Consider the following 115343-nt stretch of genomic DNA (forward strand, 5'->3'; position numbering starts at 1 on the left):
AGGGCAGCTACACCGATCTCAACGGCAACGCGGGCACCGGCGGCAGCGACACAGCCGGCGCCGATATCAAAGCACCGAGCGTGATCGTCAACATCGTTGACGACAAGCTGACCGTGGGTGAGACCAGTCCGGTGACCTTCACCTTCAGCGAGAAGGTGACCGGGTTCGAGCTGGGCGACCTGACCGTGGTGGGCGGCACTGTGACCGACCTCAAGACCACTGACGGCGGCAAGACCTGGACCGGCACCTTCACGCCGACCCCGGGCTTCGAAGGCACTGCCAGCGTCACCGTGAACGAGGGCAGCTACACCGACCTGGCGGGCAACGCGGGCACCGGCGGCAGCGACAGCGCCGACACCGACACTCAGTCACCCAATGCCCCGACCGTGGTTATCGTGGATGATGCCAACAACGACCAGATGCTGACCAAGGCCGAGATTGGCAATGATCAGATCCAGGTACGCGCGGGGATCAATCACGCAGACCTGGTTGCGGGTGGCAAGGTGACGCTGACCATCAACAATGGCGGGGTGAACAGCACTGTCCAGTTGACGCTCAAGGCCGATGGCACCCTGCTGGCAAGCAATGGCAAGAGCTACGGCTATCAGAATGGCACCATCAGCTGGACGGAAACGACCCCTGCCAACGGCAAGTCGTTGACGGTGACGGCGACCCAGACCGACAAGGCGGGCAACGTCTCCCTGCCGGGCAGCGACAACGCGCAGATCCTGAATGAAGCGCCGGAGACGGCAAACAAGCAGGCAAACGGTCAGGAAGATGCCGCCAGCATCGCCATTCCGACCCTCAGTGGCAGCGACATCGATGGCAACGTGGTGAGTTTCACCATCAAGAGCCTGCCCGCCAACGGCATACTCTATCTGAACGGGGTGGCTGTGACGGTGGATCAGAGCATTGCGGTGGCGGACGCCGGCAAGCTCACCTTCACTCCGAATGCGAACTGGAACGGCAACACCACCTTCAACTATGCGGCGGTAGACAACGACGGCGCCGTGGATGCGAGTCCCGCAACCGTGACCATCAAGGTGGATGCGGTCAATGATCTGCCGACGCTGACCATCTCCAATGGGGCTGTCGTCTCCGAAGAGGGGCTGGCAAACGGTATTGCCGACACGGTCGGCAACCCGGATACCACCAATGCCATCAAGGCGTTCGGTACCCTCTCGGTGGGCGACATCGACAGCAGCACGCTCAGCATCTCCCTGAACGGACCGGCCGGGCTGACGTCCGGTGGGGCCAAGGTCCAGTGGAGCTGGGATGCGGGCAGCAAGACGCTGGTCGGCTACACGGGGGTGATAGGCGGCGCCGATTACAAGGCAGTGGTTGAGGTCAAGCTGACGGCACCCAATGCCAGCGGCAAGGGAGAGTGGACCTATGACGTGACCCTCAAGGGCCCCCTCGACCACGGGGATACGACCTCGGAAGACAAGTTGTCGTTCCAGCTGGACGTGGAGGTCTCCGATGGCAGCGGCGTCACCAAGGGCAAGCTGGATGTCAGCGTCGAGGACGACTCCCCCATTGCCGGCAGCAGCGATGCCGTTTCCGTGGTGAAGACCGATATTCCGAACGTGCTGACTGGGCTCTTCGACCTGACCAAGTACAGTGGCAACCAGAGCACCCTGAACATGGCGGGCTTTACCATCAGCGCCCTGGGCTTCAAGTCGGCAACCGATTCCTCACTGGTAACGGCGGATGTCAACGGCTCCAGCTCGGGGCTGGGGGTGGCCAGCGGTGCTGCGCCTTACCACAACCTCGCCAACGAGATTGACTTCCGTCACTTTGCTGACGGATCGTCCGCCTCCGAGCAGCTGATCGTCAGGCTGGATGCGGGCAAGGTTGCCTACGGCGCCAACATCAAGTTCAGCAAGATGTTTGGCGGCGAGCTGGAGAGCGGGGTCGTGGAGTTCTATCGCGGTGGTGTGCTGATCAGCACCCTGGTATTCAACTCCAACGCATCGGGTGGGGAGTTCAACCAGAACTTCCAGGTGCAGCAGGGTGGCTTCGATACCATGGTGATCAAGGCGACCAACAACGGCAACACCAATACCTCCGACAACAGCGACTTCACCGTACAGAGCATCGAGTTCCTCGGTGCCAACACGGCGCAGGCCATCGCCTATGGTTCCGGCACCGTGACCCCGCAGTGGGGGGCGGACGGCAAGGGCTCCATCGGGCTGGTGCTGGACCCGGCGACCTTCGAGAATGGTCTGCGGACGGCTTCCGGCTCAGCCATCGCCATCACCGCCAGCGGGGCCAATACCCTGCTCGGGAAGGATGCGGGCGGCAACCTCGTCTTCAAGCTGGAGTTCACGCCAGCCACCGGCAAGTGGGAGTTCTTCCAGTACCAGCGTATGTCCAAACCCCTGGGTGATGGTGACATCGACTTCCAGATCCGGGTGGTAGATGGTGACGGTGACGCCAGTATTGGCTCCTTTGCCACCAAGCCTCTCTTCACGCCGCTGGTTCAGGGTGTCTCCAGCGAGAGCGTGACTGAAGGGGGCAACCTGTTGCACAAGGTCACCTTGTCCGATGCGACCCAGGAAGCGACCGAATACGATTTCGCCATTCGCGGATCGGGCAACAACCCCGCCTCCAACCAGGACTGGGGCAATGCCCAGTTCAGCAACGGCGTGACCTACAACAGCACCACCGGCAAGATCACGGTACCGGCGGGCGTGACAGACTTCACGGTGACCATCCCGACGGTGAACGATCGTCTGGTCGAGACGAACGAGACCCTCTCGGTGACCATCGGTGGTCAGAGCGGGACCGGTACCATAGTGGACAACGATCGGGCGCCGACTGCGGCTGGCGGCCACAGCGCCGGTGCCGAAGATCAGCCCCAGGTCCTGACCTGGGCCCAGTTCGGTGCCAGCGACGATCAGGACGCGACTGATCTCGGGGTGCAGATCAACACCCTGCCGCTGAGCGGTACCCTCGAATACCTCAATGCGGCTGGGCAGTGGGTTGCGGTGCAAACCGGATCCCTCATCTCCTATGCCGAGGTGAACGCAGGCCATCTGCGCTTCGTGCCAGGTCTGAACGAATCGAGCACCCATGCCGCCAACGGCAACGGCGCCGTGGTCGGCAACATGAAGGGCGACTATGCCAGCATCGGCTATCAGATAAGCGACGGTGCCAACCTCAGCAACGGCAGCAAGCTGGTGATCGACGTGGCGGCGGTGGCCGACAAGCCGACCGTCAACCTGAGTCTGGTGGGCAACGGTATTCCCCTTTACAACCTGAGCTTCCCGAGCGCGGGGATCACCACGGGCCAGTTCCAGTCCGGCAACTTCGACAAGGGGGCCCTCGGGATCACCAAGACCCTGACCGATAGCTCTTCTGGGCAGGATCAGGTCAATGGCACCAGCGGCAACGACTACATCGTGAGCCAGAAGGGTGGTGGCGACAGCCTGGTCGGCAACCAGGGGAATGACATTCTGGTGGGCAGCGATGCCATCCAGGGCGATTCCCTCTATGGTGGTGAAGGCAACGACATCCTGGTCTCCGGTCTTGGCAATGACGGCCTCTATGGCGGGACTGGCACGGATATCGCCGTGCTGCCCGGCAATCGTGCCGACTACTCCATCAAGAAGGGCGAGGGATATTCGAACAACGACAAGTGGTTCGACTTCGTCGTGTCCGAGCGAGGCGTCGGGGTGACCAAGGCCCTGCACGACATGGAATATGTCCAGTTCGCAGACGGCATCTACCAGATCAACCAGACCACGGGTGAGCTGACCCTGGTTCCGCCGACCAAGGTGGATTATCCGGTCGAGTTGACGGCCTCCCTCACCGACAGGGATGGCAGCGAGGTGTTTGACAGCCTGGTGCTGAGCGGCATGCCCAAAGGCTCCGAGCTCTACAAGGGCAGCCAGTTGCTGGGTACCGTCGGGGACGATGGCAAGCTGACCTTCACCGCGTCGGACAAGCTGTGGAGCAGCAATGCACTGGATCTGAACCTGAGCGGTCTGACTCTGCGGGTACCGGGTGACAAGGCGGGCCTGGTCAATCTCAAGGTCGATGTCATCGCCAAGGAGGTCGGGACCGATCTGACCAGTACCGCGACCGATGACGACAGCATCCGCCTGAGCTACTTCAACGCCACCGAAGGGGAGCCGGGGGACCAGAACCGGACCTATGGCAGCGAGCACAATATCGTGGTGGGGGATCTGGATGGCAGTGTGATGCTGCCGGGCCAGAACTACAACCTCGCCTTCATGATCGACACCTCGAGCAGTATCGGTTCGTCGGCGATGAAGACCATCCGGGATCAACTGACCCAGGTATTCAAAGAGCTCCAGGCGAGTGCGGGCAAGGAGGCGGCGGGCAAGGTCAACGTCTTCCTGATCGATTTTGATACTCAGGTCAATCGTTCCGTCAGCGTGGATCTCAAAGATCCCAATGCGTTGAAGCTGCTGGGTGATGTACTGACCAGCATGGATGGTACCTCGGGGCTGACCAACTACGAGGATCCGCTCAAGGTCACCTCCAACTGGTTCAACAGCGACCTGGCCAAGAACAACACCAATGCGAAGAATCAGGCCTATTTCATCACCGATGGGGCTCCGAACTCCTACTTCTACAACGAAGAGATCAATCCGGTGGTGAACACCAAGACCCAGGAAGGTCTGGATACCTTTGTCAACGTCAACAACTACGTACCGGGTACGGCTTTCTACGCCAATATCGGGGGCACCCAGCGGGTGATTGTGGATGCCAGTGGCAACGTCAAGCAGTGGTCACAGAACGGAAATGGTAACTGGAACTCCCAGAACATCGGCAAGATCAAGGCGCAAGGGGATGGGACCTTCGAGATCTCAACCAGTTACACCTCGGGGTCGACCAACAGCACGGCACGGGACAACGCATTGAATGTGCTGCCGCTGCTGGAGGCAAACAATGTGGTGCTGGCGGCCATCGGGATCGGCAGCGGGGTATCAAGTGATATTCTCAAGCTGTTTGATAGCGATAAGGTCGTACAGTCCAATGTGTCTGCCTCCGATCTCGCCAATGCCATTCTGGGGACGCCGGTCAGCAACCTGCCCGGCGTTGACAGGCTGGATGGCGGTGCGGGCGACGACATCCTGTTTGGCGACGCGGTACGCTTCACCGGCATCAGCGGGGAAGGGTATGCGGCCATCAAGCAGTATGTGAGCGGCAAGCTGGGGGCAGGGTCGGTGACCGATGCCCAGGTGCACGCCTACATCACGGATCATGCCAGCGAGTTCGATCAGTCGTCGACCAATGACAAGGGTGACACCCTCCTCGGCGGTGATGGCAATGACATCCTGTTCGGTCAGGGGGGAGATGACTTCCTGTATGGCGGTGCCGGCAACGACACCCTGTTCGGTGGTAGCGGCAACGACACCCTCTATGGGGAGAGCGGCAACGATCGCCTCTATGGTGGCAGTGGCAACGACACCCTCTATGGCGGTACCGGCAACGACATATTGAGCGGCGGACTGGGCAACGACATCCTGATCGGGGGGGCCGGCAACGACATCCTCATGGGGGATGCAGGTGCCGATACCTTCACCTGGCTGAAGGGGGATACCGAGGCTGGCAAGGTGGCCAAGGACTACATCGTCGATTTCAGCAAGTCGGAAGGGGACAAGCTGGATCTGAGCGACTTGCTCGACAGCGATGGCAGCAAGAGCGAGAGCTCCCTGAAGAGCCTGCTCTCGGTGTTCCAGGACAGCGAAGGGGTGCATCTGCAAGTCAAGGAGAGCAGTGCCGCGCCGGTGACCCAGGAGATAGTGCTGATGAACCACACCTTCGACACTCTGACGGGCGGTTCAGGGACGACTGCCAACCAGGTGATCGATTTCATGTTGCAAAACAACATGTTGGATATCAACAAGTAACAGCCAAGCGGGCTGGGCAAAAGCGGCAGAGCAATCTGCCGCTTTTTTATGGGGGATTTTCGGGTGGATGGACGCAGACGAGGGGGAGGGCAATGCAAGATGAAGGTGAAAAAAGGGCGCCCTTCAAGAGAAGGGCGCCCGGGGTAGACGGGATGATTGCCAGAGGATCAGGCGTTGACTCCTGCCAGGCGGGAGCTGCGCTGGAAGCAGTTGGCCAGCAGCAGCAAGGTGGTAACACCAACGGTGCCGAGCACCAGCCAGGGCAACCAGGGTTGCCCCTGGGCCATGGCGTAGTCGTGCAGGGCACCGCCCCCCACGTAACCCGTCATGCCCCCGAGCGCCAGCCCCAGTCGGCTGAAGCCCATGTAGCTGCCCCGCGCCCCCGGTTGTGCCAGCTTGGTCATCAGGGTTTCCCGCGCCGGCTCGGCGATGACGATGCCGAGATAGAAGCAGGCGAGCAGCAGGAAGACGGCGGGCAAGGTGGTGGCAAAGGCCACCAGCCCGATCCCCGTGGTCATCAGCAGCACCCCCGCCATCAGGCGGTTCTCCAGCTTGAAGTGGCGCTCGCCGAACCGGGCAAGGGGGTAGAGCAGGGCCAGGGAGATGGCCGTCTCCAGGGTGTACATCCAGCCCACCGCCGTGGTGCTGCCTGCCATCTGCTTGACCAGGATGGGGAAGATCAGCATGACCTGCACCCAGAGCGCGTAGTAGCCGCTCAGGATCAGTACCAGTCGGCAGAAGGCCTTGTCCGCCAGCACCTGGCCGAGGCCGTCCCGGATCGGCGTCGGGCGCACCGAAAGCTTGTAGGGGGGCAGGATCAGCAGGTTGCACAGGGCGGCGCAGACGAAGAGACCGGCACCCAGCAGGCAGACATATTCAAAATCGAAGTTGAGCAGCCAGCTGCCGAGCAGGGCTCCCACCACGGCGCCGGCGCTCTCCAGCATCATCAGCAGGGAGATGTAGCGACCCCGCTCCCGTGGCCGGGTGAACTTGATCACCAGGGCGGCGCGGGGGGGATCGAACAGGCAGCCACCCAGCCCCGAGATGATGCAGGAGAGGATCAGTTCCAATCCGCTCTGGGCATAGGCCAGGCTGGCAAACCCCAGCGCCCGCAGCAGCATGCCGCAGACGATGAGGGGGCGCGCCCCGAACTTGTCGGCGAGGGAGCCGCCAAAGACCCCCAGCCCTTGCTGGGTAAGCTGACGCAGCCCCAGTGCCAGTCCCACCACACCGGCGGCCCAGCCCAGTTGGTCGACGAAGCGCAGGCTGATCATGGGCATCACCACGAAAAAGCCCAGGATCACCAGCAGGGAATCCAATGCCAAGAACCAACGCCCCAACCGCCTCGCCCGATCCACCATGACCCTGATACCTCTGTTTGCTTCGCTGATATTGTTGTCTTTCTTGCCCGAACGGCGCCGTCACCAAACAGAGCCAAGGGGGATGACAACTCCCTGGCTCGGTGGCGTTCAGCCGGTTCATGACGATTGATGCTGCTATTCTGGTGGGGCTCCAGATATAGTGGTAGCCGACAACTGGCTATATTTCATATTGGATTTGGTTATGGCTATGACCCTCGACGATTTGCAACTGCTGCTGGATGTGGCCAACCGTGGCAGCTTCAGCAAGGTGGCCGCCATTCGCGGCTGGTCACAACCCATGGTGAGCCAGCGCATTGCCGTGCTGGAGCAGGAGCTGGGTCAGTCCCTGTTCCGTCGCCATCGTCGGGGGGCCACCCCGACCCCGGCCTGCGAGCAGTTTCTGCCTGCCGCGACCGCGGCTCTGAGCGCACTGGAAGGGGGGCGGCTGGCGATGCAGGGGGCGCCTGCATTGCCGCGGATCCGGCTCTCCTGCCTCCCCTCTCTGACCACGGCTGTGTTCGGCCCCCTGCTGCTGGCCCTGGTGGACGAGACCTTCGAGATCCGCTGCAACACGGATCACTCTGGCATCATCATGCAGGAGTTGCTGACCGGCGAGACCGACGTGGGCTTCATTCTCAAGTGCCCTGCCATCGCGGGCATCCAGCTCGAACTGCTTTACCGTTCCCCGATCATCGCCGTGGCCTGCGCCACCCACCCGCTGGCCGGGCGGCAGGGGCTGACCCTGCAGGACATTGCCAACGAGCGGCTGGCGCCCCAGCAGTGGGGGACGGGCTGCGACGAGCTGATCCTGCAGTTGCGTTTGCTGCGTCAGGTGGCGAGCCCGCTGCACGCCATTCAGCCAGCAAGTGCGGCGCGGGAGCTGGCGCTGGAGCACGGCTTCATCACCCTGATGCCGGCGCTCGCCATCACCCGGGATCTGGAGTTCGGTCGCCTGGTGAAGCTGGACGTGGTGGATCTGCCACCGGATCACTGGGACGTGATGATGGCCTGGCGCAGCGGCAAGCGCCCCAATCCCGCCAAGGAGCGGGTGCTGGAGGCGGCCCGTACCCTGGCCCGGCGCTGGTCGGGCAAGCGGACATAAAAAAGCGCCGGACCAGGCCGGCGCTCTTTGCTTATTCCCCTTGATGCCCGCTCAGACTCAGTAGCTGGCCTTGAGGGTGACGCCGGAGAAGGCGCTGAACCCGCTCAACTGCACGTGCCAGGTCCCCGCCTTGGGGGCGTTCAGGGTACAGGTTTCGGCATTGCCGCTCTTGTAGGGGCGGCAGTCATAGCTGCTGGCGGTCGGCGCGCTGCCGAACTTCACGTAGAGATCCGCATCCCCGCTGCCGCCGCTGCTGGTCACCACCAGCTGGCTTCTGCCGGCGGGCACCTCGACGGTGAAGTTCAGCTTGCCCCCCTTGGCGGCGGTGAGATTGCTCACCGGTACCCCGTTTTGCAGCACGCTGCCCGGTTGGGGCGTGGTGCCGCCGCAGGTGGCATTGACCCCGACGGCGGTGAAGGCGGCTGCCACGTCGCTCACGCTGTAACCGAGATCCGTGGCGGCCCTGGTCACCCCGCACGCCCCCTGATCGAAGGTGGTGTTGGGGCCCCAGTAGAGGCGGTTGGCCAGCACGAACACCTCGAACGCCTTGCGGGTTTGCCAGCCGCTGGTGTTGGCCAGCAGGTAGAAGGCGCGGTTGTAGACCCCGGAGCTGTGGTGCACGTCGATGCCGTCATAGTAATCGCTGGCATGGCCGATGGACTTGCCGTCCCGGGCCGGGTCCTCGAAGTAGCGCAAGGAGCCGTTGCCCTTGAAGATCTGGGCCCCCACCAGCCAGTCGTTGCTGCCCTTCATGTAGTATTCGGCCGCTTCCCCCGCCATGTCGGAGAAGGCCTCGTTGATGCCGCCGGACTGACCGGAGTAGACCAGTCCTGAGTTCTGCTCGGTGAAGCCATGGCTCACCTCGTGGGCCGCCACATCCAGGCTCACCAGCGGATAGAAGGTGGTGGCCCCGTCGCCGAAGGTCATCTGGCTGCCGTCCCAGAAGGCGTTCTCGTAGTTGCGGCTGTAGTGCACCCGCATCTTGAGCTTGAAGCTCAGCGGCGCCGTGTTGTACCAGTTGCGGTACATGTCGAACACCACGTTGCCGAAGTAGTGGGCATCGTTGAGAGGGGAATAGGCACCGTTGATCTCCTTGACCGTGTTCTCCGGGCAGGTGAACTGGTGGATGGTGCCCCCCGTGGTGCCGTGATTCATGTTGAGGGTGTCCACGTTGGTCCCCGTCATGCGGCAGTTGTCATCTACCTGCAGGGGGCCAAAGTCGGCGCCGTAGAAATACTTGCCGGTCTTGACGTTGCCCCCCGGGCCGGTGGCGTCCTTGTGGTTGATCCCCTCCCAGCGTTTGAGCTCGCTGCCGGTCTGGGCGTCGATCATCACGAAGGGGCGGCTCGGTTCCTTGTTGGCGGCGAGCCAGGAGACCAGATAGACCAGTCTGGCCTGGCCGGTCTCATCCTGCATCACGAACAGCTTGACCTGTTCGTTGCTCCCCTTGGCACCGCTGCGAGCCTGGCGTGCGGCGTCGCTGGCGGAGAGGGCAACGGCAGGGCCCGTCAGGTCGGCATCGATCTTGCGCAGCATGGTGCCGGACACCTGATTGACCTGGCCCCCCAGCGCCTGATCGGCCACCAGAACCTGGCCCCACACCGGAATCCCCTGCCAGGTCTGCTCATAGCGTATCCGCTGCTGGCCATTGGGCAGCGTCACCGCCCGCACCTTGCGAAACTCGCCATCCCCGGCGCCAAGGGCGCCAATCTTGGCGGCGCCACTCACCGCACCGGCCAGGTCGGAGACCTGGTTCACTTCCACTTGTTCTGCCGCCATGGCGGCGCTTCCCCAGCAGGCCAGCATGACGGCCAAATAGACTTTGTTCATCTCGTCTTTCCTTAGTCGATGAAGATTACACGCCGGGTCCGTTGCCCGGCGCTCTTACACTAGTGGGAAGGGGGAAAATAACGGCCTGTCATTTGTCACAGGGCAGCGAAAACAGGTAGCACGATTCACTTTTACAGCGCCAATCATCCACAAATACTGGTAATGGCAGCATGTTGAACCGCTGTGAGGGGTGATTGATGACCTTGGGATCAAGGTGCCCGCATGGGGATCGCCATATGGGGGTTGCCAGCGGGGAAGCCGGTTGAAAAGTCCTTGGCAAACAAGGGATTGATTGACTACATTGGCTCCCATGACGGCAGATGGCCGGAGCGGAACCGGGGAGGAGTGGCGATGTTTTCATGGCAACTGGATGACGAGCTGGCGCTCCTGTTCCTGCAACCCGACATGGCCAGCGAGCTGTTTCGCCTCTGCCAGCGCAACCGCGATTACCTCTCCCAGTGGCTGCCCTGGGTGCCCCACATCCAGCAGCCCGCCGACAGCGCCACCTTCATTCGCCACTCCATCGAGAAGTTTGCCCGGGGGGAGGGGCTGACCACGGCCATCGAGTATCAGGGGGAGGTGGTCGGCGTCATCGGTTACAACCAGATCGATCACGAGCTCGGCAAGGTGACCATCGGCTACTGGCTGGCGGAGCGCTGGCAGGGGCACGGCATCATCACCCGGGCCTGCCAGGCCCTGATCCATCACGCCTTCGAGGAGATGGGGATGGAGAAGGTGGAGATCAGCGCCGCCCTCGAGAACGAGGCGAGCCGGGCCGTGTGCGAGCGGCTGGGAATGACCCAGGAGGGGATCACCCGGCGGGCGGAGCGGCTGGCGGACAGGGTGGTGGATCATGTGCACTACGGCCTGCTGCGGGACGAGTGGCTGAGGCTGAGGGATCTCTGATGACCCTTTTGTCTGCTTCCAACCTCCGGAGTGTGAGATGACGACGTTGCCCCACATTGCCACCCCTCGCACCCGGCTGACCGTGCTGACCCCGGAGCGGGCCTGCCTGATGGTGGATTTCTATCTGCGCAATCGCGCCCACCTGGCCCCCTGGGAGCCCAGGCGGGAGGAGAGCTTCTACACCCTCGCCCACTGGCAGACCCGCTTGCGCGACGGTTACGGCCACTATTTCGAGGGCAGTGCCGTGCAACTGGTGGCGCTCGATCCCAGGGGGGAGCGGGTGCTCGCCACCTGCAATTTCACGAACATTGTGATGGGCATGTTCAAGGCGTGCCACCTGGGCTATGCCATCGACAAGGAGCATGAGGGGCAGGGCCTGATGCAGGAGGTGGTGGCCGCCGGCATCGATCACCTGTTCCGGGAGCGGGGCCTGCATCGCATCATGGCCAGCTACATGCCCGCGAACCTGCGAAGCGGCGCGCTCCTCGAACGGCTGGGGTTCGAGCAGGAGGGGTACGCTCGGGACTATCTGATGATCAACGGCCGCTGGGAGGACCACGTCCTCACCGCGCTCATCAACCCCGCTGGCTAGCGCAGCCGTTGTCGAAAGGGGGGCTGGCGGGTGACCGCCATCGCTTTTTCACTGCAAGATCGCACTATCTGTACGCCTCTCATACCCCTGGGGATAAAAGCGTGTAAAATTGCGCCCTGAATTTTCCCGGCCAGCAGACGCAGGCCGCGACTCCATACATGCAAGGCAGACATTGTGACAGAAGTAGATAGATTCGCGGACATTCGCCCCTATCGCGATGAAGAAGTACCGGCTGCCATCGAGCGGCTGATCCAGGATGACGAGTTTATCGGCGCCATCGCCAAATACCGCTTCGGTTCCCTGATGAGCTGGCTGGGTTGGGCCATTCGCCCGCTGATCCGCCAGTTCCTGCGCCACAAGTGGGCCAAGGTCAGCACCATACATCAGGTACAGATGGGGGTGACCCGCTACATGACCCGGATGATCGCCACCTCCACCCAGGGAGTGAGCTTCTCCGGACTCGAACACCTCAAGAAGGAGCAGGGCTACCTGTTCGTCTCCAACCACAGGGACATCGCCATGGATCCGGCGTTCGTCAACTGGGGGCTGCACACCCACGGGTTCGATACCGTGCGCATCGCCATCGGCGACAACCTGCTGCGCAAGCCCTGCGCCACCGAGCTGATGAAGCTCAACAAGAGCTTCATCGTCAAGCGCTCTGCCAAGGGACCGCGGGAGATGATGAAGGCCCTCGGCGAGCTGTCGGCCTACATCGGCCAGTCGGTGCACGAGGGGCACTCCATCTGGATCGCCCAGAAGGAGGGGCGCGCCAAGGACGGGGATGACAAGACGGATCCGGCCATCCTCAAGATGTTCTACGTGGACGGCAAGAAGCAGAAGATCGACTTCGTCGACTACATGCGCAGCCTCAACATCGTGCCGGTGAGCATCAGCTACGAGCTGGATCCTACCGACAAGGCCAAGGCGCGCGAGCTCTACGAGAAGTCGGTCAACGGCAGCTACGAGAAGGGCGAGTTCGAGGACATCGAGAGTATCGTCGCGGGCATCGTCGGCCAGAAGGGGCGGGTACATGTCTCCTTCGGTGCTCCCATCACCGAGGGCTTCAGCGATCCGGACGAGCTGGCGGCGCTCATCGACAAGGCGATCTGGAGCAGCTATCGCCTCTTCCCGGGCAACTACCTCGCGGCGGATGTGCCCGGCAAGGCCAGCACCATAGAGCAGAGTGCCTTCCTGACTCGCCAGTCCGAGGTGCCGGAAGAGCACAAAGCCATCTGGCGCGCCATGTACGCCAAGCCGGTGGAAAACGCCGGCAAGGTTTGAATGGCACCGCTTTGAGCGGGTGATGGAAAAAAAACGGGAGCAGATGCTCCCGTTTTTGCGTCTGGTCAAAGTCGGGGGAGATTGGGTAGTGAATAATATTGTTTCAACTGGTACGATCATCGGGTTAATGGGCGAGTATCTCTTGGCAGGGGCGGACGAGTATGCAACAGTGACTCGGCGCCATCGGCTAGGAAGCGACAGCGCCCCCGTCTGCACGGATGGCAGACGAGACGATAAAAGGACCTTCAATGGTCCTTTTTCATTGGTGCACAAAGATAGACCACAGATATATCTAAGGATGCGAACCTCATGATCACCGGCAGTCTGGATACCTTGCAACGCACCCCCTTGCCTGCACCCCTGAACCGTATCGTGGCCGAGGTGGTGCAAAGCGTCGAACGCTGGCTGCACGCCCCCCTCGGCAAGCAGGAGGTCGACGGCCTCATGCTGTTCTGCCTGGTGAGCGAGGATCTGACAGAGTCGGTGGCGGATCGCCGGGGCGAGTTTCATGAGCAGTATCTGGACATCCAGCTGCTGCTGCGCGGCGAGGAGTGGATCGGCGTGGGCCCTCACGCCTACAGCCGGGACGGTGCCGACCATCCTCACTCCGATCTCTGGTTCGTCGATGACGAGCAGACCAGTTATCTGGCGTTGCAGCCCGGCGACTTCGCCATCTTCTGGCCGGGAGAACTGCATCGCCCCCTCTGTACCCTGACGACCCCAGGTCCGGTCAAGAAGCTGGTCGTCAAGGTTCACCAGTCGCTGCTGACCGGCGCCTGAGTGGCAACCGGGGCCTGGAGTCCCGAGTGATTGGGCCAACAGAGGCCCGTTGCGAATCGCTGATTCGACGCGCGCGCCAGACGAACGGTCTGCGCCCAACGATTTGAAAAATTGGACGCACCCTCCTGCGACCATAAGCCCCCGGCAGGGGAATCCCATCCATCGCTGGATGACACGACACTGTCGGCGTAAAGCCGAAGCACAGGAAGATGTAGAACATGAGCAAGTTGGTATTGATCCTTAACTGCGGTAGCTCTTCCCTGAAATTTGCCGTAATGGACGCTGAAACGGGCGAGGACATGCTGTCCGGCCTGGCCGAATGCTTCAATCTGGATGACGCACGTATCAAATGGAAACTCCACGGGGTCAAGGGCGACGCCATGCTGGGCGCCGGTGCCGCGCACCAGGAAGCCCTCGACCACATCGTGGGCCACATCCTGCCCCAGGATCCCGCCCTGGCCGATCAGCTGGTCGCCATCGGCCATCGCATCGTGCACGGCGGCGAGCAGTTCTCCCGTTCCGTTCGCATCGATGACGGCGTGATCGCCGGCATCGAGGCCGCCATTCCGTTTGCCCCCCTGCACAACCCGGCGCACCTCATCGGCATCCGTGCCGCCCTCAAGGTGTTCCCGGCCCTGGCCGACAAGAACGTGGCCGTGTTTGACACCGCCTTCCACCAGACCCTGCCAGAGGAAGCCTACCTCTACGCGCTGCCCTACAAACTCTATCGCGAGAACGGCATCCGTCGTTACGGCGCCCACGGCACCTCCCACCGCTTCATCGCCGAAGAGACCGCCAAGGCGCTGGGCAAACCGCTCCATGAGCTCAACATCATCAACTGCCACCTGGGCAACGGTGCCTCCGTCTGCGCCATCAAGAACGGCGAGTCCGTCGACACCTCCATGGGGCTGACCCCGCTGGAAGGGCTGGCGATGGGCACCCGCTCCGGTGACATCGACCCTGCCATCGTCTTCTTCATGCACGATAACCTGGGTTACAGCGTGGACAAGATCAACCAGGTGCTGACCCGCGAATCCGGCCTGCTGGGCATGACCGAGGAGAGCAGCGACTGCCGCTACGTCACCGGCAACTACGCCACTGACGCCGGTGCCAAGCGTGCGCTGGATGTCTTCACCTATCGCGTTGCCAAGTACGTCGGTGCCTATGCTGCCGCCATGGATGGTCGCCTTGACGCCCTGGTGTTCACCGGCGGCATCGGCGAGAACGCCGCCATGGTGCGCGAGATGGTGCTAGCCCGACTGGCCCTGCTCGGCTTCAAGATCGACAAGGAGGCCAACAACGCAGCCGTGCTGGGCGGTGAAGGCCCCATCACCGTCGAAGGCAGCCGTCTGGCCCTGGTGATGCCCACCAACGAAGAGCTGGTGATCGCCCGTGATGCCCTGAGCCTGGTCGGCTAAGGCACCCTCTGGTGATGACAACGCCCGGCCCCTGCCGGGCGTTGTCGTTTCGGCAATAGTGATCGGCCTGTCATTTGACATGGGGGACCAGATGCGTACCCTGACCGCTGTGTGATATTGCGGAGGTAACGATGAAAGAGATGTTTTTCAACTGGTTGTCAGGTCTGGGGGTCGATGTGACCCCCATGATGGCCCTGGTGATCGCCCTGGGGTTCATCGTGCTGACCGCCATGGTGCTGCACCTGGTGCTGCACCGCATCCTGCTGGTGCGCCTGGTGGGGCTGCTTGGCAAGACCAAGCAGATGTGGCTGCCGCCCCAGTTGCAGCAACACCTCTTCTACCGGCTCGCCTTCGTGTTCCAGGGCGCCGTGCTGCTCGGTCAGGCGGAGATCTGGCTGCCCAAAGCGTCCGAGAGCCTGGCGCTTATCGAGTTGCTGGCCCAGCTCTGGATCCTGCTGTTCCTGCTGCTGGCCCTGTTCGCCCTGCTCGACTGCCTGCTCTCCCTGAGCCGCCATACCCGGCTTGGGCGGGATCTGCCCCTGCGCGGCATCTTCCAGGGGGTGAAACTGGTGGCCAGCATCCTGGTGGGCATCCTGATGATCGCCCTGCTGCTCGGCAAGTCGCCCCTCTTCCTGTTCAGCGGCCTGGGGGCCATGACCGCGGTCCTGATGCTGGTGTTCAAGGACCCCATCCTCGGCCTGGTGGCGGGTATCCAGCTCTCCGCCAACCGCATGCTGAGCGTCGGTGACTGGCTGCAGATGGACAAGTACGGGGCGGACGGCGAGGTGACCGACATCGGCCTCACCACGGTCAAGGTGTCGAACTGGGACAAGACCATCACCACCATCCCCACCTATGCCCTCATCTCCGACTCCTTCAAGAACTGGCAGGGGATGACCGAATCCGGCGGGCGCCGCATCAAGCGCAGCGTCAACATCGACATGACCAGCGTGCGCTTCCTCACCTCGCAGGAGCAGTTGCAGCTCAAGCAGGCCAGGTTGCTGGCGCCCTACCTCAGCCGCAAGGAGCAGGAGCTCAGCAGCTACAACCAGCAGCTCAGCGATGCCATCAGCTGCCCCATCAATGGTCGCCACCTCACCAACCTCGGCACCCTGCGCGCCTATCTGGATGCCTACCTGCGGGCTCATGCGGGTATTCGCAAGGACATGACCCTGATGGTGCGCCAGTTGGCACCGACCACGGACGGCCTGCCGCTGGAAATCTACTGCTTCACGGCGACCACCGCCTGGGCCGAGTATGAAGGGATACAGGCTGATATTTTCGACCACATATTTGCGATAATTGAGCAATTCCATCTGCGTTTGCATCAGTCGCCAACCGGTTATGACATGCACAGTTGGAAAAACGGCTGATCCCGCTTATGACAAGGTGCCGCGGCGCAGCGCGGCACCGTATTTAATCACCGACCCGTCAGCACGTGGCGGTTGAAATTTGCATGGCAGAGGAGAAAAATGGCGGCCTTCTCTTCGCCCCGGGCGCGCCCGTCGCCTCCGCGCTGGCCAGAGTGCTGAACCACCCCCTTTATCACAGGAAAGTTATGAAGCTCCTCCACAACACGGCGGCCGCACTGTGCTGCTCCCTGATCCTGGCCGCCATGCCCGCCCTCGCCATCGAATATGCCCTGCCCGCAGCCAACAGCCGCCTGGTGGGGGAGAACCTGGACTACGTGGTGTCCCCGGAAGAGGCGGGCCAACCCCTGGAAGCGGCAGCGGCCAGATTCCAGCTCGGCTTGACCAACATGCTGGAAGCCAACCCCAAGGCGGACCCCCTGCTGCTGCAGGCGGGCGAGAAGCTGGTCGTGCCGCATCAGCTGATCCTGCCGGATGCCCCCCGTGAAGGCATCGTGCTGAACGTCGCCGAGATGCGCCTCTACTACTACCCCAAAGGCAAGAAGGTGGTGGAAGTGCTGCCGATTGGCATCGGCCAGCTCGGCACCGACACCCCGGAAGACTGGGTGACCAGCGTGCAGCGCAAGAAGGCGGGCCCGACCTGGACCCCGACCGCGAAGATGCACGCCGAGTACGCCGCCCGTGGCGAGACCCTGCCTGCGGTCTGGCCGGCCGGTCCGGACAACCCCATGGGGCTGTTCGCGCTCTACATCGGCAAGATGTACGCCATCCACGGCACCAACGCCCAGTTCGGCATCGGCCTGCGGGTGAGCCACGGCTGCGTGCGTCTGCGCAACGACGACATCGAGTACCTGTTCAAGCAGGTCCCGGTCGGTACCCGCGTCCAGTTCGTGAACCAGCCCATCAAGGCCTCTGTCGAGCCGGATGGCCGCCGCTACCTGGAAGTGCACCAGCCCCTCTCCCGCAACCAGGAGGAGTTCAACTCCAGCCTGCCGGCCCCGCTGCCCATGTCCACCGCCGTGACCCGCTTCATCGCCCACGCGGACAGCGACTCCCAGCTGGTCAAGCAGGCCCTGGAGCAGCGCAGCGGCATGCCCATCGCCATCAACCGCTGATCCCGCCCGTCGGTATTCCGAGCCCCGGCCACTGTCGGGGCTTTTTTATGGCGCGGGGGAGGGGATCATCAGGGTAAACCCTTGGCAGATCGGGATAAAATCCGGCCTTATTGCAATTGAGTGGTTGCTTGGTTAGGTGTTAAACGTTTTACATGTGTTTTTTATTTGTTAAAAGTGGTTGTGGTCCGGCGATCTGCTGATTACTCTAGGCCGGTTTTTTTAAGGAAGAGTCCGTCGCAAGAACGGGCACAGACGTCACATAACGGAGTTTTGAATGACAGCTAGCACCCCCATGCTCATCACCTTTCTGGTGTACATCCTCGGGATGGTGTTGATCGGCTTTATCGCCTATCGCGCCACCCGTAACTTTGACGACTACATTCTCGGCGGCCGCCGCATGGGGAGCTGGGTGACCGCCCTCTCCGCCGGTGCCTCCGACATGAGTGGCTGGCTCCTGATGGGCCTGCCTGGCGCCGTCTTCATCGGCGGCATCTCCGAGAGCTGGATCGCCATCGGCCTCATCATCGGCGCCTACTTCAACTGGCGCTGGGTGGCCGGTCGGCTGCGGGTTCACACCGAGAAGAACCGCAACGCCCTGACCCTGCCGGACTACTTCACCTACCGCTTCGAAGACAAGAGCCGGGTGCTGCGCATCCTCTCCGCCCTGGTGATCCTGCTGTTCTTCACCATCTACTGCGCCTCCGGCGTGGTGGCCGGTGCCCGCCTGTTCGAGAGCACCTTCGGCATGAGCTATGACACCGCCCTCTGGATCGGTGCCGCGGCCACCATCACCTACACCTTCTTCGGCGGCTTCCTCGCGGTAAGCTGGACCGACACCGTGCAGGCGACCCTGATGATCTTCGCCCTCATCCTGACTCCGGTGTTCGTCATCATCGCCGTGGGCGGCATCGACACCGCCATGGTGCAGGTGGCGGCGCAGAACGCCAGCAACCTCGACATGTTCAAGAACCTGGACTTCATCGCCATCATCTCCCTGATGGCCTGGGGCCTGGGCTACTTCGGTCAGCCCCACATCCTGGCGCGCTTCATGGCGGCGGACTCCCACCACTCCATGGCCAGCGCCCGTCGCATCAGCATGACCTGGATGGTGCTCTGCCTGGGCGGTGCCGTGGCCATCGGTTTCTTCGGCCTGGCCTACTTCTCCACCTTCACCGAGCAGGCGGGTGGCGTGACCGCCAACCCGGAGCGCGTCTTCATCGAGCTCTCCAAGATCCTGTTCAACCCCTGGATTGCCGGCGTGCTGCTCTCCGCCATCCTGGCGGCGGTCATGAGTACCCTCAGTTGCCAGCTGCTGGTCTGCTCCAGCGCCATCACCGAGGATCTCTACAAGCCCTTCCTGCGCAAGAACGCCTCCCAGAAAGAGCTGGTGTGGGTCGGCCGCGCCATGGTGCTGCTGATCGCCCTGGTGGCCATCGCCGTCGCCACCAACCCGGAAAACCGGGTGCTGGGGCTGGTGAGCTACGCCTGGGCCGGTTTCGGTGCCGCCTTCGGCCCCGTGGTGCTGCTCTCCGTGCTCTGGTCCCGCATGACCCGCAACGGCGCCCTGGCTGGCATGCTGGTCGGTGCCCTGACCGTCATCATCTGGAAGCAGTTCGGCTGGCTGGGTCTGTACGAAATCATCCCGGGCTTCCTGTTTGCCACCCTGGCCATCGTGCTGTTCAGCCTGCTGGACAAGGCCCCCTCCAAGGCCATGCAGGATCGCTTCGCAGAAGCCGAGCAGGAGTTCCAGAGCCCCATGGCAGACGCCATCGCGGCAAAATAACCCCCGCCTCGACGACAAAAGCCCCGCAACTGCGGGGCTTTTTTAATGGGCAAAACATGCCCATGGCAGGGATTAGGCGGGGCGCCTGCCCAGCCGCTGCACATCCTGGCGGGCGGCGGCCCCGGCCTGGCTGAGCCAGCGCTGGCGGGCCCCCTCATCCGAGGTGTGGACGGGCCCCAGATGCTGGCGGTGGGTCAGCCGGATACCGCACAGCCCCAGCACCGGCTTGTCCAGGGTGCGCTCCAGGGGGGCTCCCTGCCACCAGCGGTAATACCAGGGGGGGCTGTCCATGGTGAGCAGCAGGCGCGCCGTCTTGCCGGCGAGCAACTGCTCCGGGTACGCCTTCCCCGGCTGGTAGCGAAAGGCGAAACCCGGCAGCAGGGTGCGATCCAGCAGCCCCTTGAGCCGGGCTGGCAGGTGGCCCCACCAGACGGGGGCGACGATCACCAGATGGTGGGCTTGCGTCAGGCTCTGCTGCACCGCCTGCAGATCCGGTTCGAGGGGTTGCACCTCGTCATAGCCATGGTGAAGATCCGGCGCGAAGGCGAGCTCCCCCACGTGATGCAGGGTGACGCGCGCGCCCCCTTGCTCGGCACTGCGGGCATACTCTCGGGCGAGGGCGTGGCAGAGGCTGTCGGGTTTGGGGTTGCCGTTGAGAACAAGCAGGTTGGGGGTCATGGTATGGCTCCTTGAAGTGAGCCCCCATTACACCCCTTGTCCCATGGGACAGAGTCAAGCCACCTTTTGTCCCCGATCCGCGGCGGCGGGATGATCCCGCCCGTCGGGGGATTGCAGCGCCGGGGCGCCATAGCGGCAGGGGTGCTGCGCCAGCAGCGTGGCGCACTGGCTCAAGCCCTGATGCTGGCGTTGCAGCCTGGCGACCTCCGCCTCGATCTGCGCCAGCTTGTCCGCGATAAGCTGCTCCACCTTCTGCCAGGGGAAGTGGTCGAGGCTGGTGACGCCCGCGAGCAGGGGAACCAGCTCCCCGAGCTTGCAGCCAAGCCGCTGGGCCTCGCGAATAAAGCCGACCCACTCCAGATCCTCGGCCCGGTAGACGCGATACTTGCCGCGCCGCCTGGGCTCGGGCAGCAGCCCGAGCTGCTCGTAGAGACGGATTGCCTTTGGGGTGGTGCCCGCCAGCCGGGCAAATTCGCCGATATACATGGTGCTGCTCGCAAAGGTTGTTCGAGTAGGGGCTCACTATAGGTCAGTGGCTGGCGGGAGAGAATCCCCATGGGGGAGGGGCGCGCTGTTGGCGCAGTGCGGGAGGATAGGGGTATGGTTCTGTGACGGCATCGCCGCGTCCCTGGCACGGCGCAGGAGCAGTGTATTGCGCCGACTGCGCTCTGGATATGGCGTTGCCCCATCGAATGGGAGGGCCTTGCGCCCGTCCGGCCGAGGCGGGAAATGGCCGCGCTGACCCCTGATGGGGCCATAACGGGCGTAAATGGACTGGTGATCGTCACTATATGAAAATGTTTGGTCATTATCGGAAAACCCATAAATCCAGCTTATTGTGGCCCCTGCGAACCAGACATGGCCGCAAGGTGGCCGATATGGGCTCCCCAAGGGGATTTCTTGATCCTTGCTTATACGGTGGTGGTTATTTATGATTGCTTGAATACGCTTCGCTATTCGAACATTAGGCTAGTTTTTGTGCGCTTTATTTTTCATTTCTGACAATTTATCAAACATAGTGATGATAGGGGTAAAATAATTAGGTAAGTTGTTTTTTATTTTTTCTGCCTCTGAGACTCTTTCATTTATAAATGTTCTTTCATCATTTTTTATTATGTCATAAATTTTAATGATACAGTCTTTGCTTAGATCTAAACCAACAATGTTAAGTGATTCCCCAATTATCGGCATGTTTTTTATGGGGGTTATTAGGTCGTGACTTGGCATTCTATTCCATGCTTCAGAAACAAAAATTATTCTATGAATGTTGAATTGAGGTATTAACTCTGCCACTTGTCGCCAAAATATTATTTTGTCTGCTTGATCATTGAATTTTGTTGACAAAGTATGAATCAAATTGAAATCATCATCATAAAAGAAAATTACAGTTATATGGTAGCCGCTATTATTAAATAACGATTTTGCTAACTCACCGTGAAAATCTACAAGATTTTTTAAAGAGTTTGGTTTTTCAGTGCCTCTAAATATGTTTATGAAATCTTCAGGTGGTTTTATCTCGTGATTTATATTTAAAGTTGATATTTTTATTGAAGATAAATGCAAGTCAGATAATTTTACGTAGTTAGTCTTAACCGTATTGATTCGTGAGGAGGTAAATTGAGATGGGGAGGGAATGCTATCATCAAAGTTACTATTTAAGTGTTGGGATAAACTAACGCAACAAGTATGTATCTTGCCATAGATATAAATTACTGCGTTAAGAAGTTCCCATTCAGGAAGTTCACTTGTAACCCAGCGACGCTCAATTTTTATCGAAGCTGAATCTATAAATCCTGTAGGAAGTTTTTTTTGTGCAAGACGTATTAATTTCTTAACATTATAATTTATTAGTTCATTTCTACCGCACTCTAAATGAATGTCATGTTTTTCATCATATACAAAAAATAAGGTGGTAGTTAATTTGCTATATAATTCCAAATCACCTTCTTTTTCAATCTTGTTTCTTGAGTTTTTGGCCCAATGCATAAGATCATCATTTTTCCATGTTTTAATTACTGCATCGTCGTACCAATTAGTGAAGTTTGGAATATCATTTTTGTTTTTTTGTATAATAAATGTGATGGTTCTAGCCGTTTGTAAGAACTGGTTCAAATTCATTCTAAACAACTCTGGTTCGAAATATGTCTTCTCACAGCTTACAAGGATATGAGATAAGTCTTTTAATCTTCGTTCCCATGCTTTCATTAAAATATGCTCTCAAAACAGTTGTTAATAGTGACTGGAAAGACGATTTTAATAAACTGATTATCACTCTTTCCTTATGACTCGGTACTGATTTTATTACCCTTGCAGAATATTTGATTAAGAGCATCATGTTACCAATTTGACGCTGTGCCTCTCCGTGCTGACATTAATTCCTTTCTTGGCTTTACCTTTATCACTGTAAAAATACAGCAATAAGAAAATTAGGGCATCACTATGTTGAGCAAGGAGTAGTTACCTTGCTGTGCCAAAGTGATGTTCGCATCACTGGCGCTCCACCTTATTTCTAAAAGCGAATTTCCACCGATTCTGCACTGCGCTTTGCCTCGCCGTGATAGACCGCTTCGATGTTATTGCCGTCCGGATCGAGGACAAAGGCGGCGTAATAGCCGGGGTGATAGACCCGCTCGCCGGGGGCGCCGTTATCCTGGCCGCCATGGGCCAGCGCTGCCTGATAGAAGCGATCGACTGTGGCGCGGTCCTGCGCCTGGAAGGCGAGGTGATGGCGACCGGTCAGTGCGCCGAGCGCTGCCGGGCTGTCGATGGATGTGACAAACAGCTCGTCAGCCCAGAAGTAACCCTCACCCGCGCCGCCGATTGGCACATCGAGGGTGGCCAGTATGGCCCTGTAAAAGCGCTCGCTGTCGGTCAGGTCTTTCACCACCAGTTGGAGATGGTCGATCAGCCGACCCCGATGCAGTGTGTGCGTTTCCATACATTCACTCCACTCGACATGGTTGAATCAGTCATTTACCTCTTGCCGGTTGTGCCCTTTGGCGACGCTACCGCCCTGAATGTCAGCTTCCAGCTTGCTGCGATTGACCAAAAGGGCGTGGTTGGCATGGCTCATGGGAGACTCCGACGAGGCGTGTGTTGCCAATTGGCTATATTAACGGCCCGCGAGCGAAGGGAAAGGAGGAAATGGCGAATTGCCGGGCAAGATCAACAAATGGAGGCCAGCCCGAAAGCCTGGCGTCCGGGCTGGATTGGCGAGAGGGGGCTGGGGATAGGTAAAAGGGGGCGAGCGGCCACCAACTGGTGACCCACTTGCTGCCTGTACGGGAGTGGTTGCCCGGCCTCTGGCCGGGCGGAGGATCAGTTGCCCGGGATCTCGCTGCAGTTGAGGGTGGGCTGACCGTAGCGCTCCAGCATGGCGTCGCTCCCCTTGGTCCAGAGGGTGAGATTTTGCCCCTCGTACCGGGCGCCGCTGGCGCTGGGGGTCTCATAGGCGAGCACCTGCTGCTGGTTGTTACCCTCGCTCAGGTTGATCATGGCGGCGGGCCGCTTGGCCTCGTTGTAGAAGTAGGTGGAGAGGGTGAGGCTCTTGCCGCACTGGTAATCAATCGGCGTCGGCACCCTCAGTTGGCCGCCTTTTATCTGCAACTCGGTGATCCGCAACTGGTAGCTCTCTTCCACGCACTGGCGCAGGTCGCCCGCCTTCCAGCAGTCGTTGCGCCCCTTGATCCAGCCGCGCTGGATGGCGCGCTCGCTCTTCTGCTGCTCGGGGGAGAACCCGGCAATCGCCTTGGGATAGAGGGCTGACAGCTCGTTATCCAGCGCAGCCAGTCCGGCATCCTTGCAGATGAGGGTTTCGGCGGCGCCTTTCGCCTTGGCGCACTCGAAGGACGGGGTGGCCGCCGTGGCCAGCAGAGGGGAAAACAGCAGGGTTCCAAGCAAGATCTTGTTCATCGACAGGGCTCCAACAGGGGGCATGATGCCCCGTGATCAGAGCACACTTTACACCCGAAGTAGGCAGGAGCACCCCGTGTTTTTGGGTGCCGGGCGGCCCTGCATGGCAATCAGACGCCGGCCAGCGCGAAGGTCTGGCGGCTGCGCCACAGCCGCTCGTGGAAGAAGAAGACGACGGTGTTGATGGCAGGTTCGATCAGTGCCATCACGCCGCCGGTGAGCAGCTCGCCACTCAGCAGGTAGGCGACACCGAAGGCCACCGAGAAGTGGACCAGGGCGAAGCTGCTGGTCTTGGCCTGCAGGCTGTGATCGGGCTTGAGCTTGTGCCAGCCAAGGTCGTGGAAGTAGAAGGCGACCGTGTTCACGGCGGGCTCGATGAGGGCGATCAGGCTGGCGGTGAGCAGTTCGCCGGTCAGCAGGTAAGCCACGGTGAAGGCGACACAAAAGTGCAGGATGGCGAAGCTGATGGTCTTTTTCATGGTGGTGTCTCCTCTGGCGATGAAGGCAGTATCACCCAGAATCCCATTAAATGAAAACCATTCTCATCTATCGGCGAAATAGAAAATGCCTATCGACCGGTGGAGGCCCCACCAGATTGGGAGTTGCCCGGGACCGCAACGGCGCTAGAGTGTGCCTTTTCCATGAAAAAGGAGCTTTCATGACCATTAACTCCAACCTGTTTGTTCTCTTCATGCTGCTGCTGATGATCGTCGTCGGCGTGGTGGCATGGCGACTGGCCCGGCGCAAGAGCCGCCACCCGGGGCTCGTCACCTTCCTGTGCGTGCTGCTCTGCCTGGTGCCGCCCTTTGCCCTGCTGGCGCTGCTCATTCTGGCGCTCTGGCGGGACATGCCCGCAGGCGCCGATGCCAGGCAAGCCTAGTCTCTCCCGCTACTGCCGCAGTTATAGAAAAGCCCCTTGCGGGGCTTTTTTACTTGGAATGTCCCGCGCAGCAGGTGGCTGGTTGGAAGGGGCAAGATCGGGTGATGGCCCTACCTGCCGAGGCCAGCGATCCGAGCATGGGCTTCGCGCATTCCCTGCTCCGCCCCGTGGGGGCGCAGATCCATCCCCTCTGCGTAGACGAAGTCCACCGGGATACCCATCAGGCCGAGCACGGACTTGAGGTACGGGGTGACCGCATCTGTCGTCTGTCCCTGATGCACGCCGCCGCGGCTGCTGAACACCAGGGCGTTGACCCCCTCCACCAGCCCCATGGGGTAGGTGTCGGTGTAACGGAAAGTCACCCCGGCCCGTGCCACCAGATCGAACCAGTTCTTGAGGGGGGTCGGCACGTTGAGGTTGTACATGGGGGCGCCGATCAGCAGCAGGTCGGCGGCCTTGAGTTCGGCAATCAGCCGATCCGACAGCGCCACCGCCTGCCGGATGGCCTCATTGGCCGGTTCAGCCCCGCGCAGGGCGTGAAACAACGGGCTGTCGAGGACGGGCAAGTCGAGGGCGGTCAGGTCGCGCACCACCACCTGGTCCTGATGGCCCTGCTCCCGGCGTGTTTGCAGGAAGCGCTCCATCAACTGGTTGGTGCGGGATGCGGGGCCGTTGAGGCTGGATTGCAGCAGCAGGATCTGGCTCATGAGGGGAACTCCATCTGAAACGTGTGAAGAATGAAGGGAGCTTACCAGTCATTTTTTTCCGCAGTGCTGATAGTATTTCGCCATATTGGTTCCAAAAGGTATGCAATAGATGGCAAACACGCTCAACGGCATCGATCTCTTCGCCACCGTGGTGGAGGCGGGCAGCTTCGCCCAGGCGGCGGAGCGGCTTCACCTCACCCGCTCGGCGGTGGGCAAGGGGGTGGCGCGGCTGGAGCTGCGTCTCGGCGTGCAACTGTTTCATCGCACTACCCGCAGCCAGAGCCTGACCGAGGAGGGGGCGCTCTTCTATCGCCACTGCCTGCGGGCGCTGGAGGAGGTGCGTCTTGGGGAAACGGCGCTGGCCAGCAACAAGCTCACCCTCAACGGCAGATTGAAGGTCTCCATGCCGGTGCTGTTCGGCCAGCAGTGCGTGGCCCCCATTTTGCTGGCGCTGGCGAAGGCGCATCCCGGGCTGGCCCTGGAGCTGTCGTTCAGCGACCGCAAGGTGGATCTGGTGGAGGAGGGGATGGATCTGGTGATCCGCAACGCAGAGCCGCCGGACAGCCTGGATCTGGCGGCGCGCAGGCTCGGGGAGCACGGCATGACGCTCTGCGCCTCGCCCGCCTATCTGGCCGAGCGAGGGGAACCTGTGACCCTGGCCGAGTTACCGGAGCACGAGTGCATCGCCTATCTGCGCCAGGGGCGGGTGCTGTCGTGGTGGTGGCAGGAGGCCGAGACATGGCGCGAGGTCCAGCCCAGAGGGCGGTTGCAGATGGACGATCTCAACGCCATCACCCAGGCGGCCATCGCGGGCTTTGGTCTCGCCTGGCTGCCGACCTGGCTGGTGCGGTCCCACCTCGAGCGGGGCGAGCTGCGCGAGCTGCTGGCCCGGTTGCCGGGTCGGCGCTATCCCATCAATGCCCTCTGGCCCCACAGCCCGCACTTGCCGCTCAAGACCAGAATGGCCATCGACTGGTTGGCGAGCCGCCTGCCCGAGCAGCTGGCCAGCGTGAACGTGCCGGGTAATGAGCCCCAATGAAAAAGGGCCTGCTGTGACAGGCCCTTTTTCATTTTCTGTGGTTCCGAGGATCAGGCCTCGGCCTTGCTCAGCCACTCCACCCTGTACTGGGCGCCGGCGCCTTGCGCCAGCTTGGCGCACAAGGGTTTCAAGAAGGCCTCGATCTGCTCGTCCAGCATCCAGGGGGGGCTGACGATGAGCATGCCGGAGCCGTTCATGCCCCAATCGGCAGTTTGGCCGGCCACTTCCAGCTCCGCTACCAGGACGTTGCCGAAGTTCTCGCGCTTGATCGCTTTGAGCATGTCGCGGGACTTGTCCGCCTCTTGCCCGAGGATGGGATACCAGAGGGCGTAGATGCCGGTGGCCCAGCGCTTTTGCGCTTTTTTAAGGGTATCGACCACGGCGAAGTAATCTTCCTTGAGCTCATAAGGCGGGTCGATGAGCACCAGGCCGCGGCGCGGGGTGGGGGGCAGCAGGGCGACCAGCCCTTCGAAGCCGTCGCGATGGTGGACGGCGACGCGGGGGTCGTACCCCATGTTGGCGCGAAGATCCTCCACCTCGTTGTTGTGCAGCTCCATCAGCGCAAGCTTGTCCTGATCGCGGATGAGGCGGCGTGACAGCTCCGGCGAGCCGGGGTAGTAGTGCAGTTGACCATCGCTGTTCATCTCCTCGATGACACCCAGATAGGGGGCCATGGCAGACCACTGGGCCCGCTCATCCCACAGGCGTTTGATCCCGTCGGCGTATTCCGCTTTCTTCTGGGACCAGTCGCCGCGCAGGTCGTAGAGACCGCCACCGGCATGGGTGTCCAGCACGATGAAGGGTTTCTCCTTCTTCTTGAGGGACTCGATGATCAGGGCCTGGACGGCGTGTTTGAGCACGTCGGCGTGGTTGCCGGCGTGAAAGGCGTGGCGGTAGCTCAGCATATGAGATCTCTGAGGGGGCCCTGCTGGGCACCCAGTAACGATAGATAGTGAAACAGGTTGCGGCTGTCGCCGCGAAACAGGGCGAGGGTGCGCAGGGTCTGCAGCAAAACCCCCTGTTGCAGCCGCTCCAGCTCCAGTTCGTGGGCCAGCATGGTCTGGTACTCCTCGGCCCCCACCCGTGACTTGGCCTGCTGGCGCAGGGTGCGCCAGGGGAGCAGCACCGCCTCGGTCTGTACCAGGGCCGGTTGCAAGTCCGTGAGGTCGACCGGGATCCGGAGCAGGTCGAGGTGGTACAGCAGGAGCGCCAGGTTGACGTTGCCCCCCATGCTTTGCACGTGGAGCCAGTCCTGGCTGCGCTGGCCATAGGCGCCTGTGCTCCATGTCCAGAACTCGGAAGGGGTGGGCAGGGCGTCGGGGCTGACCCGCTCGCTGGCCATCAAGGCTTCATCACGCAAAGAAGGCCTGCTCCATGGTTTCCAGCTCCTCGGAGAGGCTCATCCACTCCAGCTCGACGTGCTCCAGCTCTTCCTTGAGGGGGCCCTGGGACTTGAGCAGCTCGGAGAGCTTGCCCTTGGCACTCTCTTCATAGATGGCGGGATCGGCCAGCTGCTCTTCCACCGCGGCCAGCTTGGCCTGCAGCTTCTCCATGCTGGCCTCGAGCTTCTCCAGCTTCTGGCGCAGCGGCCGGGTTGCTTGCCGGAACTGGGCCTCAAGGCGCTTCTGATCCTTGCGCGCCACCGCCGAGTTGGCGGAGACGGTGCCATCTGCCGGCTTGGCATTGGCCTCTTTCTCCTGCTCGCCGAGCCACTTGTGGTAGTCGTCGAGATCCCCGTCGAAGGGCTCGACCCGGCCGCCGTGGACCAGATAGAAGTCATCCGTGGTGGTGCGCAGCAGGTGACGGTCGTGAGAGACCACCACCATGGCCCCCTCGAACCCTTGCAGGGCCATGGTCAGGGCGTGGCGCATCTCCAGATCCAGGTGGTTGGTCGGTTCATCCAGCAGCAGCAGGTTGGGCTTTTGCCAGGTGATGAGGGCCAGCACCAGCCGCGCTTTCTCACCGCCGGAGAAGGGGGCTACCTTGTCGAGTACCTTGTCGCCGTGAAAACCGAAGCTGCCGAGGTAGTTGCGAAGCTCCTGCTCGGTCTTGTCCGGGGCCAGGCGCACCAGGTGATCGAGGGGGCTGTCATCGAGGCGCAGGGTCTCGAGTTGATGCTGGGCGAAGTAGCCGATACTCACCCCGGCGCTCACCTCCAGCTTGCCGGAGAGGGGCGGGTTGGAGCCCGACAGCATCTTGATGAAGGTGGACTTGCCCGCGCCGTTGCGACCGAGCAGGCCGATGCGCGACCCCGGCACCAGGTTGAGCTTGATCTTCTCCAGGATCACCTTGTCGCCGTAACCGGCGCTGAGGTTCTCCATGGCGATGAGCGGGGTCGGCAGAGCGGAGGGCTCGCGAAACTCGAAGCTGAACTCGGAGTCGGCGTGAGCGGGCAGGATCTTCTCCATCCGCTCCATGGCCTTCAAGCGGCTCTGGGCCTGACGGGCCTTGGAGGCCTTGTAGCGGAAGCGGTCCACATAGGATTGCATGTGGGCCATCTCCCGCTGCTGCTTCTCGTACATGGACTGCTGCTGGGCCAGGTGCTCGGCCCGTTGCAGTTCGAAGTCGGAGTAGCCGCCGCTGTATTCGTTGAGCTTGCCGTTCTCGATATGAATGATGCGATTCACCACGGAATCGAGGAAGTCGCGGTCGTGAGAAATGAGCACCAGCGTGCCCTGATAGCCCTTGAGCCACTTCTCCAGCCAGATGACGGCGTCCAGATCCAGGTGGTTGGTCGGTTCATCCAGCAGCAGCAGATCGGAGCGGCAGAGCAGCGCCTGGGCCAGGTTCAGGCGCATGCGCCAGCCACCGGAGAAGCTTCTGACCGGCGAGTCGAGCTGATCGCCGCCAAAACCCAGACCGTGCAGCAGCTCGGCGGCGCGGGCGCGAATGCTGTAGGCACCTATGGTATCGAGCTTGCCGTGCAGCTCGGCCACCAGCAGACCGTTGTCATCCGCCTCGGCCCGGGCGAGCTCGCCCTCCAGGGCGCGGAACTCCTTGTCGCCGTCGATCACGTACTCCAGGGCGGAGCAGTCCAGCGCCGGGGTCTCCTGGGCCACGCCGGCAATCTGCCAGCCGGCGGGCAGGCTGAAGCTGCCGTTGTCGATGGCCAGCTCGCCCCGCACCAGCGCAAAGAAGGTGGACTTGCCACAGCCGTTCTTGCCCACCAGGCCCACCTTGTGGCCGGGGTGTATGGTGGCGGACGCGTTGTCCAGCAGCGTGCGGCCGCCGCGGATCAGTTCGATTTGACTGGCAACTATCATGGATGGGTCTGCTTGGCTCGATTGAAGGAGAGAAACTGGCGCGGATCTTACGTGAAATGACACAAATTTGCACTTGAGGGCGGGGGGGGTGGCTGCCGCCGGAAAAACGTGTCATAACAGAGACATCTGGGGGGCAGGAGGCTGACCATGTTGATTAAAGAGATCATGACGACCCGGGTCGCGACCGTTTCCATGGATGACAGGCTGAGCGTCATCAAGGAGATCTTCGAGCAGGCCCATTTCCGCCACCTCCTGGTGGTGGAAGAGGAGGAGTTGGTGGGGGTCATCTCGGACCGGGATCTGCTGCGTGCCATCAGCCCCTATCTGGACACGGATGCCGAGATGAACCGGGACACCGAGACCCTCAACCGGCGCGCCCACCAGATCATGAGCCGTGAACCCATCACCGTCTCCCCCGAACGCTCCCTGAAAGAGGCCGCCGGCCTCATGCTGGAGCACCAGATCTCCTGTCTGCCTGTGCTGGAAAACGGCGCCCTGGTGGGCATAGTGAGCTGGAAGGACCTGCTGAGAGTCATGCGCGGCTGGCAGCCGGTCTGACGAGGCGGGGAATATAAGCGGGGAGTCCGTGTCGCCCGGCAGGGCTCCCAGCTTCTCGCTTTTCTGAAAGATTAAACTGCATTCATCAAATTTTTCAGATCGCTTGTGTTGCAAAAATGATTTTAATGGTCATAAATTCTGCCGCTGTCATTTCATGTGACACTATATGTCGCGGCGTTAGCTCGAATTGATGCTTTTATAATTAATCGTTCGCCGCTTCAGTTCCCATCAAGGTTTCCGGATCTACCTTAGGCCATCGGCACATCAACCGATCATCACGACCGAACTCTGGTCTGACAGAGAGTGCTTACACCTGAGGAAAGAACAATGAAAAAGACAGCATTGACGATGGCCATCTCCAGCCTGCTGCTGGCCGGTGGTGCACAGGCCGCCAACGTTTACGATCAGAATGGTACCAAACTGGACATCGGCGGCCGCGTCAACGGCATGTACTACGGCACCGATGACAATGCCACCGAAGGCGATGCCAGCTACCTGCGTCTGCACATCGCAGGTGAAACCAAGGTTGACGAGGATCTGACCGCGTTCGGCTTCGCCGAGTACAACCTGCCGGTCTCCGGTTCTGACAACGACGAGCTGCGTTACGCCTATGCGGGCATCAAGCACGATCGCTTCGGTGCCTTCAGCTACGGCCGCCAGGACGGTCTGTTTACCAAGGCGGTGAACAACTACACCGACGTGCTGCCGGAGTGGGGTGGTGATGGTCTGGGCAAGGACACCGAGGTGTTCGGCACCGGTCGTACCAACGGCCTGGCCCAGTACATGTACAACTGGCAGGGGCTGACCCTGGGTGCCCAGTTCACCGGCAACAACGACCCGCAGAACGCGAGCCGCAGCGAGCGCGTCGGCCCGAACAGCACCTGGAGCCCGAAAGGTTCTTCCGAGGGTTATGCCCTCTCTGCCAACTATGACTTCAACATGGGCCTGAGCCTGGGTGCCGCCTACAACCAGGCTGGCAAGACCGACGAACAGGCCGAGAACGTGAGCTTCGGCGGCGACAACGACGCCAAGCTGTTCGGGGTGGGCGCCAAGTATGCCGTCGGCAACCTCTACATGGCCGCCACCTACTCCCACGGTGAAGATCACCTCTTCGTGGACACCGGCTCCATGCGCGGTTACGCCGAGAAGATGGATGGCTACGAAGCGGTCGTGCAGTACAACATCACGCCGAAGTTCAAGCCCTCCCTGGCCTACCTGCGTACCGACGTGAAGGACAGCGCTCACGGCATCGATGACACCGCGACCGAATATGTCTCCGTGGGTGCCTGGTACAACTTCACCGACAACTTCAATGCCTACGTGGACTACAAGATCAACCTGCTGGACGAAGTAGGTTCCACCGGCAAGAACAGCCTGAACAAGTCCACCGACGACATCGTCGCCGTGGCCCTGCAGTACAACTTCTAAGTCGTCCCGGACGCACTGCACATCCCAGGACCGGCCCATGTGGCCGGTCTTTTTGTTGCTGGCTGACCGCGCTGGATGACAAGAGCGGCACGCCGGGGTTCAGCAATGGCCCCGTGTGGTCGATACCCTTGTTGTCGGGGCCGGTGCGTGGCTGTGCTTGCCATGAGGCAGTGATGGGGCGATGATCACGCCCCGTGGTCAAGATCCTATCTTTCCTCGACGCTTTTCATTATTTCTATATAGGCTTGCGTTGTCCCGACAGGGAAAGCGGGGCTGGTTGGCATGTCGCAGCTCCGGTGCGGGGCAATTTCGGGAAATGGACGTAAGGGCGTTATATGGCGAGCATATTGGATTCAGTGGATCAACGTACCCAGCTTGTAGGGGAGAATCGCCTGGAACTGCTGATGTTCCGTTTGGGTGCCCAGCAACTGTTTGCGATCAACGTCTTCAAGGTGCGGGAAGTGGTCAAGCTGCCCCATCTGAACAAGATGCCGGGGTCCCACCACAACATCAGCGGCGTCGCCAACATTCGCGGCGTCTCCATCCCCGTCATCAACCTGCGCGGTGCCATCGGGATGCGTCCCATGGCCATCGATCAGGAGTCCAACCTCATCATCACCGAGTACAACCGCACCATTCAGGGGTTCCTGGTGGGGCAGGTGGCCCACATCGTCAACATGACCTGGAAGGACATACTGCCGCCGCCCCGTTCGGCGGGTCGTGCCAACTACCTCACCGCCATCACCCGCATCCCGGAAGGGGGTGTCGACCAGATCGTCGAGATCATCGACGTGGAGAAGGTGCTGGCGGAGATCATCACCTATGACGTGCGCATCTCGTCCGAGGTGCTGGACGAGGAGATCCTGCCCCAGATGCAGGGACGCCGGGTGCTCATCGTCGATGACTCCAGCACGGCCCGCAACCAGGTGCGCGAGACCCTCGCCCAGCTCGGGCTCGAGGTCATCGAGTGTCAGGACGGCTTGCAGGCCCTCAAGCTGCTCAAGGGGTGGTGCGATGCGGGCAAGAAGGTGACCGACGAGATCATGCTGATGATCACGGATGCCGAGATGCCGGAGATGGATGGTTATCGCCTGACTCACGAGGTGCGCAGCGATCCGCGCATGTCCGATCTCTTCATCACCCTCAATACTTCCCTGAGCGGCAACTTCAACGAGGCCATGGTCAAGAAGGTGGGGTGTGATCGCTTCATCTCCAAATTCCAGCCCGACTTGCTGGTGGACGTGGCCCAGCAGCGGATGCGGCAGATCCTGGGCCGTTGAACCCGGCACGCCGAACGATGAAAAAGCCCCCGCCATGCGGGGGCTTTTTGCTGGGCAAGGGGAAGGGCCATGGGCCCGGCCACCGGGCTATTGTGTCAGCAGAGGCTCGACAAAGCGGGCGACCTTGTCGCGGATCCGGGGCTGGGCGGCGGCCGTCGGGTGCAGTCCATCGTTCATCATGAGTTCAGGGCGCAGCACAATATCATCCAGAAAGAAGGGCATCAGCGGCAGGTCGTTGGCCTTCGCAAGATCCGGGAAGATCTGCTCGAACTGTTGCAGATAGCGCGCCCCATAGTTGCGGGGCAGCAGGATCTGGGTCAGCACCGTCTTCGCCTGGTGCGCCCGGGTGAGCTCGATCATCTTGGTCAGGTTGGCCCGGGTGATGGCGGGAGCAAAGCCCCGCAGCCCGTCGTTGGCGCCGAGTTCGATCAACACCCAGTCCGGTTTGTGGGTTTCGAGCAGAGCGGGCAGGCGGGCCAGGCCGCCCTGGGTCGTTTCACCGCTGATGCTGGCATTGATGAGGGTGTGTTCTCCCCCCTGCTGCTGCCACTTTTCATTGAGCAGGGCAGGCCAGCTCTGTTCGGCCTGCATCTGGTAGCCGGCACTCAGGCTGTCGCCCAGTACCAGCAGGGTCTGGGCCTGGACGGACGCTGCCCAGCAGCACAGGCAACTCACGGCAAACAAGAGACGCATCATGCAGTCAACTCCCACGTTCTATTGTCATTACAGGTTCAGGCAAACAGGATACCCAAGATGAGTTCAACGCCCATTATCGCCGTCAGGGGGCTCGGTAAAACCGTTCGCCTCGGTCAGGAAAGCCTCACCATCCTTGAAGGGATCGATCTGCAAGTCAATACTGGCGAGACGCTGGCGCTGGTCGGTGCGTCCGGTTCCGGCAAGTCCACCCTGCTCGGTTTGCTGGCCGGTCTCGATCTGCCGAGCAGCGGCGAAATAGAGATCCTCGGCCACTCCCTCACCCGGCTGGACGAGGAGGGACGCGCCAGGCTACGGGCCGAGCAGGTGGGGTTCGTGTTCCAGTCGTTCCTGCTGCTGCCCACCCTGAGCGCCCTGGAAAACGTCATGTTGCCGGCCGAGCTGCGGGGGGAGACCGACAGCGAGCCCCGTGCCCGGGAGCTGCTGGCCCAGGTCGGTCTGGGAGAGCGGTTGCACCACCTGCCGCCGCGCCTCTCTGGCGGCGAGCAGCAGCGGGTCGCCATTGCCCGTGCCTTCATGACCCGCCCCAGCCTGCTGCTGGCGGACGAGCCTACCGGCAACCTCGACAGCAAGACAGGGGAGACGGTGATCGAACTGCTGTTTCGTCTCAACCGCGAGCACAACACCACCCTGGTGGTGGTGACTCATGACCATGAACTGGCCCAGCGCTGCCAGCGGCAGCTGGTGATGTCAGCCGGGCGGCTGGAGGCACAGGCTGTCATGGCGGCCAGGGTGGGAGAGCTGTCATGAGTCATTGGAGACAGAGCTGCACCAGGGGATCGCTGGCAGCAGCATGGACGGTGAGGGAGGCGTCATGAGTCAGTGGCGACTGGGATTGAAGCTGCTGCGCCGGGAAGGGTTCAGCGGGGAGCTGCGCTGGTTTGTGCTGGCGCTGGCGCTGAGCGTCGCCTGCGTGCTCAGCGTGGCTCTGGTGGCGGATCGGCTGGATGCGGGGCTCAAGGCCTCCGGGCGGGATTTCATCGGAGGGGACAGGGTGCTGCGCTCCGCGACGCCGGCACCGGCAGAGTGGCTGGCGCAGGCGCATCAGGAGGGGCTGGCCGTGCAGACCACGGTCAGCTTCAACAGCATGCTGTTTCACGGCGATACCCTGCAACTGGCCTCCATCCGCGCCGTGCCCGGGGATTTTCCCTTCTACGGCAAGCTGGAGCTCACTCCCCAGCGCGCCCCGGCGCCCGGCGAGATCTGGCTCTCCGCCAGGGTGATGCAGCTGCTCGGCGCCAAGGTGGGGGAGGTACTCGAGGTCGGCAACACCCGGCTGACGGTGGCAGGGGAGCTGGGCCAGGAGCCGGATCAGGGGTTCAGCCCCTTCCAGATGGCACCAAGGGCCTTGATCCACAGCGCCGATATCGAGGCGACCGGGGCCCTGCTGCCGGGCAGTCGCCAGCAGTGGCGCTATCTCGTCAAGGGGCCCCGTGACGCCATCGCCCGCTATGAGGCCTGGCTCAACCCCAGGCTGAGCGCCGGGCAAAAGCTCGTCAAACCCGACGATCAGGGTACCCAGGTGGGGAAATCCCTGGGCAATGCCGAGCGCTTCTTCCGTCTGGCATCCCTTGCCGGCGTGCTGCTCGGCGCCCTGGCCATGGGGATAGCGGTGCGCCATTTCGCCGAGCGCCAGACCAACATGGTGGCCCTGCTCAAGACCCTGGGGGCCTCGCGGCGCACCCTGTGGCAACTGATGGGCACCCTGCTGTTCTCCCTGACCCTGGTGGGGGCCCTGATGGGGCTGGTGGCGGGCAGCGCCATGCAGTGGCTGACCCTGAACCTGCTGGGGGATCTGCTGCCTGCGGATCTGCCGCCCCCCTCCTGGCGACCCTTCGCCCTGGGCCTCGCGGTCGCCTTCTTCATCACCCTGATGCTGGCGTTCGTCCCCTTCCTGAGGCTGCTCAAGGTACCGCCGCTGCGGGTGCTGCGCCGGGAGCTGGAGGCGGGGATCCCTCCCTGGCTGACGGTGCCCGTGGGGCTCATCGGGCTGTTTGCCCTGGTGTGGGGCTTTACCGCCGACATCAGGCTGGCCTGCGGGCTCATCGGCGGCATGGGGGTGTTGATGGCGCTGCTGGCCCTGCTCGCCTCCGTGCTGCTGCGCCTTGGTAGTCGGCTCAAGGGGCCCCATGCCCTGCGCCTGGCCATCAATCACCTCTCCCGGGAGCGGGGTAGTGGTCTGTTCCAGCTGGCGGGCTTCGCCCTGGCCCTGATGCTGTTCGGGCTGCTGTGGGCGGCGCGGGTCGATCTGCTGGAGGATTTTTCCACCCGGTTGCCTGCCGACGCCCCGAACCGCTTCCTGGTCAATGTGGCGGACAGCGAGCGGGAAGGGATCCTGGCCGATCTGCACCAGGCCGGGGCCATCACCTCGGACTTCTACCCCATGGTGCGCGGGCGCCTGACCCGTATCGCTGGTGAGGCGGTGGGGGAGGATGCGGCGCGGGAGGGGGTGGACAGAGAGCTCAACTTCACCACCACATCGGCCCTGCCCGCCGACAACAAGGTCACGGCCGGTCAATGGCTGGCCGGCAAGGGGGAGGTCTCTGTCGACGAGGCACTGGCGGGACGGCTCGGCATCGCGCTCGGAGACGTGCTCGGCTTCACCATAGAGGGGCGGGCGTTCGAGGCCAGGGTGACCAGCCTGAGGTCCATCAAGTGGGACAACATGAGGCCGAACTTCTACATGATCTTCTCGCCGGACGTGCTGGCACCCTTCTCCCAGACCTGGCTCGGCAGCTATCGTCTGCCGCCTGAGGGGCGAGGGGCAGAGGTGGAACTCATCCGCCGCCACCCCACGGTGAGCCTCATCGATGTGGAGGATCTGATAGGCCGCCTCACTCTGGTCTCCGATCAGGTGAGCCGCGCCCTGGGGCTGATGCTCGGGCTGGTGACGGTGGCTGCCCTGCTGGTGCTGCTGACCCAGACCCAGGCCGGCATGGCCCATCGGCGCCGGGAGCTGCTGCTGATGCGCACCTTGGGGGCGGGGAGCGCCCTGCTCGAGAAGATGCTGCGCTGGGAGCTGGTGGCGAGCGGTGCCCTGGCAGGGCTCTGCGCTGCCATGGTGGTGGAGCTCTGCTCCTTCGGTCTGCAGTGGTGGTGGGAGGGGGCGCAGTGGCAGTTCCACTGGGCCATCTGGGCTGCACTCCCCCTGCTTGGGGCCGTGCTGGTGACCTTGGCCGGACAGGGCATGCGCCGCCAACTGCTGGCGGGTACCCTGAGCGACCGGCTCAGGGGACTGGGGCAGGGGCTGCTCTGATGGCTCGACACATCCCGACCTCGGTCGGGATGTGTCATTGGGTCAACGGGGTGAGTGCAGCAGATTGTCCAGAGCGCCGGGCAGAGCCGGGAAGCTGAAGTGAAAACCGGCCTGCTGCAAGCGGGCGGGCAGCACGTGCTGTCCGGTGAGCAGCAGATCCGCCGCCTCTCCCATCAGGAGTCGCAGGAGGGGGGCCGGTACGAAGAAGAGGTGCGGGCGATGGAGCGTGGCGGCCAGGGTCTCGCTGAACCGGCGATTGCTGACCGGTTGCGGGGCCGTGCCGTTGAAGATGCCGTCACACTCGCCGTGCTCGATGAGAAACAGCATGGCCCGCACCAGATCCTGCACGTGGATCCAGCTCATCATCTGGGTGCCGCTGCTCATGGGGCCGCCGAGGCCGAGGCGGTAAGGGGGCAGCATCCTGGGCAAGGCGCCCCCCTCCATGCCGAGTACCAGGCCGATGCGCAGGATGCAGACCCGGGTCTGGGCCGAGCGGGCCTGCTGGGCAAGCTGCTCCCACTGCTGACAGAGACGGTGGGTGAATTCGTCGTGAGGGTTCTGGCATGTTTCATCCAGAGGGGCGTCATCCTGGCGGCCATACCAGCCGATGGCGGAGGCATTGAGCAGCAATGTGGGGGGCGTGCTGGAGAGTTTGACGAGATCCACCAGCTGTTCGGTCAGCAGCCAGCGGCTGTTGCAGAGCAACTGCTTGCGGGACTCGCTCCAGCGTCCGGCGGAGATGGGTTCGCCGGCCAGGTTGATGACGATGTCCACGTCATTGAGGTGATCCAGCCTGTCCAGGCTATCCAGCAGGGTGACATCGTGGCCGAGCAGCTCGTAGGCCCGGCTGCCCTGACGGGTCAGCACGACTACTTCGTGCGCCACCTTGAGGTGTGCCACCAGACGGCGGCCGATAAACCCCGTGCCCCCCGTGATCAGTATCTTCATGTCCTGCCTCCCTGACGCTCTAGGGTCTACTCTAGAGCCTGGGTGCCCGATGGACAAGCTCCTGTTTTTATGAGCATTATGATTTTTGTCTCCCAAGACGCCGCCCCCTTTGTCCAGGGGGTTGCCGGGCTTTGCGATCACGGGGTGCGCCGTGGCGCGGCGGCATCAGGGGCTCATTCCGGCTTGCCAAACGGGCGTCAGCGGGTAAACTCGAGCGCTTTTTCGCCATGTTCATGAGGGCGGTTATGCCATTTCGACGTTTGAAGGTGCGTCAATTCTATGTCCGGCTGCTCTGTGCCTTGCTGGCCGGTCTGTTGCCCATGCTCCTTGGGCTCGTCATCGTCATCTGGCAGACCGCCACCGGCGTGAAACAGGATGCGGTGGCGCGCCTGGAACATGCCAGGGTCATGTTCGACCGCACTCTGGACAATGCCCAGTTGGCGGCGTCGGCCCTCACCGGCAGCCTGGGCAGGCCCTGTCTCGCGGTGGTGCAGGGGCTCAGGGATCAGGTGGCCACGGTGCCGGATGTGCGCAGCGTCAACCTGGCCAGGGGGGATCGGATCTACTGCTCTTCTCTCTATGGCCCGGTCGATGGCGGCATCAAACTGGATGACTATGTCGGGGGCAGGCTCGACCTGATGAAGGGCAACCCGGTCACCCCGAATCGCCCCCTCATCGCCTACCGGGAAGAGGTGGGCGAGTTCAGCGTGCTGGTGGGGGTCGACGGCTACTACCTGCTCAACATCCTGGACATGCTGAGCCGCAACTCCCCACTGGGGCTGGTGGTCGGCAACGAGATGCTGCTGCGAAACAGCGAACTCACCGACAAGCTGATCCCCAAGGATCGCAATGGCTATCTAGAACAGGTCTCGACCAGGTACCCGTTCAAGGTAGTGACCACGGTGTCGGTGGATGAGTACCGTGCCCACATCTGGGACTACTCCAAGGTGGGCGTCATTATTTATCCTCTGCTGAGCCTGCTGCTCGGGGTGGCGGTCTTCTGGCTGATGGGCCGTTCGACCTCGCCGGCCCAGGAGCTGAAACGGGCACTCTCCCAGCAGGAGTTCATCCCCTATCTGCAACCCGTGGTGAACGGGGAGGACGGCCAATGGAGCGGTTGCGAGGTGCTGATGCGCTGGCAACACCCCCGTCAGGGGATGATCTCGCCGGATCGCTTCATTCCTCTGGCAGAGGACAGTGGCCTCATCGTGCCCATGACCCGGCTGTTGATGGCGCAGGTGCGCGAACAGTTTGCGGGCAAGGCGCACCATCTGCCGCGAGGGTTCCACTTCGGCTTCAACATCAGCGCCAGCCACTGCAAGGATCTGAGCCTGGTGGAGGATTGCCGGGATTTCATCAACGCCTTCAAGGGAAATCCCATCAAGCTGGTGCTGGAGCTGACCGAGCGCGAGCTCATCGTGGCGGACGAGACGACGGACCGGCTCTTTGCCGAGCTGCATGCCCTCGGGGTCTTCATCGCCATCGACGATTTCGGCACCGGCCACTCCAGCCTGACCTACCTGCAGACCTTCCAGGTCGACTTCCTCAAGATCGATCAGAGCTTCGTCGGCATGATTGGGTCGGACGCGCTCTCCAGCCACATCGTGGAGAACGTCATCGACCTGGCGACCCGGCTCGGTCTGCAACTGGTGGCGGAAGGGGTGGAGAATCAGGTGCAGGCCGACTATCTGAAGGCCCGCGAGGTGACCTTCCTGCAGGGCTACCTGTTTGGCAGGCCCATGCCCATGAAGGAGTTTGTCAGCCAGCTGGCAGGGCAGGGGCGCTGAGGGGAAAGCGCGAGGCAAAAAAAACCAGCGACCGGGTCGCTGGTTTTTTTATGGCCGGATGGCTCAGAGCATGCGTGCCAGGGCGCGGCACAGACGCTGAACACCCTCTTCCGTGGTCGCCTCATCCACACAGGAGAAGCTCAGGCGCAGGGTGTTCTGGATCTCGGGGCGCACATAGAAGGGGGCGCCGGGCACGAAGGCCACCTTCTCCTTGATGGCCTCGTCGAACAGGGCCATGGCACTGACGCTGGGCGGCAGGGTCAGCCAGAGGAACATGCCCCCTTCGGGACGGGTGTAGCTGACGCCGGGCGGACAGTGGCGGGCGAGGGCGGCTTCCATGGCGGCACGCTGGCGACCATAGACCTCCTTGATCTTCTCCAGGTGAGCGTCGAGGGAGTTGTCGGTCAGGAAGCGGTGCAGCACCTGCTGGCTGAAGGCGTTGCTGTGCAGGTCGGTGGCCTGCTTGGCGATGGTGACCTTCTTGCGCAGCCAGTCCGGCACCACCATCCAGCCCAGGCGGAAGGCGGGCACCACCGTCTTGGAGAAGGACCCGAGCAGCACGGTGTTGTGGGGGGCCAGCTTGGCGATGGGAGGGAGGTGTTCTCCCTCGAAGCGCAGCTCGCCATAGGGGTCGTCTTCCACCATCAGCAGATCGTGGCGCACCAGGCGCTCCGCCAGGGCTTCCCGGTTGGCGCGGCTGTAGGATACACCGCTCGGGTTCTGGAAGTTGGGCACGCCGTAGAGCAGCCTGGCGCTGGAGCCCTGCTCCAGCAGCGCATCCAGCGCGGCCAGATCCAGCCCCTCTTCCGCCAGGGTGATGGGCTTGAAATTCGGTTGATAGACGGAGAACGCCTGGATGGCGCCAAGGTAGCCCGGCTCTTCGATGATGAGATCCTGCCCCTCGTTCACCAGCACCTTGCCCAGCAGATCCAGCGCCTGCTGGGAGCCGCTGGTGATGAGGATGTTGTCAGGATTGACGGCCATGCCGTGGCGGCTCAGGTAGCGGTCGGCGATGAACTGGCGCAGCGGGGCAAAGCCCTCGGTGGTGGCGTATTGCAGCGCGGCGGCTCCCTGCTCGCGCAGCACGTCCTGGCACGCTTGCTCGATGGCCTTGACCGGGAACAGATGGGGGTTGGGCAGGCCGCCGGCGAAGGAGATGATCTCCGGATTGGCGGCAACTTTGAGGATTTCGCGGATAAAGGAAGGCTCGACCTTCTCGAAGCGCTGGGCAAAAAACGGCTGCATAGGGTTCTCTCTGACTAGGTGGCGGTCGCTCCATTCAACCGCCAGGTTATCCGTTTGTATCAGATTTCAGAAATGAGGCAATGGCTGTCACAAAAATCCATAAAAAAGGGCAGGTTTGGCACCTGCCCGAATTTTATCGTCCCGACCCCGGTCAGGGGCGCAAAAACCCCTGTCAGGGGGGCATCGGGCGGGATGGGGGTCAGAGCCCCGGCGCCTTGAGGAAGCGGATCATCAGGTCGGTATTGGCCCCGAGCTGCTGCTCGATCCGGCCCGGGAAGAGCTCGGCCATCTTGTCGAGGCGATCATGCTCCGTGTGCCAGATCTTGCCCCACTGAGTCTCGCTGTCCCGGTCGCAGGCGCTCTTGGTGGCGTCGTCGTAGCAGTCCCACAGCGCCGGATTGGTGCTCTGGGAGTAGCCGTCATAGCCATCTTCCCCGTTGATGGTGAAGTTGGTGGCCTCCACGTAGGCGATGGGCACCCCCAGGCAGGCAAAGGGGGCATGATCGGACCAGCTGCCGGTCTCCCCTTCCGGGTAGCCGCTGTAGCTGGGGTGGATGGCGAACGGGGTGGCGGTCTGCTGGGAGATGGCCAGCAGGCGATCGCGCACCTTGGGATCGAAGCTGTAGCGGCTCGGGTCGGCGCAGTTGTACTCGGCCACGTCGGAGTGGGCCGAGTGGACATAGACGATGTCACCCCCGGCGATGGTGTCGTAGTTCACCATGGCCAGCAGCTTGGCGACGGCATCGGTGTCGAGACTGGCGGCATAGGCTTTGGAGCCGTTGAGGCCGTTTTCCTCGGCGCCGAAGAAGGCGAAGCGCACCGTGTAGGGCAGGGTCTCTCCCTTGAGTGCCTCGGCAACCGCCAGCAGGGCGGCGACGCCGGCCCCGTTGTCGGTGGCGCCTTCGGATCCTTTCTTCTCGCCGGTGCTGTCATAGTGGGCACCGATGAGGATCACCCTGTCGCTCTGACCCTTGAGCTCGGCGACGATGTTCTGGGAGGTTCGGTCTGTGCCGCCCCGGGTGTAGGTGAATGGCTGGTTCTGCACCTCGTAACCCCAGCCGGCCAGATGATCCTGGATCCAGGCGGCGGCGCGGGTTTCGGCCTCGGTGCCCGTGGGACGAGCGCCTATCCCTTCTGCGCCAGAGCTCAGTTGCACCAGAAATTCATGGGCCTGAGCGGCGGGGGCAGGGGGTTGGGAGTCGTTGTCAGAGGGGTTGCAACCGGCCAGCAGGGCAGGCAGGACAAGGGCCAACAGGGTTTTCTTCATACTGCAATCCTTTGTTGTATATGGTTTTATTTTTCCGCGTCAGGATGAACCCGACGTCCGGCAGATTCTGTGAAGGGGGTGGCATTTGTCAACCTTGCCGGTGGAAGTGGGCAGTCCCGGGGGATTTGTTGTGGGAAACACTTGCGCCTTGTGCCTATCTTGGGATAATTCGCTCCCCTGTTTTTGCGAACTGATGCAATAACGAGCGATCCATTTATGTCGGCTCTGTTCCAGAGCGATGCAATAACGAGCAATTTACTATGTCTGTGACCCAAGATGTGTTTAACGAAGACGGCAAGTTCATGCGCAAGATCCGCAGCTTCGTCCGTCGCGAAGGCCGCCTGACCAAAGGGCAGGAGAAGGCCCTGGAAGAGCTCTGGCCGGTCATGGGCATCGATTTCGCACCAGAGCCGCTCGACATGGTGGCCCTGTTTGGCCGCGAGGCACCCGTGGTGCTGGAGATCGGGTTCGGCATGGGCGCCTCCCTGGTGGAGATGGCCAAGAACGCCCCCGAGAAGAACTTCATCGGCATCGAGGTGCACTCTCCGGGTGTGGGCGCCTGCCTTGGCACCGCCCAGGAGGCGGGCGTCACCAACCTGCGCGTCATCTGCCACGATGCGGTGGAAGTGCTGGAGCACATGATCCCGAACGGTTCTCTCTCCTGCCTGCAGCTCTTCTTCCCGGACCCCTGGCACAAGAGCCGCCACCACAAGCGTCGCATCGTGCAGCCTGCCTTTGCCCAGGATATCCGCCAGAAGCTTGCCATCGGTGGCGTCTTCCACATGGCCACCGACTGGGAGAACTACGCCGAGCACATGCTGGAGGTGATGAGCGCCGCCGAGGGGTACGAGAACACCTCCGCCACCGGCAACTGGGTGCCCCGTCCCGACTGGCGCCCCCTGACCAAATTCGAGCAGCGTGGCCATCGTCTGGGCCACGGTGTCTGGGATCTGATTTTCAAACGAGTCAACTGAGTCAACGTATCAACTAAGGAGCTATCATGGCCAACCGTAGCCGCCGTCTGCGCAAGAAACTGCGCGTCGATGAATTCCAGGAAATGGGGTTCGACATCAGTTTCAACTTCCCGGTCGGCACCGCCGAAGAGACCATTGATGCCGTGGTCGATGCGCTGATCGACGAGGTGATTGAGCCTCGCAAGCTGGCCTTCGCCGGCTCGGGTCACCTGGCCTGGGAAGGGATGATCTGCACCCAGCAGCTCGGCAAGTGCACCGACGAAGACCGTTCCGCCGTTCAGACCTGGCTGCAAGGCAAAGGGCTGGAGGCCGTGGTGGTCACCGAGCTGTTCGATCTCTGGTACGGCGAGCCGGCCTGATATCTGACTGCCTCCCGGGCAGATAGAAAATCCCGCCGCCGGCGGGATTTTTGTCGGTGGGCTGGCCCCGCCTCGTTTCACGTCATGGAATAGCCAATGGTGTTGTCATCCGAATTACTGGCCGGCATCCTGGAAGAGGTGCGTCCGCTGCTCGGGCAGGGGAAGGTGGCCGATTACATTCCCGCCCTGGCCCAGGTGCCTGCCGACCGGCTGGGGATCGCGGTCTGTACCGTTGAAGGGGAATTGTTCACCGCAGGTGACGCTTTCGAGCCCTTCTCCATCCAGAGTATCTCCAAGGCCCTGAGCCTCACGCTGGCCTTGACCCTCTATCAGGAGGAGGAGATCTGGGCTCGGGTGGGCAAGGAGCCCTCCGGTCAGCCGTTCAACTCCCTCGTCCAGCTGGAGTTCGAGCAGGGCATTCCCCGCAACCCCTTCATCAACGCCGGTGCCCTGGTGGTGAGCGATCTGCTGGAAACCCGGCTCACCGCTCCTCGCCAACGCACTCTGGAGCTGGTGCGCCGCCTGTGCGGCAACCCGGCCATCATGGCGGATCAGGTGGTGGCGCGCTCCGAGTACCAGCACTCCGCCCGCAATGCCGCCATCGCCTATCTGATGAAGGCCTATGGCAACTTCGAGAACGAGGTGGACAAGGTATTGCAGAGCTACTTCAATGCCTGCGCCATCCGCATGAGCTGCGTCGATCTGGCACGAGCCTTCGTCTATCTGGCCAACCGGGGCGTCCCTCTTGGCGAGAGCACGCCCCTGCTGCCGGCCCGGACCACCAAGCAGGTCAATGCCCTGCTCGCCACCTGCGGCCTCTATGACGAGGCGGGCGACTTCGCCTACCGGGTCGGCATGCCGGGGAAATCCGGGGTGGGGGGCGGCATCATGGCGCTGATCCCGGGAGAGCTTTCCATCTGCGTCTGGTCACCCGAGCTCAACAAGGCGGGCAACTCCCTGGCCGGGACGGCGGCGCTGGAGCTGCTGGCCGAGCGCCTGGGCCGCTCCATTTTTTAACTCTCTTCACTATGCATCGAGACGACATCATGAAACGAATGACTGGACTGTGGCGAAGCTGCCTGACCGCCTTGCTGCTCTGGTGTGCCTGGCCCGTGCTGGCCGCCGAGCTGCCCCCGCTCTCCCTGGCGGATGCCAAGGGGAAGGAGGCGGTGATCCTGGATACCCGCCCGAGCTATTTCTACCAGGGCTGGCCCATGGACGGGGAGAAGCAGGGGGGCCATGTGGCCGGTGCCGAGCTGCTCTCCGCAGAGTGGAAATACAGTGACGAGGAGTGGCCTGTGGCGCTTGCGAGCAAGGGGCTGAAGGCCGACAAACCCGTCGCCCTCTATGGCACCCCTCGCGAGGTGGCCGAGGTGGCCCGTCTGCTGCGCCAGCAGGGCATCAAGCAGCTGTTCGAGCTGCAGGAATGGAAAGAGGCGCCCCGGGAGCATCTGGCACGCTGGCAGCAGCTGGTCCATCCGCTCTGGCTGGCAGACTTGCAGGCAGGCAAGCCGGTCATCGCCGCCCCCAAGGGGGAGTGGAAGGTGTTCGAGGTGGACTGGGGATCCCCCAAGGCCTATCTGCTGAGCCACATTCCGGGAGCCGGCTACATCGACACCAACCGGCTGGAAGGGGAGCCGCTGTGGAACAAGGTCTCTGACGAGGCGCTCAAGGCGCTGCTGCTGGAGAACGGCATCCGTCATGACACCACCGTCATCCTCTATGGCCGCAACACCATGGCGGCGGCCCGTGCGGCCCATCTGATGATGTATGCGGGGGTCGAGGATGTGCGGCTGCTGGACGGCGGGCTGGAGGCCTGGTTCGTGCAGCATCTGCGCACCGAGACCGGTCTGGCCAATACCTTCAAACCGGCCAGGGAGTTTGGCGTGGCCATCCCCGCCCGTCCCGAGTTCTACACCACCCTTGACCAGGCCAAGGCCCTGCTCAAGCAACCGGACGGCGCTCTGGTCAGCGTGCGCACCTGGGACGAGTTCGTGGGCAATACCTCGGGCTACAGCTACATCAAGCCCAAGGGGGACATTCCCGGGGCCAGATGGGGTCATGGCGGGGTGGATGCCAACAGCATGAGCGACTTCCACAACCCGGACGGCACCATGAAGCCCGCCCGCGAGATCCTCGCCATGTGGGATGAGTGGAATATCGAGCCGACCCAGCAGGCCGCCTTCTACTGCGGGACCGGCTGGCGCGCCTCCGAGGCGTTCTTCTACGCCTGGCTGATGGACTGGAAGCGGATCAGCGTCTACGACGGCGGCTGGTACGAGTGGAGCATGGATCCGGCCAACCCCACCGTCACCGGCGAGCGCAAGCCGGGCAACTGAGACGGCAATGCCGAGCAGCGGAAATAAAAAAGCACCTTCATGGAAGGTGCTTTTTTTGTCTGCAAGGCATGGTGAACCGGGATCAGAAGGAGGCCACGCTGGTCTGGTCGTAGAGGCCGTACTTCCTCGACAGCATCTGGCCGCCGTCCCGGGTCAGGGGAACCCAGCTGATGTTGGCGCTGTCGATGGTGGACTTGAACATCATCAGGTCGAACGGGATGGTGATGTAGAGGCCCTTGGTGAAGCTCCCTTCGCCGTACTCTTCTGCCGACACATTGGTGAAGGTGGCAAAGAAACCGGCGCTGATCCCCGAATCAAAGGTCTTGGCGAAGTTGAACGTGGCGCCATAGTCCCCCGCGAGGTAGCGACCTACCGAGATCTGGGCGGTCACCTTGTCCAGAAACGCCGGTTGCCAGTAGGTGGTGACATGGCCGGTGGCGATCTGGTAATCGGCGAGCTGGAGGGTGTTCTCCCAGTCCCGCTGCCTGACCAGGTTGAGATCGGCGCCGATGGCCCAGTTGCGGTTGAAGGGGCGATACAGGGCCTCCCCGCCGACACCGGCATACATCATCTCCAGATAACCGCCATAGGCCTGGCCGTACCAGCCATCGGCAAACTTGTCCATGTGGGTGAGCTGCAGGTTGTTGAGCAGTACATTCGATGACGTCACGTACTCCCGCACCCAGGTACGGACCCGGGGCAGGGCCTCTCCATCGGGCGGCGGCTCGGTGTAATTGAACTTGTCGTAGTTGTTGACGAGGTTGACGAAGACGGTGCTGCTCACCCAGTCGTGCTCGGTCATGTGCCAGTCGGTGTTGGCATTCAACCCGAGCTGGTACATGTAGAAACTCTCGGCTCCCCCGATGGACTGGCTCAGCTTGGGCACTATCTTGAAATCCCATGAGCGGGGTTCGGCTCCATGGCGCAGTGTGCCTTCGACGGGGGCCGGTGGCTGGCGGCTGACCTCGATCTCTTGTGTCTGGCCGAGGGGGAGATCGCTGTTGGCACGACGCACGGAGTCGAGATCGACTCGGCTCTCCTGCAGGGGCATCCCCTGCTTCTGCTCGATGATGCGCAGCTCTTTCACCGTGGAAGGCAGGGCATTGACGGCCAGCAGGGTGGCTCGCTGCTCGCTTTGGGCCTGATCCCTGTATCGGGTCTGCTCTGCCTCCAGCGTCAGGGTCTCCTTATCACTGTAGAGTGAGGTCTGTTGCCAGCCCCCATTGCTGGCCAGCTGGGAAGAGAGCGTCGACCAGTCGACCTGCTCCAGAGAGTCGACCTGGCTGGCCTGATAGGCCGGAAGGGGGGGATCCATGACCTTGGGCAGCGACAGGGAGGGGTCGTTGAAGTTGGTATGCCATGTCAGCCCCCACATCAGGGTATTGCCGCGCTGATAGCTGAGGTGCATGTCGAACACATCGTAAGGTTGGTAGACAATGCCCACATTGATGGGAGTGCTCTGAACGATGGCCCCCGCCGACTCGTGACTATAGTCGTTGCCCTCGTATTCGAGCTTGAGCCTGAGGGGCTGCCAGGGGGTCTGGTACTCTATCCCTCCATAGAGGGCCGCCGGGCCATGGAACAGGCTGCCGAATTCAAACTTGCCGCCGCTGCCCGAGAAGCCGTCATCACGCTGACACCAGCCTTCACGGACTTCACAGAAGGGGTTCTTGATGTTGCCGCTCTGACCCATGTTTCCCCACGCCATTCCCAGGGTGAAATCAAGGTTCTTGTAGCGTTTGCTGGCGACGATGTATTCGCTGTCAAAGAGCCCGGTCCCCATCACATCGCGCAGGCCCACAGAGACCTGTGGGCGCCAGGTGGATTCGGTCCAGAGTCGGGCTTTGACATCCAGCCCCTTGTCCTTGTAGGTCTGGTCGCCACTGAAATTCTCGTCATTGCTGTAGAGCCGGGTGCGAATGTCGGTGTATCTCAGGGTGGCTTCCAGCCAGGAGAATGGCTGCATGGAGATGGACCAGCGCCGGTATTCCTGGTCATCCATGTAGTTGAATGAAAACTCGCCTTCCGGAGCCATGCGTGCCGTCGGCATCTGGAGCAGGCCCACGCCACCAAAATCACTCTGGGTGGGGAGGAGAGGCAAGAAGCTGTCCGTGTTGGCAAACGCGAAGGGGGAGGCAAGCAGCGAGAGAGTGGCGATTCTGGTCAGCATTACTCGGGTATCCGATTAGCAATCATGTCGGCAATACGGAGATTGATGTTCTTGAATTGGGCAGGCAACAGCGCCGGATCGAAACCGGCAAACAGGGTTGCACCCGGCATGGGCTCGATATGGTATTCGTTCCACACCGCGACGGGGGACAACTGGACGCGGCCATCCGGCTGGATGAGATAGACCTCGCCAGGGTTGGCGCCGGGTAGCAGACTGTGGCCCTGCCAATATTCAGCCAGCCCCTTGGCGGGTTCATGGGGCATGGACCTGCGACTGTTGATCAATCCCAGCAGGTAGAGGCTGGATGGCCTGCGAGAGAGATAGAGAGAATAGTCGCCAGACAGACGAGGGTTGTTTGCAGGCTCCACTCTGCTGAGATCCGGATCCAGCTTGATGTCAATCCGGCCGGCCACATCGAGCTGATCCAGCTCGCGCAGCAGTTGCTGGGTGGCCTGAACCAGACCGCCCTGATGCGCTCTCATCCAGAAAACCTGGAGGGCTTTCAGATCGCTGAGCAGCTGTTCTTTGGCTTGCTGTGCAGACTCATCTTGGGCGGGGGAGGAGATGATGGCGGCAGGCCAGTAGACGTCGCCGGGCAAGCCGGGCGCATTCAACAGTTGTTCCAGACGCTGGCTATCGGAGAGGGAAATGGTGGTCTTGCTGGCATGGCCGACCATCACCCGGGTGATGCTGTCGGCATGAAGCCATGGGGCATAGCCAATCAGAAGCGAGAGTATGATTTTTTTCATGGTGCATAGGGCTTGGTGAAGACCATCTCGATGGTGCTGTTGTCAGGGCCGATGTGCTGAATGGTTTTTCTGACCAGGCCCGTCTTTTTGTCCAGCCAGTAATAATTTTGCCACGTCAGGTCATCCTTCCCCGACTGGACCGTCTCTTCGTAGAGGGAGGTCGTCAGCACGGCGCCATTGATATCCAGATTTTCATCAGCCAGCTGTTTGAAGGTGGTGTGGAGGTTTCTTCCGCTGTGGCGAAGTTGCGCCCATTCGGCCAGATAACTGAATTGGGCATCGCCCGGAATGACGGCCTGACTCAAGGGATCAGCCATGGTGGCGGCGAAATAGCGAAGATCATTATCCAGCTTGAGCGTCTTGGTAATTCGACCATGTTCGGTCACTATCAAGCCTCTGTCGCTGCTGACCCAGGAGAGGCGATCTCCGTCGGCAAAGGCAAGCACGAGAAATACAGTGGGTCTGTCGTCAATGGTGAGCAATGCACTGGCATAGGGCAGCTTCTCGATGGCTTCCGGGGTAATGGTTATCTCATTATCCGCAGTGAAGATATATTTGAGCTGTTGATAGCTATCAACGTTGCTGTCTGCACAGCCAAACAACAACATTGATAGCAATAAAAGAATGCGCTTGATTAGCATGAAAGCATCACTGAATAAATAGAGAAATAATAAAGACTGCCCTGAGGCAGTCTTTATTTCATTATATCAACGAGCTGTGCTGGTGACAGTCGAGGAGTTGTCATCGTTGTTGTTGCTGGCAACGGCAACGGCAACACCGATGGCAGCAGCAGCGGCTACGCCAACGGCGATGGCACCAGCGGTGATGCCACCGACAGCAGCACTGCCAGCAGCACCGGCACCAGCAGCGGCGCCACCAGTGCTGGAGCCTGCGCCAGCAGCGGTTTCTTCAGCAGCCATGGTCGGGCTGGACAGGGCCAGCAGTGCAGTCATAATCAAAACACTCTTCTTCATATATTTCCCTTATAAAATCAGAATAGTCGACGATCGTTCTACTCTATTGTGATGGCAAGCCATCGTTTTTGATCAATTTGCGTCCATTATTTTTTATCATGACGGAATGCAAATCGAACCAAAATTATCATTACCCCCAACATGCCGCCCAAGAGGGCACCCAATACGACGATGAGTGCCCGTTTCGGCTTTATTTTCTCTTCGGCGATAACGGCAGGGTCAAGCACTTTAAAGACATATTCCTGATTGACTTCGGCGAGCATCAAGGTTTTGGTCTGCTCTTCTATCAATTGATAAAAGACTTTCTGCATATCGGCAACGGAAGTCTTGGAGAGTTGTTCGGTCAAATAGGCGATATTGCGTTTTGACTCCTCCTGATCCCGCTGTTTCATGGTGCTGTTGAGATCGTCGATCAACCAGTCCACCCACTGTTTTGCCAGTTGCGGGGAGTAGAAGTCGACGCTGACGGTCAGCAGCCCTGTCTTGGGGTCGCTATTGAGATTGACCAGGCTCCTGAACGCCTTGATGAGCTCCCAGTCAGTGGGCTCGGGAGACCTGCCGGGCGGCATCTCGCGGACCCACTGTTGGGCTTGGGTGTCATAGACTTTGGGGTCGATGAGCAGCTCCCCCGTGGTTTTATCCATGCCGGTGGCGGCGATCAGGGGGACGGCCAGTTGATGGCGGCGAATGAACTCCCCGAGAAACAGCCGCGACTTGCCCACCTCGATGGCGATGGAAGCCTTGTCTCCTCCTTTGTTGCCCAGATCGACCCCGGCCAGACTGGCCAGCCCGCCGAAGCGGGAGGCCAGCGCGGAGAGTCCTCCCCCCTGTTGTTCAAGGGAGGGGGTCAGGAGCGCTTCGGCACGATAGATGTTGGGACTCCACAGTGCGAAGGCAACGGCGAGACAGGTCGCGATCAATGTGGTGGCAAGGAGCCACCACTTGCCTTGCCACAGGGCAATAGCCAGCTCTCGCAGGTCGATTTCATCGCTTGCCGGAGCAAGATCCCTCGGCAAGGGAATGACGTTCGCTTTTTGTGCTTCCATGATGATGTGATGAGTCCTATGGAATATGACTGGACGCGTCCAGCGCGTTACTTGATGGCGGACCAGGCGACGCCCAACTGATACATGATCTGGGTCGCCGAAGACATGATGCTCAGGTTGTCCAGATAGTCGGAATCCACCGGCACTATGATGGTGTCCCCCGGCTCCAGGCTCTTGCGTCCGCCAAACCAGCTGTCACTGGGCAGCATCACGCTGCCGTTGGCCTTGATGACATAGACGCGATCGGTATCGGCTTGCTTCTTGGTACCACCGGCCAGGCTGATGTACTCGTTGATGCTGGTCTCCTCTTTGTAGATATGGGAAGAGGGGAACTGCACCATGCCCGCGATGGAGACCACGTTCTGCATGGTCGGGATATAGAGTTTGTCGCCATCCTCAAGCAGGACGTCTGACTGCTTCTCTCCGGCCAGCAGGGCTGGCATGTCGATGGTCATGCGTCCGATGGCCTTGCTGTTTTCCAGCTGGTTGACCACCGACATGGCTTCGGCAGGGGAGCTGCTGTAGTTGGCAATGGTGCTCTGTCTGCGCAAGGTCATGGTCGAGATCTCCTGGCGAAGTTCATCGCGCAGCATCACCAGCCGCTCTTCCTCCTGCTTGCGCAGGGCCTTGCGGGCGAAGATGGCCCCGTTGGGGTTGGCGTAGGTCGTGATGCCACCCACTCGCTCGATCAGATCGTGCAGACTTTCTCCCCGGCGCACGGTGTAAGTGCCCGGGAATTTCACTTCACCGAAGACCTGGACGGTCGCCTCTTCCCGCCATTGGGGATGGGGCAGGACGTTGATGTTGTCCTTGGATTGCAGCAGCGGTGAACCGTAAGGGCTGTTGGCGGTATCCAGCGAGAATCGCTCGTTCTGTACCAGGATGCTGTCGCCCCGCTCATTGACGCGGGAGAGTTCGACCACGTTGGCCTGCTCGTTGAATCCGCCGGCGGCCAGGATGGCATCGGACATGCGGCTGTTGTCGGTCAGCGGGTAGAGGCCCGGGTATTTCACTTCGCCACGCACTTCCATGATCTTCACCGGCTGACCCAGGGTAGACTGTGCCTTCAGGCGCTCGATGACAGGCGCCAGAAGGGCTTGCCGTGAATCGGCGACCACTGCGTCCGTGGCGGTCTTGTCGGACAGGGAGGAGAGCTTGATCTGAGAGTCATTGCTGAGCTCGTCGGTCTTGACATCGGCGCCTGTGGAGACGTCGGTCCGCATCATGGCTGCGTTGTCCAGCTCTCTCGTCTTGGTCTTGAGATCTTTCACTCTTGTCGAGGTTGCGGCGGTCTCTCTGAGCCGGTCAGTGGCATCGTTGCGGAACACCAGTACCTGGTCCCTGGCCTGGAGTACCACGTCGTCTTTGCTGCCCGGCTGTTGCAGCGCCTTGCCCAGGTTGAACTGGATCACGCTGATATTGCGTTGGGAATCCACTTCCCTGACGACCAGGGCATAGCTCAGGTCGGTCGCTGATAGGAGATCCCGCTGAACGCTCTTGAGCAGGTTGCTGATGCGGGTGCCCGGGGTATAGCTGTAGACGCCATCACGTACCACGGCCCCTTTGACGACGATGGCCTGGCTGTACTCGGTGCTGCTCGGTTTGACCGAAATCTTGTCACCGTCCCGGATGCTGAACTGACGATCATGGCCATTGGCCAGCGTCAGGTTGAAGACCTTCAGACCGGTGTCTGTATGACGTTCTACCGAGACTTCCTGCAAGGCGGACGCCTTTACGCCACCGGCCAGGGCGAGCACGTCCGCCAGGGGCGCCGAATTTCTCAATTCGTAGATGGCGGGGCGCTTGACCAGTCCGCTGATGGACACTTCACTGCCTTTGGCCGGGACGAAGACGGTATCCCCCGCCTGCAAGCGAATATCCTGGCTGGTATCCCCCCAGACCAGCATCTTGTACAGATCCACATCGATGACTTTCTGTCCGGCCCGCTTGACCTGGATCTTGCGCAGGGAGCCGACGGTGTCGATGCCGCCAGCCGCCTGCAAGACCTGGGTGACGGTCGCCATGCCGCTGACATTGTAGGCACCGGGGCGATAGGCATCCCCCATCACAAATACCTGCATGGCACGCATGGAACCAAAGCTGATGAAGGAATTGACGCCTATCATCTGCTCCTTGATCCGGGTTTCAAGGTCGCTTCTGAATTGCTGGAAGGTCAGTCCACTGGCAGAGATAGGACCGAGACTGGGGAAGTCGATGAAGCCTTCGCGACCGACGCTCAGGTCATAGACCGCGTTTTCCTTGCCATACAGCTGCACATGGATTTCATCCCCCGGGCCAATGACATAATCATCAGCAACAGGCATGTCGGTCACGGGGGCATCCAGAATGGGTTCACCGGCGAACACATTGTAACCGAATGGTTGAAGCTCCCCTGGCTGGGCTACCCCTGCGATCAACGGGCGCTGGGATACCTGGCTATAGTCGACCTCCCGTGGCGCCGCTACCGGTGTTGACGGGATGACAGGGGTCATGGCGCTGGTATTCTGGAACTGGTCGACAGAAATACCGTATTGCTTGGCCAGAGCCTGTTGCTGATCAGCGGGCAGGCGCTTGAATTGTTCCATCATCTGCGGGCTGATTTGCGGCGCAGCGAATACATTTAAACTAATCGCAGCTAATATCCATGGCGCTGTTATAAATTTCATTTTAGGTAAAGCCTTGCAATGTGTTTGTTCAGATTGCTGAAGATGGTGGGTAATAAATAGGGTGTTTACTCGGTCATCGAGTAAATTAGACTTTCTTTATATATCCGTGAAAAATAACAAGCCCCGTATATTAGAACATGCTTGTGTGACGTTTTTATATGCAAGGTACCCAGGTAATGGAAGGTCCGGGTATGCCCAGCGCTGTCAGCATGAGGAGCAAACCACCCGCAGGGGCAGGGGTGGCATGATTGGAACTTGGGGTCAGTGTGCTGCCCTGTGTACGGCAATCATTGTGCCTTCACTCATTATGCGTGTCACAACGTCCATGCTGGTCAGGGATAAAAAGACATGGCTACCGCATCCGAAGGGCAAATCGGCATGGAATGTGTATTTTTTGTTATTTTTTTCAGGTTGGACGACAGTGTGCGTCGTATCCCGATGGTCAAAGCGTCAAATAGTTGATTGTATTGGCAATGACTATGAGATTTGTTTTCCGCGCGGAAATTTATCAAAAGTGTATTTTTTTGCAACATATATCAGACAATTCCTATGACCAATCTCGGATTATTCCTTTCTTTGAACAGAAGGCACAATAAATGACCGGGTATGTGACTGCGTGTTGATAATTCAGCATGCCGGACGTAATGACTTTGTTTCTGGTATCTGTGTGGGGGTTTTGTATGGATCTTGTCTGGTGGGGTTGACTTTTTGCTCTAATTTTGTGGCTGCTGCAGTCTGAAACCCGCACTGAGCTAGGCTTCAACTATCACCGCCAGGGTGAGCGTGAAGAAGGGGAGAGTGATGAAAGCTGTGATGATGCTGGTTTGTCTGTTGGGATTGGCGGGGTGCAGCTCCCAATACATCATGAGCACCAAGGATGGCAAGATGATTGCCACCGACAGCAAACCCAGGTTGGACGAGACCACAGGCATGTATCGCTATTACGATGAAGAGGGGAGGGAAGTGCATATCAACAAGGACGACATCACCCAGATCATGGAGCGTTGAGGCTCTCCTCAAGCAACAAGGGCTGCCCGGGGGCAGCCCTTGTTATTTTTGGTGCTCATGCCGTCTGGGGCACCTGACGGTTGACCTGGCCGGCAAACAGCTGGTGGAAGCGGGAGTGGGAGTTGGCCAGCAGGCTCACCGGCGACCCCTGCTCCACCACGGTGCCGGCCTCCATCACCACCACCTTGTCCACCGACAAGAGCGGCTCCAGGTGGTGGGCGATCACCAGATAGCTGGCCTCCGGCCGGTAGCGGTAGAGCAGCTCCGCCATCTTGCGCATGCCGCCGTGATCGAGGTCCGAGGTGGCCTCGTCCAGCACGATGAGCGGTCGGCGCGACAGCAGGATGCGGGCGATCACCAGCAACTGGGTCTCGCCGGCGGAGAGTTGCAGCCTGTCGAGATCCTCATCCAGCCGCCCGGCGCAGCGCTCGGCGAGGCCCACCCGGGCCAGCGCCTGCTCAAGCACGGCGTCCTCATGCTCGGCCAGGGGCGTCAGATTGGCCCGCAAGGTGCCAAAGAAGGTGAGCGGGATCTGGGAGACTGTGTCGTAGAGGTCGCGCACCGCCTCCGGTGCAAGTCGTGACAGTGGCTGATTGCCGTAGAAGATCTCTCCCTGAGAGGCGGGATACATGGCCTGCAATACCCCCAGCAGGGAGCTTTTGCCTGCCCCGGTACGCCCGCACACACCCACCTTTTCACCTGGGGCCAGCTCGAAGTTCACCTTGTGCAGTGCCCACTGGCTGGTCTGGGGGTAGCGCAGCCCCAGGTTGTCGAAGCGCACTGCGGGGTGAGGGGTGGCGAGGGCCTCTCCCTCCTGGCGCTCGCTCTCTATTTCGCTGTATTCGCGCACCCGTTCCACCGCGTTCATCACCTGTTCCACTTCGGCAAAGGTGCGGATGAGGGAGTTGAGCATGGCGGAAGCGGTAAAGGCATAGGTGATGGCCACGGCCCCCAGCAGCGGGCTGTTGCCAAAGGCCACCATGAGTGCCACGGCCCCCACCAGGGCGGCGGAGAGCAGGGTCTGGTGCATGCCGAGCCAGCGGTTGATGGAGGTGGTGGTGTACCAGCTGCGCAGGTTGTTGTCATAGTGGTGCAGCACCTGGTCCAGCGCGAAACGCTCGGCCCCGGCCAGGCGCAGGGCGGGGGCGCCGCGGATGGTCTCGCTGATGCTGATGTAGAGCGGGGAGCGCAGCACCGAGGACTGGCGCCGCAGCTTGAGTTGCACCGCCCGGTAGCGGCGCTGCAACACATAGAGCGCCCATCCCACCAGGGGGGCGATGAGCAGCAGCAGGGGAATATTGATGCCGATCACCACCACCTGCAAGGCCACGGACACCAGCATGCCGAACAGTCCCACCAGCATGGAGAGCAGCATCTCCTGCGCCTCCCCCAGATCCCGGTCGAAGCGGTTGAGGATGCGCCCCTGGGGCACCTTGTCGAAGAAGGCCATGGGGGCGCGGCTGATGCGCCCCAGCATGCCGTCAAACAGGGTCCAGGCCAGCTTGAGGCCGAGTTTGTAGTTGATGACCCGCACCGCCATGATGCAGGCGAGGGAGCCCGCCCCCAGCAGCACATAGATGCCGAGCAGGGTCGTGACGTCGCTCACCTCGGCCTTGCCGCCGAGCCAGAGATCCGAGGCGATGCGCAGCCCTTCCTGGCCCAGGGTGAGCAGCAGGACGAGCAGGATGGCACCGGGGGCGGCGAGGCGCTGCCACATGAAGCCAAACAGTCCCCAGTCCACCTTGCCCTCCACCACTTTCTCCTCGCTGAACTGCTCCGCCTCCTGAGGGGGCACCGGCGGGGCGGGCTGGGGATGCTGGACAAGATCCGCCAACTGGTGGGCATCGAGCTCCACCAGGCGCCCCTGCTCGATGCGGATCACCCGATCGCACCTGGCCAGCACATCCGGGTCGTGGCTCACCAGGAGCCTGGTCGGCCCCGGATTGAAGGCGAGCCCCTGCTCCAGTACCTGGGCCGCGACCATGGGGTCGAGCGCAGACAAGGGGTTGTCCAGCAGGAGGATATCGGCCCGGGCGTAGAGGGCGCGAGCCAGGGCGACCCGCTGCTGCTGGCCGCCGGAGAGGCGGGTGCCGAGCTCCCCCACCAGGGTTTGATCCCCGTGGCTGAGCAGCGCGAGATCGGCCGTGAGGGCGCAGGCGCCGAGCACCCAACGATAGCGCTCGGCGTGCCAGGGCTGGCCGAACAGGATGTTGTTGCGGATGGTGTCGTTCATCAGCCAGGGTTTATGGCCCAGATGGGCAACCCGGCCGTGGCGACGGATGCTGCCGGCAAACTCGCTGTCAAAGCCGGCAACCAGATGCAGCAGGCAGCTCTTGCCCGCCCCGGTGGCCCCGGTGATCCCCACGAGCTCCCCCGGTGCGATGGCGAGGTTGGCTCCCTCGAGCACCGGTTTTTGCTGGTGCAGGGCACTGACGCCTTCTAGGTGGAGGGCCCCCGCCGGCAGGGTGGGATCATCGAGTTCCAGGTGCTGCTCCGGGCTGTTCAGGAACTCGCACAGCCGGTTGAAGCCGGTGTTGAAGTTGATCAGGGTGCGGATGAGGTAGGGCAGTCGCATCATGGGAATGCGCAGCACGGTAAACAGGGCGATGGTGGTGAACACCTGGGGCAGGGTGAGGGTGTTGCCCGACGCCAGGTAGGTGGTGAAGGTGGCCAGGGTCACCAGCAGGGGAGTGCTCAGCATCAGCCCTTCGTTGATGGCATCGAGCCTGAGCACCCGGCCCAGCACCCCCAGCTCCTGCTGGCGCTTGGTGTTGGCCGCCCGGGTGAAGAAGGGGCCAAGCCCGTTCTGGCGCACCAGCCGCAGCTTCTTGATGTATTCCGCCAGGATGCCGTTGCGCTCGTCCTGTTGACGCTTGAGCTGCTGCTCCTGCTGGTTCATGCGCCGTACTACCCGGGTGGAAATGAGCAGCAGCAGGGCCAGTACCGCGAAGCCCACCAGACCGGCACTGCCCACCTGCCACACCAGCAGGGCGATGGTGCCGATGAGTTGCAGCGCCATGGTGACCGGCATGGCGGGGTCAGCCAGGATCCAAGTGATGTCCCACACGTCCCGGTTGATGAGGTTCTGAACCCGGCCGCCGGCCCTGTCGTCGAAGCTCTTGCCACCCTGCTTCATCACCTTGGCGAGCAGGGATTCGGCCAGCAGACGGCGGATGGGCACGTGCATCTTGAGGGCCAGTTGCAGGGAGTGCTCCGCCAGCATGCCGGCGGCGAGCACGGAGGCGAACAGGGCCAGGGCCAGCAGCAGCTTGTGGCCGGTGGTGGCATCGGTGCCGAGCTGGGTCATGCTGTGGTTGAGCAGCCAGGGGCTGGTCAGGGTGGCGAGCATGCCGAGCAGTTGCAGCAGGGTGAGCAGGCCAATCCGTCCCTTGTAATGGCGCCAGATAAAGGCGGTCAAGGGCCAGGGGCGCACCGGCTGGCGGGCGGTGAGCGCGAGGAAGGCGTCGGCGCGGCCGTCGCGCCTGTCTTCCGGCAGCAGGGGATAGAGATCGTCGAGACTGACCTGGGGCTGGGTCAGCCCCTTGCGCAGCAGCGGGCCGGTCCAGCGATAGAAGAGGCGACTCAGCCAGCCGGCCGAGATTTCCGGATGATCCAATGGGTGTCCTTGTTGTTTTGTGTTGCTTCCATGGGCGGGGCGGCTCATGGGCCGCCCTCGAACTTGTTGTCTTGCTGCGGGCGTGCGCCCGGCGGGATCAGCGATCCCGGTTCATGCGGATGAGCCGATCCAGGATCCGCTCGCCATCGACCCGCAGGCCGTTGTGTTCGTACTCGTTGGTGATCCAGGCGCGGCTGTTGCCAAGCCCCTTCAGGGTGTCGCGGCTGTAGTCAAACTCCACGTACATGTCCTCGGCATAGACGGCGCAGGCCACCGGCACAGTGTTGCGGGCCAGCTGCGCCGGGTCGTAGAGGGGACCCCAGTCCGCTTTCTGGGCAAGCAGGTGGGCGGCCTCCTTCAGGGGAATGAGCTCGCGGAACTGCTCGAACATCCAGGGGAAGATCATCTCGCCGGTAAAGGCGAAATCTTTGCCGGGCGCCCAGGCCAGGGCAGGGAACTCCCTTCTCACCCGCTCGGCCGCCCAGTTGCTGGCACTCCCTTCGCAATAGATGAGCTCGTGCAGGATGGCGAACACCGGGTTGGTGTTGAACGGCTGCATGGCCTGCATCTGATAGAGGAAGGCGGGGTTGAGGCGTTCGCCGATGAAGGCGTCTTCCAGCAGGTAGTAAAGTGCCTCGAAGGCGCCGCTGGCCCCCAGATCCAGCCCCTGCTGCTGCAACTGCTCCACCGTCAGGCGCTGGCCGTTGGGCAGGCGCACATCGTAGTGGTGCAGGTGGTTGGCCAGCCGGTTGGCCAGGGCCTGGGCATGGGGGAAGCGGGTGAAGAAGGCGCGGTTCTTGTCCGCTACCCGCTGGTAGGTGGCGCGGTAGACCTCATCCGCACTGCGCCCGATGGGTGCCACGCCGCCGGTGAGGTAGACCTCGTGCAGGCTCCTTGGGAACAACGAGAGGTAGGTGAGGCTGCAAAAGCCGCCGAAACTCTGGCCGAGCAGGCTCCAGGGGCGCCCCGGGCTCAGCACCTCGCGAATGCATTCGGCGTCGCGCACTATGCTGTCGGCACGAAAATGGCCGAGGTAGTCCGCCTGCTCACCGGGGGTCATCCCCGCCAGGGCGTCAGCACTGATGGGGGTGGAGTGGCCGGTGCCGCGCTGATCGAGCAGCAGCACCCGAAACTCCTGCAGAGCCCGCTTGATCCAGCCGCCATCGGCGGTCGGGCGAGGAGCGCCAAAGCCCGGGCCCCCCTGCAAATAGAGCAGCCAGGGCAGGTCATCATCCAGCTTGTCCTTGCGGCAGAGGGTGCGGCCAAACAGGGTGAGGGTCGCCTCCTCATCGGGATGCTGGTGGTCGAGGGGCACGGTAAAAAAGTGTGGCTCGCAATGGATGCCATCCAGCACATAGTGCAAGGGGCTGCTCATCTGGGGTCTCCCTGAGGGTAGGAAAATCGTCGGCCTCATCATAGCCCTGGCGCAGGGGCGGGTCACGCCGGTTTTCCAGATTGTTAACAGAGATGGAGCCTGAGGTCGGTGTCGTACAAGGTGTGGTTTCGCCGCGGTTGACGGCGGGCTGCAACTGGACAAAGATGAGCCGCCTGCCGGGATGGGCAGGGATAGGTCAGCACCCCGGGTGCAGGAAACTGGATGGAGTTGGCTCGATGAAGCCGAGATGGATACGTGTTCGCAAGAGACGCACACAGAGGGATCCGGAGGGGGTGCTGCAGGCGGGTTTGCTGGTGTTCAGCGCCACCTGTGGTGCCACTCTGTTGCTGGCGGCCTGCAACGGCGGTTAGCTGAGTGAAACAGACCCGCTTGTCATGAGCGGGTTTTTTCATGCCGGAGCAGAAGGTCGGGACCTGCCTGTAGCCCTTTGCTGACGCGGGTTTGCGGTATGCAGAGCACGGCTGCTATGGTCAATTTACGACCGGATCCACAGAGGGAGGCGATCATGAACAGTCGTGAAAAAGTCCTGGCTCATTTGGCCACAGATCACCGGGTTGCAGGATTGACCGCCGGCGAGGCACTGGCTGGCATGAGCCACTCGATGAGTTCGCTCCTGCTGCAACAGGATCAGCACTTCTTCCGCCGCCATGCGGACGACCCCTGCCACGAAGTCGCCCGGGCCTGCTCGGCCGGACACGTATGGCATGGGGACGAAAACCACTACTAGCCCCGGCATGTGAGTAAATGACAGATGCAAAAAGGCCCGCTCATCTGAGCGGGCCTTTCGAATTTGGCTCCTCCTACTGGACTTGAACCAGTGACATACGGATTAACAGTCCGCCGTTCTACCGACTGAACTAAGGAGGAATAGTTGGTGCCCAGAGACGGAATCGAACCGCCGACACGGGGATTTTCAATCCCCTGCTCTACCGACTGAGCTATCTGGGCAACGGCGCGCATTAAACCCTTTCTGGACTGAGGTGTCAACCACAGGCCGCAGATTGATGTACCGTTCGCTCGATATCCGAGCAATCTTCCCGTGATTGGACCGGTTTCCCCGTTTTAACCATGAAAAGAGGGGCGCCAGCGGGGCAGGGCGGGCCGACGGCCAGCAGAACATCATGAAGGATGGCGGGCTGCCTGACGTGCCGAGGGCTGCCCGTTGGCTGCCCGTTGGCGCCAAGCCGGAAGAGGCGCCAGTTATCTTGGCCCATCGATTGAGCCTGCCGCGCTCTGCGGGTATGCTTTGCCGCACTCATCCCCTGGCCATGGTCCGGGCCGACGCGGCTGGCAGGGGTGACATCCATCCAACACCGCCTGGGGTTTATATGAGTACCAATATGCAAGAGTGGCGCGAAGAGACCGCCGCCATCGTCAACGAGCTGCTGGCCGATGGCAGCAACCCGGATCTGGATTACGAGATTGAGCACCACTTTGCCTGCCAGAAGTTCGATCTGCTGGAGAAGGCGGCGGTCGATCTGTTCAAGGCCGGTTTCGAAGTGACCGACGCCGAGGAGATGGAGCTGGACGACGGCGCCACCATCTTCTGTTTCGACGCCATGGTGGAGTGCAAGCTGGACATCGACACCATCGTCGCCGACATCGAGAAGATGCTGCCCATCCTCGAGAAATACGGGGTGGACTACGACGGCTGGGGCACCTACTTCCAGGAGTAAGTGCACGCTTTGCAAAAACAACAAGGCCACCCTCGGGTGGCCTTGTTGTTGCTGGCTTACTGCTCCGGCAGCTGGTAGCTGCGGGCAAACTCGGCCGGTGGGAGGGGGCGGCTGAACAGATAGCCTTGCAGCCGATCGCAACCGACCTGCACCAGCCAGGCCTGCTGCTCCGGTGTCTCCACCCCTTCGGCGGTGATCTTGATGCCAAGCTCATGGCCCAACCCGATGACGGAACGCACGATGGCGGTGGTGGCCTGGTTGGTGGCCAGCCCCTGGGTGAAGCTTTTGTCGAGCTTGAGGGTCGCCACCTGCAGCCTGGGAAGATAGGCGAGGGAGCAGTAGCCGGTGCCGAAGTCGTCGATGGCGAGCTGGAAGCCCGCCTCGATGAGGCTGGCCAGGTTGCTCTCTATCTCGTCGGCATTCTCCATCAGCACCCCTTCGGTGATCTCCAGCTCCAGTTGCCAGGGGGCGAGCCCGTGGCGCGCGATGCAGTCGAAGATCTGCGGGCAGAGCTCGGGATCGCGGAACTGCAGGGGCGAGAGGTTGATGGAGAGCACCAGATCCGGGGCCGCCACCTGCCAGCGGGCAAGCTGGGCACAGCCGAGCTCCAGCATCAGCTGGCCGAGCTGGCCGATGAGCCCCAGCTCCTCCGCCAGCGGGATGAACTCGTCCGGCGAGATCATGCCGAATTCGGGATGGGGCCAGCGGCAGAGCAGCTCAGCCCCGTGCAGCCGGTTGCTGTGGGTGCAGATGATGGGCTGGTAGACGGCGGTCAGTTCGGCGGACTTGATGGCGAGTGGCAACTGGGCGGCGATGAGCTGGCGGCGTTTGAGCTTGGCATCGAGTGCGGGGTCGAACAGGGTGCAGTGCTGCTGCTGGCGCTTGCCCTGGGCCAGGGCGGCCTCGGCGTGGCTCAGCAGACGCTCGGCATCCTTGGCCTTGCCATGGGCGATGCCGAGGAACACCGGGATCTGGATCCTGTGTTCTTCCACCTGATAGGGCGTCATCAGCTCCTGCTGCAGGTTGCGGCTCCACGCATCCAGAGAGAGGGGGAGCTCGGGCAGCAGCAGGGCGAAGTCATCCGCCGCGACCCGACAGAGCAGGGACTGGGGCGGCGCCAGTCGTTGCAGGCGACGGGCCACCTGGCTCAGCAGGCGGTCGGCGACCCGGATACCGAAGCGATCGTTGATCTCGCGAAAATGTTGCAGATCCACCAGCAGCAGGCTGGCCTTGCGGGCGCCCAGATGACGGCTGGTCTGGAGGAAGTGGGAGAGCTTGAGCAGGCCGGTCAGGCTGTCGTAGTGCTGCTCCTGCTGCAACTGGGCCTGGGTGGTGCGCAGCCCGGTGATGTCGCGGCTCAGGGTGAGGATGCCGAGGGAGTTGCCCTCGTCATCCGGCACCTCGACCCGGGTGACCTCCAGATGGCGGCCTCTGCCCTGGGCATCCACCACGCAATACTCCCCCTGACCCAGGGTTTGTTCGACGGGCAACCGGGGCGGGACGCGCCGACCCAGAGCCTCGCTTGCCACCAGCCCCATGAAGTCGAGAAAGGCCTGGTTGCAGTCGATGAGCACGCCCTGGTGATCCTCGAGACGGATGAGGTCGGGAATGGCATCCAGCAGGCGGCGTTGCAGCAACTGCTGCTGGCGGAAGGTTTGCTCCAGCTCCTTGCGCTGATCGATGGCGCTGACCATGGCAAACAGGGCGATGGGGTCGCCGTGCTCGTCATACAGGGGAACCTTGTTGATCTCCATCCAGCTGGCGCCTTCGCCGCTGTGGCAATGGAGCTGCTGGTGCAGCAGGGGTTTGCCGTCGGCCAGCAGGCGGTCATCTTCCTCCCGGAATACATCCCCCCAGGGCATCTCGGCATCGCTCTTGCCAATGAGTTCGCTCGGGTCTTGCAGGCCGGCTTCCCTGGCGAATGCCTTGTTGGCAAACAGGTACCGTCCGTGCTTGTCCCGGCAGAAGATATTCATGGGTAACTGGTCGATGATCTGCTGCAGCAGCGCCAGGGAGAGCGAAGAAGTCACGAGAGCACTCACGGGGGAGACTTCGAGCAAATCTATGATAACAGGTGGGTTTTGTAAAGCCTGGGTTAAGAGTACGCCATTTGTGCGGATCCCTGCTGACAGCCTGTGTCGCGATCGCCATAATAGCCGCCGGTTGGCCTATGGCCTTATGGATGAGAGAAGCAGCATGAAGAAGATAATGGGGGGCGCCCTGGCCCTGTTGATGGTGGGTTGTGCGAGCGACAACAACGGCGGCGAGCAGTATCGCTATACCCCGCCGGTTGCCAAGGCAACCAACAACACCCAGGAGATGGCGATCCCGGTGGATCTGGTGTGGGCCCGTGCCGAGAAGTGGTTCGGCGATCACGGTCTGAACATCGAGAACAGCCAGCGTGGTGCTGGTCTGATGACCGCCAACGTGGAAAACTCGGCCGATGGTCTGGAGTGGCTGGATTGCGGCACCATGGGGTCCAAGGTGGCGCTGGGCAACCCCAACCTGCAGATCAACCTGATCATCACCCAGAGCGGCAACAACAGCGTCGCCACCGTGAACGTCAAGGGCAATACCCAGCTCTACTTCGTCGAGTCCTCCGGCGAGCGGGTACTGGCTCCCTCCATCACCCCGGTGTGCGTCTCCCGCGGCAGCCTGGAACAGAGCCTGTTCTCCACCCTCGGCAACTGATCCTGCCGGGTATCATGAAAAACCCCGTTGCACGCAACGGGGTTTTTTTATGCCTGCCCTGCACCCATCAGGGCGTGAGGGGAGGGATGACGCCAGAGGATCAGGGGGTCAGATCACCGTGATAGAGCACATGGTCGCCGGATTTGAGCACATAGCCCTTCCAGGGGAAGAGCTGATAGCCGCCGCCCTGCCAGGACCAGTTGCCCTCTTCGCCCTGGCGGATCAGCCGGATCGGCTCGCCCTCTGGCAGGGTCAGCTCGGCCTGACTCTGAACGGCATTGAACAGCACGAAGGCGCTGACGGTCTGACCGGCATCGGTCGGGTTGAGGCGAATGCCCTGCTCGAACAGCCGCACGCACTGGCCTGCCAGCGCCGACCATTGATAACCCGCGCTGCCGATGCAGCCATGTTCGTCGCGATCCGCGCCGACCAGGGGCTCCCTCGGTGTCGTGTTGCAGGCGGCCAGCAGCAGGGTGGCCACCATCAGGGTCAGGGTGCGCATGCTTACTCCTTGGCGTCCCGTTCGATGACGATGTTGGAGAAGCCCAGTTCCTTGAAGTAGTTCTCCCGGTAATCCTTCACGCTCTTCTTGTCGCGGCGGCACACCTGGGCCAACTGCTCTTCCATGGCGTGGAAGCGGGTCAGATCGATCCCCTCGGCGGCGGCAACGGCATCATAGATGCTGTTGAACTTGTCGTTGGCGTAGCCAATCTCCCTGGCCTGTTTCTTGTAGGTGTAGGTAATCTTGAACGCCATGGCGTCACTCCTTCTCTTTGGCCTGCTTGCGCTGGACGTACAGATAGAGGCTTTCGACCTTCTCTCTGGCCCAGGGGGTCTTGCGCAAGAACTTCAGGCTGGACTTGATGCTGGGATTATCGGTGAAGCAGCGGATATTGATCTGCTGCCCCAGCGCTTCCCAGCCGTAGTGCGCGACCAGGGCGGTGACGATGGCTTCCAGGGTCAGCCCGTGCAGCGGGTTGTTCTTCTGGGAAGCGGGTTGATCGCTCATGCTTGCGCCGCCAGGGTGGCAAAGGGCTGACCCATGCGGGTGGTGACCCCGTTGGCCAGGTGCGGCGCGAAACCGGCCAGCATGCCCGGGCCAAACAGGCAGACGACTGTGCTGCCCAGCTTGAACAGGCCCATCTCGGCCCCCTTTTGCAGGGTGATGGCTTCGTCGCCGGTGTAGTCCCAGCGCACCACCTTCTTCTCTTTGGTCGGCGCTATGTTGCCGGCCCAGATGGTTTCGATGCTCGCGACGATAGTGGCACCGACCAGCACCAGGGCCATGGGGCCGTGGGGAGTACGGAAGGTGGCCACCACCCGCTCGTTGCGGGCAAACAGGTTGGGCACGTTCTCGGCCGTGAGGGGGTTGACGGAGAAGAGATCCCCCGGCACGAACACCATGCTCTCCAGCACGCCGTCCAGCGGCATGTGGATGCGGTGGTAATCCTTGGGTGCCAGATAGATGGTAGCGAAGTCGCCATCCTTGAACGGGGCCACCAGATCCTCATAGCCCCCCAGCAGCTCGCGGGCGCTGTAGTCGTGGCCCTTGGCCTGGATGATGCGACCTTGGCTGATGGGCCCGAGCTGGCTGACGGTGCCATCCACCGGCAGGGCCAGGGTCATGGCGTCTTCCACCACGGGGCGGATGCCGGGCTTGAGCTCGCGGGTGAAGAATTCGTTGAAGCTCTTGTAGTGGGCAGGGCTCTCGTGCAGCGCCTCGCTCATGTCGACCTGGTACTGCTTGATAAAGGCCTCGATCACCCTGGTGGTGAGGTTGCCCGCTTCGGCGGCGGCAAGTTTGCCCACCAGGCGGGAGAGGGCGTGTTTGGGCAGGCAGTATTGACCGGCAATTTTCAGGTTGTCAGTGATGCTCATGATCTTCATCTGGGAATGAGTTGAACGGGTCACAGCCGCGCCTGTTGGCGACCGTGGCGGGCTTCCTGCATGGTTTCCAGGATGCGGTGGTAGTTGTGGAAGCGATCGGCGCTGATGGCGCCCGCTTCGACCGCGGCGCGCAGGGCGCAGCCGGGATCATCCTTGTGGGTGCAGTCGCGGAACTTGCAGCCACCCAGGTAGTCGCGAAACTCGACGAAGCACCAGGTGATGCGGTCGGCTTCCAGGTGCCAGAGGGCGAACTCGCGGATCCCGGGGGAGTCGATGAGATCGCCGCCGCTCGGGAAGTGGTAGAGCCGCGCCGTGGTGGTGGTGTGCTGGCCGAGCCCCGAGTTCTCGGAGATCTCGCCGGTGAGCACGTCCAGCCCCGGCATCAGGGCGTTGGTGAGGGACGACTTGCCCACCCCGGACTGGCCCACGAAGATGCTGATCTTGTCGGTGAGCGCCGCCTTGAGGGCGTCGATGCCCTCACCGCTCTCGCAGCTCACCAGCAGCACCTCGTAACCGAGCTTGCGGTAGGTCTCGAGCTGGTGCTCGATACGGGCGCGGGCCGCGTCATCGAGCATGTCGACCTTGTTCAGCACGATGAGGGGCGCTATCTCCACATCTTCTGCCGCCACCAGGTAGCGGTCGACGATGTTGGTGGAGAACTCGGGCATCACCGCCGAGACGATGATGATCTGGTCGATGTTGGCGGCGATGGGTTTGACCCCGTCGTAGAAGTCCGGCCGGGTCAGCACCGAGTGGCGCGGATGCACCGCCTCGATGACGCCGGCAGTCGCGGCATTGAGGCCGGGGCGCCACACCACCTTGTCGCCGCACACCAGGCTGCTGATGCTGCTGCGCCGCAGGTTGCTGCGGTGGATGGCACCATCGCTCGCCTCGACATCCGCGTGCTGGCCGAAACGGCTGATTACCACCCCTTCGATGGCGGGGCCGAACAGGGTGTCATCCACCTCTGTGGTGTGCTCTTTTTGCAGCCGCCGCTCGCGGTTGGCCTGGACGCGCCTTTGTTGACCCAGATTGAGTTTTGCTTTCTTTGCCACGGGGTTTGCCAGTTTATGAACAGATTCAAAGCCAGTATGATACATGCAAATTGGCAAAATTCCGCCATTCCTCCCAATAGAGAGAGCAATCATGACAGTCAGCGCGCAGAACCTGGTATGGATCGACATGGAGATGACGGGTCTGGACCCCGAAGAGAACGTGGTACTGGAGATCGCCACCATCGTCACCGACAAGGACCTGAACGTGCTGGCCGAAGGGCCGGTCATCGCCATCCACCAGAGCGAGGAAGAGCTGGGCAAGATGGATGACTGGAACGTCAACACCCACACCAAGAGCGGGCTGGTGGCCCGGGTCAAGGCGAGTGAATACGACGAGGCCAAGGCCGTTGCCGAGACCCTCGCCTTCATTCGCCAGTGGGTGCCGGAGCGCACCAGCCCCCTGTGCGGCAACAGCATCGGCCAGGATCGCCGCTTCATGGTCAAGCACATGAGCGATCTGGAAGCCTTCTTCCATTACCGCAACGTGGACGTCAGCACCATCAAGGAGCTGGTCCGTCGCTGGCAGCCTGAACTGCTGGATCAGTTCAAGAAGAGCGGCTCCCACCAGGCGCTGGATGACATCCGCGAATCCATCGCCGAACTGCAGTTCTACCGCGCCCACGTCTTCAAAATCTGAGTGGCTGGCAAGGGTTTGCCGTCGTTCGGTTGCTAAAATCAGCAGTTCGGCCAGCTTTTGAGCGAACGGCTGCAACCAGACAAAAAAGCCCTTGCAATTGGAATGTCTGCTCTTATAATTCGGCTCCCGTACAGTAGCGCAAGCAACCAAATGCTGTACGGTCTGTTTTCAGGTTTTGCGGGAATAGCTCAGTTGGTAGAGCACGACCTTGCCAAGGTCGGGGTCGCGAGTTCGAGTCTCGTTTCCCGCTCCAAAATGTTTGCTGATGACGTTCCGATGCGGGAATAGCTCAGTTGGTAGAGCACGACCTTGCCAAGGTCGGGGTCGCGAGTTCGAGTCTCGTTTCCCGCTCCAATCATCAGCACAGCCTCAAGACAATCCATGTTGCGGGAATAGCTCAGTTGGTAGAGCACGACCTTGCCAAGGTCGGGGTCGCGAGTTCGAGTCTCGTTTCCCGCTCCAATATGCAGTGCCGGAGTCACCGCGTTGGTAGAGCATGTTGAGTGCTTGCCAAGGTCGGGGTAGCGAGCGCGATTCTCGTTGCTGGCTCCAAAAATATGTAAGTGATATTCCGATGCGGGAATAGCTCAGTTGGTAGAGCACGACCTTGCCAAGGTCGGGGTCGCGAGTTCGAGTCTCGTTTCCCGCTCCAATCACTTGCAGATGACATTCTGTTGCGGGAATAGCTCAGTTGGTAGAGCACGACCTTGCCAAGGTCGGGGTCGCGAGTTCGAGTCTCGTTTCCCGCTCCAAACAGTGTCCGGTAGATATATGTAAGTGACATTCCGTTGCGGGAATAGCTCAGTTGGTAGAGCACGACCTTGCCAAGGTCGGGGTCGCGAGTTCGAGTCTCGTTTCCCGCTCCAATCACTTGCAGATGACATCCTGTTGCGGGAATAGCTCAGTTGGTAGAGCACGACCTTGCCAAGGTCGGGGTCGCGAGTTCGAGTCTCGTTTCCCGCTCCAATCTCTCTTCGAACCCTTCGAATTCAATCTCTCCCCCAAGTACACGAATCCAGTTTCTCAGTACCATCACTGCCGCGTCCTGTTGGTAGAGCATGATCCGCGCTTGCCAAGGCTGGGGTCGCGAGTTCGAGTCTCGTTTCCCGCTCCAATCTCTCTTCGACGTCCTCATAATCCCTTTGAATTGCCCATCACATCGCGCCGCGATGATTTGTCGTATCCGGCGTTTGCCTGCTTTCTCTCTTCCCCGCACATCCCAAGTCATAAGACCAAGATGTATTGCTTGCTAATAGCCTCCCGGAGATCGGGCACAACCCTTTGCGGTCGGCTAACAGGCTTGGCAGGGCCTGAATGACAGACAGTGGCTCGCTATAAGTTAAAACCGGGGCATTTAACCAAAACTCATAATTTTGATTTATAGCGGCTGGTGGCGGCCATAAGCGGCTTGCAGGTGGGGATGGCAAGCCCGGCAAGAGCTCTGCCGGTCGGGAAGGAAAGATCGCGGGCAAAAAAATAGGAGGGGCGATGGCTCCTCCTACGGGTTCACTGGCGCTGGCTCAGATAACGGTAACGTTCTCGGCCTGAGGGCCTTTTTTGCCCTGGGTCACAGTGAACTGGACTTTTTGACCTTCAGCCAGGGTCTTGAAACCTGCGCTCTGGATGGAGGAGAAGTGAACGAAAACGTCCGGTCCCTGGGATTGCTCGATGAAGCCAAAACCCTTGGTTTCGTTGAACCATTTTACTTGGCCGGTGCGAATGTCAGACATGTGGTAAGTCCTATCTATAACAAAATGAAACTAAGCCTGGTTGGGCAGCATTTGCCTGGAAGTCAGGGGTTGAAGCATGACTGACCACGTCTCTTTGTCCCAGTAGCATGTAGCACAATCCCTGTCTAAAGCCTGACCGATTGTACTGGAGCCCGATCCCTTGTCAATTTGGCACTTTTCATTTTTTGAGCGAGCTAAAAGTATTGTGAAGTCAGCAGCTTGTTTCATGCTTCACATCAAAAAAAACGGGAGGCCATGGCCTCCCGTCTGCATAAGGGGGGGTGGTCGGGCCCCCTTATTCCTTGAGAGCGAACCCTTCCCCCTGGCGGTCGTAGCGGTAGCTGACCTGACCGAGAGAGCGGACCTCGACCCGCTGGATGCGGCGGCTGGTGTCCACCAGGATGAACACCGACTTGCCCGACTGCAGCCGGGTCAGCGGCCTGTCCGGCCCTTCGATGGCGATGAGCCGGCTGAGCTCGGCCCCCGGCAGCTCGAACTTGCGGAAGATGGAGTAGAGGGTTTCACCGGCCTGCACGTCGTGCTGCAACCAGGTGCCATCCACTTTTTCCTCGACGGGCTTGGCGGCCTGGGGCTCACCGGCGTTGCCGACGGTCAGGGCCTGGGCCGGCACGGCCAGGGGGACCGCCAGAGAGCCTGACGGCGCCGTGGTCGGGGCGGCGGGGGCGGGCTCCCAGGCCAGCACCAGCAGCCAGAGCGGGATCAGCACCAGCAACCCTATGGTGTGTTTGCGGGGCAGGGGGCTTACCAGCTTGAACGAGGCCGCCTTCGGCTCCTTGTTGCGCTGACCCAGGCCACTCATGCCCTGGCCGAGACGCTGGCGCAGGGGCAGGGTAGCCGCGTTGATACGTTGGAGCAGGGTTCCTTGTGATTCGTCTTGGCGACGCTGCTGGGCTCGTCTGTTATGGCCACGTGGGCGACGGTCCGGGGTGGGCACGGCATTTACCTCTCACTACATTGCCTGCCATCAGGCAAATATGCCGCCTATGGTAAACGGACTCGCCCCCGAGGGGGAGAGTCCGGAGCATGAAAATTATCAGCTGAGACGAAACTGACCCAACAATTGCTGCAAACGTTCCGCCGCCTGACGCAAGGCCTGACTGGCGGTGGCCGTGCTGGTGGCGTCCCTGGCGATGTCGTTGGCCAGTGCGCTGGTTTTTGACAGATTGCCGGAGACAGTCTCGGAAACCGAGCTCTGCTCCTCGGCGGCGGAGGCGATCTGGTAGGTCATGTCGTTGATGGTGGCGATGGCCTGGAAGATGCTGCCGAGGGCTGCCTCCGCCTGATCCGCTTCCCCCACCGCCTGATGGGTCAGCTGCTGGCTCTGCTGGATGGCGTTGACCGCGTTGGTGGAGCTGTGGCGGATCTTGTCGATCAGCTCCTGGGTATTCTGCACCGCCTGCTGGGTGTTGCCCGCCAGCTTGCGCACCTCGTCGGCCACCACCGCAAAACCGCGCCCCTGCTCGCCGGCCCGGGCCGCCTCGATGGCGGCGTTGAGTGCCAGCAGGTTGGTCTGATCGGCGATCCCCTGGATGACGGTGAGGATGCTGGTGATCTGCTCGCTGTCGTGAGCCAGCCCTTCCACCACCTCGGCGCCCTTGCCCGCCTCGGCAGCCACCTTGTGCATGGAGTGGATCACCCGCTGGAAGCGTACCTTGCCCTCGTCCGCCGCGCTCTGGGCCTGCTTGGCGGAGTCGGCAGTGTTGTTGGCGTGGGTGGCCACCTCCTGGCTGACATAGGACATCTCCTGCACCGCGGTCAGCATCTGCTCCATCTCCGCCTGGTGATGCTGCAGGTTGCTGTCGGTCTGGCCGGCGATGCGATCGGTGTCCCCGGCGTGGCGATGGACCTCGCTCGCGGTCTTCTGCACATCCCCGAGCAGGGCCTGCAGCTTGTCGATGAAGCGGTTGATGCCCCGGGCCAGGGCCCCCAGCTCGTCCCTTGAGCGGCTCTCCAGACGCTTGGTGAGATCCCCGTCTCCGTCGGCGATGTCATCCACCAGGCTGACCATCTGGCGGATGGGGCCCGTGATGCTGCGGGCAATGACCAGCATGGTGCCAAGGGCCAGCGCCAGTACGATGAGGGCACCGATGAGCTGCTGGGTCATGGCGGCGCGGTTCATGTCGGTGAGCTGGCGTGCCAGCTCGTCCGCTCCCGCCAGCACCACCTTGTAGGGCAGGGTGACGATGATGGCCCAGTTTCGGGCCATGCCGGGCACCGCGATGGGCACCGAGATACGGAACGCGTCGGTGAGCTCCTGGCGCTGCACGTCCGGTTTGAGGTACTGCTGCCAGCCGTTGCCGAGCACCTTGTCGGCGCGGCTGCCGAGCAGGCTGGCGTCGCCGCTGGTACCGGTGATGACGCCGGCGGCGCTGACGATCAGGGTTTCCCCCTTGCCGTCATAGATGTTGCTGTTGAGGGACTGGGCCTGGCGGCTGATGGAGTCCACCGCCAGATCCAGCGCGGCTATGCCCTTGAACCGGCCATCCACCAGGATGGGGGTGGTGATGGTGCTCACCAGCACCTGCTGGCCGTTGATGTCCACCTTGAAGGGGTCGATGAGGCAGGGGCGCCCCTCCCGTTTCGGGCAGGCGTAGTAGTCGTTGGCCGGGTTGCCGAACTCGTCCGGATCGCTCTTCTCGATGGAGAGCAGCAGATCGCTGCCGATCTGCTCCTTGTCGCGATAGAAGTAGGGAACGAAGCGCCCCTTGTCGTCACTGCCGAGCGCGCTCTGGCCGGCGAAGCTTTCGTCCTGGCCGTCGAAGCCGTTGGGCTCGAAGCCCGCGAAGGCGCCATAGAGCTGGGGCTCCAAAGCAAGCTGGGCCTTGAGCAGGTCGGTGGCTTGCTGGCGATCCAGCGGCAGCTTGCCCTCCTGCTGGCGGGCGAAGACGCTGGCCATCTGCTGGGTGTAGGAGAGCCCCTTTTGCAGCAGCTGGGTGATGGTGGCGGCCTCGGCGCGGGCGTTGGCGCTCACCTTCTGCCACGCCTCCTGTTGCAGGGCGGCGCGGCTGGAGTCGATGGTGAGCTGCTGGGTCTGCCGGCCTGAATACTGGTTGAGCAGGATCAGGATGACCAGGGCCGTGGTCATGGCGACACCGGCCAGTACCAGGATACGATTCTGGATAGAACGAAACTGCATCGCGCGTTCCTTGTATCGTTGAGGGTTCGTTGACGGGGTGACTGAAGTATCGGCTGTGCGGGAGATCTCTCCAGCGACCTCGCCTAGCTAAGCGGGAAAAAAGGGAAAATTCTGAGACATCACTCTAAAACAGCGGTTTTTGCGGGAATAGACCCTATTTTCCCCTCTGCCTCGCCATGGTTTTCCCATCCGTCATTGTCGGTGCTAAAATGCGACGGTTTTTTTAACGAATTGGCCCAAGGCCCTCTACACAAGGCTTAAAGATGAAAGTCAAAACCCGTTTTGCTCCCAGCCCGACCGGCTTTTTGCATGTCGGCGGTGCCCGTACCGCACTCTATTCCTGGTTGTTTGCAAAGAACCAGGGCGGTGAGTTTGTGCTGCGTATCGAGGATACCGATCTGGAACGTTCCACTCAGGAGGCCATCGACGCCATCATTGAGGGCATGGAATGGCTGGAGCTGAACTGGGATGAGGGCCCCTACTACCAGACCAAGCGCTTCGATCGCTACAACGGCCTCATCGACGAGATGCTGGCCGACGGCCGTGCCTACAAGTGCTACTGCTCCAAAGAGCGTCTGGAAGCGCTGCGTGAAGGCCAGATGGCCAACGGCGAGAAGCCCCGTTATGACGGTAAGTGCCGGGATGGCGCTCACGATCACCCGGCCGATGCGCCCCACGTCATCCGCTTCCGCAACCCGACCGAAGGCTCCGTGGTGTTCGATGACCACGTTCGTGGCCGCATCGAGTTCGCCAACACCGAGCTGGACGATCTCATCATCCGCCGTACCGACGGCGCGCCGACCTACAACTTCTGTGTTGTTGTCGATGACTGGGATATGGAGATCACCCACGTGGTGCGTGGGGAAGACCACATCAACAACACCCCGCGCCAGATCAACATCTACAAGGCGCTGAACGCGCCGGTACCGGAGTTTGCCCACGTCTCCATGATCCTGGGTGACGACGGCGCCAAACTCTCCAAGCGCCACGGTGCCGTCTCCGTGATGCAGTACCGCGACGATGGCTACCTGCCGGAAGCGCTGCTGAACTATCTGGTGCGTCTGGGCTGGTCCCACGGGGATCAGGAGATCTTCACCCTCGACGAGATGATCAAGCTGTTCAGCCTGGATGCCATCTCCAAGTCCGCCTCCGCCTTCAACACCGACAAGCTCTTGTGGCTGAACAACCACTACATGCGCAGCCTGGATCCGGCCTATGTGGCCAAGCACCTGGCCTGGCACATGGAACACCAGCAGATCGACACCAGCAATGGCCCGGCGCTGGCGGATGTGGTCACCCTGCTGGCCGAGCGCTGCAACACCCTGGTCGAGGTGGCTGCCCAGAGCCGCTACCTGTTCGAAGAGTACGAGGCCATCGACGAAGCGGCAGCCAAGAAGCACCTGCGCGGTGTGGCTGCCGAGCCGCTGGCTCTGGCCAAGACCAAGCTGGCGGCCCTGGAGACCTGGACCACCGAGGCGCTGCACGAGCTGATTGAAGCGACCGCCGCCGAGCTGGGTCAGGGCATGGGCAAGGTCGGCATGCCGCTGCGTGTGGCTGTCACCGGTCTGGGCCAGTCTCCTGCCATCGATGCCGTGATGGCGCTGGTGGGCAAGGAGCGGGTCCTCGCCCGCATCGACCGCGCCCTGGCGTATATCGAAGCGCGCATGGCCGCCGAGTAAGCTTGCCGTCGCACATTGCCGTCACCGGTCTGGGGTAATCTCTCCCCCGCCATCGACGCCGTGATGGCGCTGGTGGGCAAGGAGCGGGTCCTCGCTCGTATCGACCGCGCTTTGGCGTATATCGAAGCGCGCATGGCCGCTGAATAAACATCGGCCATGGCATGAAAAGGGCCCCCTGACGGGGGCCCTTCGTATTTTGGCCTCAAGCGGATTTGCGACGTAAAACAGCGACATAGCGACGAGGTTGGCGGTAAAAACAGCTAACTGCCTGAATTTTGACTAAACGCTCCAGCGGGCGAGAATTTTGGGTTGACAGCAAAGCGGGTGATGCCTATCATGCGCCTCCGTTGCCAGAGATAACTTTGGTAGCGCCGAGGTGAGTTGGGGTTATAGCTCAGCTGGGAGAGCGCTTGCATGGCATGCAAGAGGTCCGCGGTTCGATCCCGCGTAGCTCCACCAAATTCTCCTCGAGCAATCTGGAATCCAAGGGGTTATAGCTCAGCTGGGAGAGCGCTTGCATGGCATGCAAGAGGTCCGCGGTTCGATCCCGCGTAGCTCCACCAGGTTCCCGATTGACATGAAGTACCCAGGGCAGTGCGGTGTGTATCACCCAGGCCGACCTTTGTGGGGTTATAGCTCAGCTGGGAGAGCGCTTGCATGGCATGCAAGAGGTCCGCGGTTCGATCCCGCGTAGCTCCACCATTATTGAGGATGAATGGCCGCCAGAACCATTCGTTCAGTACCGAATTTGGGGTTATAGCTCAGCTGGGAGAGCGCTTGCATGGCATGCAAGAGGTCCGCGGTTCGATCCCGCGTAGCTCCACCAAATTCAGAGTGATTCAGTGTCACTCACACACATCGGGGTTATAGCTCAGCTGGGAGAGCGCTTGCATGGCATGCAAGAGGTCCGCGGTTCGATCCCGCGTAGCTCCACCATATTTCGCAAGAAAGCACCAAGGCCACCGCATCGCGGTGGCCTTTTTGTTTGCCTGTCATTTGGATTTCCCATGATCCCGCCCTTTGCATTTGTCTGGCAAATGGCGTTTCACCCTGTCCGCGAGGGCATCAGCGGCCCTGGCCGCCGCTGACGGGGGTGAGGGTGGGGATTGGCGCCGATGCCGCCATGGCCATGGCGCGGGCTGCACGACGCCATCCTCTGCCGCGTGGCGGTTGGCTCGTTCGGCAGCCTGCGATGGCGCTTCACCCTGTCCGCGAGGGCATCAGCGGCCCTGGCAGCCGCTGACGGGGGTGAGGGTGGGGATTGGCGCCGATGCCGCCATGGCCACGGTGCGGGCTGCGCGATGCCATCCTCTGCCGCGTGGCGGTTGGCTCGTTCGGCAGCCTGCGGGATACGCTATCCGGCCCCTGGTGTCAGCACCGGGTTTCCCCATCGACAGGGTGCCAGCCCCCCGGGAAAGGGGCGGGTGGGGCAACAGGGCATTTATTAATCCCATGATGTGGCCCTTTGCATTTGTTTTTCAAATGGCCATGGCACAAAAAAAGCCCGCGATCATCGCGGGCTTTGCACCTGGCATCGAAGATGCCGCGTCTTAGCGACGACGCCGCCAGGCGAGCGGCAACAGGGCCAGCAGCAGGGCGCCCATGGCGCCGCCACCCCCCTTGCTCGCTTCCTTGAGCTTGAGGTCGACGATGACGGGGTCGTGGTCCGAGGCGCTGAAGGGGTTGTCCGACTTGATGAGATCGCCGGTGTAGGCGCTGCCATATTCGAACAGGTTGCTCTCGAAGGAGTTGATGTGCCAGTCGGCCACCGCCACCACCTTGTCAGCCAGCGCCGGGTTGGCGAGGGCGTAGTCCAGGGTGCCGAGCTCGGCCTCGTAGCTGTAGGAGATGGCCTTCTCCTGGTTGAACTTGACGTTCAGATCCACCAAGCCGTAACCCTTGGCCACCGTCTGGCCCATCTGTTCATAGGGCTTGTCGCCGATGTAGGTGTGGGAGGCGGAGCGGATCTGGCGCTCCCCCGCGATCGGCACATAGTCGGTCAGCACCCGGATGGGATCCTCCTTGGCGTAGGAGTTGAAGTCCCCCACCAGCAGCACCTGGCCCGGCATCTTGCTCACCGCCTCCCCCAGCACCTTGGCCGCGCTCACCCGAAACTCGGTGCACTTGCCCTGCAGATCCGCAGGCTCCGTCTTGCCATCCCCGTTTTCATAGCAGCCCGACCCCTTGGACTTGAGGTGGTTAACCACCAGGGTCAGGGGGGCGTCGCTGCCCGCCACGGTGAAGCGCTGGACCAGGGAGTCCCGCTGACCGGCGCTCTTGGTGACGCCGCCCGTGGTGTAGCGCTGCTGGGGCAGGGGGATGACGTCGGCATCCCCGCTCGGGGTGAGCAGGGCGGGGCGGTAGATCATGGCCACCATGATGGCGTCGCCGCCAAAGAAGCGATCCTCCGTGAGCAGGGCCTTGGGCAGGGTGACGAAGGCGTAGTGCTTGCTCGCCTCCTTCTGCCTGGCGTTGAGGCTCTCCACCAGATCGTGGAGGGCGGCGTGCTCGTCAAAGCCGTTGTTCTCCATCTCCATCAGGCCGAGCAGGTCGGCGTCCATCTCGGTGATGGCGTTGACGATCTTGGCGCGCTGCAACTGGAACTCCTCCAGGCTCTTGGCGCCGCGGTTGCAGCCCTTGGCGCTGTCCGCATCCGCCTGATCCGCGCAGAGCACGTTGAGGGCGCCCCCCACGCTGGAGTGGCTGGTGAAGTAGTTGAGCACGTTGAAGCTACCGATGCGAAGGTCAGTGCCATCCAGGCGGGCCGGGGCGCTCTGGCGGTCGTTGTCGCCGGTGCGCAGCAGATCCCCCGCGGTGATGGTCTGATCCCGGGGCACGATCAGGCGGTACTCGTTGTAGCTGTAGCCGACCATGGCCTCCAGATTGATCGGGGCATCGCCGATGCGCAGGTAACCCTGCTCCGGCTCCCAGGCGGGCAGCCAGGGGAGCTTGCCGTCCCCCGCCTTGAAGTCCGACTCGAGGAAGACGCGGTTGCTGGCGTTGGCCTCGGCCAGCGCCACGGCCTCGGGGCTGCTCGCCACATGGAGCTGGGTCGGCTTCATCAGCGGGGCGCCGTGAGCGAGCACCAGGTTGTTGCGCCGGGCGGCATAGTCGTAGCTGAAGTTGCGGCTGATCTTGAGGGCGCTGTCGGCGTCAAGGCGAACTCGCATCCCTTCGTGACGCTCCAGGGCTCGGGCCAGGGTTTCCCCCTCCAGTACCCGCAGCGCCGTGGCGGCCGGGGCGTCGCCCTGGGCCAGGGTTGTCAGGCGCGGCGTGCTGCCGTCAAACAGGGGCTTGAGCTGGGTGTGGCCGTAATACTCCTCGACCTTGGCCTCCAGACAGACCAGGGCGCCCGGCTGGATGTCCGGGTACTTGCTGGCGAAGTTCTTGTCGTTGAGGTAGACGAAAATGCCGTCCGACGTCTCGGGGTTGCCGTCCCCCTGCACATCCAGCAGGTAGAAGCCCTTGTTGAGGCTTTCCCCCAGACCCGAGACTACCGCCTTGACCGAGACGCTCTGGGCGCTTTCGAACTGATCGTCCGGGACGAGGGGGCTCTTGTCGCCACTGCCCTGGATGGCGGGGATGGGGGTGAGGGCACTGTCGGCCGGGCAACTGAAGCCGGCGGCGTAGAGAGACGGGGACGCGAGCGCGAGCCCCACGGCCAGCGACAGCAGGGTAGGTGTTCCTTTCATGGGTATTCCTTTTTTTATTTTTGCCAGTGTTTCCATAGCCTTGGCATCGTGGCCAAGGGCGCGCATTGTCACATTTCTGGCAGCTCTGACCAGTGAACCAATGCACATTATGAGGAGACAAAGGAGCCCATCTGCCATTTTTTGACGTGGCTAACAGTTTGATATTGATGATCTATTTGTCATCAGGTGGGAGCGAAAAGTGTGAGGCGGCCAGCATTCACATATTTTCCTTCGAGAATAAAGATTGAGCAGTGGTCACTTGCTTCCTATACTCGAGCCGTTCCTCACGGAACCCAGGCAAAGGGCAAACCGGCAGTGATGCCGGGACGCAAAGCCTCCGATCTGTCCCATCCGGGCCAGACAGCGGGGTTACCCAGGGTGACTTGAGGGTTTGTGGCCCGTCCATGGCCTGTTGTCGCTCCCTTGTTCCCTGTTGCGATTGCGCTTTTCCCGGTATTGAAGCCAAGACAAAACAAGGAAGATAACAATATGCAACAGATCTTGAGGCCCAGCAGGCTTGCCATGCTGGTCGCCCTTGCGGCCGTCCCTGCCTGGGCGCAGGCCGCTTACCCCGCCTATCAGGCCGGCACAGCCTACAAGGCTGGCGACATCGTCAGCAACGCAGGCGCCCTCTATGAATGCAAGGAATTCCCTTACTCCGGCTGGTGCGGCGCGTCCCCCTATCACTACGCCCCCGGGGTGGGGGTGGTCTGGGCCGATGCCTGGAAGCTGTATGGTGGCGAGGTGCCGCCGCCGGCCCTGGTCGTCGCCATCGGCTCCCCCGCCGTAGGTGCCAGCGTCAGCGAGGGGGCCAGTGTGACCCTGGCGGTGACGCTGAGCGGCCCGGTCACGGCGCTCGCCCGGGTGGAATACCTCATCGACGGCGTTCTGGTCGCCACCGCCACGGCTTCTCCCTGGAGTGCGAGCTGGTCTGCCGCCGGTGCGGGCAATCACGCCCTCAAGGCCCGGGCGCTGGATAAAGACGGCAAGGTGCTGAGCGAGGCGGATTCGAGCTTCAAGGTCGCCGCCGTGGTGGCGCCAGAGGCGCCCAGGGTGAGCATCGCAAGCCCCGCCGCCGGTGCCAGGGTGACCCTGGGCCGCGCCCTCACCGTGAGCGGCAATGTCACCGACGCCAATGACGACGTCGCCAAGGTCGAGCTCTTCGTGAATGGCCAGAAGGTGGGCGAGGACACCAGCGCCCCCTGGCAGCTGAGCTGGACGCCCCAGAACAAGGGGCTGACCGGCCTCAAGCTGGTGGCGACCGACAAGAGCAACCTCTCTGGCGAGTCGGCCCAGGTGGACGTGCAGGTGGAAGAGGCGGCGCTGCCCCCTACCGGCGGCAACCTCTCCTGCGACGTGCGCCAGATCTACCGCGCCGACGGCAGCGAGTGCATGGGGGATGACCACGGCCGCCGCGTCATCGGGTATTTCACCTCCTGGCGCACCGGCAAGAACGGCCTGCCCGCCTATCTGGTGAGCGATATTCCCTGGGACAAGATCACCCACATCAACTACGCCTTCGCGGCGGTGGACGAGCAGAGTCACACCATCAAGGTGGATGACGCCGCTACCAAGCTGACCTGGAACGGGGTGCCGGGCGCCGAGATGGATCCGGAGTTCGCCTATCAGGGTCACTTCAACCTGCTGTCGAAGTACAAGAAGCAGTACCCGGACGTGAAGACCCTCATCTCCGTCGGGGGCTGGGCCGATACCCGCGGCTTCTACGCCGCCACCACCAAGGGCGACTGCTCGGTCAACACCGCCGGCATCAACGCCTTTGCCGACTCGGCCGTGGGCTTCATCCGCCAGTACGGCTTCGATGGGGTGGATATCGACTACGAGTACCCCACCTCCATGAAGGATGCGGGCAACCCCAACGACTTCCCGCTCTCCAACCAGTGTCGCAGCAAGCTCTTTGCGAACTATGAAGTGCTGATGAAGACCCTGCGCAACAAGCTCGACAGCGCCGGCACCGAGGACGGTCGCAAGTACATGCTGACCATCGCCTCGCCGGCCTCGGCCTACCTGCTGCGCGGCATGGAAAACTTCCAGGTCACCCAGTACCTCGACTACGTCAACCTGATGACCTATGACTTCCACGGTGCCTGGAACCACTTCGTCGGTCACAACGCCGCCCTGTTCGACAACAAGGCGGATCCCGAGTTGTCCCAGTGGGGTGTCTACACCCAGGCCCAGTTTGGCGGCATCGGCTATCTCAACTCCGCCTGGGCGGCCCACTACTTCCGTGGTGCCCTGGCGGCGGGCAAGATCAACATAGGGGTGCCCTATTACACCCGTGGCTGGCAGGGGGTCACCGGTGGCACCCACGGTCTGGGTGGCAAGGCGGCGCTGCCGAGCCAGAGCGATTGCCAGCCGGGCACCGGTGGCAGCACCATTCCGTGCGGCAACGGGGCGGTGGGCATCGACAACATCTGGCATGACCTTGACAAGAACGGCAAGGAGATTGGCGGTGGCGCCGTGCCCATGTGGCATGCCAAGAACCTGGAGCATGCGGCCAGCCTCGGCATCACCACCCTGCCGAGTTACGGCCAGGCCTGGGGTCTGGATCCCAACAACCCGGCCCACGTGATGCAAGGCCAGTATGTGCGTTACTACGACGACAAGGCCCATGCGCCCTGGCTCTGGAACGAGCAGAAGAAGGTGTTCCTCTCCACCGAAGATGAAGAGTCCATGGGTCACAAGCTCGACTACATCGTCAAGCGGGGCCTGGGGGGTGTCATGTTCTGGGAGATGGCGGGGGACTATGACTTCGACGCCGCGAAGAACGAGTACGTGATGGGCAGCACCCTCACCAGCCTCGCCTACGAGAAGTTCAGCAAGGCCGACAAGGCGGCCCTGAAGCAGAACGATCTGCCGGCTCCGGCCGCCCAGCTCGACATCGGCGTGAGCCTCTCCGGCTTCAAGGAAGGGGACTCCAACTACCCGATCAACCCGACCCTCAAGCTCACCAACAAATCGACCCAGACCATTCCGGGCGGCACCCGCATCGAGTTCCTGGTCCCCACCTCCACCTCAGACACCATCACCGACCAGAGCGGCATGGGACTGAAAGTGGTGGAGAGTGGTGGCAACCAGAACTCGGACGGCATCGCCAATGAGAAGGACTTCCACAAGGTGGCTCTGACGCTGCCGGCCTGGAAAGCCTGGACGCCGGGCACCGACGTGGAAGTGGCCATGACCTACTACCTGCCGGCCGCCGGCGTGCCGAGCGGCATGCGCCTGATTGCCGGCAGCCAGACCATAGGCCTGAAGTCCGACTTCCCGGCCCTGGCCGAGGCGGTGCTGGGCAGCAGTGGCGGTGGTGACGGCGGCAGCGGTGGCACCACCTGTGCCAGCCAGAACGTCAACCCGGCGGACTACAATGCCTATCCGACCTGGCCGCGGGGGGATCACGCCAATGGCACCGACCGCATGACCAACGGCAAGGCGGTGTGGCAGGCCAACTGGTGGACCAGCAGCGAGCCCAAGACGGGCGATGGCAGCTGGAAACTGATATGCAGCTACTGAGTTGTCCAGGCTGCTATACCAGCAGCGAACTCAGAGTGGGCGACGGCAGCTGGAAGCTGGTGTGCAGCTACTGATGACCGTTTGAGCGGCAGGCCGGCACTTTGCATGGCCTGTTCTCTCGCAAGGCAATGACCCAATCCGGAGCCCAGGCTCCGGATTTTTTTGTGCCTTGTATCAGGAGAAGGAGGGGAAAATGGCAGGGGCGGTGCCATAAAAAAGACCGCTCCGAAGAGCGGCCAATTGCCACCAAGGCAATCTGCGGGGTGACCCCCTTGTCGATGTGTCGCGGCCCGGATGCCGAGTCGGGGAGATCCCCGCCCCGCCAGCCGGGCCGCGCAGCTTTATTGGGTGACGGCGCCGCCCTGCTGCTCTTTCAAGAAGCTGATCCAGGGGGAAGCGCGACCACTGACGTTGCCGTTCTGGGCAGCCTGAGTGAAGGCGGAGAGCGCCTCCTTGGGCTTTTGCTGCTCAAAATAGGCGACCCCGGTCAGGAACTTCAGATCCGCCCGCTGCTCGCCGCTGGCGTTGGCGGCAGGCTTGGCGGCGAAGGCCACCAGATCCTGGTAGCGCTTGCTCTGGATCATCATGCGCGCCATCTTGAGCTGCAGCTCGGCATTGGGGGCCAGCTTGTAGGACTTGGCCAGGGTGTCGATGGCCGGGTCCAGCTCCTTGGCCTGATGCCAGTAGTTGGCCAGCGTCTTGTAGTTGGCCGCGGTGCTCTCGATCTGCCCCTCCTTCATGGCCTTCTCCATCACGCGGGCGGCGCGGTGGGGAATGCCGGCGAAGGCGAGGTAGTTGGCGAGCCGCTGCAACTCGTTGGCTTCGGTCAGCATGCCGAGGTTGTAGGCCCCTTCCAGTGCCGCCAGGGCCTTGGCATCGTTGCCCGCCTGCATGTGCATGGCCGAGAGCTGGGTCCAGTACTTCTTCTTCTCCGGGTAGCGGTCCACCAGGGCGGTCAGCACCTCGGTGGCCGGCTTGTACTGTTTCAGCTCGTAGTGGGCCGCCATCTTCAGCAGGTACCAGGACTCCGGCGCCTTGCCCGCGGAGAGCTTGATCGCGTTGTCCACTGCCGGAATGGCTTCCCGGTACTGCTTGAGCTGCACATGGGCGTTGGCCAGGGTGATGTAGGCGTGCGGGGTCGGCTTCTCGTCCTTGCCGAGGTTTGCGAACCACTCCTTCATGGTGTTGATGGAACCCTTGAAGTTCCCCTCCGCCATGTAGAGCTGGGCCAGGTTGTAGCGCACCTGCTGGGCCACCGGGGGCGGCAGTCCGCCGGTGGCGATGGCGTCGGCGAAGTACTTGGTCGCCTGACCGTACTTCTCCTGCTGCGCCGCCACGAAGCCCAGGGTCTGCAGAATGACCCCCTTGTCGTAGACCCGCTCGCCGGCGCCGGACAGCGCCTCCTGCAGCTTGGCATTGGCCTCGCCGTATTTCTTCTCGGTGATCAACGCCTGGGCCTTGTTGACCGCGCGGTAGGCGCGGTCAGACAGGGCGGGTTGTTCGGCGGCCCAGGTGGCGGTGCTGAGCAGCACCGCCATGGCCACCGGGGCGAGGATCAGGGTATGTAACTTTTTCATCGCCACCCTCCTTAGTTGGTCGCAAACTCGATCTCTTGCTGCATGCGACTGGCCTGCGGCTTGCCGTCCACCATGGCCGGCTTGAAGGTCCACTTGGCAATGGTCTGGCGTGCCGCCTTGCCGAGGTCATAGCTGCGGGGCTCTTCCTTGACGATGCGGATGTTGCTGACGGTACCGCGCTCGGTGACGGTGAACTCCACCAGTACCTTACCGGACGCGAGACCGGCCAGGGCCGCCTTGCGGGGCATCATGGGCTCGAAGGTCGCCATCGGGATGGCGCCGTTGTTGCCACCCATGCCGCCACCACCGCCACCGGTGCTGTAGGCACCGAGGGCGTTGCCGCCACCGATGTTGACCGGGATGTCGAGTTTGGGCATATCCATGGGGGAGCTCTCCATCTGCGGCCTGTCCGTGCTCGCCACCTCCATCTCGGGCGGGGGCGGCGGGCGGTTCGGGGGCGGCGGCTTGGGCAGCTCGCGTTGTTTCTCTTGCAGGGTCTCCTGAGGCTTGAGGCGGATGAAGTCGGTCATGGTGACGTCCTCCCGCTCCGTCAGCTCCCGGTGATCCGGCGTGATGAGCTTGTTCATTCCCAGAAACAGGAAGAACACCACCACGCAGGAGACCGCCAACGATATCAGGTATCTCATAGGGCTCGCTCCGGCATCAGCTGCTCTTGCTCGCCGCGATGGAGATGTTCTGGACACCGGCCATGCGGATCTGGTCCATGACCTGCACCACCAGCCCGGAACGGGACTCGGTATCGGCCTGAATCACCACGGCGCTCTCCGGGTTCTCCGCCCGCAGCCGCTCGATGTTGGCGCGCACGGCACCCACTTCGACGACCCGTTTGTCGACCCAGACCTGACCGTTCTCGCGGACCGCGACCATGATGTTCCCCTTCTTCACCGTCTCGGCCGTGCTGGCGCTCGGGCGGTTGATCTCCACGCCGGACTCCTTGACGAACGAGGTGGTGACGATGAAGAAGATCAGCATGATGAACACGATGTCCAGCATGGGGGTCAAATCGATGGCCGCCTCGTCAGCACCGCTGTCGCTGTGACGTTTTCTCATGGCAAAAAACTCCTTGCTTGTTCTGTGCCCCGGCGGGCATGGCCCGGCCGGGGATGTGCATCCTGCATCAGCCGTGTTTCAGGTTGTCTTCCAGCTTCTGCACCGCCAACTTGGCCTTGTGATCGAGCTGGTTGACAAAAAACAGGCCTGAAAGGGCGGCAATCATGCCCGCCATGGTCGGTACCGTCGCCTTGGAGATCCCCGAGGCCATCGCCCTGGGGGAGCCTGTGCCGGTAATGGCCAGAGTGTCGAACACCTGCACCATGCCCACCACGGTCCCGAGCAGCCCCATCAGCGGGCAGAGGGCGATCAGCACCTTGATGACCGGCATCCCCTTGTCCACCGCCATGGCAACCCGGGAGACCAGCTCGCGGCGGATCTGCCTGGCGGACCAGGAGAGGTGATCGGTGCGGGCCAGCCAGGCCGCCTTGGTCTGCTTCACCTGCTGGGGATAGACCGCCATGAAGTAGAACCAGCGCTCCAGCAGCAGGGCCCACATCATCAGGGTCAGGAAGAACAGGGCGACCAGCACGTCGCCCCCCAATCCCAGAAACCGGCGGACCGACTCGACTTCTTCAATCAACCAGAACCACATGGGTGACTCCTTAGGCTGCGGCTTTGGCGGCGTGCAGACGTTCCTGATAACGGGCAACGAAACCGGCGCTCTGCTCTTCCAGTACCTGGATCAGACGGCGGCTCTGGGTCTGGACGATGGTGTAGAGGAACAGCATGGGCACGGCCACGACCAGACCCTGCATGGTGGTCACCAGGGCCTCGGAGATACCGCCAGCCATCAGCTTGGGATCGCCGGTACCGAACAGGGTGATGGCCTGGAAGGTGGCAATCATCCCGACCACGGTACCCAGCAGGCCCAGCAGCGGGGCGACGGAGGCGATCAGCTTGATGAGGCTGATGCCCTTCTCCAGCTTGGGCACGTTGCGCAGGATGATCTCGTCGAGCTTGGATTCCAGATCCTCGATGTTGTCACCCCGGTGATCCTGGTAGGCTCCCAGCATCTCGCCGATGGGGTTGCCCTTGATGATCTGCTCGGATTTCAGCTGCTTGCGCATGGCACCGCCGATGAGGGAGAGACGGGCGCCGCAGAACAGGGCCAGCAGGGTACCGATGACACCCAGCGCCAGGATCACGTAGCCCACGGAGCCACCCTGATCGATGCGCTCCTTGAGGGTCGGCGACTGCACCAGCAGGGAGAGGATCACGCCGCGGGACGGGTCGATGAAGATGGGTTCGACGCTGCCGCCACCCTGTTCAAACTTGGCGACTGGTTCCAGCACCGCGTTCTCGGGCTGGCGGGAGAGTTGCTCGAACTTGCCGGTCTCCGGCACGAAGGTGAGGTACTTGCCTTCGGAGACGGTGTTGAACTCGCCGATCTGGGTCACGGTCTTCTGGGCCTGGTTGCCCTCGCCGTAGACCACGGTGGCCGGGATCTGGCTTACCTTGCCACCGTCGACCATGCGGCTGAGGGTGGTGGTCCAGAAGGCGGTCAGGTCATCGCTGGAGGGCAGCTCCTTGCTCTCGGCCAGGCGAGTCAACAGGGCAGTCTGCTCGGGATGTTCGACCCGGCGGGCGGAGGCATTGAAGATCCCCTTGAATTCACCGGCGAACTGGCGCAGCACGCCAAACATCTCGCCCATGTTGCCGGAGCGCTGGCGCAGGGTTTCGGTCAGCTCGGTGAGCTGCTTGTCGTTGGCATCGAAGGTGGATTTGAGCTTTTCGCCCCTGGCGACTTCGGCGGCGAGATCCGCCTTGGCCTTGGCGAGCAGGGCCCCTTGTTCGTTCTTGTCAGCCAGGAAGCGGGCTTCCCGCTCCTTGTTGAGCTGGGATTCGCTGGTGCTGGCGGCCTTGACCTGATTGAGCAGGGCGTTGAGATCCACCGGCTTCTCGGCGGCGGTCACCGGCAGGGTGACCAGGGTAGCGCCCGCGATCAGCGAGGCGATGGCAAGTTTGATTCCTTTCATGATGCTTTCTCCGCAGTTTGAACCGGCAGCTTGATGAGGGCGGGGGGCGCCTGCTTCTTCGCGATGCGAAGGCCTTGTTCAACCGCACTGCGATACTCCTGGGGCAGTACTTCCCACTGGCGGGTCTTCTTGTTCCACATGCCGGTCTCGTTGCCATCCGGGGACTGGTAGAGCAGGGCGATGCGGCCGACGCGCAGGAACTCGTAGGTCTTCTCGTCCCCATCCTTGTCCAGGCTCGCCTTGTAGGCTTCGATGGTGCGGCTGAAGCCCTCCTCGATCTGGTAGGCCTCGAGGATCTTGCGGTACTTCTCGGAGATGGTGACGTCGGCCCGGTTCATGAGATCGGTCAGGGCCGCCACGCGGTCCTCACGCTCCACCTTCTGGAACGGCAGGTCCAGGGAGACGAACTGCTCGAGGGAGTCGATCATCTTGAGCATCAAGGGCACCACTTCGGTGCTGGTCTGGTCGATCTGGGCGATCTGCTTTTGCATGGAGGCGAGTTCGGCGCTCTGGGAGTCGACCATCTTGCCCACTTGCTCGTTGTAGGCGCGCAGGCTGTCTACCTGGCGCAGGGCGGCCTTGTACTGGGCCAGGGCAGACTCGGCAGACTCGGCGTAGCTGTCGATCTTCTGCTGGGAAACTTTGGATGCATTGTCGGTGGCGGCTTGAGCGTCCACGGCCTGGCTGGCAGAGGCGGCACTCAGATTGAAGCTGGTCAGCAAGGCAGCCGAAATCAGGCTGCCGAGGAGCGCTTTCTTCATTGTAATTGTCCTTGTTTTCATAGGATTACCCTATCTCCGTAACTTCCTTGGGACCTTGGGCAAAGCCGGCCCGAACGGGCCGGCTTGTGGTTTGCTGGTGGATTAGAACTTCTGGCTGTAGTCGAGGTAGTAGATGCGACCGTCGATGCTGTAGAGCTCGTCGTCATAGGTGAAGCCATCGCTCTCGAGGGACGGGCCCACGTTGAACATGTTCTTCACGCCGACCTGGATCTTGCCGTTCCAGGGCGCTTCCACGCCGACGTTCAGGTTCCAGGTGGTCTGGGACGCGATGTGGCCCACTTCCTCACCGGTATCGGCGATGTAGTCCTGGCTCTGGGAGTCGATGTAGTTGGCACTCAGGTAGGTATCCATGTTCCACCATTGGGGAACGTTGACACCCACACCGGAGCTGAAGCGCATCTGGGGCAGACCGTTCTGGCCGATCTTGTCGATGACGGGACCACCGGCGTACAGACCTTCCTTGTATTTCAGGATGTAGGTACCGCCCAGGTCATAACGCACGGTGGCGTAGTTCAGGTCGTAGGTGTAATCCACTTTCAGGTCGAGGCCGGAGGTCTCGAGGGTCCCCAGGTTGACCATGGGCGCGATGGCGTTGCTGATCTTGCCCTGGCTGTTGCGGGTGATGCTGCTGGAGCTGCCGCTGTTCAGTTCGTCATAGATGAGAGACTGCAGGGAGTTCAGCTGGATCACGTCCTCGATCTTGATGGTGTAGTAGTCCAGGGAGAGGTTCAGGTCATCCACCGGGCTGTAGGCCACCCCGAAGTTCCAGGTGTCCGCGGTCTCTTCCTTCAGATCCTCGTTGGAGGTACGGGTGGTGTCGTACTGGCGGTTCGGGCAGTCAGCCGCGGAGATGCCGTTGGCCTCGCAGTAGACGTAATCCTTCGCCCAGTCGGCAGAGAAGGAGTCAGCCGAGTAGAGATCGCTCAGGCTGGGGGCGCGGAACGAACGGGACCAGGAGGTGCGCAGCATCAGGTTGTCCAGCGGCTGGTAACGCAGGCTCGCCTTGGGGGAGAAGGCGCTGCCGAAGTCGCTGTACTTGTCGAAGCGACCGGCCACGTTCAGCTCGATCTGCTCGGTGATGGGCACCAGGGACTCGATGTAGGCGGCAGTCACGTCACGCACGCCACCGGAGGAGTTGCCGGAGGAGCCGATGATGTTGCCGGCTTCGGACTGGGCGTCGTACTTGTCGGCATAGACCCAGTCGTTGTACTCGGCACCGGCGTACCAGCTGACCGGACCGGCCGGCAGTTCACCCATGTCCCACTGGACACCGGCGTACCACTGGTAGAAGTCCATGGTGGAGCGGCGGCTGGTGTCGGCGGCCATGGAGGCCGTGGTGGAGGCGTCGAACTCGCCACCGACGAACTTGCCGTCTGCGACCGCCTGCTGGGCGGCGGACTTCAGCACGTAACCGGTGCCGTTCTCCTTGTTGTCGGTCTTGGAGTACATGTAGCCGGCGTTCCACTGCATGTCGCCGACGCTTTCGGTGGCGATGGTGCCTTCGAAGCCGAGGTTCATGCTGCCGGTGGTGTCGGTGACATAGTTGTCACGGGGACCGACGTTGCTGAAGCGGTAGTAGGCGTAGGCAGCCTCACCCAGACCCTGGGTGGCGGCGGCATCCAGGCCGTTGTCGACGAAGAACTGGGCATTCTTCGGGTTGGCCGGGTCAATGGTGAAGGCACCGGCGGCCGGGGCGAAGCGGCCGAAACTCTCGACTCGGGAGCCGATGATCTGCGGCACGAAGTCCACGTTGTCGTTGATGTGGTAGCGACCGTTCACGTACAGGGTGTCACGGCTGCGGGAGGCCGTGGTGGCCGCGACCTGGCCGTAGTTGAAGTTACAGCCGCCCTCGAACCCGACGAAGGGCTCCTTGCATGAGCCGTCGGCATTGGTGGCGCCGGCCAGGGGGCCGTATTTCCAGATGGGGTCGCCGTTGGCGTCAAGACCCGTGATCCCTTCCACGTTGCGGCCGTAGGGGCTCGGGGAGTCGTTGCCCTGTTTGGAGAGATAGTCACGATCCCGGGCGTAGATGACGTCCTTCTTGTCGTGCTCGTAGACCGCCATCAGGGAGCCCTTCTCACCGGCCACCCCTGCCACGATGGAGCCGCTCTTCTCGTCGCCGCCCTCTTCGCTCGGGGAGCCGATGCGGCCCTGGAAGTCCAGCCCTTCGTAGCCCTCTTTGAGCACCACGTTGATCACGCCACCAATGGCGTCGGAACCGTAGATGGCGGAGCCGCCGTCCAGGTTGACCTCGACCCGCTCAACGGCGGCCATGGGGATGGTGTTGAGGTTGATGGAGGTGCCGCCCATGGTGGGGGAACCAGCTACCCGCTTGCCGTTCAGCAGAACCAGGGTACGCTCGGAACCCAGGCCGCGCAGGCCGACGGTGGATTGGGACTGGAAGGAGCTGCCGGAGGCAGGGGAGACGCCGCCAAAGGAGTTGTAGGAGGCTTGCTTGAGGTAATCGGCGACGGTCTGCTGACCGGATTGCTCGATTTTCGCCTTGGTCACGGAGACGACCGGGGTGGCGCCTTCCACATCGACCCGGGAGATCCGCGAGCCGGTGACCTTGATTTTTTGCAGTTTTTCTACGTTCTGGCCCTCTTCGGCCAGGACAGGGGTGGCCACAACTGCCGCGCTCGCCAAGGCAAACGCTACGGCAGCAGAGAGTCTGCTTTTCCTAAGCATCGCTAGTATCCTTCCTGATTGTTTATTGTTTGCTTCCATTACCGCCCTCGTTGGAGCGGTGCGTAAGGCTTATCAAGGTTTGGTGATGGACGTCAAATGGAGCGGCGGGGATGGGGGCTGCAGGGGGAATTAGATGGGAATATGCACTTGATGGAATATTTTTGGCGTTTTATTCCGTAAATGCCGCATCAACTTATGTAAAGATGTTGTTAAGTTCGATTTTTACAATTTTATTGATTATTTTTGAACTTATCGATAAGTCGCTTGTCACTCCAGTGTCGATATCGAGAAAACGGTTTTTTGCAGTATTTTCATCTGCTTTTATGGCGAGAGCGTTTTCCGGGGAACGGAGGGTGGGGGCGGCTATCCCTCTTCTTTTATAGGTAAATGAGAAAATAACCCGACTTGTTCTTAACTTGTTGATTTTGTTCTGCTTGGTATGGATTAAAACACCTGTGTAATTAATTTTTTAATAATTAAAATCGAGTTTGACGGGTCGGCGTAGCAGTTTTTTATATTGAAGTTGGGTTTTTTGGAAAAAATCATCCGCGGGATATGCTGCGGGGGGACATTCCCGGTCGCAGACTGGGTTCTACTTGATTTTTGTTGCAGAGCTTTTACAGTGACCGAGCCGGATTGTCTGTCAATGCCAGTCAATTCAGTGAGTAATGCCAGGTAAGGATAGGCCCGTCACCGGATGTGACTGGCCATAAAAGAACAACAAGGACGAGGTTCCACCATGCTGTCGTATTTCCTACGTCGGATGCTTTTGATCATCCCGACGTTTCTCGGTATCACCCTGCTCGTCTTCACCATCACCCGCTTCGTGCCGGGCGGCCCGGTCGAGCGCATGCTGCTGCAGGCGCAGGTCTCGCAAAACGAGTCAGGCCGCTCCAGTGGCAGCAAGGGGGCGCAGGCACTCTCCGACGAACAGATTGAAGAGCTCAAGGCGTTCTACGGCCTCGACAAGCCCATGCTGGTCGCCTACTGGGACTGGTTGCAGAAGCTGGCGGTGCTGGATCTCGGGGAGTCGACCCGTTATTACGAGCCGGTGTGGGATCTCATCAAGGAGAGGTTGCCGGTGACCGCCTTCTTCGGGCTCGCCACCTTTCTGCTCAGTTATGCCGTCTCCATCCCGCTCGGGGTGGCCAAGGCGCTCAGGCACAACAGCCGCTTCGATTCCCTGAGCTCGATGCTCATCTACATGGCCTATGCGCTGCCCGCCTACGTGGTGGGGATCTTCCTCATCACCGTCTTTGCGTTCCATCTGGAGTGGCTGCCCATGGGGGGCTTCCCGGGGGACGAGTTTGACGGGATGGAGAGCAGCTGGGATCAGATCCGCACCATCTTCGCCCACGCCCTGCTGCCGCTCATCGCCTACGCCATCGGGGATTTCGCCATCCTCACCATGACCATGAAGAACAGCCTGATGGAGAACCTGTCGGCGGATTATGTGCGCACCGCCGTGGCCAAGGGGCTGCCGTTTCGCAAGGCGGTGACCGATCACGCCATGCGCAACAGCCTGATCCCCATCGCGAGTCACTTAGGGTCGGTGCTCACCGTCTTCTTCGGGGGCTCCTTCCTCATCGAGACCATCTTCAACATCGACGGCATCGGCCTGCTCGGTTATGAGGCCATTGTCGAGCGGGATTACCCCACCGTCATGGGCATTCTGGCCATCACCTCCATGCTGATGCTGGTGGGCAACATTGTCTCCGACATCTGCGTTGCCCTGGTCGATCCCCGCGTGCGGTTTGGAGAGTGAGCATGAACCTGAATCCGGTAACGCTGAAAAAACTCAAGCGCTTCAAGTCGATAAAGCGCGGCTACTACTCCTTTGTCATCTTTTCGGTCCTGGTGGTCATCTCTCTGCTGGCGGAACTGCTGGTCAACAGCCGGGCCCTGGCGGTGAGTTATCAGGGGGAGCTCTATTTCCCCACCTATGGGGACGTGATCCCGGGCCAGCACTTCGGGCTCGACTACGAGTACGAGACCAACTACCGCCAGCTCAAGAGCCAATTTGCGAAGGAAGATAAGGGGGATTGGGTGTTGCTGCCCCTGGTCCCCTGGAACCCCTATGAGCAGGACTTCAAGGAGGAAGCCTATCCGCCCTATGCCCCGAGCCTGGCGGAGCGCCACTTCCTCGGCACCGACACCAGCGGTCGCGACGTACTGGCACGGCTGGTCTACGGCTTTCGCATCGCCATCGGCTTTGCTTTCATCGCGCTGGTGGCGAGCTATGTCATCGGGGTCAGCATCGGCTGCATGATGGGGTTCCTCGGCGGTCGGTTCGATCTCCTGATGCAACGTTTCATCGAGATCTGGTCCCAGGTGCCCTTCCTCTACGTCATCATGATCCTGGTCTCCCTGGCCAAGCCGAACTTCGGCCTGTTCGTCGGCATCAACGTGCTGTTCGGCTGGATGGGGATCACCTGGTACATGCGCACCCTCACCTACAAGGAGCGGGCGCGGGACTACGTGATGGCGGCGCGGGCCCAGGGGGCGAGCACCCGGCGCATCATCTTCAACCACATTCTGCCCAATACCCTGATGATGATCGTCACCCTGGCCCCGTTTGCCGTGGTGGGCAACATCTCCACCCTGACGGCGCTGGACTACCTGGGCTTTGGCCTGGCGCCGCCGACCCCGAGCTGGGGGGAGCTGCTCTCCCAGGGGATCAACAACCTTGACGCCATCTGGATCGTGAGTTCGGTGGTGGCGGCGGTGAGCCTGGTGCTCATCATGATCTCCTTCATCGGGGAGGCCATCCGGGAGGCGTTCGATCCGCGCAAATTTACCCGTTATCAGTGAGCGGTGGCGCCTTGCCAGGGCACATCGACAGGACCCTTAATGAAGACGCCCCCAGTGCAGGGGCATGACCAGGAAGTCAAACATGAACAATAAAATCAAATGGACAGGTGCTCTCTTTCTGCTGTTGAACGGATCCTGGGTGTGGGCGGCCAGCCTGCCCGCGGATCTGACGTGGGAGACCAACGACACCGACCCTGTGTTCGCCTCTCCCAAGGCGCTGCCCGGCGGCAACCTCAATCTCTTCGTCGACAGCTTCCCGCTGACGTTTCGCACCGTGGGGCCGGATTCCAACGGCTCGTTCCGCTCCTTCATCCTCGACAACCAGATGAGGCTTATCAGCTTCCATCCCAACACGGGCAACCCCATTCCGGCCCTGGCGAATGCCTGGGCCATCGCGCCGGACAGCCAGACCGTCTATTTCAGGCTCGACCCGCGCGCCAAGTGGTCCGACGGCAAGCCGGTCACCGCCGATGACTACACCTTCGGCTACGAGATGATGCGCTCCAAGGACATCAAGGGCCCCTGGTTCAACAACTACTACACCACCGAGGTGGTGGCGGTGGAGAAGATTGACGACCACACCATCCTGGTCAAGGCGGGCAGCCGCAAGGCCAAGCTCGATCTCCTCAACACCACCGAACTGTGGCCCCAGCCCAAGCACTACTACAAGATGGGCCCGAACTGGGTGAAGCAGTACAACTGGGCCGTGGTACCCACCACGGGCCCCTACGTGATGAGCGACGTGAAGAAGGGCAAATCCGTCACCTTCAGCAAGCAGAAGGAGTGGTGGGCAAAAGACGATCGCTACAACCAGCACAGGTTCAACCTCGACACCATCAAGGTGCAGGTGATCCGCGACCACAACATTGCGTTCCGCCACTTCCTCAAGGGGGAGCTGGACACCTTCGAGATGATCCTGCCCAACTGGTGGCATGAGAAAGCGGTCACCCCGGAGTACAAGCAGGGATACGTGCAGAAGGTGATGGCCATGACCGACACCAAGCAGGGGGGGCAGGGGGTTCACCTCAACGTGGCCAATCCCAAGCTGGCGGATCTCAACGTTCGGCTCGGCATCCAGCACGCCTTCAACATCGACAAGATGATAGAGACGGTGCTGCACGGCGATTATGACCGCGCTACCACCTTCGGCTCTGGCTTCGGGGCCTTCACCGACATCGCGCTCCTTGAGCGGGCCTACGACATCGCCAAGGCACGGGAGTACTTCGCCAAGGGCGGTTACGGCAAGCAGGGACCGGACGGCATCCTGCAAAACGACAAGGGAGAGCGGCTCACCCTGGCCCTCACCTACACCAGCCAGGAGCACTCCAAGCGGCTGACCGTGCTCAAGGAAGAGGCCAAGAAGGCGGGCCTGGATCTGGAGCTCAATCTGGTGGATGGCGCCACCGGCTTCAAGGTGATGCTGGAGAAGAAACACGAGGCGGCCTGGCTTGGCTGGGGGGGGGGCGGTCTCTATCCGCAATACTGGGAGTCCTTCCACTCCGACAACGCCAACAAGCCCCAGACCAACAACCTGTTCAACGTGGCTGACAAAGCGCTCGACAGCCTGATCGACGCCTACAACGTCGAGTTCGACATGGACAAGCGGGCCGCGCTTTCCCACCAGATCCAGCAGCGCATCTATGATCTCGCCATCTTCGTGCCCGGCGTCCAGCTCAACTACGTGCGAGCCAGCAGCTGGCGCTATGTGATGCTGCCGGAGGTGCCCGCCACCCGCAACACCCCGGATCTGCTCTACTGGCCCATGGATGGCTACCCCCACAGCAGTGGCGGCCTGCTCTGGATCGATCCCAAGGTGAAGGAGGAGACCCAGAAGGCCAAGGCTGACGGCAAGGCGCTGGCCCCCATCACCCTGATCGACAAGACCTATGCACATCATTGATGTGGCCCAGAAGGGAGCAGCAGTCATGCCCAACACACAGGCCACCGCCCCCGGCACCAGAGATCATGAGGGGCAGCCTCTGTCCCCCATCCTCGAGGTGCGGGATCTCGAGGTGGAGTTCGCCGTCGACGACGGCAAGATCAAGGTGCTCGACGGGGTCAGCTTCCAGGTCGCCCCGGGCAAGACCCTGGGGATAGTCGGCGAGTCCGGCTGCGGCAAGAGCGTCACCTCGCTGGCCATCATGGGGTTGCTGCCAAGGCCCCACGGTCAGGTGGTGGCGGGCTCCATCCGCTTTCAGGGGGAGGAGCTGCTCAATCTGCCGCCGGAGCAGATGTACAAGGTGCGTGGCAACCGTATCTCCATGATCTTTCAGGAGCCTATGACGGCCCTCAACCCGGTGCAGACGGTCGGCGATCAGCTGATGGAGGTGTTTCGCCTCCACCGCCCCGATTACAGCAAGGCCCAGCGCCGTGACGCCGCCATCGCCATGTTGCAGAAGGTGGGGATCCCCGAGCCTGCCCAGCGTTTCGCGGCTTATCCCCACAATCTTTCCGGCGGCATGCGCCAGCGGGTGATGATCGCCATGGCGCTGGCCTGCGAACCGGCCCTGCTCATCTGCGACGAGCCGACCACGGCGCTCGATGTGACCATCCAGGCCCAGATCCTGGATCTGATGAAGGAGCTGCAAGCCCAGACCGGCATGGCCATCATCTTCATCACCCACGATCTCGGGGTGGTGGCGGAGCTGTGCGACGAGGTGGTGGTGATGTATGCCGGGCGTGCGGTGGAGCTGGCCGATATCTATGAACTGTTTGACCACCCGCGCCATCCCTATACTCATGGTCTGATGGCCTCGATCCCGCGTCTGGAAGATGTGCCAAAGAGCCTGCTCAAGACCATCAAGGGTCAGGTGCCCGCCCTGCACGAGATGCCGGCGGGGTGCCGTTTCTCCAACCGCTGCCCCCATGCCACGCCCCTTTGCGTGGAGACCATACCGGTGACCGAGCAGTTGAGCGAACGCCACGGGGTGGCCTGCCACCACTGGAAGGAGGTGAGCCTATGAGCGGCCTGGTGTGGGGACGGGGTGTCGCAGGGCAGCCAGGCGGCGGGAAGGCGACCAGGTCGTCTGCTGCCATGAATCGTCGGGGATGGAAGTCATGACCAGCTTGTTGTCGGTAAGCAATTTAAAGCAGCATTTCAAGATGGGTGGCGGTTTCTTGCGCAAGCAATACACCGTCTACGCGGTGGATGGCATCAGCTTTGATCTCAGGCAGGGGGAGACCCTTGGCCTGGTGGGAGAGTCGGGATGCGGCAAGTCCACCCTGGGGCGTTCGTTGCTCAAGCTGTTCGAGCCGAGCGCCGGCTCCATCACCTTCGAGGGGCGTGACATCACCCACCTCTCGCCCAAGGAGATGCGATCCCTGCGTCAGGAGATGCAGATCGTGTTCCAGGATCCCGCAGAATCCCTCAACAGCCGCCACACGGTGGGGCAGATCCTGGAGGAGCCCTTCATCATCCACGGCAAGGGCAACGCCGAACAGCGCCGGACATGGGTGCAGGAGCTGCTGGAGAAAGTCGGTTTGCCCGGCAGCGCGGTGGATCGCTACCCCCATGAGTTCTCTGGCGGCCAGCGACAGCGCATCGGCATCGCCCGCGCCATCGCCCTCAAGCCCAAGCTGCTGGTGTGTGACGAGGCGGTGTCGGCGCTCGACGTGTCGGTGCAGTCCCAGATCGTGAACCTGCTGCTCAATCTGCAGCGGGAGATGAACCTCGCCATCATCTTCATCGCCCATGACCTGTCGGTGGTCAAGCACATCTCGGACAGGATTGCGGTGATGTATCTGGGCCGGATCGTCGAGCTGGCCGAGGCCCAGGCTCTCTACCTGGCACCGCGCCATCCCTATACCCAGGCCCTCATCTCCGCCATTCCGGTGCCGGATCCGCGGCGGCGCAGCCAGCGCATCCTGCTGACGGGGGATGTGCCGTCCCCCATCTCGCCGCCGAGTGGCTGCCATTTTCACCAGCGCTGCCCCCATGCAACGGATCTGTGCCGCACCCGCTCGCCCGCCCTTGAGGCGTGCGGCGGGCAGGGGCATCAGGTGGCCTGCCATTTCCCCTTGCCCGTGCAGGAGGCGGTGCCGTTGGGAAAGGCGATATGATGCCGGCGCCCGCCGCGTCGCGACCGGCATCGCTGCAAGGTGGCACCGAGGAGGCGCAATAGAGGCGGATACGGGATAAAAAATGGGGCCTGCGGGCCCCATCTTCATGGTTGGAGTTCAGGTTTGGCCGTGGGAATTCTGGCCCGGGCAGGACAGCGCCCCGATGGGGGTGGCTGCTGTGTGGATTGCTGAGTTGTTTTGTAGTTTTATTACGTTGCTAATTTCAACTTCCGGACAGGCGATATCAGGCGCCATAACGGAAGTAGTAATTGCGGGTTGCAGGCGCATAAGTGTCTTTCTCTTCAGCACCTTTCTTGCTGGTTGCACCCTTCAGGTGGAACAGCACTGCCAGATTCTCGAACATATGATGACCTCGTTTCTCTGTGGTTCATGGGTTGTGTGACCTTGGTCACGTTCTGATCCTAGGGGCATATGTGAGCTGGATCAACTTTTTGTGTTGTAAATTTACATAAATCATGGAAAGGGTTTTCAAATGCAGACCTGTTCATGGATACGGTTTCATGCCAGTGCCACGTATGGAGTCGGGGATATGAGAGAGGTGGCCGAGGAGGGAGCACAAAAAAGATGCCCCGCACGGGGCGGGGCATCGGTATGGTCGTGAGCTGGCTTACTTGGCCGGGATATGTTCCAGCACGTGAACCAGCAGTTGCCAGAAACGCTCGACCGCCGGGATGTGTACCTTCTCCCCCGGTGCATGGGCGCCACGGATGGTCGGGCCGAAGGAGACCATGTCCCAGTCCGGGTAGGCGCTCTTGAACAGACCGCACTCGAGGCCTGCGTGGATCACCATGACGTTCGGCATCTCGCCAAACAGGGTCTGGTAGCTGCTTCGCACCAGTGCCATGACCGGTGAGTCAACGTTCGGGGCCCAACCCGGGTAGGCGCCGGTGAACTCGCAGCTGGCGCCGGCCAGGGTGAACAGGGAGCGGGTCATCTGCTCGATGTTCTCGCGACCGGAATCGATGAGGGAGCGGATCAGGCACTGCACATAGACTTCCCCCTCGAGTGTCTTGATGACACCCAGGTTGGTGGAGGTCTCGGTCACGCCCGGGATGGCGTCGCTCATGCGCATCACCCCGTTCGGGCAGGCCATCAGGGCATCCAGCAGGCGGCTTTGCAGGGACTCGCTCATGAGCTGGGCCGGTTTCTCCCGGGCGGTGAGCAGCACGGTGAGGTTGGCCTCGGTGGCGGCCAGCTCGCTCTGATAGATGCCGGCGTAGCGGTCTACCAGAGCCTTGAAGTCAGCCACGCTGGCGGTGGGCACCAGCAGGCTGGCGCGGGCCTCGCGGGGGATGGCGTTGCGCAAGGTGCCGCCACTGAGATCGCCAAGGCGCACCCCCAGCGGTTCGGCGGCCTTGAGCAGACGGACCAGCAGCTTGTTGGCGTTGCCGCGGCCGCGATGGATGTCGACCCCGGAGTGGCCGCCGCGCAGGCCCTTGACCTGCAGCTCGAAACCTTCACCCTCGGTGGCAGCGACCAGCTCCAGGGGGAAGCGGATATTGGCATCGACCCCGCCGGCGCAGCCCATGTAGACCTCGCCATCCTCTTCGGAGTCGGTATTGAGCAGGATCTCGCCCTCCAGCCAGCCCGCTTCCAGACCGAAGGCGCCGGTCATGCCGGTCTCCTCGTCGGTGGTCAGCAGCACTTCCAGCGGGCCGTGCTTGATGGCCTTGTCGGCCAGCACGGCCAGGCAGCCCGCCATGCCCATGCCGTTGTCGGCACCCAGGGTGGTACCACGGGCGGTGACCCATTCGCCATCGATGTAGGCATCGATGGGATCGGTGGTGAAGTCGTGCTGGGTGTCGGCGTTGGCCTGGGGCACCATGTCGATGTGGGCTTGCAGCACCACGGCCTTGCGGTTTTCCATCCCCGGCGTGGCCGGTTTCTTGATGATGATGTTGCCGACGGCATCTTGCTTGACCGATAGGCCTTCTCCCTGGGCCCACGCCACGATCCAGGCGCTCAGCTGGGCTTCGTGCTTGGAGGGGTGGGGGATGGAGCAGATCTGCTCGAAGAATTGCCAAATCAACTTGGGAGACAGAGAACTGAGCTGTGCCACGTCGGGACTCCTTACCAGCATGGAAAATGTCGGGCCCCACTCTGCGGGCCGGGGAAGAGGATAACGATAATACAGTCAATCACGCAAAAATGTGAGCGATCAGCGCAAATGACGCTCTGCTTGTGCTGGGAAAGGGAGCATGGATGGCGAACTTCACTGCCTGCCTTATTCGTGTCAGCACAACATCAGTTATGTGATGTTTGTCACAAAAACATTGTCTTTTTGGCGCCGGGTGGTAAATTAGCCGCCGTGGCCAGCCCACTTGTCAGGATGACAATCAATGCCTCCAGGGAACCGAAGCAAAGCAAGTGCGCCTCCATGGAACCGAGTGTCAGTTCAAGGATGTGAACCCGCATTAAGGTACGTAACTTGTTAAGCAATCAGGAGTTTATGATGTCAGGCAGCAATTCAACCTATTGGTTTGCCCAATCTCTCTATACCCAGGGCTTCAACTACCCGAATCCCTACGCCACCCGCCGTTAAGGCTCGCAGGCGTCACAGGTAACAGCAGCAGGTGTGTGAGGATCCTCTCCTCCTCCTGCTATTTTTTTGCCCGAATGTCATGGAATGTGTGTCAAACGGCTAACCTGTCGGTGTCGCCAGAGCCCTCCGAAAAGGGCGACAGAGCGGGAGATGGCGGACATTTCCTGTTTTTCGCATACGTTTGCCGCTCAATTTATCCATAAAGAGTGCTATCATACCGGCCCAACAGCCGGCCCGAGATCGGGAGTCCACCCGAGATGGCCGCCAGCTACACCCCATCCCTGTTCGCATTGCATCCGTTTTTGCCGCCGAGGCGTCAGCCCCGAGGCCGAAAAAGTGCAAGCAAAATTCGGGAAACGGGGTGCCAGAATTGACCTGAACCCGTCTCTTTGCCGGGTTCTCGCCTCATAAGTGATTGCTTTATAACTCGTTGAGATCGATAGCATGCCAAAAAAGTTCTATGTATCGTGGGATAACCTGCAACGCGAAGCGCGCCGTCTGGCCCGTCGTCAACTGCCTGTCAGCCAGTGGAAAGGGATCATCGCCGTCAGCCGCGGTGGTCTGGTGCCTGCGGCCCTGATGGCCCGCGAACTTGGCATTCGCAATGTCGAAACCCTCTGCATCTCCAGCTATGACCACGACAACCAGCGCGAGCTGGTGGTGGTGAAGGCCGCCACCACCGCAGGTGACGGCGAAGGCTGGCTGGTGGTGGACGATCTGGTGGACACCGGCGGCACCGCCAAGGCGATCCGCGAGCTCTACCCCAGAGCCAAGTTCATCACCATCTTCGCCAAGCCCATGGGCGAACCCCTGGTGGATGACTTCGAAGTCGCCATTCCGCAGGACACCTGGATTGAACAGCCCTGGGACATGGCGCTGGAGTTCGCCAAGCCGATCTGCGACGAAGCGTAATCGCCCCACCGGTCGCGACCAGTGACTCCCCGGCATTCGGGAGCGGACTGATCCGTCGTGATGCAAGGTTGACCACATTGAGCCCCTTTTGGGGCTCAATGCGTTTCTGGTGTGGCTGCTCGATGTGAAAAGTGGTTAAGATGGGACATTGTTTGAGACAGAAGAGCCACCATTTTGGAACCAAACGACGATACCAATCTGACGGAAAAGCTGTTTACCCGGGTCAAAAAGGTATTGGAAACTTCCGAAGTCTCCAACTCGAGCCCCGTCGACGAGCAAGACAGCGCACTGTCTGACAGCTTCATCGATGGCGCCCTGTCGCCCCGCTGGTATCGCCTGCTGCGCAGACCGACCTGGGCCTGGCAGGGGGCCGATCCCGTCGAGGTGGAGCAGACCCTGGCGCACATCGCCATGGGGCAGGGGGAGCGCAGTCACGAACGCTATCTGGACACCATCAAGGGCTATGTGCCCGGCAACTGGGTCTATGAGTGGAGTCAGCTCGCCGGCCGTTATTTCAATACGGGGCGGACGCTGCTGGGGGAAGGGGATCGCGCCGCGGCGCTGAAGAGCCTGCTCAAGGCAGTGCGCTACTACTCCATCGCAAGCTACCCCCACCTCAAGCACGACGAGCTGGCGGATCAGGCCCAGTTGCTCGGCAACATGGCCTATCGCGAGGCCGGACGCCTGTTCAAGGTGCCCCTCAAGGAGCTGCAGGTCCCGTTTCGGGGCAAGACCATCCAGGGCTACCTGCATCTGCCCACCACCGAGAAACCTGTGCCCCTGGTCATCGTCAGCGGTGGCATCGATTCGCTTCAGGTGGACTTCCTCAACTTCTATTTCAAGTGTCTCGAGCCCCACGGCATCGGGATGCTCTCCCTGGACATGCCGGGCACCGGCTATGCCGAACACTGGCCCCTGGTGCAGGACACCAGCCGCCTGCACCAGGCGGTGCTCAACTACCTCTCGGAGGTAGCCTGGGTCGATCACCAGCGCATCGCCATGGTGGGGTTCCGCCTCGCCGGCAATGTGGCGGCCCGTCTCGCCTTCGTCGAGCCGTTCAAGCTTAGGACCGTGGTCTGCATCGGCGCCGGCATCAACCAGGTGTTCACCAATCAGGAGATGTTCGCCCGCTGCCCGCGCATGATGCGCGACGGGCTGGCGAACCGGCTGGGGGCGGACGCGGCCCAGTGGGATCTGCTGCGCACCAAGTGCCAGGTCTTCTCCCTCAAGACCCAGGGATTGCTGGGGAGTCGCACTTCCGTGCCGATATTGAGTATCGGGCACAAGAAAGATTTTATTTGTCCCGAGCAGGATGTCCGGGCATTGGCCGCTGCGAGTCGCAACGGCAAGGCGGTGGTGTTTGACAAGCAGCCACTGCTCGAGGTCTATGACGAGGCACTGAAAGAGACGGTAGATTGGCTCAAAAAGCACTTATGTACATGATATAAAACTAAAAATGTAACATCACCATGTGATGGTATGGCTTGTTCAACAGGGAGGTTAGCATGTCAGAAAGAGTGACTTACAAGCGATTGCTGCGGCAGTTCGCGGCCATTGGCCCCTATTTGCGTGAAGACCTGTGCGAGGAGGGCCGCTACCGCTTTGACTGCCTGTCCGTCTGCGTCAGCGCCAAGCCTGCCCCGGACAAGCGGGAGTTCTGGGGCTGGTGGCTGGTGCTGGAGCAGGCGGATCACAGCTTCAGCTACCACTATCAGACGGGGTTCTACAACGCGGACGGGGAGTGGATCGACAAGGCACTGCCCAAGAAGCATCAGGCGGAAGTGGAACGCACCCTGCAACATTTCTACAAGCTCATCAGCGGCAAGTTGACCCAGCTGGAGTGCACCCTCTCCCCCGCGAAGCAGGTGACCGCCCAACTGAGCGTGACGGCAGCCTGATCCCCAAGCCCCGCATCTTCCCGGTGCGGGGTACCCCGATGCTTTGCCACCGAGCCCGCAACTGCCTGGCGAGGCTTAATTGCCTTGCAGGGCAGGGGGGCCGTGGGTATAAAGGGATTCCTTACTTTTCTAACCCTTCGTTCCCATGGAAAACAGAACCATAGTCGTCAAACTGGGCACCAGCGTGCTCACCGGGGGATCTGCCCGCCTCAACCGTGCCCACATGGTCGAGCTGGTCAGACAATGTGCCGCCTTGCATCGACACGGGCACCGTGTCGTGCTGGTCACGTCGGGGGCCATCGCCGCCGGTCGTGAGCATCTGGGCCACCCTCCGCTGGCGCCTACCCTGCCGAACAAACAGATGCTGGCGGCGGTGGGTCAGACCCAGCTCATCCGGGTATGGCAGGACCTGTTCAACCTCTACGGGCTGCACATCGGCCAGATGCTGCTGACCCGCGCCGACCTGGAAGACAGGGAGCGCTACCTCAATGCCCGCGACACCCTGCGCACCCTGCTCGATCACCGCATCATCCCCGTCATCAACGAGAACGACGCCGTGGCCACCGCCGAGATCAAGGTGGGGGACAACGACAACCTCTCCGCCCGTGCGGCCATCCTGGCGGATGCGGACTTGCTGGTCCTGCTCACGGATCAGAAGGGGCTCTTCACCGCCGACCCGCGCACCAACCCGGATGCCCAGCTCATCGAAGAGGTGCAGACCATAGATGACACCCTGCGCTCCCTTGCCGGTGACAGCGTGAGCGGTCTTGGCACCGGTGGCATGGCCACCAAGCTGCAGGCGGCCGACGTGGCGCGCCGCGCCGGGGTGGACGTGGTGATCGCCACCGGCCAGATCCCGGAAGTGATCGGCCGACTCGCCGCCGGGGAGCGGGTGGGGACCCTGTTCCCGGCCCTGGCATCCCCCCTGGAAGGGCGCAAGAGCTGGATCCTGGCAGGGCCCCCTCCTCACGGCGAAGTGCAGGTGGATCAGGGGGCCGTGGCCGCCATGCAGGAGAAGGGCTCCAGCCTGCTGCCCAAGGGCATCGTCGCGGTGAAGGGAGATTTCGTGCGTGGCGACGTGGTGCGTATCCTGGATCCCAAGGGGAGCGAGCTGGCTCGCGGTATCTGCCGTTACGACCATCTGGAGCTGGATCGGCTGCGCGGTGTCCACTCGGATCAGATTGAACAGGTATTGGGTTACGGCTATGGGGCCGTGGCCATCCACCGTGATGATATGGTGCTGCTCTGAACAGGGCGGCACCGCATGAACAAAAGGGAACTGTGATGAGTCTGGAGAAAATGGGGCAGGCGGCCCGTGAAGCCGCCTATCAACTGGCCACCGTCAGCACGGCACAGAAGAACCGGGCGCTGGCGGCCATCGCCGATGAACTGGAAGCACGCAGTGCCCAGATCCTGGCGGCCAACGAGAAAGACATCGCCGCCGGGCGCGAGGCGGGGCTCACGGAAGCCATGCTGGATCGCCTGCTGCTCAACCCGGCGCGCCTTGCCGGCATAGTGGCGGATGTGCGCAAGGTGATCACCCTGGACGATCCGGTCGGGGCCGAAATCGACAGCCGGGTGCTGGAGAATGGCCTGCGCCTCTCCCGTCGCCGGGTGCCCATCGGGGTCATCGGCGTCATCTACGAGGCGCGCCCCAACGTCACCATCGACATCGCCAGCCTCTGCCTCAAGACCGGCAACGCCAGCATTCTGCGCGGTGGTCGCGAGACCTTCCACTCCAACCTGGAGCTGGTGCGGGTGATCCAGCATGCCCTGGCGGCGTCCGGCCTGCCCGAGGCGGCGGTGCAGTACATCGACAACCCGGACAGGGCGCTGGTGGCCGAGTTGCTGCGCCTCGACCGCTACGTGGACATGATCATCCCCCGCGGCGGCGCGGGTCTTCACAAGATGTGCAAGGAGAACAGCTCCATCCCCGTCATCATCGGCGGGTTTGGTATCAGTCATATCTTCGTGGACGAGAGCGCCGATCTGGCGCGTTCCCTGGCGGTCATCGAGAACGCCAAGGTGCAGCGCCCCTCCGCCTGCAACGCCCTCGATACCCTGCTGATACACGAGAAGGTGGCGGCCACCCTGCTGCCGCAACTGGTGGCTCTGATGAACGAGCGCAAGGTGACCCTGGTGGGCGCGCCCAACGCCATGGCGCTGCTGGCTGGCAGCGACAACCTGTGCGACGCGGGGCCGGAAGATTTCGACACCGAGTGGCTGGGGCTGACTCTGGGGGTCAAGGTGGTGGCGGACGTCAACGAGGCGCTGGCCCATATGCGCGAGCACAACGCCGGCCACTCCGATGCCATCCTGACCAACTCCCTCGCCAATGCCGAGCGTTTCGTCAACGGGGCCGGTTCGGCGGCGGTCTATGTCAACGCCTCCACCCGCTTCACCGACGGCGGCCAGTTTGGCCTCGGGGCCGAGGTGGCGGTCTCGACCCAGATGCTTCACGCCCGTGGCCCCATGGGGCTGACCGAACTCACCAGCTACAAGTGGGTGGGGCAGGCGGATTATCTCAGCCGTGCCTGATCCAGGCACGCTCAGCAAGCAGGACAATGCCGACTCAGGTCGGCATTTTTGTGCTTTTTTATTGCTCGCAATCAATGGCTTGCATATAACTATCCAGCAGGATGCGGTGTCACCCGGGGCATCAGGCCAGCGACAGCAAGGGGAGCAACTTCAAGGATGAAGGGACAGGATAGGAGTGCGTGGTGGGGCAGCCTCTGGCTGAGCCTGCCACTGCTGCTGGGGGCGCTCTGTTTCAGCGGCGCCAGCCACGCCAGCTGGGACCAGGATCTCTATCGTCAGCTCGGGCTGGCCGGCAAGCTCGACAGCCGCGTGTTTCGCAAGGCCCTGGACGGTTACCAGAGCGTGCGCCACAAGCGAAAACCCATTCTCACCATCATCGACTACAGCAAGCCCTCGACCATGCGCCGGCTGTTCGTCATCGACGTCAAGCGCCACAAGCTGCTCTACCACACCTGGGTCAGCCACGGCCGCAATTCGGGGGAGCTGGCCGCCCGCCAGTTCTCCAATCAGATGAATTCCCGGCAAAGTTCCCTGGGGGTCTACCGCACCGCCGAGACCTATCAGGGCAAGCACGGTTACTCCCTGCGTCTCGATGGCCTCAGTCCCGGCAAGAACAGCAATGCCCGCAAGCGCGCCATCGTGGTGCACGGGGCGGATTATGCCAGCCCCAGGCATCTGCAGAAGTTTGACAAGCTGGGGCGTAGCTGGGGATGCCCGGCCCTGCCAAGGGAGCAGTCCAGGGCCATTATCGACACCATCAAGGGAGGGAGCGTCATCTATGCCCATGGCTGAGACCCTGTCCGCGAACCAGGACTGGTGGGCGGCGCTCTACCTGGGCGACGACCTCTCGTGATCCCTCGTGCACCGGTTCTGAGATGAGCATCCCATGGCAATCAATAGCAAAAAGGCCAGCATATGCTGGCCTTGGCGCATCAGACGGGGATTATTTGCGGACCACCAGCACAGGGCAGGGAGCGTGGCGCACCACGGATTCTGCCACGCTGCCCACCAGCAGGTGGGTGATGCCGGAGCGGCCATGGCTGCCCATGACCACGAGATCCACCTTGTCTTCCTTCGCCTGGAGGACGATTTCATCGGCGGCGCGGCCAAAACGGACCTCGAACTTGGCCGGAATCGGCAGGCAGGCGACCAGTTCCTTGAGCTGACTCTTGGCCTGGCGTTCCATCTCGTGGGTGATCTCGATGGCCGTCATGTGCAGGATCTTGTAGCTGTCGAAGCCGTGTAGCTGATCCACCACGTGGACCAGTTTGAGCTCGGCCTGGTGGGTGTTGGCCATGAAGACGGCGTAGTCGAGTACCGCTCTGGACATCTCGGAGAAATCGACGGGGCAGAGCAGGGATTTGATGGTTGGCATGAGAATCTCCCCTCAAGTTGGGCTACTAATGAATCTTGTTTGCCATGATACGCTGTGGGGCGACAATAACCCTCGACCCGCTCGCAAAATGGGGAAAATGTCGGCCGGGACTCTGTTTTTCTATGCTATCTGTATGCCTGAACGGGCCGTCCGGCGGTGAGCATCTGCCGAGTGCCATATCACTGAGGATATTCATGGTTCGTCTTTTTCTGTTCTGTTGCCTGCTGATCACCTCGTTCGTGCGGGCAGACACCATACACGTCTATTGCGACGACTGGCCCGGCTTCTGTCACCGGGACGGCAAGGGGGTCTATCTGGATGTGGTTCGAGCCATCTATGAACCCCTGGGGCACGAGGTGAAGCTTCACATGGTGCCTTACAAACGGGCACTGGCGGTGGTGTCGCAAAAGGAGGGGGACATGGCGATGGGGGTCTATCGGGGAGAAGTGCCCGGGGTCCATCAGCCCGACTACCCCGACTCGGCGGACTACGTGAGCGTGGTGATGCAAAAGCGCTGGCTGCCGCACTGGGCAGGGGAGCACAGCCTCAAGGAGCAGGAGGTGCTCTGGCTGAGGGGGTGGGCCTTTGACAAGTTCATCCCGGAGCCGATGCGCTGGTTCGAGATAGACAGCCACGAGATGGCGCTGCAATTGCTGCTCAAGGGGCGTTACCGCTACTACCTGACCGACGGCGCCCTCTACCCCGAAGGCTCCCTTCCCCCCGAGCTGGTACAGGTATTCCTGCGCTGGATTCCGACCTACCCCATCTTCGCCGATACCCCGAAGGGCAGGCAGTTGCACGGGCTCTGGGATCCCGGCATGCGCACACTGATAAGGCAGGGCAAGCTGGCGGAGATCTATCGGCAGAACAAGCTGTACGACTACTACCAGGACTTTCTCAGGGAACAGGTGGTGCGGGCGAACAAGCCACAGCCCTAGCTGTCGGGCCTGATGCCGTCATCGGGCCCCTCTTGTCCTGCCTCAGCCTTTGGCTCTGAGCGTCTTGGCCAACCGGTCATAGAGGATGACGTTGACCGAGGCGGCCAGGTTCATGCAACCCTGAGTCGGCACATAGATGACCTCCTTCACCGCCGCGAAGCGGGCGGGTTCCAGGGTGCCATCCTCCGGGCCGAAGATGTAGAAGGCTCTCTCGGGGTGCACGTAATCCGGCAGGGGCGTGGCCCCCTCGATCAAATCCACCAGCACAGGGGTGCAGCCCTCGGGCACGAAGTCCAGCAGCTCCTCGACCCCGAGCAGGGGGATCTTCTCCACCATCTGCTTGGTGTCGGTGACAAAACGCCTCGCCAGCTCGAAGCGCTGCCCCGTGTAGTAGACTTCGTCCGCCCCGTAGCAGCCGGCGGCCCGCATCACGGCACCCACGTTCTCCGGGGATTTGGGATTGACCAGCCCGATGGCGCAATAGTCCCCTCTCTCCCGGGCATCTGCCCGGTGCTGCCAGGCAGCGCCTTCATCTGACACTTTCATCTCTCTCTCCTGTGTGGCGGCGCATTATACCCCCGGTGGGCCCCTTGCCCAGTGTGCGGGGCGGATTCCCGCAAGGCGGGCCCAACAAGGGGGCGGCTGCACCGTGGCGGCGCAGCCCGACCCCCTGATGCGCAATGGCGGCGCCCCTTGCATCCTGGCGCGGGGTTTGCAGTCACTTCCCCATACAAGACGATGAGGCATCCGGACAAAGGCGTCCGTCCCCGCAGGGGGGCGGACGCTTTTTTTTATGGGCCCCTCGTCAGACACATGACAAGGAGCAAGGGAATGAAGACCACCTGTGCCTATTGCGGAGTGGGGTGCGGCATCCGGCTGAGCCGGGAGGGAGACAACTGGCAGTTGCAGGGGGATGAGCAGCATCCGGCCAACGGCGGCGCCCTGTGCGTCAAGGGGGCCAGCCTGCTGGAGAGCCTGGCCTTTCCCGATCGCCTGCTCTATCCGCGCTGGATAGGGCAGCGCATCGGCTGGGAGGAGGCCCTGGACACCCTGGCGGAGCGCTTTGCCGCCATCCTGGCCGAGTCCGGGCCGGATGCCATCGGCATCTATCTGTCGGGCCAGCTCACCACCGAGGATTACTACGTCGCCAACAAGCTGATGAAGGGGTACCTCGGCAGTGCCAACGTGGACACCAACTCCCGGCTCTGCATGTCGTCGGCGGTGGTGGCCCACCAGCGCGCCTTCGGGGAGGATCTGGTGCCCGCCTGTTACGAGGATCTGGAGCTCGCCGATCTGGTGGTGCTCACCGGTGCCAACACCGCCTGGACCCATCCCGTGCTGTTTCGCCGCCTGCAGCAGGCCAGGGCGCGGCGCCCCGAGCTCAGGCTGGTGGTGCTGGATCCCCGCCGCACCATGACGGCGGAGCAGGGGGATCTGCATCTGGCGCTCAAACCCGGCAGCGACGTGACGCTCTGGAACGGCCTGTGCCGCTACCTGCTCGATGTCGATGGCTGGGACAAGGCCTATGTGGCGCAGCACGTGAGCGGTTTCGAGGAACTTGCGGGCGCGCTGGACGACCCCGCCTGGCAGCTGGACGAGGTGGCCCGCAGCTGCGGCCTCTCCCGCAGCGATCTGCTCGGTTTCTACCAGATCTTTGCCCGTACCCCCAAGACCGTCACCCTGTTCTGCCAGGGGATCAACCAGTCCAACCAGGGGGTGGACAAGGCCAACGCCATCATCAACGCCCACCTGATGTGCGGTCGCATCGGCAAGCCGGGGGCGGCTCCCTTCTCCATGACGGGGCAACCCAACGCCATGGGAGGGCGCGAGGTGGGGGGGCTCGCGACCCAGCTCGCCGCCCACATGGGCTTTGGCGAGGCCGAGTGCGATCGGGTACAGCGCTTCTGGGGAAGCCCGACCATGGTGCGCGGGCCGGGGCACAAGGCCGTCGAGCTGTTCGAGGCGGTGCACCGGGGGGAGATCCGCGCGCTCTGGGTGCTCGGCACCAACCCGGCGGTCTCCCTGCCGGACGGCAACCGGGTGCGCGAGGCCCTGAGCCGCTGCGAGCTGCTGGTGGTCTCCGAGGTGACGGCCAACACCGACACGGCGCGCCTCGCCCACCTGCTGTTGCCTGCCGCCGCCTGGGGGGAGAAGAGCGGCACCGTCACCAACTCCGAGCGCACCATCAGCCGCCAGCGCGCCTTCCTGCCCCTGCCGGGGGAGGCCAGGCCCGACTGGTGGGCCCTGACCCGGTTCGCCCGTCGGCTCGGCTTTGGCGAGGGGTTCGCCTATGAGCACGAGCACGAGATCTTCTGCGAGCATGCCGCCCTCTCCGGCTTTGAGAACGACGGATCCCGCCAGTTCGACATCTCCGGGCTGGCGGGTCTCACCCGTGCCGAATTCGAGGCCCTTTCTCCCCTGCGCTGGCCCGTCAACGCCGACTGGCCCCGTGGGCGGGATCGCCTGTTCGAGGATGGGCGCTTTGCCACCCCGGATGGCCGGGCCCGCCTGCTGCCCCTGGCCCAGCGCTTCCCCGAGCAGCCAGAAACGCCCCCGCTTGCAGGGGCTGTCTCCCTGCTCCTCAACAGTGGCCGCCTGCGGGATCAGTGGCACACCATGACCCGCACCGGCCACGTGCCCCGGTTGCAGGAGGCCGAGCCCTGGCCCAGGGTGCGAATGGGGGCCGCCAGCCTGCTGGCGCTTGGCGTGAAGGAGGGGGATCTGGTGCGCCTTTGCAACGGGCTCGGGGAGGCGCTGCTGCTGGTGGGGCTGGATGAGGGGCTCAGGGAGGGGGAGGCCTTCCTGCCCATGCACTGGACCGACAGCCAGTGCAGCCTGGGGGCGGTCAACCGCCTCATCGCCCCCGTGGTGGATCCCCTTTCCGGCCAGCCGATGTTCAAACAGGGGCTGGTGCAGGCCAGGGCGCAGCTCACCCGCTGGCAAGGGATCTGGTGTGGCCGTGGTGAGTGGCGCGAGCCGGTGGACTGGTGGGCCAGGCGTCCCCTGCCCGAGGGGAACTGCACCCTGCTGGCCTCCTGGTCAGAGAGCACAGAGCGCCTGTGGCAACGGCTGGGGGCCGAGGGGCACTGGCTCAAGCTGCCCATGAAGGAGGGGTGGCTGGCCGTGGCCCTGGCCGGAGATCGTATCGAGGGGATCCTGCTGGTGGGGGGGCGGCGCCCGGACATCAAGGTCGACCTGCTGGCCAGTCTGCTCGGCACGCCGCTCCAGGCGGGGGCCCTGAGCCAGACCCTGAGCCAGGCCCTGGCCGGGGAGAGCCGGCTGGTCTGCTCCTGCCTGCGGGTCTCGGAGCAGCGCATCGTCGATGCCATCACCCGGCAGGGGGTGAGCGAGTTGGCGGGGCTGCAGGCCCTGCTCGGCTGTGGCAGCAACTGCGGCACCTGTCTGCCCGAAATCGACAAGCTGTTGATCAAACATGTTTTCCTGGCATCCGCTTAGTGCGGTGCCAGGACACAAGGAGCCTGAGATGAGCCAAATCAGTCTGGTGGGAGCGGGCCCCGGGCCCCTCGAATTGTTGACCCTGCGCGCCCTGCACCGTCTGGAGGCGGCAGAGGTCGTGGTCTATGACCGCCTGGTGGGGAGCGAGATCCTGGCCCGCATTCCCCACGGGGCGGCCCGCTTCGACGTGGGCAAGCGCTGCGGTGAGCCGAGCCCGACCCAGGAGGAGATCAACGCCCTGCTGCTGGCCCTGGCCCGCACGGGCAAGCGGGTAGTGCGCCTCAAGGGAGGGGATCCCCTGGTGTTCGGGCGCGGCGGCGAGGAGGCGCTGCACCTGGCCCGGCACGGCATCGAGGCCGAGCTGGTGCCGGGGATCACGGCGGCCCTGGGGTGCGCCGCCAGCAGCTTCATTCCCCTGACTCACAGGGGGCTGGCCCGCTCCCTGACCCTGGTGACGGGGCACCTGATGGACGAGCGCGACTATCAGGGCTGGCACGGGCTGACCCGGGCGGGCCACACCCTGGTGTTCTACATGGGGCTGGAGCGGGCGGCCCGCATTCGGGAAGGGATGTTGAGGGCGGGGGCTCCGGGCGCGCTGCCGGTGGCCCTGGTGGTGGCTGGCTGCAGCCCCCGCCAGCAGGTGCACGAGGCCACGCTCGATGGCCTGGAGCAGGCCGCCCGTGCCCTGCTGGGCCAGAGCCCGGTGCTGATCATCATGGGGGAGGTGGTGCGGCTGCGCGCCGAGCTGCAGGGGCTGCTGACGGAGGCCCTGGAACGGGTCGCCTGAGGGGCGATTTTCCCTCTACCCCCACTACCTCCTGATAGATAAAAAGGAGGTAGATTCAAAGAGTTGGCCTTCATGTTGCGGCATTTTCGCCAGACAGAACGCGATCGTCGCCGGCAAGGAGCGCCATGACCACTTTTTCCACCCGGGGCCAGGACGGCCCCGCTTCCCGGCTGTTGATCCACGCCGATGACCCGGGCCAGGCGAACCGCCTGGCCCTACTGGTCAGTCACTACGGCCATCAGCCCGGGATCCTCGATACCCGCCAGTTGCTGACTCCGACGCAGAGGGGGGATGCCCTGCTCGTCAGTTGCCGCCAGTTCAGCGCCGAGGTACGCCTTGGCCTCTCCCTTTGGCCCGACATGCCGCGGCTCTTGTTCTGCGAGCGGCTGGGGGGCGATACCCAGCTCGCCCTGTTGCAGCAGGGGGTGTTGCTGGTGCCCCACCCTTGCGGCGAGCGTGAGCCGGTGGAGCAGTGGCTGCGTCTGGCCCGCAGTCAGCTCGCCATGGTGCAGGCCCTGATGCAGACCGAGAGCGAGCTGCGCCAGAAGCTGGAGGATAGGCGGCTCATCGAGCAGGCCAAGGGACGCCTGATGCGCCATCAGGGGCTGGACGAGGACGAGGCCTATCGCCTGATGCGCAGCACCGCCATGAGCCGTCACCTGAGCCTGGGGGAGCTGGCGCGGCAACTGCTGCAGGCTTTGCCCGCCTGAGCGCCCCCGTGGCCAACCGTTTTGGTGCAACTGCGCCTAATTGAGGCAAATTTGAGGGAGGATCAGGGCACCACAGACCGCAAAGGGCCGCCTGATGCACCCTGGACGAGCTGGCACGGAAAGTGAATAACAAAAACACGATAGCAATGAAGTAACGATGCGCAGTGAGGGGCCGGTCAGGTCACTCACCCGCAACAGGGCAAAGAAGCCCCGCCGATCCCGGATCGGCGGGGCTTTTTTTTGGTCGCGACGCACCTTGGGTCGCAGCGCTGCAACGAGGTGGCACTGCGATTCCAGGCAGCCTGGCGCCATGGCCCTGACCCGGAACCGAGGGAGGAGATGCAATGAACAGACGACAAGGATGTGCGGGGTTGCTGCTGGCGGCGCTGTCGCTGCCGGTGCTGGCACTGGGAGCCCCGGAGCAGGAGGAGCTCAGGCTCGGCTTCATCAAGCTGACCGACATGGCGCCGCTGGCGGTGGCCTACGAGCAGGGCTATTTCGAGGATGAGGGACTCTACGTCACCCTCGAAGCCCAGGCGAACTGGAAGATCCTGCTGGATCGGGTGATAGACGGCGAGCTGGACGGTGCCCAGATGCTGGCGGGCCAGCCCCTGGCGGCCCACATCGGCATCGGCACCCAGGCCGAGCTGGTGACGGCGTTTGCCATGGATCTCAACGGCAACGCCATCACTGTGGCCAACAGCGTCTGGGCCGCCATAGCGCCCCAGTTGCCCAGGCCGCAGGCGGGCCAGGTGCCGCCCCCGGTGAGCGCCGCCGCCCTCAAGCCCGTGGTGGCGGAGTATCGCCAGGGGGGCAAGCCCTTCAACATGGGGATGGTCTTCCCCGTCTCCCCCCACAACTACGAGCTGAGGTACTGGCTGGCGGCAGGTGGCCTGCACCCCGGTTTCTATGCGCCCCGGCTCGGCGACAACTCGGGCCAGCGCCAGGCGGACGTGCTGCTGTCGGTGACGCCGCCCCCCCAGATGCCCGCCACCCTGGAGGCGGGGACCATCGCCGGCTACAGCGTGGGGGAGCCCTGGAACCAGCAAGCGGTCGCCAGGGGCATAGGGGTGCCCGTCATCACGGATAACGAGATCTGGCGCAACAACCCGGAGAAGGTGTTCGGCGTCACCCGGCAGTGGGCCGAACGTCACCCCAACACCCATGTGCGGCTGGTGAAGGCGCTGCTGCGGGCGGCCTGGTGGCTGGATGCAGACGACAACGGCAACCGGCGCGCGGCGGCCAAGCTGCTGGCCAAACCCGAGTACGTGGGGGCGGACGAGCAGGTGATCGCCAGCTCCATGACGGGCACCTTCGAGTACGCCAGGGGGGACAAGCGCCAGGTGCCGGATTTCAACGTCTTCTTCCGCCACCACGCCACCTATCCCTACTACTCCGACGCCATCTGGTACCTGACCCAGATGCGGCGCTGGGGCCAGATCCCCGAGGCCAGGCCGGATGCCTGGTTCGAGGAGGTGGCCAAGGCCGTCTATCAACCGGATGTCTATCGCCAGGCCGCCGAGGCCCTCATCGCCGAGGGCAAGCTCAAGGCCAGTGACTTCCCCCACTTTGCCAGCGAGCAGGGCTATCGCGGCCCCCAGGATGGCTTCATCGACGGCCTCATCTATGACGGCCGCCACCCCAACGCCTACCTGCAACAGTTCGCCATCGGCCTCAAGGGCGATGAGCGGGTGCAATGAGCAAGGAGATCCCGATGAAACGACACGCATGGCCCCTCATCCATTTAAAAGCCATCAACTGGAAAATCATGGTGCAGCCCCTGCTCGGCGTGCTGCTCTTCCTCGGCCTCTGGCAGTGGGGGGCGAGCCAGGTGCAGACCAGTCTGGGCACCCTGCCGGGGCCGCTCGCCACCGCCAGCCAGCTCTGGTCCCTCGGGCAGGAGCATCTGCAGGAGCGGGAGAAGGCGGCGGCCTTCCTCGAACGCCAGCAGGTGCGCAACGCCGAGCGACTGGCGGCGGATCCGGCGGCCGAGGTGAAGCTGCGTCCCTACACAGGACGTCCCACCTTCTTCGATCAGATAGCCACCAGCCTGCTCACCGTGCTGTGCGGCTTCGCGCTGGCGACCCTGATCGCCATTCCGTGCGGGGTGCTGCTCGGCATGAATCAGGGGCTCTATCGCGCCGCCAACCCGGTGATCCAGCTGCTCAAGCCGGTGTCGCCGCTGGCCTGGCTGCCCCTCATCACGCTAGTGGTGAGCGCTCTGTATGCAAACCCCACCCCCTGGCTTGCCAAGTCCTTCCTCACCTCGGCCCTGACGGTGACCCTCTGCTCCCTCTGGCCGACCCTGATCAACACGGCGGTCGGCGTGGCGGGGCTGGATGGGGATCTGCACAACGTCAGCCGGGTGCTGCGCCTCTCCTTTGTGACCCACGTGCGGCGCATCGTGCTGCCAGGGGCCCTGCCCATGATCTTCACCGGACTGCGGCTCTCCCTTGGGGTGGCCTGGATGGTGCTGATCGCGGCGGAGATGCTGGCCCAGAACCCGGGGCTCGGCAAGTTCGTGTGGGACGAGTTCCAGAGCGGCGGCTCTGCGTCTCTGGCCCGCATCATGGTGGCGGTGATCACCATAGGCCTCATCGGCTGCGCCCTGGACAGGGGCATGCTGGCCCTGCAGCAGTGGTTGTCCTGGGACAAGCGTCAGGTGCTGCGTTAATCACATTCCTATTCAGGCAGGAGAAGAGCCAATGAAGAGTTATCTGGAGATAAGCGACGTCGGCATCTCGTTCGAGACGGAGCAGGGCAGCTTCGAGGCCTTGAGCCGGGTCAACCTGCGCATCGAGAAGGGGGAGTTCGTCTCCCTCATTGGTCACTCGGGCTGCGGCAAGAGCACCGTCCTCAACCTGGTGGCCGGGCTGCTGGAGCCGACCCTGGGGGGCATCATTCTCGATGGTCGCGAGGTGGCGGGCCCGGGGCCCGAGCGGGCCATGGTGTTCCAGAACCACGCCCTGCTGCCCTGGCTCAGCGTCCAGCAGAACGTGGCGCTGGCGGTGGCCCAGGTGGAGTCTGACAAGCGGGCGGTGGCGGAGCGGGTGGACTACTACCTCTCCCTGGTGCAGATGGATCACGCCAGCCAGAAGATGCCCCACGAGCTGTCGGGGGGGATGAAGCAGCGGGTCGGCATTGCCCGCGCCCTCTCGCTCTCCCCCAAGGTGCTGCTGATGGACGAGCCGTTCGGCGCCCTCGATGCCCTGACCCGGGCCCATCTGCAGGACGCGCTGATGGCGATCCAGGCGGAGCTTGGCAACACCGTCATCATGATCACCCACGACGTGGACGAGGCGGTGCTGCTCTCCGATCGCATCGTCATGATGACCAATGGCCCCAGCGCCACCGTCGGGGAGATCCTGACCGTGGACCTGCCAAGGCCCAGAGACAGGGTCGCCCTGGCGGACGATCCCCACTACCACAAGCTGCGCCAGCAGGTGCTGCGCTTCCTCTACGAGAAGCAGCGCAAGGTGACCCCCCTCAAGGCAGCCGGGCAGGTGCGCAGCAAGCTGCGCGCCTGAGCCCGCCGGATTCAAGGAAGAGAGACATGACTGACAAAGAGCAACAGTGGGTGGCAGGGGGCGGCATGGACCTGCTCGGTCGCCAGAACAGTGGTTCCGCCGAACAGACCGCAAAGCAACGGCTGCTGGTGGTGGGCAACGGCATGGTGGGCCATCACTTCGTCGAACAGCTGGTGGCGGCGGGCGGCCTCGAGCGGTTCGACGTGACGGTGTTTGGCGCCGAGCCTGACGCCGCCTACGACAGGGTGCACCTCTCCG

Annotated in this window: 93 protein-coding genes, 14 tRNA genes, 1 pseudogene and 1 riboswitch (1 of these 109 running past the window's edge); of the genes and pseudogenes, 62 read left to right on the forward strand and 46 right to left on the reverse strand. The window is 62.1% G+C overall.

From position 1 onward, the window contains the following. The coding region (locus AB7E19_RS11895; RefSeq protein WP_427935409.1) for an Ig-like domain-containing protein at nucleotides 1-5885 on the forward strand (5885 nt) is incomplete at its 5' end. A 167-nt stretch (nucleotides 5886-6052) separates the two neighbouring features. Here AB7E19_RS11895 and mdtH read toward each other — a convergent pair. Further along, entirely contained in the window at nucleotides 6053-7246 is a 1194-nt protein-coding gene (mdtH, locus tag AB7E19_RS11900) for a multidrug efflux MFS transporter MdtH (RefSeq protein ID WP_322131830.1), read from the reverse strand. 202 nt (nucleotides 7247-7448) lie between these two features. On the opposite strand from mdtH, the gene AB7E19_RS11905 reads away from it, so the two are divergent. Further along, nucleotides 7449-8348 (forward strand): LysR family transcriptional regulator, encoded by a 900-nt coding sequence (locus AB7E19_RS11905; RefSeq protein ID WP_029314793.1) that lies wholly within the window; start codon nucleotides 7449-7451, stop codon nucleotides 8346-8348. A gap of 57 nt (nucleotides 8349-8405) precedes the next feature. Here AB7E19_RS11905 and AB7E19_RS11910 read toward each other — a convergent pair whose 3' ends face one another. After that, on the reverse strand, nucleotides 8406-10178 hold the full coding sequence (locus AB7E19_RS11910) for a M4 family metallopeptidase (protein WP_427935412.1): 1773 nt from the start codon (nucleotides 10176-10178) through the stop codon (nucleotides 8406-8408). Nucleotides 10179-10529: 351 nt separating this feature from the next. Between AB7E19_RS11910 and AB7E19_RS11915 the strand changes: the two genes are divergently transcribed. The 8 genes from AB7E19_RS11915 (at nucleotide 10530) to putP (ending at nucleotide 19423) form a co-directional block, all read left to right on the forward strand. Beyond that, complete coding sequence (locus AB7E19_RS11915) at nucleotides 10530-11084, forward strand: GNAT family N-acetyltransferase (RefSeq protein ID WP_253584419.1); 555 nt, start codon at nucleotides 10530-10532, stop codon at nucleotides 11082-11084. 37 nt (nucleotides 11085-11121) lie between these two features. Then, on the forward strand, nucleotides 11122-11676 hold the full coding sequence (locus tag AB7E19_RS11920; protein WP_039040199.1) for a GNAT family N-acetyltransferase: 555 nt from the start codon (nucleotides 11122-11124) through the stop codon (nucleotides 11674-11676). Nucleotides 11677-11850: 174 nt separating this feature from the next. Continuing rightward, entirely contained in the window at nucleotides 11851-12957 is a 1107-nt protein-coding gene (locus tag AB7E19_RS11925; RefSeq protein WP_408784339.1) for a 1-acyl-sn-glycerol-3-phosphate acyltransferase, read from the forward strand. A 309-nt stretch (nucleotides 12958-13266) separates the two neighbouring features. Beyond that, on the forward strand, nucleotides 13267-13737 hold the full coding sequence (locus AB7E19_RS11930; protein WP_103259596.1) for a YhcH/YjgK/YiaL family protein: 471 nt from the start codon (nucleotides 13267-13269) through the stop codon (nucleotides 13735-13737). Between the two features lie 218 nt (nucleotides 13738-13955). After that, nucleotides 13956-15155: an acetate kinase gene (locus tag AB7E19_RS11935; protein ID WP_010675525.1), complete on the forward strand. Its 1200-nt coding sequence runs from the start codon at nucleotides 13956-13958 to the stop codon at nucleotides 15153-15155. A gap of 131 nt (nucleotides 15156-15286) precedes the next feature. Beyond that, entirely contained in the window at nucleotides 15287-16528 is a 1242-nt protein-coding gene (locus tag AB7E19_RS11940) for a mechanosensitive ion channel family protein (protein ID WP_427935416.1), read from the forward strand. Nucleotides 16529-16713: 185 nt separating this feature from the next. Continuing rightward, nucleotides 16714-17640, forward strand: a complete 927-nt coding sequence (locus AB7E19_RS11945; RefSeq protein WP_010675523.1) for a L,D-transpeptidase family protein — start codon at nucleotides 16714-16716, stop codon at nucleotides 17638-17640. A gap of 274 nt (nucleotides 17641-17914) precedes the next feature. Next, on the forward strand, nucleotides 17915-19423 hold the full coding sequence (putP, locus tag AB7E19_RS11950; RefSeq protein ID WP_045525661.1) for a sodium/proline symporter PutP: 1509 nt from the start codon (nucleotides 17915-17917) through the stop codon (nucleotides 19421-19423). Nucleotides 19424-19495: 72 nt separating this feature from the next. Here putP and AB7E19_RS11955 read toward each other — a convergent pair whose 3' ends face one another. From AB7E19_RS11955 to AB7E19_RS11980, 6 genes are all read right to left on the reverse strand, one after another. Next, nucleotides 19496-20101: an NAD(P)H-dependent oxidoreductase gene (locus AB7E19_RS11955; RefSeq protein WP_427935419.1), complete on the reverse strand. Its 606-nt coding sequence runs from the start codon at nucleotides 20099-20101 to the stop codon at nucleotides 19496-19498. Nucleotides 20102-20155: 54 nt separating this feature from the next. After that, nucleotides 20156-20587: a MerR family transcriptional regulator gene (locus AB7E19_RS11960; RefSeq protein ID WP_128296722.1), complete on the reverse strand. Its 432-nt coding sequence runs from the start codon at nucleotides 20585-20587 to the stop codon at nucleotides 20156-20158. Between the two features lie 483 nt (nucleotides 20588-21070). Continuing rightward, a complete protein-coding gene (locus AB7E19_RS11965) occupies nucleotides 21071-22306 on the reverse strand; it encodes a hypothetical protein (RefSeq protein ID WP_427935421.1) in 1236 nt (411 codons plus the stop codon). A 304-nt stretch (nucleotides 22307-22610) separates the two neighbouring features. Further along, nucleotides 22611-23039 (reverse strand): VOC family protein, encoded by a 429-nt coding sequence (locus AB7E19_RS11970; RefSeq protein ID WP_427935423.1) that lies wholly within the window; start codon nucleotides 23037-23039, stop codon nucleotides 22611-22613. A gap of 380 nt (nucleotides 23040-23419) precedes the next feature. Continuing rightward, nucleotides 23420-24013: an MliC family protein gene (locus tag AB7E19_RS11975; RefSeq protein ID WP_408777449.1), complete on the reverse strand. Its 594-nt coding sequence runs from the start codon at nucleotides 24011-24013 to the stop codon at nucleotides 23420-23422. A 110-nt stretch (nucleotides 24014-24123) separates the two neighbouring features. Then, nucleotides 24124-24492 (reverse strand): DUF2061 domain-containing protein, encoded by a 369-nt coding sequence (locus tag AB7E19_RS11980; RefSeq protein ID WP_427935425.1) that lies wholly within the window; start codon nucleotides 24490-24492, stop codon nucleotides 24124-24126. Nucleotides 24493-24671: 179 nt separating this feature from the next. Between AB7E19_RS11980 and AB7E19_RS11985 the strand changes: the two genes are divergently transcribed. After that, nucleotides 24672-24893: a hypothetical protein gene (locus tag AB7E19_RS11985; RefSeq protein WP_039040192.1), complete on the forward strand. Its 222-nt coding sequence runs from the start codon at nucleotides 24672-24674 to the stop codon at nucleotides 24891-24893. A 110-nt stretch (nucleotides 24894-25003) separates the two neighbouring features. Here AB7E19_RS11985 and AB7E19_RS11990 read toward each other — a convergent pair whose 3' ends face one another. Continuing rightward, nucleotides 25004-25600: an FMN-dependent NADH-azoreductase gene (locus tag AB7E19_RS11990; RefSeq protein ID WP_210538530.1), complete on the reverse strand. Its 597-nt coding sequence runs from the start codon at nucleotides 25598-25600 to the stop codon at nucleotides 25004-25006. Between the two features lie 109 nt (nucleotides 25601-25709). Here AB7E19_RS11990 and AB7E19_RS11995 point away from each other — a divergent pair, with 109 nt between their 5' ends. Further along, a complete protein-coding gene (locus AB7E19_RS11995) occupies nucleotides 25710-26639 on the forward strand; it encodes a LysR family transcriptional regulator (RefSeq protein ID WP_427935428.1) in 930 nt (309 codons plus the stop codon). 50 nt (nucleotides 26640-26689) lie between these two features. Here the strand turns inward: AB7E19_RS11995 and AB7E19_RS12000 are convergent, their stop codons facing one another. From AB7E19_RS12000 to AB7E19_RS12010, 3 genes are read right to left on the reverse strand one after another with little or no spacing between them, the layout of a single operon-like run. Further along, nucleotides 26690-27544: a 23S rRNA (adenine(2030)-N(6))-methyltransferase RlmJ gene (locus AB7E19_RS12000; RefSeq protein ID WP_103243658.1), complete on the reverse strand. Its 855-nt coding sequence runs from the start codon at nucleotides 27542-27544 to the stop codon at nucleotides 26690-26692. Then, entirely contained in the window at nucleotides 27538-27999 is a 462-nt protein-coding gene (locus tag AB7E19_RS12005; RefSeq protein WP_160839292.1) for a DUF2390 domain-containing protein, read from the reverse strand. The genes AB7E19_RS12000 and AB7E19_RS12005 overlap by 7 nt, the downstream gene beginning before the upstream one ends. Next, on the reverse strand, nucleotides 27992-29902 hold the full coding sequence (locus tag AB7E19_RS12010) for an ABC transporter ATP-binding protein (protein WP_239052993.1): 1911 nt from the start codon (nucleotides 29900-29902) through the stop codon (nucleotides 27992-27994). The genes AB7E19_RS12005 and AB7E19_RS12010 overlap by 8 nt, the downstream gene beginning before the upstream one ends. Before the next feature lie 147 nt (nucleotides 29903-30049). Here AB7E19_RS12010 and AB7E19_RS12015 point away from each other — a divergent pair, with 147 nt between their 5' ends. The 3 genes from AB7E19_RS12015 to AB7E19_RS12025 all read left to right on the forward strand — a co-directional run bounded on the left by AB7E19_RS12015 (nucleotide 30050) and on the right by AB7E19_RS12025 (nucleotide 33168). Next, on the forward strand, nucleotides 30050-30460 hold the full coding sequence (locus AB7E19_RS12015) for a CBS domain-containing protein (protein WP_010675511.1): 411 nt from the start codon (nucleotides 30050-30052) through the stop codon (nucleotides 30458-30460). Nucleotides 30461-30787: 327 nt separating this feature from the next. Then, nucleotides 30788-31888, forward strand: a complete 1101-nt coding sequence (locus tag AB7E19_RS12020; RefSeq protein ID WP_039040188.1) for a porin — start codon at nucleotides 30788-30790, stop codon at nucleotides 31886-31888. A 335-nt stretch (nucleotides 31889-32223) separates the two neighbouring features. Then, a complete protein-coding gene (locus tag AB7E19_RS12025) occupies nucleotides 32224-33168 on the forward strand; it encodes a chemotaxis protein CheV (protein WP_041212426.1) in 945 nt (314 codons plus the stop codon). Nucleotides 33169-33255: 87 nt separating this feature from the next. On the opposite strand, the gene AB7E19_RS12030 is transcribed toward AB7E19_RS12025, so the two are convergent. Beyond that, on the reverse strand, nucleotides 33256-33864 hold the full coding sequence (locus AB7E19_RS12030) for an arylesterase (RefSeq protein ID WP_039040186.1): 609 nt from the start codon (nucleotides 33862-33864) through the stop codon (nucleotides 33256-33258). A 57-nt stretch (nucleotides 33865-33921) separates the two neighbouring features. Between AB7E19_RS12030 and AB7E19_RS12035 the strand changes: the two genes are divergently transcribed. Together AB7E19_RS12035 and AB7E19_RS12040 are read left to right on the forward strand one after the other, a co-directional pair. Continuing rightward, on the forward strand, nucleotides 33922-34632 hold the full coding sequence (locus AB7E19_RS12035) for an ABC transporter ATP-binding protein (protein ID WP_042016058.1): 711 nt from the start codon (nucleotides 33922-33924) through the stop codon (nucleotides 34630-34632). Nucleotides 34633-34696: 64 nt separating this feature from the next. Next, nucleotides 34697-37138 (forward strand): ABC transporter permease, encoded by a 2442-nt coding sequence (locus AB7E19_RS12040; RefSeq protein ID WP_128313976.1) that lies wholly within the window; start codon nucleotides 34697-34699, stop codon nucleotides 37136-37138. A gap of 42 nt (nucleotides 37139-37180) precedes the next feature. On the opposite strand, the gene AB7E19_RS12045 is transcribed toward AB7E19_RS12040, so the two are convergent. Then, nucleotides 37181-38086: a TIGR01777 family oxidoreductase gene (locus tag AB7E19_RS12045; protein WP_322131719.1), complete on the reverse strand. Its 906-nt coding sequence runs from the start codon at nucleotides 38084-38086 to the stop codon at nucleotides 37181-37183. 245 nt (nucleotides 38087-38331) lie between these two features. Here AB7E19_RS12045 and AB7E19_RS12050 point away from each other — a divergent pair, with 245 nt between their 5' ends. Next, nucleotides 38332-39873, forward strand: a complete 1542-nt coding sequence (locus tag AB7E19_RS12050; RefSeq protein WP_319859042.1) for a cyclic diguanylate phosphodiesterase — start codon at nucleotides 38332-38334, stop codon at nucleotides 39871-39873. Between the two features lie 63 nt (nucleotides 39874-39936). Here the strand turns inward: AB7E19_RS12050 and AB7E19_RS12055 are convergent, their stop codons facing one another. Beyond that, a complete protein-coding gene (locus AB7E19_RS12055; RefSeq protein ID WP_041215746.1) occupies nucleotides 39937-41118 on the reverse strand; it encodes a PLP-dependent aminotransferase family protein in 1182 nt (393 codons plus the stop codon). Between the two features lie 199 nt (nucleotides 41119-41317). Next, nucleotides 41318-42385: a M28 family metallopeptidase gene (locus AB7E19_RS12060; RefSeq protein WP_042014277.1), complete on the reverse strand. Its 1068-nt coding sequence runs from the start codon at nucleotides 42383-42385 to the stop codon at nucleotides 41318-41320. A gap of 260 nt (nucleotides 42386-42645) precedes the next feature. Here AB7E19_RS12060 and trmB point away from each other — a divergent pair, with 260 nt between their 5' ends. From trmB to AB7E19_RS12080, 4 genes are all read left to right on the forward strand, one after another. Further along, a complete protein-coding gene (gene trmB, locus AB7E19_RS12065; protein ID WP_010675501.1) occupies nucleotides 42646-43359 on the forward strand; it encodes a tRNA (guanosine(46)-N7)-methyltransferase TrmB in 714 nt (237 codons plus the stop codon). A gap of 26 nt (nucleotides 43360-43385) precedes the next feature. Further along, nucleotides 43386-43718: a YggL family protein gene (locus AB7E19_RS12070; protein ID WP_039040181.1), complete on the forward strand. Its 333-nt coding sequence runs from the start codon at nucleotides 43386-43388 to the stop codon at nucleotides 43716-43718. Nucleotides 43719-43814: 96 nt separating this feature from the next. After that, nucleotides 43815-44735 carry a glutaminase B gene (glsB, locus tag AB7E19_RS12075; protein ID WP_010675499.1) on the forward strand — a complete coding sequence of 307 codons (921 nt, stop codon included), beginning with the start codon at nucleotides 43815-43817 and terminating at the stop codon, nucleotides 44733-44735. Nucleotides 44736-44773: 38 nt separating this feature from the next. Continuing rightward, complete coding sequence (locus AB7E19_RS12080; RefSeq protein WP_409070736.1) at nucleotides 44774-46057, forward strand: sulfurtransferase; 1284 nt, start codon at nucleotides 44774-44776, stop codon at nucleotides 46055-46057. Between the two features lie 82 nt (nucleotides 46058-46139). On the opposite strand, the gene AB7E19_RS12085 is transcribed toward AB7E19_RS12080, so the two are convergent. The 6 genes from AB7E19_RS12085 to AB7E19_RS12110 form a co-directional block, all read right to left on the reverse strand. Further along, nucleotides 46140-48227 carry a YjbH domain-containing protein gene (locus AB7E19_RS12085; protein ID WP_322131717.1) on the reverse strand — a complete coding sequence of 696 codons (2088 nt, stop codon included), beginning with the start codon at nucleotides 48225-48227 and terminating at the stop codon, nucleotides 46140-46142. After that, on the reverse strand, nucleotides 48227-48976 hold the full coding sequence (locus tag AB7E19_RS12090; protein ID WP_041212433.1) for a capsule biosynthesis GfcC family protein: 750 nt from the start codon (nucleotides 48974-48976) through the stop codon (nucleotides 48227-48229). The genes AB7E19_RS12085 and AB7E19_RS12090 overlap by 1 nt, the downstream gene beginning before the upstream one ends. Further along, nucleotides 48973-49617 carry a YjbF family lipoprotein gene (locus tag AB7E19_RS12095; protein ID WP_319859047.1) on the reverse strand — a complete coding sequence of 215 codons (645 nt, stop codon included), beginning with the start codon at nucleotides 49615-49617 and terminating at the stop codon, nucleotides 48973-48975. The genes AB7E19_RS12090 and AB7E19_RS12095 overlap by 4 nt, the downstream gene beginning before the upstream one ends. Before the next feature lie 66 nt (nucleotides 49618-49683). Continuing rightward, nucleotides 49684-49929 (reverse strand): hypothetical protein, encoded by a 246-nt coding sequence (locus AB7E19_RS12100; protein ID WP_319859048.1) that lies wholly within the window; start codon nucleotides 49927-49929, stop codon nucleotides 49684-49686. 107 nt (nucleotides 49930-50036) lie between these two features. Further along, nucleotides 50037-50996 carry a Wzz/FepE/Etk N-terminal domain-containing protein gene (locus AB7E19_RS12105; protein WP_261999410.1) on the reverse strand — a complete coding sequence of 320 codons (960 nt, stop codon included), beginning with the start codon at nucleotides 50994-50996 and terminating at the stop codon, nucleotides 50037-50039. Nucleotides 50997-51043: 47 nt separating this feature from the next. Continuing rightward, nucleotides 51044-53584: an SLBB domain-containing protein gene (locus AB7E19_RS12110; protein WP_261999409.1), complete on the reverse strand. Its 2541-nt coding sequence runs from the start codon at nucleotides 53582-53584 to the stop codon at nucleotides 51044-51046. 879 nt (nucleotides 53585-54463) lie between these two features. Here AB7E19_RS12110 and AB7E19_RS12115 point away from each other — a divergent pair. Then, nucleotides 54464-54670, forward strand: coding sequence for a YgdI/YgdR family lipoprotein (locus tag AB7E19_RS12115; RefSeq protein ID WP_041215736.1), 207 nt, complete (start codon nucleotides 54464-54466; stop codon nucleotides 54668-54670). 55 nt (nucleotides 54671-54725) lie between these two features. Here the strand turns inward: AB7E19_RS12115 and AB7E19_RS12120 are convergent, their stop codons facing one another. Together AB7E19_RS12120 and AB7E19_RS12125 are read right to left on the reverse strand one after the other, a co-directional pair. After that, nucleotides 54726-58286 (reverse strand): ATP-binding cassette domain-containing protein, encoded by a 3561-nt coding sequence (locus AB7E19_RS12120; RefSeq protein WP_322131716.1) that lies wholly within the window; start codon nucleotides 58284-58286, stop codon nucleotides 54726-54728. 97 nt (nucleotides 58287-58383) lie between these two features. Then, nucleotides 58384-59661 carry an alpha/beta fold hydrolase gene (locus tag AB7E19_RS12125; RefSeq protein WP_322131715.1) on the reverse strand — a complete coding sequence of 426 codons (1278 nt, stop codon included), beginning with the start codon at nucleotides 59659-59661 and terminating at the stop codon, nucleotides 58384-58386. A gap of 236 nt (nucleotides 59662-59897) precedes the next feature. Between AB7E19_RS12125 and AB7E19_RS12130 the strand changes: the two genes are divergently transcribed. Then, nucleotides 59898-60032 (forward strand): hypothetical protein, encoded by a 135-nt coding sequence (locus tag AB7E19_RS12130; protein ID WP_081000980.1) that lies wholly within the window; start codon nucleotides 59898-59900, stop codon nucleotides 60030-60032. Between the two features lie 251 nt (nucleotides 60033-60283). Further along, nucleotides 60284-60409, forward strand: coding sequence for a hypothetical protein (locus AB7E19_RS12135; RefSeq protein ID WP_257713785.1), 126 nt, complete (start codon nucleotides 60284-60286; stop codon nucleotides 60407-60409). A 64-nt stretch (nucleotides 60410-60473) separates the two neighbouring features. On the opposite strand, the gene AB7E19_RS12140 is transcribed toward AB7E19_RS12135, so the two are convergent. Then, nucleotides 60474-60549, reverse strand: a tRNA-Asn gene (locus AB7E19_RS12140). Nucleotides 60550-60554: 5 nt separating this feature from the next. Then, nucleotides 60555-60630: transfer RNA gene (locus tag AB7E19_RS12145), tRNA-Phe, on the reverse strand. 392 nt (nucleotides 60631-61022) lie between these two features. Here AB7E19_RS12145 and rraB point away from each other — a divergent pair. After that, nucleotides 61023-61358, forward strand: coding sequence for a ribonuclease E inhibitor RraB (gene rraB / locus AB7E19_RS12150; RefSeq protein WP_010675493.1), 336 nt, complete (start codon nucleotides 61023-61025; stop codon nucleotides 61356-61358). A 56-nt stretch (nucleotides 61359-61414) separates the two neighbouring features. Here the strand turns inward: rraB and AB7E19_RS12155 are convergent, their stop codons facing one another. Continuing rightward, nucleotides 61415-63388: a sensor domain-containing protein gene (locus AB7E19_RS12155; protein WP_053288764.1), complete on the reverse strand. Its 1974-nt coding sequence runs from the start codon at nucleotides 63386-63388 to the stop codon at nucleotides 61415-61417. A gap of 166 nt (nucleotides 63389-63554) precedes the next feature. On the opposite strand from AB7E19_RS12155, the gene AB7E19_RS12160 reads away from it, so the two are divergent. Beyond that, nucleotides 63555-64049 (forward strand): hypothetical protein, encoded by a 495-nt coding sequence (locus tag AB7E19_RS12160; RefSeq protein ID WP_029314787.1) that lies wholly within the window; start codon nucleotides 63555-63557, stop codon nucleotides 64047-64049. A gap of 100 nt (nucleotides 64050-64149) precedes the next feature. Here AB7E19_RS12160 and AB7E19_RS12165 read toward each other — a convergent pair whose 3' ends face one another. From AB7E19_RS12165 to rsgA, 5 genes are read right to left on the reverse strand one after another with little or no spacing between them, the layout of a single operon-like run. Beyond that, nucleotides 64150-64551: a hypothetical protein gene (locus AB7E19_RS12165; RefSeq protein ID WP_427935440.1), complete on the reverse strand. Its 402-nt coding sequence runs from the start codon at nucleotides 64549-64551 to the stop codon at nucleotides 64150-64152. A 2-nt stretch (nucleotides 64552-64553) separates the two neighbouring features. Continuing rightward, nucleotides 64554-64805 (reverse strand): DUF2960 domain-containing protein, encoded by a 252-nt coding sequence (locus AB7E19_RS12170; RefSeq protein ID WP_010675489.1) that lies wholly within the window; start codon nucleotides 64803-64805, stop codon nucleotides 64554-64556. Nucleotides 64806-64809: 4 nt separating this feature from the next. Continuing rightward, nucleotides 64810-65058 (reverse strand): VF530 family DNA-binding protein, encoded by a 249-nt coding sequence (locus AB7E19_RS12175; RefSeq protein ID WP_041212447.1) that lies wholly within the window; start codon nucleotides 65056-65058, stop codon nucleotides 64810-64812. Next, a complete protein-coding gene (asd, locus tag AB7E19_RS12180; protein WP_319888479.1) occupies nucleotides 65055-65927 on the reverse strand; it encodes an archaetidylserine decarboxylase in 873 nt (290 codons plus the stop codon). The genes AB7E19_RS12175 and asd overlap by 4 nt, the downstream gene beginning before the upstream one ends. Nucleotides 65928-65956: 29 nt before the next feature. After that, nucleotides 65957-66991 (reverse strand): small ribosomal subunit biogenesis GTPase RsgA, encoded by a 1035-nt coding sequence (gene rsgA / locus AB7E19_RS12185; protein WP_042879889.1) that lies wholly within the window; start codon nucleotides 66989-66991, stop codon nucleotides 65957-65959. A 91-nt stretch (nucleotides 66992-67082) separates the two neighbouring features. On the opposite strand from rsgA, the gene orn reads away from it, so the two are divergent. From orn to AB7E19_RS12225, 8 genes are all read left to right on the forward strand, one after another. Beyond that, nucleotides 67083-67628 carry an oligoribonuclease gene (gene orn, locus AB7E19_RS12190; protein ID WP_042014296.1) on the forward strand — a complete coding sequence of 182 codons (546 nt, stop codon included), beginning with the start codon at nucleotides 67083-67085 and terminating at the stop codon, nucleotides 67626-67628. 177 nt (nucleotides 67629-67805) lie between these two features. After that, nucleotides 67806-67881 (forward strand) — tRNA-Gly (locus AB7E19_RS12195). A 25-nt stretch (nucleotides 67882-67906) separates the two neighbouring features. Next, a tRNA-Gly gene (locus tag AB7E19_RS12200) sits at nucleotides 67907-67982 on the forward strand. Between the two features lie 32 nt (nucleotides 67983-68014). Continuing rightward, nucleotides 68015-68090 (forward strand) — tRNA-Gly (locus tag AB7E19_RS12205). A gap of 114 nt (nucleotides 68091-68204) precedes the next feature. Continuing rightward, nucleotides 68205-68280, forward strand: a tRNA-Gly gene (locus AB7E19_RS12210). 24 nt (nucleotides 68281-68304) lie between these two features. Continuing rightward, nucleotides 68305-68380: transfer RNA gene (locus tag AB7E19_RS12215), tRNA-Gly, on the forward strand. A 38-nt stretch (nucleotides 68381-68418) separates the two neighbouring features. Further along, a tRNA-Gly gene (locus AB7E19_RS12220) sits at nucleotides 68419-68494 on the forward strand. Between the two features lie 24 nt (nucleotides 68495-68518). Next, nucleotides 68519-68594: transfer RNA gene (locus tag AB7E19_RS12225), tRNA-Gly, on the forward strand. A 554-nt stretch (nucleotides 68595-69148) separates the two neighbouring features. Here the strand turns inward: AB7E19_RS12225 and AB7E19_RS12230 are convergent. The 3 genes from AB7E19_RS12230 to AB7E19_RS12240 all read right to left on the reverse strand — a co-directional run bounded on the left by AB7E19_RS12230 (nucleotide 69149) and on the right by AB7E19_RS12240 (nucleotide 72515). After that, nucleotides 69149-69358 (reverse strand): cold-shock protein, encoded by a 210-nt coding sequence (locus AB7E19_RS12230; RefSeq protein ID WP_005297820.1) that lies wholly within the window; start codon nucleotides 69356-69358, stop codon nucleotides 69149-69151. A gap of 295 nt (nucleotides 69359-69653) precedes the next feature. Further along, the gene (locus AB7E19_RS12235; protein ID WP_427935444.1) at nucleotides 69654-70313 is read right to left on the reverse strand and encodes a LysM-like peptidoglycan-binding domain-containing protein; all 660 of its coding nucleotides are present in this window, start codon (nucleotides 70311-70313) and stop codon (nucleotides 69654-69656) included. 99 nt (nucleotides 70314-70412) lie between these two features. Then, nucleotides 70413-72515 (reverse strand): methyl-accepting chemotaxis protein, encoded by a 2103-nt coding sequence (locus AB7E19_RS12240; protein WP_427935446.1) that lies wholly within the window; start codon nucleotides 72513-72515, stop codon nucleotides 70413-70415. Between the two features lie 263 nt (nucleotides 72516-72778). On the opposite strand from AB7E19_RS12240, the gene gltX reads away from it, so the two are divergent. From gltX to AB7E19_RS12275, 7 genes and pseudogenes are all read left to right on the forward strand, one after another. After that, entirely contained in the window at nucleotides 72779-74194 is a 1416-nt protein-coding gene (gene gltX, locus AB7E19_RS12245; RefSeq protein ID WP_039040158.1) for a glutamate--tRNA ligase, read from the forward strand. A gap of 11 nt (nucleotides 74195-74205) precedes the next feature. Beyond that, nucleotides 74206-74341: pseudogene (locus AB7E19_RS12250) on the forward strand (glutamyl-tRNA synthetase); the annotation flags it as partial. A 236-nt stretch (nucleotides 74342-74577) separates the two neighbouring features. Then, nucleotides 74578-74653 (forward strand) — tRNA-Ala (locus AB7E19_RS12255). 28 nt (nucleotides 74654-74681) lie between these two features. Next, nucleotides 74682-74757, forward strand: a tRNA-Ala gene (locus tag AB7E19_RS12260). A gap of 63 nt (nucleotides 74758-74820) precedes the next feature. Beyond that, a tRNA-Ala gene (locus AB7E19_RS12265) sits at nucleotides 74821-74896 on the forward strand. Nucleotides 74897-74944: 48 nt separating this feature from the next. Then, nucleotides 74945-75020 (forward strand) — tRNA-Ala (locus tag AB7E19_RS12270). Between the two features lie 34 nt (nucleotides 75021-75054). Beyond that, nucleotides 75055-75130 (forward strand) — tRNA-Ala (locus AB7E19_RS12275). Nucleotides 75131-75744: 614 nt separating this feature from the next. On the opposite strand, the gene AB7E19_RS12280 is transcribed toward AB7E19_RS12275, so the two are convergent. After that, entirely contained in the window at nucleotides 75745-77886 is a 2142-nt protein-coding gene (locus tag AB7E19_RS12280; RefSeq protein ID WP_427935448.1) for an ExeM/NucH family extracellular endonuclease, read from the reverse strand. Between the two features lie 293 nt (nucleotides 77887-78179). Then, nucleotides 78180-78263: riboswitch (cyclic di-GMP riboswitch) on the forward strand. Nucleotides 78264-78375: 112 nt separating this feature from the next. Between AB7E19_RS12280 and AB7E19_RS12285 the strand changes: the two genes are divergently transcribed. Then, complete coding sequence (locus AB7E19_RS12285; RefSeq protein ID WP_427935450.1) at nucleotides 78376-81414, forward strand: glycosyl hydrolase family 18 protein; 3039 nt, start codon at nucleotides 78376-78378, stop codon at nucleotides 81412-81414. Between the two features lie 341 nt (nucleotides 81415-81755). Here the strand turns inward: AB7E19_RS12285 and AB7E19_RS12290 are convergent, their stop codons facing one another. The 7 genes from AB7E19_RS12290 to AB7E19_RS12320 all read right to left on the reverse strand — a co-directional run bounded on the left by AB7E19_RS12290 (nucleotide 81756) and on the right by AB7E19_RS12320 (nucleotide 89511). Continuing rightward, nucleotides 81756-82991, reverse strand: a complete 1236-nt coding sequence (locus AB7E19_RS12290; RefSeq protein ID WP_042014300.1) for a tetratricopeptide repeat protein — start codon at nucleotides 82989-82991, stop codon at nucleotides 81756-81758. Between the two features lie 11 nt (nucleotides 82992-83002). Then, entirely contained in the window at nucleotides 83003-83638 is a 636-nt protein-coding gene (locus AB7E19_RS12295) for an energy transducer TonB (protein ID WP_039040356.1), read from the reverse strand. 16 nt (nucleotides 83639-83654) lie between these two features. Continuing rightward, the gene (locus AB7E19_RS12300) at nucleotides 83655-84062 is read right to left on the reverse strand and encodes an ExbD/TolR family protein (RefSeq protein ID WP_005327075.1); all 408 of its coding nucleotides are present in this window, start codon (nucleotides 84060-84062) and stop codon (nucleotides 83655-83657) included. Between the two features lie 67 nt (nucleotides 84063-84129). Then, the gene (locus AB7E19_RS12305) at nucleotides 84130-84657 is read right to left on the reverse strand and encodes a MotA/TolQ/ExbB proton channel family protein (RefSeq protein ID WP_128297024.1); all 528 of its coding nucleotides are present in this window, start codon (nucleotides 84655-84657) and stop codon (nucleotides 84130-84132) included. Between the two features lie 10 nt (nucleotides 84658-84667). Continuing rightward, nucleotides 84668-86041: a MotA/TolQ/ExbB proton channel family protein gene (locus tag AB7E19_RS12310; RefSeq protein WP_128297023.1), complete on the reverse strand. Its 1374-nt coding sequence runs from the start codon at nucleotides 86039-86041 to the stop codon at nucleotides 84668-84670. Beyond that, the gene (locus AB7E19_RS12315; protein WP_041215710.1) at nucleotides 86038-86802 is read right to left on the reverse strand and encodes a DUF3450 domain-containing protein; all 765 of its coding nucleotides are present in this window, start codon (nucleotides 86800-86802) and stop codon (nucleotides 86038-86040) included. The genes AB7E19_RS12310 and AB7E19_RS12315 overlap by 4 nt, the downstream gene beginning before the upstream one ends. A 102-nt stretch (nucleotides 86803-86904) precedes the next feature. After that, nucleotides 86905-89511, reverse strand: coding sequence for a TonB-dependent receptor plug domain-containing protein (locus AB7E19_RS12320; RefSeq protein WP_427935455.1), 2607 nt, complete (start codon nucleotides 89509-89511; stop codon nucleotides 86905-86907). A 739-nt stretch (nucleotides 89512-90250) separates the two neighbouring features. Between AB7E19_RS12320 and AB7E19_RS12325 the strand changes: the two genes are divergently transcribed. The 5 genes from AB7E19_RS12325 to AB7E19_RS12345 all read left to right on the forward strand — a co-directional run bounded on the left by AB7E19_RS12325 (nucleotide 90251) and on the right by AB7E19_RS12345 (nucleotide 96381). Continuing rightward, nucleotides 90251-91276, forward strand: a complete 1026-nt coding sequence (locus tag AB7E19_RS12325) for an ABC transporter permease subunit (RefSeq protein ID WP_427935457.1) — start codon at nucleotides 90251-90253, stop codon at nucleotides 91274-91276. A 2-nt stretch (nucleotides 91277-91278) separates the two neighbouring features. Next, complete coding sequence (locus tag AB7E19_RS12330; protein WP_427935459.1) at nucleotides 91279-92322, forward strand: ABC transporter permease; 1044 nt, start codon at nucleotides 91279-91281, stop codon at nucleotides 92320-92322. An 82-nt stretch (nucleotides 92323-92404) separates the two neighbouring features. Continuing rightward, complete coding sequence (locus AB7E19_RS12335; protein ID WP_427935461.1) at nucleotides 92405-94222, forward strand: extracellular solute-binding protein; 1818 nt, start codon at nucleotides 92405-92407, stop codon at nucleotides 94220-94222. A 25-nt stretch (nucleotides 94223-94247) separates the two neighbouring features. After that, complete coding sequence (locus AB7E19_RS12340; RefSeq protein WP_427935463.1) at nucleotides 94248-95285, forward strand: ABC transporter ATP-binding protein; 1038 nt, start codon at nucleotides 94248-94250, stop codon at nucleotides 95283-95285. Between the two features lie 94 nt (nucleotides 95286-95379). Continuing rightward, on the forward strand, nucleotides 95380-96381 hold the full coding sequence (locus AB7E19_RS12345) for an ABC transporter ATP-binding protein (protein WP_041212969.1): 1002 nt from the start codon (nucleotides 95380-95382) through the stop codon (nucleotides 96379-96381). A 628-nt stretch (nucleotides 96382-97009) separates the two neighbouring features. Here AB7E19_RS12345 and AB7E19_RS12350 read toward each other — a convergent pair. After that, nucleotides 97010-98461: an aminoacyl-histidine dipeptidase gene (locus AB7E19_RS12350; protein ID WP_427935466.1), complete on the reverse strand. Its 1452-nt coding sequence runs from the start codon at nucleotides 98459-98461 to the stop codon at nucleotides 97010-97012. 927 nt (nucleotides 98462-99388) lie between these two features. Here AB7E19_RS12350 and gpt point away from each other — a divergent pair. The 6 genes from gpt to AB7E19_RS12380 all read left to right on the forward strand — a co-directional run bounded on the left by gpt (nucleotide 99389) and on the right by AB7E19_RS12380 (nucleotide 105084). After that, entirely contained in the window at nucleotides 99389-99856 is a 468-nt protein-coding gene (gene gpt, locus AB7E19_RS12355; protein ID WP_039040347.1) for a xanthine phosphoribosyltransferase, read from the forward strand. Between the two features lie 174 nt (nucleotides 99857-100030). Continuing rightward, nucleotides 100031-101299, forward strand: a complete 1269-nt coding sequence (gene frsA / locus AB7E19_RS12360; RefSeq protein WP_010675462.1) for an esterase FrsA — start codon at nucleotides 100031-100033, stop codon at nucleotides 101297-101299. A 62-nt stretch (nucleotides 101300-101361) separates the two neighbouring features. After that, a complete protein-coding gene (crl, locus tag AB7E19_RS12365; protein WP_128313970.1) occupies nucleotides 101362-101754 on the forward strand; it encodes a sigma factor-binding protein Crl in 393 nt (130 codons plus the stop codon). A 145-nt stretch (nucleotides 101755-101899) separates the two neighbouring features. Beyond that, nucleotides 101900-103003 (forward strand): glutamate 5-kinase, encoded by a 1104-nt coding sequence (proB, locus tag AB7E19_RS12370; RefSeq protein ID WP_048207022.1) that lies wholly within the window; start codon nucleotides 101900-101902, stop codon nucleotides 103001-103003. A 32-nt stretch (nucleotides 103004-103035) separates the two neighbouring features. After that, complete coding sequence (locus tag AB7E19_RS12375) at nucleotides 103036-104292, forward strand: glutamate-5-semialdehyde dehydrogenase (RefSeq protein ID WP_427935470.1); 1257 nt, start codon at nucleotides 103036-103038, stop codon at nucleotides 104290-104292. A gap of 156 nt (nucleotides 104293-104448) precedes the next feature. Then, nucleotides 104449-105084 (forward strand): murein L,D-transpeptidase catalytic domain family protein, encoded by a 636-nt coding sequence (locus tag AB7E19_RS12380; protein WP_042016892.1) that lies wholly within the window; start codon nucleotides 104449-104451, stop codon nucleotides 105082-105084. A gap of 151 nt (nucleotides 105085-105235) precedes the next feature. Here AB7E19_RS12380 and AB7E19_RS12385 read toward each other — a convergent pair whose 3' ends face one another. Continuing rightward, nucleotides 105236-105667, reverse strand: a complete 432-nt coding sequence (locus tag AB7E19_RS12385) for a universal stress protein (protein WP_041212463.1) — start codon at nucleotides 105665-105667, stop codon at nucleotides 105236-105238. 194 nt (nucleotides 105668-105861) lie between these two features. Between AB7E19_RS12385 and AB7E19_RS12390 the strand changes: the two genes are divergently transcribed. Beyond that, entirely contained in the window at nucleotides 105862-106605 is a 744-nt protein-coding gene (locus tag AB7E19_RS12390; protein WP_102948432.1) for a hypothetical protein, read from the forward strand. Between the two features lie 42 nt (nucleotides 106606-106647). Here the strand turns inward: AB7E19_RS12390 and AB7E19_RS12395 are convergent, their stop codons facing one another. Beyond that, nucleotides 106648-107151: an RNA methyltransferase gene (locus AB7E19_RS12395; protein ID WP_102948433.1), complete on the reverse strand. Its 504-nt coding sequence runs from the start codon at nucleotides 107149-107151 to the stop codon at nucleotides 106648-106650. A 285-nt stretch (nucleotides 107152-107436) separates the two neighbouring features. Between AB7E19_RS12395 and AB7E19_RS12400 the strand changes: the two genes are divergently transcribed. The 7 genes from AB7E19_RS12400 to nirB all read left to right on the forward strand — a co-directional run. After that, on the forward strand, nucleotides 107437-110061 hold the full coding sequence (locus tag AB7E19_RS12400; protein WP_322130944.1) for a nitrate reductase: 2625 nt from the start codon (nucleotides 107437-107439) through the stop codon (nucleotides 110059-110061). Between the two features lie 28 nt (nucleotides 110062-110089). Beyond that, a complete protein-coding gene (gene cobA / locus AB7E19_RS12405) occupies nucleotides 110090-110848 on the forward strand; it encodes a uroporphyrinogen-III C-methyltransferase (protein WP_104452405.1) in 759 nt (252 codons plus the stop codon). Between the two features lie 125 nt (nucleotides 110849-110973). Continuing rightward, a complete protein-coding gene (locus AB7E19_RS12410) occupies nucleotides 110974-111558 on the forward strand; it encodes an ANTAR domain-containing response regulator (protein WP_010675452.1) in 585 nt (194 codons plus the stop codon). A gap of 344 nt (nucleotides 111559-111902) precedes the next feature. Continuing rightward, a complete protein-coding gene (locus AB7E19_RS12415; protein ID WP_322130945.1) occupies nucleotides 111903-113258 on the forward strand; it encodes a CmpA/NrtA family ABC transporter substrate-binding protein in 1356 nt (451 codons plus the stop codon). 14 nt (nucleotides 113259-113272) lie between these two features. Next, nucleotides 113273-114232, forward strand: coding sequence for an ABC transporter permease (locus tag AB7E19_RS12420; protein ID WP_319855346.1), 960 nt, complete (start codon nucleotides 113273-113275; stop codon nucleotides 114230-114232). A gap of 31 nt (nucleotides 114233-114263) precedes the next feature. Then, nucleotides 114264-115085 (forward strand): ABC transporter ATP-binding protein, encoded by an 822-nt coding sequence (locus AB7E19_RS12425; protein ID WP_010675449.1) that lies wholly within the window; start codon nucleotides 114264-114266, stop codon nucleotides 115083-115085. A 26-nt stretch (nucleotides 115086-115111) separates the two neighbouring features. Further along, a protein-coding gene (nirB, locus tag AB7E19_RS12430) for a nitrite reductase large subunit NirB (protein ID WP_427935476.1) crosses the window boundary here: on the forward strand, nucleotides 115112-115343 show its 5' portion. The gene runs 2351 nt beyond the window's last position; the window shows 232 of its 2583 coding nt (coding positions 1-232); the start codon lies at nucleotides 115112-115114; its stop codon lies off the right edge, out of view.

Source organism: Aeromonas sp., from assembly GCF_050252055.1.
GTDB lineage: Bacteria > Pseudomonadota > Gammaproteobacteria > Enterobacterales > Aeromonadaceae > Aeromonas > Aeromonas caviae.

Coding starts and splice junctions, on each gene's coding strand:
- AB7E19_RS12280 (WP_427935448.1), bottom strand. CDS start 77,886: ATGAAAGGAACACCTACCCTGCTGTCGCTGGCCGTGGGGCTCGCGCTC.
- AB7E19_RS12060 (WP_042014277.1), bottom strand. CDS start 42,385: ATGAAGAAAACCCTGTTGGCCCTTGTCCTGCCTGCCCTGCTGGCCGGT.
- rraB (WP_010675493.1), top strand. CDS start 61,023: ATGCAAGAGTGGCGCGAAGAGACCGCCGCCATCGTCAACGAGCTGCTG.
- AB7E19_RS12395 (WP_102948433.1), bottom strand. CDS start 107,151: ATGAAAGTGTCAGATGAAGGCGCTGCCTGGCAGCACCGGGCAGATGCC.
- putP (WP_045525661.1), top strand. CDS start 17,915: ATGACAGCTAGCACCCCCATGCTCATCACCTTTCTGGTGTACATCCTC.
- AB7E19_RS12420 (WP_319855346.1), top strand. CDS start 113,273: ATGAAACGACACGCATGGCCCCTCATCCATTTAAAAGCCATCAACTGG.
- AB7E19_RS12425 (WP_010675449.1), top strand. CDS start 114,264: ATGAAGAGTTATCTGGAGATAAGCGACGTCGGCATCTCGTTCGAGACG.
- AB7E19_RS12045 (WP_322131719.1), bottom strand. CDS start 38,086: ATGAAGATACTGATCACGGGGGGCACGGGGTTTATCGGCCGCCGTCTG.
- AB7E19_RS11985 (WP_039040192.1), top strand. CDS start 24,672: ATGACCATTAACTCCAACCTGTTTGTTCTCTTCATGCTGCTGCTGATG.
- AB7E19_RS11960 (WP_128296722.1), bottom strand. CDS start 20,587: ATGTATATCGGCGAATTTGCCCGGCTGGCGGGCACCACCCCAAAGGCA.
- AB7E19_RS11945 (WP_010675523.1), top strand. CDS start 16,714: ATGAAGCTCCTCCACAACACGGCGGCCGCACTGTGCTGCTCCCTGATC.
- AB7E19_RS11930 (WP_103259596.1), top strand. CDS start 13,267: ATGATCACCGGCAGTCTGGATACCTTGCAACGCACCCCCTTGCCTGCA.
- cobA (WP_104452405.1), top strand. CDS start 110,090: ATGAGCCAAATCAGTCTGGTGGGAGCGGGCCCCGGGCCCCTCGAATTG.
- trmB (WP_010675501.1), top strand. CDS start 42,646: ATGTCTGTGACCCAAGATGTGTTTAACGAAGACGGCAAGTTCATGCGC.
- AB7E19_RS12170 (WP_010675489.1), bottom strand. CDS start 64,805: ATGGCGTTCAAGATTACCTACACCTACAAGAAACAGGCCAGGGAGATT.
- AB7E19_RS11910 (WP_427935412.1), bottom strand. CDS start 10,178: ATGAACAAAGTCTATTTGGCCGTCATGCTGGCCTGCTGGGGAAGCGCC.
- AB7E19_RS12410 (WP_010675452.1), top strand. CDS start 110,974: ATGACCACTTTTTCCACCCGGGGCCAGGACGGCCCCGCTTCCCGGCTG.
- AB7E19_RS12330 (WP_427935459.1), top strand. CDS start 91,279: ATGAACCTGAATCCGGTAACGCTGAAAAAACTCAAGCGCTTCAAGTCG.
- AB7E19_RS12030 (WP_039040186.1), bottom strand. CDS start 33,864: ATGATGCGTCTCTTGTTTGCCGTGAGTTGCCTGTGCTGCTGGGCAGCG.
- AB7E19_RS12295 (WP_039040356.1), bottom strand. CDS start 83,638: ATGAGATACCTGATATCGTTGGCGGTCTCCTGCGTGGTGGTGTTCTTC.
- AB7E19_RS12300 (WP_005327075.1), bottom strand. CDS start 84,062: ATGAGAAAACGTCACAGCGACAGCGGTGCTGACGAGGCGGCCATCGAT.
- asd (WP_319888479.1), bottom strand. CDS start 65,927: ATGAGCATCACTGACAACCTGAAAATTGCCGGTCAATACTGCCTGCCC.
- AB7E19_RS11905 (WP_029314793.1), top strand. CDS start 7,449: ATGGCTATGACCCTCGACGATTTGCAACTGCTGCTGGATGTGGCCAAC.
- AB7E19_RS12055 (WP_041215746.1), bottom strand. CDS start 41,118: ATGCAGCCGTTTTTTGCCCAGCGCTTCGAGAAGGTCGAGCCTTCCTTT.
- AB7E19_RS12015 (WP_010675511.1), top strand. CDS start 30,050: ATGTTGATTAAAGAGATCATGACGACCCGGGTCGCGACCGTTTCCATG.
- AB7E19_RS12285 (WP_427935450.1), top strand. CDS start 78,376: ATGCAACAGATCTTGAGGCCCAGCAGGCTTGCCATGCTGGTCGCCCTT.
- AB7E19_RS12110 (WP_261999409.1), bottom strand. CDS start 53,584: ATGATGGAACAATTCAAGCGCCTGCCCGCTGATCAGCAACAGGCTCTG.
- AB7E19_RS12090 (WP_041212433.1), bottom strand. CDS start 48,976: ATGAAAAAAATCATACTCTCGCTTCTGATTGGCTATGCCCCATGGCTT.
- AB7E19_RS12115 (WP_041215736.1), top strand. CDS start 54,464: ATGAAAGCTGTGATGATGCTGGTTTGTCTGTTGGGATTGGCGGGGTGC.
- AB7E19_RS12000 (WP_103243658.1), bottom strand. CDS start 27,544: ATGCTGAGCTACCGCCACGCCTTTCACGCCGGCAACCACGCCGACGTG.
- AB7E19_RS12080 (WP_409070736.1), top strand. CDS start 44,774: ATGACTGGACTGTGGCGAAGCTGCCTGACCGCCTTGCTGCTCTGGTGT.
- AB7E19_RS11965 (WP_427935421.1), bottom strand. CDS start 22,306: ATGAAAGCATGGGAACGAAGATTAAAAGACTTATCTCATATCCTTGTA.
- AB7E19_RS12335 (WP_427935461.1), top strand. CDS start 92,405: ATGAACAATAAAATCAAATGGACAGGTGCTCTCTTTCTGCTGTTGAAC.
- AB7E19_RS12070 (WP_039040181.1), top strand. CDS start 43,386: ATGGCCAACCGTAGCCGCCGTCTGCGCAAGAAACTGCGCGTCGATGAA.
- AB7E19_RS12105 (WP_261999410.1), bottom strand. CDS start 50,996: ATGGAAGCACAAAAAGCGAACGTCATTCCCTTGCCGAGGGATCTTGCT.
- glsB (WP_010675499.1), top strand. CDS start 43,815: ATGGTGTTGTCATCCGAATTACTGGCCGGCATCCTGGAAGAGGTGCGT.
- gltX (WP_039040158.1), top strand. CDS start 72,779: ATGAAAGTCAAAACCCGTTTTGCTCCCAGCCCGACCGGCTTTTTGCAT.
- AB7E19_RS12095 (WP_319859047.1), bottom strand. CDS start 49,617: ATGCTAATCAAGCGCATTCTTTTATTGCTATCAATGTTGTTGTTTGGC.
- AB7E19_RS12010 (WP_239052993.1), bottom strand. CDS start 29,902: ATGATAGTTGCCAGTCAAATCGAACTGATCCGCGGCGGCCGCACGCTG.
- AB7E19_RS11940 (WP_427935416.1), top strand. CDS start 15,287: ATGAAAGAGATGTTTTTCAACTGGTTGTCAGGTCTGGGGGTCGATGTG.
- AB7E19_RS11980 (WP_427935425.1), bottom strand. CDS start 24,492: ATGAAAAAGACCATCAGCTTCGCCATCCTGCACTTTTGTGTCGCCTTC.
- AB7E19_RS12230 (WP_005297820.1), bottom strand. CDS start 69,358: ATGTCTGACATTCGCACCGGCCAAGTAAAATGGTTCAACGAAACCAAG.
- AB7E19_RS12040 (WP_128313976.1), top strand. CDS start 34,697: ATGAGTCAGTGGCGACTGGGATTGAAGCTGCTGCGCCGGGAAGGGTTC.
- AB7E19_RS12400 (WP_322130944.1), top strand. CDS start 107,437: ATGAAGACCACCTGTGCCTATTGCGGAGTGGGGTGCGGCATCCGGCTG.
- mdtH (WP_322131830.1), bottom strand. CDS start 7,246: ATGGTGGATCGGGCGAGGCGGTTGGGGCGTTGGTTCTTGGCATTGGAT.
- AB7E19_RS11915 (WP_253584419.1), top strand. CDS start 10,530: ATGTTTTCATGGCAACTGGATGACGAGCTGGCGCTCCTGTTCCTGCAA.
- AB7E19_RS12135 (WP_257713785.1), top strand. CDS start 60,284: ATGAGTTCGCTCCTGCTGCAACAGGATCAGCACTTCTTCCGCCGCCAT.
- AB7E19_RS12415 (WP_322130945.1), top strand. CDS start 111,903: ATGAACAGACGACAAGGATGTGCGGGGTTGCTGCTGGCGGCGCTGTCG.
- AB7E19_RS12305 (WP_128297024.1), bottom strand. CDS start 84,657: ATGTGGTTCTGGTTGATTGAAGAAGTCGAGTCGGTCCGCCGGTTTCTG.
- AB7E19_RS12025 (WP_041212426.1), top strand. CDS start 32,224: ATGGCGAGCATATTGGATTCAGTGGATCAACGTACCCAGCTTGTAGGG.
- AB7E19_RS12385 (WP_041212463.1), bottom strand. CDS start 105,667: ATGCCAACCATCAAATCCCTGCTCTGCCCCGTCGATTTCTCCGAGATG.
- AB7E19_RS12345 (WP_041212969.1), top strand. CDS start 95,380: ATGACCAGCTTGTTGTCGGTAAGCAATTTAAAGCAGCATTTCAAGATG.
- AB7E19_RS12340 (WP_427935463.1), top strand. CDS start 94,248: ATGCCCAACACACAGGCCACCGCCCCCGGCACCAGAGATCATGAGGGG.
- AB7E19_RS12325 (WP_427935457.1), top strand. CDS start 90,251: ATGCTGTCGTATTTCCTACGTCGGATGCTTTTGATCATCCCGACGTTT.
- AB7E19_RS12290 (WP_042014300.1), bottom strand. CDS start 82,991: ATGAAAAAGTTACATACCCTGATCCTCGCCCCGGTGGCCATGGCGGTG.
- AB7E19_RS11920 (WP_039040199.1), top strand. CDS start 11,122: ATGACGACGTTGCCCCACATTGCCACCCCTCGCACCCGGCTGACCGTG.
- crl (WP_128313970.1), top strand. CDS start 101,362: ATGTCAGAAAGAGTGACTTACAAGCGATTGCTGCGGCAGTTCGCGGCC.
- AB7E19_RS11935 (WP_010675525.1), top strand. CDS start 13,956: ATGAGCAAGTTGGTATTGATCCTTAACTGCGGTAGCTCTTCCCTGAAA.
- AB7E19_RS12240 (WP_427935446.1), bottom strand. CDS start 72,515: ATGCAGTTTCGTTCTATCCAGAATCGTATCCTGGTACTGGCCGGTGTC.
- AB7E19_RS11970 (WP_427935423.1), bottom strand. CDS start 23,039: ATGGAAACGCACACACTGCATCGGGGTCGGCTGATCGACCATCTCCAA.
- gpt (WP_039040347.1), top strand. CDS start 99,389: ATGCCAAAAAAGTTCTATGTATCGTGGGATAACCTGCAACGCGAAGCG.
- AB7E19_RS12130 (WP_081000980.1), top strand. CDS start 59,898: ATGAAGCCGAGATGGATACGTGTTCGCAAGAGACGCACACAGAGGGAT.
- AB7E19_RS11995 (WP_427935428.1), top strand. CDS start 25,710: ATGGCAAACACGCTCAACGGCATCGATCTCTTCGCCACCGTGGTGGAG.
- AB7E19_RS12050 (WP_319859042.1), top strand. CDS start 38,332: ATGCCATTTCGACGTTTGAAGGTGCGTCAATTCTATGTCCGGCTGCTC.
- AB7E19_RS12390 (WP_102948432.1), top strand. CDS start 105,862: ATGGTTCGTCTTTTTCTGTTCTGTTGCCTGCTGATCACCTCGTTCGTG.
- AB7E19_RS12020 (WP_039040188.1), top strand. CDS start 30,788: ATGAAAAAGACAGCATTGACGATGGCCATCTCCAGCCTGCTGCTGGCC.
- AB7E19_RS12085 (WP_322131717.1), bottom strand. CDS start 48,227: ATGCTGACCAGAATCGCCACTCTCTCGCTGCTTGCCTCCCCCTTCGCG.
- AB7E19_RS12380 (WP_042016892.1), top strand. CDS start 104,449: ATGAAGGGACAGGATAGGAGTGCGTGGTGGGGCAGCCTCTGGCTGAGC.
- AB7E19_RS12125 (WP_322131715.1), bottom strand. CDS start 59,661: ATGAGCAGCCCCTTGCACTATGTGCTGGATGGCATCCATTGCGAGCCA.
- AB7E19_RS11990 (WP_210538530.1), bottom strand. CDS start 25,600: ATGAGCCAGATCCTGCTGCTGCAATCCAGCCTCAACGGCCCCGCATCC.
- AB7E19_RS12310 (WP_128297023.1), bottom strand. CDS start 86,041: ATGAAAGGAATCAAACTTGCCATCGCCTCGCTGATCGCGGGCGCTACC.
- AB7E19_RS12160 (WP_029314787.1), top strand. CDS start 63,555: ATGAAGAAGATAATGGGGGGCGCCCTGGCCCTGTTGATGGTGGGTTGT.
- orn (WP_042014296.1), top strand. CDS start 67,083: ATGACAGTCAGCGCGCAGAACCTGGTATGGATCGACATGGAGATGACG.
- AB7E19_RS12100 (WP_319859048.1), bottom strand. CDS start 49,929: ATGACTGCACTGCTGGCCCTGTCCAGCCCGACCATGGCTGCTGAAGAA.
- AB7E19_RS12175 (WP_041212447.1), bottom strand. CDS start 65,058: ATGAGCGATCAACCCGCTTCCCAGAAGAACAACCCGCTGCACGGGCTG.
- AB7E19_RS11975 (WP_408777449.1), bottom strand. CDS start 24,013: ATGAACAAGATCTTGCTTGGAACCCTGCTGTTTTCCCCTCTGCTGGCC.
- AB7E19_RS12315 (WP_041215710.1), bottom strand. CDS start 86,802: ATGAAGAAAGCGCTCCTCGGCAGCCTGATTTCGGCTGCCTTGCTGACC.
- AB7E19_RS12320 (WP_427935455.1), bottom strand. CDS start 89,511: ATGCTTAGGAAAAGCAGACTCTCTGCTGCCGTAGCGTTTGCCTTGGCG.
- AB7E19_RS11955 (WP_427935419.1), bottom strand. CDS start 20,101: ATGACCCCCAACCTGCTTGTTCTCAACGGCAACCCCAAACCCGACAGC.
- AB7E19_RS12035 (WP_042016058.1), top strand. CDS start 33,922: ATGAGTTCAACGCCCATTATCGCCGTCAGGGGGCTCGGTAAAACCGTT.
- proB (WP_048207022.1), top strand. CDS start 101,900: ATGGAAAACAGAACCATAGTCGTCAAACTGGGCACCAGCGTGCTCACC.
- AB7E19_RS12165 (WP_427935440.1), bottom strand. CDS start 64,551: ATGCGCACCCTGACCCTGATGGTGGCCACCCTGCTGCTGGCCGCCTGC.